Below are 115,343 nucleotides of genomic sequence, written 5' to 3'. Positions count from 1 at the left end.
TGTGCTGTCTGATGGCGCTGCTGCTGGCGGGTTGCCACTCAGGCATTGAATCACGATCGGGCTACTGGGTTGATTTGCGCCATCCCGCACAGGGCGCGCGTCCGCGCGTGAAGGTGGTGGTGATTCACTATACCGCTGAGGATTTCTCCTCCTCGCTGGCTACGCTGACTGACCGTGACGTCAGCGTGCATTATCTTATTCCCCGCCAGCCACCGCAGCGCAACGGTAAAGGCATTATCTGGCAACTGGTACCGGAGCAGGATCTGGCCTGGCATGCCGGCGCCAGCTTCTGGCGCGGCGCAACCCGTATTAACGACACCTCGGTGGGCATCGAACTGGTGAACAACGGCTATCGCCGGACGCCGGCCGGAGTGACGTGGCAACCGTTTCCCCCTGCGCAGATTCGCACCCTGGCGGCGCTGGTACGCGATATAACGCAGCGCTATGGCATCGCACCGGAAAATATTGTGGGCCACAGCGATATCGCGCCGCAGCGTAAGCAGGATCCCGGCCCGCTGTTTCCCTGGCAGCAACTGGCCGCTGAAGGCATTGGCGCGTGGCCCGATCCACAACGCGTGGCGTTTTATCTGGCCGGACGCGATCGTTACGCCGCTGTGCCAGCCGTAACCCTGCTGGAGTGCTTGCAGCGTTATGGTTATCAGGTAACGGAAGGAATGAGCGCGGACGAGCAACAGAAACTGATTGCCGCCTTTCAGATGCATTTTCGTTCTGCAAATATTCAGGGCTTCGCGGATGCCGAAACCCTGGCGATAGCGCAGGCCCTGCTGGAGAAATACGGCACAGCGCAATAATCCCTCGATCACGGCTCTGTGGCGAGGTCAGCGGCCTGCGTAAGGCGAGGCGGGCAGGTTCACCGCATCCGTTGCCGCATCAGGACGGTGCTGTGCCAGGAAGGCCCGCCAGTGACCGAGCACCGTTTCAAGCGCGGGACGCTCAGCATCCAGATGGGTCACAATCCGTGTTACCGGGCCCACACTCATCAGGACGTTGTGCGCATGCATCCACTGGCCCAGCGCCGTAACCTGATCGTCCGGGATGCGCACGAACAGCATATTCGTCTGCTGCTCAGCGACGTCAATCCCCATCTTTTGCAGTTCCTGTCCCAGCCAGGCGGCGTTGTCGTGGTCCGTTTGCAAACGCGTAACGTTGTGTTGCAGCGCATACAGGCCCGCCGCCGCCAGAATACCGGCCTGGCGCATGCCTCCGCCGGCCATTTTGCGCCAGCGGCGTGCACGTTCGATATAGGCTGCCTCGCCGCAAAGTAGCGAGCCTACCGGCGCGCCCAGGCCCTTCGACAGACAAATGGTCAAGGTATCGCAATAGCGGGCAATGTTTTCCAGCGTGGTTTGCTGTGCGACGACCGCATTGAAAATGCGAGCGCCGTCGATATGCAGCGCCAGTTTATGTGCTCGGGTAAAATGCCAGGCCTGCTCCAGGTAGGCAGCGGGTAACACTTTACCATGATGGGTATTTTCCAGGCTCAGCAGCCGGGTGCGGGCAAAATGGATGTCGTCGGGTTTAATAACGTCTGCCACGACATCCAGCGGCAAACTGCCGTCTGCTGCTGCGAGAATGGGTTGGGGCTGGATACTGCCCATCACCGCCGCGCCGCCGGCTTCATATTTATAATTGTGCGCCTGCTGGCCCACAATATACTCTTCGCCGCGTTCGCAGTGGCTGAGCAGGGCCACCAGGTTCGCCTGCGTGCCGGTAGGGAAAAACAGCGCTGCCGCTTTACCACTCAGACGTGCGGCTTCGGCTTCCAGTGCATTGACGGTGGGATCATCGCGATAGACGTCATCGCCGGTTTCAGCGGCCATCATCGCCTGTAACATCGCGCTGCCGGGACGGGTGACGGTATCACTGCGTAAATCGATCATCGGGCGCTCCTGGTCTGCGGAAAACAGGCGGGCAGAGAACCCGCCCGCAAGAGCACTCTGTTTTACCGTAGCCAGTTGGTTTTTGCCAGCTCCAGCACTTCGTCACCCCGCCCATTGATGATGGCACGGAGCATATAGAGGCTGAATCCTTTGGCCTGTTCCAGCTTGATCTCCGGCGGCATAGCCAGCTCTTCCTTCGCGGTGATCACATCCACCAGCACCGGGCCGTCATGGGCAAAGGCCTGTTCCAGTGCGCCATTGAGTTCTGACGCTTTTTCAACCCGAATACCTTTCACGCCGCAGGCCCCGGCAATGGCCGCAAAGTCAGGATTATGCAGATCCGTCCCGTCAGTCAGGTAGCCGCCCGCTTTCATTTCCATGGCGACAAACCCCAGCGAACTGTTGTTAAAAATGACCAGTTTGACAGGCAATTTCAGCTGTGCGACGGTCAGAAAATCACCCATCAGCATGCTGAATCCACCATCGCCACAGAGCGCCACGACCTGACGGTCCCGGTTAAGCGACTGTGCACCCATCGCCTGTGGCATGGCGTTCGCCATCGAACCGTGATTAAACGATCCGAGCAGGCGACGTTTGCCGTTCATCTTCAGATAACGCGCCGCCCACACGGTCGGCGTGCCCACATCGCAGGTAAAAATAGCATCTTCGTCAGCCAGTTCACTGATTTGCTGAGTCAGATACTGCGGGTGAATGGGCTGCCTGTCGTTCGCGGTGGCCAGCGCATCCAAATCCTTACGCGCTTCCGCGTAGTGTTTCAGCGCACTGTCGAGATGATGCTGATCGGTTTTCACCTGCAGCTTCGGCAGCAACGCGCGCAGCGTCGTTTTGACATCACCGACGTACGCCTGGTCGACATGACAGTGCGATCCCAGACTGCCGGGATTAATATCGATTTGAATGATGTTGGCTTTCTCAGGATAGAAGGCGCGATAGGGGAACTGAGTACCTAACAGCACCAGCGTATCCGCATTCATCATGGCATGATAACCCGAGGAGAAACCGATTAGCCCGGTCATGCCCACATCGTACGGGTTGTCATATTCGATATGCTCTTTGCCGCGCAACGCATGCACAACAGGGGCTTTCAGCGTTGCCGCCAGTTGCACCACTTCCTCATGCGCACCGGCACAGCCGCTGCCGCACATCAGCGTAATATTGCGGGCGTCATTCAGTGTTTGTGTCAGGGTCGCCAGTTCATCGGCAGACGGCAACACGACGGGTAGCTGCGGTGGATACCACTCTGCACGCGCAGCATCGGGAGCGGGTTGCAGCGCCACATCGCCCGGCAGCACCACCACGGAAACCCCACGGTTCAGAATCGCTTTGCGCATGGCAATGCCCAATACCTGGGGCAACTGCTCGGGATTGGAGACCAGTTCGCAATAGTGACTGCACTCGCGAAACAACTCTTGTGGATGCGTTTCCTGGAAGTAACCGCTGCCGATCTCACTGGAGGGGATGTGGGCGGCAATGGCCAGTACCGGAACGCGATTGCGGTGGCAGTCGAACAGCCCGTTAATCAGATGCAGGTTACCTGGCCCACAGGAACCCGCGCAGACCGCAAGCGTGCCACTGGCATGCGCTTCCGCACCCGCAGCAAAAGCTGCCACTTCTTCATGGCGGGTAGGCATCCACTCAATGGTGCCCATTTTGTTCAGACTGTCAGTGAGTCCGTTTAACGAGTCACCTGTGACGCCCCAAATACGTTTTACACCGGCGTTTTCCAGCGTTTTGGCCACCAGCGCCGCGACGGTTTGTTTCATCTTCATCTCCTTGGTCATTCGTTGCCATCCCGGGGAGGGCAGAATTAAACAGCTACCAAGAAGCGTAGACGAGAGTCATTCAACTCTACCGTAAAAAATTGCATCAAAAGTTGAATTTCGCGCTCAGGCTGAGAACAGCGCAATAAGCACGGGCGCGGCCAGGCTCATAATAAATCCATGCACGATCGCCGCCGGCACAATATCGGTACCGCCTGCACGTTGTAAAACGGGCAGGGTAAAATCCATTGACGTCGCGCCGCACAAGCCCAGCGCGCTGCTGCGGTGGCGGGCGATCAGCGCGGGAATCAGCATAATGGCGATAAGCTCTCGCAGCAGGTCATTAAAAAACGCGGCACTGCCGATCACTGGCCCAAATGCTTCTGTCATCAGAATGCCGGAAAGGGAATACCAGCCAAAGCCACTGGCGAGTGCCAGGCCGGTTTTAAGGGGGAGCCCCAGTATCAGCGCCGCTATAATGCCGCCCAGTAAGCCACTCAGCAGGACGACACAGGCAACCGTCATCCCCCGGCGATTCAGGATAATCTGGCGCAGCGTCATGCCGCTGCCGCGCAGTTGAATACCGACCAGCAAGAGCAGGAAGATCAAGGCATATTCACTGGCTGCGGATGCATGGTGCAGCCAGGGCCATTGCGTAAGGCCCAGCGCAAAGCCGAGGACTACGACGCCGCACAACGTCAGCGATTCCAGCGCCATATGTAAACGTGACGGCAGTTTTTGCTGTTTATGATGATGTTGCCAGGGCATCCGCTGTTCCAGCCAGCGCAATGCCAGCAGGTTGCACAGTAAAATACAGCCCGCAGCGACGGATGCCGTATAAAAAACGGTGATCAGATTGCTGCTGAGGTTGTCCAGAAAAGCCAGGCTGATGCCCATAAAAAACAGAATGACGTAGACCATCCAGCCCAGCAGACGATTTACCGCCTTAAGAAACCTGGCCTGCCGGACGGGTAACAGCCAGCCAGCGAAGAGCGGGAGTAGAATCAGTAACAGTCCTGAATACATAATGAAAAGATCGTCCATGTTAAAATTGACGCTACGCTAACGAAAAAGCACAGGGGAGTAAACCCTGACGGTAAAGTCACCTGACCGCCAGAGCAACGCGTTCCCTTCTTCGGTCAGCTCAAAGGATAAAGCGCTATGAATCTGGAACATATCGATATCCGGGGATTTCGCGGCATTAATCAGCTTTCTCTTCCGTTAACGCGCATTAACCTGTTGATCGGCGAAAATGCCTGGGGGAAATCCAGTCTGCTGGATGCACTGAGTCTGCTGCTGTCACCGCACACGCGCGAGTATGTTTTTACGTCTGACGATTTTCATTTTACGCCTGGCGACAGGGACGACCAGGTGCATCGCCTGTCTGTGGTTTTTCATTTTCGTGAGGATGAGGCAGAAACCAGCGGACCACTTGCGCCTTTCTGGCTAGGCGCGATACCCGGACAACGCTATCTGCGTTACAGCATCCAGGCCAGACGACACGCTGGCCAGATTCGATCCTCGCGACGCTTTATCGACAGCGAGGGCCAGGTGTTGCCAGAAGCGGGAACGGCTGAGGCGATCGATTTTCTTCTGCGTATGAATCCGGTATTACGCCTGCGCGATGCGCGTTTTAGCCGCCGCCTGCGTCCCGTTGCCAGCCGGGTGGATGAACGTCTGATGACATTAAATCAGCTGACGCAGGAGCTGGATAACCTGACGCGCGATCTGGACCGTCATCCCCAACAGTTGAGCGATGCGGTCCTGCGTCAGGGCGTGCAAACGCTACAGCAACTGATGGAGCACTATTTTCTGGTGCAGCATCCGGATCACGGGAGCCAGGCGTTCCGCGTCGATCCACAGTCACGGGATGGCGTTGAGGGCTGGCGTTCGCTGGATCAGCTTAATCATCTGATTGCTGCCACCGATGTGCGCAGCCGTCAGTTGATTTTACTGCGGATGTTTAGCTTACTGATGCAGGCAAGGGGCAATGAGCCGTTGCTCCCGGGGGCGCGACCGCTGTTGTTAATTGAAGATCCGGAAACACGACTGCATCCCATCATGCTTTCGGTGGCCTGGAACTTGCTTGCGCTGCTGCCGTTGCAGAAGATTGCCACGACCAACTCGGGCGAGTTATTGTCGCAGGTGGCGGTAGAGGATGTGTGTCGACTGGTACGCGAACCCATGCGCGTGGCGGCGTGGCGCATCGGCCCTGAAGGATTGAGTGCAGAAGACAGCCGTCGCATCGGCTTTCATATTCGTGTTAACCGCCCCTCAGCGTTGTTTGCCCGTTGCTGGTTGCTGGTGGAAGGTGAAACCGAAGTCTGGATTATCAATCAGATGGCACGACAATGCGGTTATCACTTCGCGGCAGAAGGGATAAAAGTCATTGAATATGCGCAGTCAGGTCTGAAGCCGTTGCTGAAATTTGCCCGACGCATGGGCATCGCCTGGCATGTCCTGACGGATGGCGACATGGCAGGAAAAAAATATGCCGCCACGGCGCGCAGCCAGCTTCAGCCGCATGATAATGAAAAGCATCATCTGACCCAGCTTCCGGCGGCCGATATGGAACAGTTCCTCTACAACAACGGCTTTAGCGAGGTTTACCATGCGGCAGCGCATCTGCCGTTAAACGTGCCTGTTAATTCCAGGCGTATTATTACCAAAGCGATTCATCGCGCATCAAAACCGGAACTGGCCATCACGGTCGCTATGGCGGCCGCAGAACGCGGAACCGCGTCTGTTCCGACCTGTCTGCAAGAGATGTTTGTTCGCGTCATTCAACTGGCGCAGGGGAAGGCGGGTTAAGGCATAAAGTAAAAATGCCAGCGCATCAGGCTGGCATTTTTGACGGAGCGGTCCAACGTTGGGGATGTCAGGCCACGGCCTGCTGCGCTTCTACGGGTACAATAAGACTGGCATGGTTGCCCTTCGGGCCTTGATGAACGTCAAAATGGACCTGCTGGCCCGCTTTTAACGTCCTGTAACCATCCATCTGTATTGTTGAGTAGTGTGCGAAGATATCTTCGCCGCCCCCGATTGGACAGATAAAGCCGAAACCTTTGGCGTTATTGAACCATTTAACGGTACCTGTCTCCATGCTTTTACTTCCCTCGCAAGACATTTTATAAGTAGGTGAGGTGACGTAAGCTGTGAGTCGGGTTTGATTAAAACTCAATCAGCTTGTGAAGCTAGAATGTAGAAAAATCGCCGCGATCGTCAAGCAAACCACCGGGCCAGGTGGGGAGAAAATCATTAAAATTTGAGGTAGTTAACGCTATTTGAAATTTTGTGATACAGGTCGCGTAACGAATTTTTGGCTGACCGATTCATTAGCGGCAGTGCACTTGACACACGTGTTAAACTCTACAGATGACACCGGGTTTGATGATGACGTACTGACTCACAACGGAACACTATGGCAAACACTAAAGACTGGCTAAATTTCGAACACTTAGCCGAAGGTAAAGTACGCGAAGAGTTAAAGCCACCTTCGATGTATAAAGTCATTCTGAATAATGACGATTATACACCTATGGAATTTGTTATTGACGTTCTGCAAAAGTTCTTTTCTTATGATATTGAACGTGCAACGCAACTGATGCTGAAAGTTCACTACCACGGTAAAGCCATCTGTGGTGTATTTACCGCAGAAGTCGCTGAGACGAAAGCGGCACAGGTGAACAATTACGCGCGGGACAATCATCATCCGTTGCTGTGTACGCTTGAAAAAGCCTGAGCCTCTCTCCATACAGGAAGCAGGTCAGAGCGATTAACTGGAGGAGGTGCCTAATGCTCAATCAAGAACTGGAACTCAGTTTAAACATGGCTTTCGCCAGAGCGCGTGAGCACCGTCATGAGTTTATGACCGTCGAGCATTTGTTACTGGCATTGCTCAGTAACCCGTCGGCAAGAGAGGCACTGGAAGCCTGTACGGTGGACATTGTGGCTCTGCGGCAGGAGCTTGAAGCCTTCATTGAACAAACCACGCCTGTGCTGCCCGCCAGTGAAGAGGAGCGCGATACGCAACCGACGCTCAGCTTCCAGCGCGTGTTGCAACGCGCCGTGTTCCACGTTCAGTCATCCGGACGCAGCGAAGTCAATGGCGCGAATGTTTTGGTCGCCATCTTCAGCGAACAAGAATCCCAGGCAGCGTATCTGCTGCGCAAACACGAAGTCAGCCGCCTCGATGTGGTGAACTTCATCTCTCACGGTACGCGCAAAGACGAACCGGGCCAGGCACCTGGTGCTGAAAATCCGGTTAACGAAGAGCAAGCAGGCGGGGAGGAACGTATGGAAAACTTCACCACCAATCTTAATCAGCTTGCTCGCGTTGGCGGCATTGATCCGCTGATTGGCCGCGACAAAGAGCTGGAACGTACGATTCAGGTTCTGTGTCGTCGCCGTAAAAATAACCCCCTGCTGGTGGGTGAGTCGGGCGTCGGTAAAACCGCGATTGCGGAAGGATTAGCCTGGCGAATCGTTCAGGGCGACGTGCCAGAGGTGATGAAGGACTGCACCATTTACTCGCTGGACATTGGTTCGCTGCTGGCGGGCACCAAGTACCGTGGTGACTTTGAAAAACGTTTTAAAGCGTTGCTGAAACAGCTTGAGCAAGATAACTCCAGCATCCTGTTTATTGATGAAATTCACACCATTATCGGTGCGGGCGCCGCATCGGGTGGACAGGTGGATGCCGCTAACCTGATTAAGCCGCTGCTCTCCAGTGGCAAAATCCGCGTGATGGGATCAACCACGTATCAGGAATTCAGCAATATTTTTGAGAAAGATCGTGCCCTGGCGCGTCGTTTCCAGAAAATTGACATTACCGAGCCCTCTGTTGAAGAGACGGTGCAGATTCTTAATGGTCTGAAAACCAAATACGAAGCGCACCATGATGTACGTTACACCGCGAAAGCCGTGCGCGCGGCGGTGGAGCTGGCGGTGAAATACATCAACGATCGTCATTTGCCGGATAAGGCTATCGACGTCATTGATGAAGCCGGTGCCCGTGCGCGCCTGATGCCTGCCAGCAAACGTAAGAAAACGGTGAATGTGGCGGACATTGAAACGGTGGTGGCGCGTATTGCCCGTATTCCGGAGCAAAGTGTGTCAGCAACCGATCGCGATACGCTGAAAAATCTGGGCGACCGTCTGAAAATGCTGGTCTTCGGTCAGGATAATGCCATTGAGGCATTGACTGAAGCCATCAAGATGAGCCGCGCAGGTCTGGGTCAGGATCGCAAGCCGGTAGGGTCGTTCCTGTTTGCCGGTCCTACCGGTGTGGGTAAAACCGAAGTGACCGTCCAGTTAGCTAAAGCGCTGGGCATCGAACTGCTGCGCTTCGACATGTCCGAATATATGGAACGTCACACCGTCAGCCGTCTGATTGGTGCGCCTCCCGGCTATGTCGGTTTCGATCAGGGCGGCTTGCTGACCGATGCGGTGATCAAACATCCTCACGCCGTTGTGCTGCTGGATGAAATTGAGAAAGCGCATCCGGACGTGTTCAACCTGTTGTTGCAGGTCATGGACAACGGCATGCTGACTGATAACAACGGTCGCAAAGCGGACTTCCGTAACGTGGTGCTGGTGATGACCACCAACGCCGGCGTGCGTGAAACTGAGCGTAAATCTATTGGCCTGATTCATCAGGACAACAGTACGGATGCAATGGAAGAGATTAAGAAAATCTTTACGCCTGAATTCCGTAACCGTCTGGACAACATTATCTGGTTCAGCCACCTGTCAACGGACGTCATTCACCAGGTGGTCGACAAGTTTATTGTTGAACTGCAGGCGCAGCTGGATGCGAAAGGCGTTTCGCTGGAAGTCAGTGACGAAGCGCGTGACTGGCTGGCAGAGAAGGGCTATGACAAAGCGATGGGTGCCCGTCCAATGGCACGTACCGTGCAGGAAAGCCTGAAGAAACCGCTGGCGAACGAACTGCTGTTTGGTTCTCTGGTCGACGGGGGATCGGTTTCCGTTGCGCTGGATAAAGAGAAGGGGCAACTGACCTACCACTTCCTCAGCGCGCAAAAACGCAAAACGGAAGGGACGGTGCACTAAGCACCGTTTCACAGAACGAGAAAAGGCCGGATAAAATCCGGCCTTTTTTTTGTCCGCCTGCGCGCACGCAGGCAGCAGCATCAACGCAACTCAGCGACTACGGAAGACAATGCGGCCTTTGCTCAGGTCGTACGGGGTCAGCTCGACAGTCACTTTGTCGCCCGTCAGGATGCGGATGTAGTTTTTACGCATTTTACCGGAGATATGAGCGGTAACCACGTGTCCGTTCTCAAGTTCTACGCGGAACATGGTGTTAGGTAACGTATCCAGTACGGTACCTTGCATTTCAATATTGTCTTCTTTGGCCATCGAATCCTCTGGGTGTACTACCTTTCAGTTGAATCGGCAAGATAATGCCCAATTCAACAAGTTATGTAAAGAACCGTCGGCAATAAAGCCAACGCATCGCCGTGCTTCGCGTGTCAACGCGAGCATGTCGGTTAAATTCGGGTGTTTATGTGACGTCTGCGGGGGATTAGCGGGCTAAGAATCTGAATCAACCGGTAACACGCGCACGATTGAAACAGTTCCGAGAGTGCGATGAGATTCCCAGCCTGGCAATTCCGGCTTGAAAACCAAGCGCGGACGACATACCAAACCTGGCTATTATATCACTTAACCGACTTTATGTGTGCAAAACATCTACGCAACTTTTAAAAAAGGGTTTGATTACGCCAGCAGCCGCTGTCAACGGCCAGGGATGTCAGGTTTTTTACCTGCTCAAGATAACGATCGCGTGCAATCTCAACCGCTCCCAGCGAAGCGGTATGGGGGTTAAGTATCTGACAATCCACTAACTGGCCCCCGTGCTTAATAAAATGCTGACAGAATACCAGTAAGGCTGTTTTTGACGCATTGGGTTGCAGGCTGAACATCGATTCGCCGCAAAAGATTTGTCCCAACGCCAGACCGTACATGCCACCTGCAAGGGTTTGATCGCGCCAGACTTCAATCGAGTGCGCGTGGCCCAGTTCATAGAGCTTCTGCCAGGCGCGTTTCACTTCAAACGTAATCCATGTACCTTCTTCGCGGCCCAGGGCACAGCCGTCAACGACATCGCCAAAGGCCTCATTCATCGTCACCCGATAAGGTGACTGCTGATGAAACCGCTTCATACTGCGACTGAGATGGAACTGCGTCGGGAATAACACCGCTCGCGGATCGGGTGACCACCACAAAATCGGATCGCCGGGCGAGAACCAGGGAAAAATACCCTGCTGATAGGCACTCAGCAGGCGTGCAGGGGAGAGATCGCCGCCCATCGCCAGCAGGCCGTTCGGCTCGCGCAGCGCGGTTTCCGGTGGCGGAAAGCGCAACGACTCTTGTGACAGTTGAACCAGTCTCATCGCGGTAATGTACCCCTCAGCGTTTGCTCAGCACTATAGCGCAAAGCGCTGCTGGAAACGCCAGTAACGTCCACCTTTTGCGACTAATTCAGAATGATTTCCCTGCTCGACGATCTTACCGCTGTCCATAAGGCAAATTCGGTCCATTTGCGCCAGGCCGCGCAGACGATGCGTTACCATAATGACCGTTTTACCCGTGGTGATCTGCTGCAGAAAGGCGAGAATCTGCTGCTCGGTGGTGGCATCAAGTCCTTCAGTCGGCTCGTCCAGAAGCCATAAGTCGCCGTTGTGTAACATCGCCCGGGCGATGGCCAGGCGGCGTAGCTCTCCACCCGACAGCGGACGGCCGCCTTCACCCAGCCAGGCATTAAGCCCTTCTTCATTTTCCAGCAGGCCCTGAAGCCCGGTTTGCACCAGTGCATTTTCAAGCATTGCATCACTGGCGGTGGGGCAGGCCAGCAACAAATTGTCCCGTAGCGTCTGACTAAACACATGGACGCGCTGGGTGACTACGCTGATGCGCTGACGAAGTTGGGCTTCATCCCAGTCCGCAAGCGGTACGCTGTTCAATACGATTTCGCCCTGTTGCGCCTCCCAGGCGCGGGTGAGCAGCCCAAGCAAGGTGGACTTGCCGCAGCCTGTGGGGCCGAGAAGGGCAATACGTTCACCGGCTTTCATCGTCAGTGAAAACTGATCCAACACCTTTTCTGGTCGTCCCGGATAACGGAAATCCAGCGCGTCAATCCTGAGTTGCAGCGCACCGGCGGGAACCGTGCTTGTGGATGGAAAGAGGATGGCAGGCGACTGATCGATAACGTCATTGACGCGTTGTGCTGCCGTGATTACCTGAGACAGGGGCAAAAAGGCGCTCGCGATCGGCGCCAGTGCTTCAAAAGCTGCCAGGGCACAAAACACCACCAGGGCAATGAGCGGTCCGGGCAGTTGCTGCTGCGCAATGCTTGTTGCGCTCAGCCAGAGCAGGGCAGTGACAGTGAGGCCATTGCATAACAGCAGCAGACTTTGCGCCAGCGCCTGTAAACGCTCCTGCTGACGTTGTGCGTCCTGCCACTGCTGCTCATCTTCGTCCAGCCTGGCCCGCCAGCGGGTAGCGTTACCATACAGTGTCAGTTCTGCCTGTCCCGCCAGCCAGTGCATTAACTGCTCTCGCCAGCGCGATCGCTGCCGGGCAATCGCGATGCCGGTGGGCGCGCCCAGACGGTAGAACAGCGGGGGAAAAAGGCAGAGCAGCGTAAGCAGAATGCCGCCCAGCACCAGCGCCAGGTGCAGATCAATCAGGCTGAGGCCGGCTGTTACCACGACGATAACGATAAACGCGCCCAGCAGCGGCGAGAGGACCCGCAAATAGAGATGATCCAGCGTATCCACATCACCAACAAAACGATTAAGCAGATCGGCCTGACGAAAGAGCGCGAGCTGGCCGGGAGAAAGCGCAATCAGGCGGCTAAACGTGAAGACACGCAGATGCTGTAAAACCCGAAACGTTGCGTCGTGACTTACTAACCGCTCAAAATACCGGGCGGCGGTACGGGTAATCGCTGCGCCGCGCACGCCAGCGGCGGGAAGCATATAGTTGAAACTGTACAGACCAGCCACACCGGCTACAGAAGAGGCGGCCAGAAACCAGCCCGACAACGTGAGCAAGCCGATACTGGCTAACAGCGTGACAATCGCCAGCACGATCCCTGACGTCAGGCGGAAGGGATGACGCAGCCATAGCCGCAGAAAGGGACGCAGAGCCGTCATCAGAAAATCTCCTGTTGCCGGTGTTGTAATAAATCACTGAACGGACCGGACGCAGTCAGCGTCTGCCAGTCGCCCTGCTGTACGATCTGACCGGCCTGCATTACCCAGATCGCATCCCATGTCTGAAGCAGATCAATTTGGTGGGTGATCATCAGCGTAGTCTGGCGCGTGGCCGCCTGATTTAATGCCTGCATCACATGATGTTCACTTTGACTGTCCAGGCTGGCAGCGGGCTCATCCAGTAACAATAACTGGGCGGGTTTATACAGCGCGCGGGCTACGGCAATGCGCTGTGCCTGACCGACCGATAAGTGATGACTGGCATCCCCCGGTTCGGTATCCAGTCCGGCAGGCAGTCGGGAAAGAAATTCATCGATCCCACATGATGCGGTTAAGGCACTTAGCCGTGCGGGATCGTGCGGCGCATCCATGATGATATTGTCCCGTAACGTTGCGGCGGGTAGCTGGGGATTCTGGCCGACCCAGGCAAGATGCCGATGCCAGTCACGGCGTGCGATACGGTGAAGTTCAATGCCGTTAACTTTCAGCGATCCCTGATAGGGTAAAAAGCCCAGCAGGGCATTTAACAGTGCGGTTTTGCCTGCACCGCTTTTGCCCACCAGCGCGACGCGCGTGCCTGCGCGCAGGGTGAAGGTGAGCGGGCCGCAGAGCCGATGGCCATTGGGCGCGTGCACCGTCAGATTTTCTGCCACCAGCTCTACTGGCGCCGTTGCGCTAAAGGCGTCGCTGGCGGATGCGTTTTCGGCCTCTGGCGTTTCCTGCATAAAGCGTTCAAGCGCATCGGCACCGCCAATTGCCTGCGCTTTAGCATGGTAGAACGTGCCCAGATCGCGCAGAGGCTGAAAAAATTCCGGGGCCAGAATCAGCACCAGGAAGCCGGCAAACAGCGTTACGCCGCGGCCATAATCACCAAAGTGCAGTTCGCCCAAATAGGAAAAGCCAAAATAAACGGCGACAACGGCGATGGACAGTGACGCAAAAAATTCCAGTACTGACGAAGAAAGAAAGGCCAGACGCAGAACCTCCATCGTCCGTTGACGGAAATCCGTCGTGGCGTCAGCAATCGCCTGTTTTTCGGCGTCTGCCCGATAAAACAGACGCAGGGTTTCCCGGCCACGCAAGCGATCCAGAAAGTTGCCACTCAGGCGTGCGAGCGCCACAAAGTTACGGCGATTAGCCTCGGCCGCGCCCATGCCGACCAGGGCCATAAAAAGCGGGATCAACGGCGCGGTCGCGAACAGGATCAGACCTGCCGCCCAGTTTAACGGAAACAGGGTGAGCAATATGCAACAGGGAATGACCGCCGCCAGCGTCATCTGTGGCAAATAACGCGCGTAATAGGCCTGCATATCCTCGGTTTGCTCAAGGAGTAACGTTGCCCAACTGCCGGCGGGCTTGCCCTGTATCCAGGCCGGCCCCAACGCTGCCAGACGATCCAGCACCTGTTTACGCAAAGCCTGACGGATGGCCTGCCCGGCACGAAATCCAGCCTGCTCCCGGGCATAATTCAGCGCGGCGCGCAGAACAAAGCACAGGATCAGAAGTGAAAATGAGGACAAAAGGGAGGCTGGAGAATGCCTGTCAATAATCAGCGCCTGCAGTAGCGACGCTAAAAGCCATGCCTGCATGATAATCAGAAGCGCGCCAGCGCAGCCCAGCAACGACGTAACGCGCAACCAGGGGCCAGCATGATGACACTGTTGACGAAGCCAACGAGTAAGATGCTGCTGACGCGATTTATTCATGCGAAACCCAATGTGGCAAAGACAAATGAAATGAGGCTGGTCCTCACACCCGGCGCCTGAATTTATCATGGTGATAATAAAAAAGGCGACTGAAAAACAGTCGCCTCAAACAATTAAGATCAGGTTATTAACAACTTACTTATCGTTCTTAACCAATCCGTCAAGATAACGCTCTGCATCTAACGCAGCCATACAACCGGTACCGGCAGAGGTAATGGCCTGACGGTAGATATGGTCCATGACGTCACCCGCGGCAAACACGCCAGGGATACTGGTTTGCGTGGCATTACCATGCAGGCCGGACTGTACCTTGATGTAGCCGTTTTCCAGCGCCAGCTGACCATCGAAAATCGCCGTATTCGGGCTGTGTCCGATAGCAACAAACAGGCCGGCAACGTCCAGCGTTTCGGTCTCTTCGGTATTCAGCGTTGAACGCAGCGTCAGCCCCGTCACGCCCATCTGATCGCCGACCACTTCTTCCAGCGTTCTGTGTGTATGCAACACGATATTGCCGTTGCTGACTTTTTCCATCAGACGATCAATAAGGATTTTCTCTGCGCGGAAGCTGTCGCGGCGGTGAATTAAATGCACTTCAGAGGCGATATTCGCCAGATAAAGTGCTTCTTCAACCGCGGTATTTCCGCCACCGATAACGGCGACTTTTTGGTTGCGGTAGAAGAAACCATCACAGGTCGCACAGGCTGAAACGCCTTTGCCTTTAAAAGCGTCTTCCGACGGTAAGCCCAGATAGCGTGCTGATGCACCCGTGGCAATAATCAGCGCATCGGCAGTATATTCGCCACTGTCACCGGTCAGACGGAAGGGACGGTTCTGCAGATCGACCGTATGAATATGATCGAAAATAATTTCCGTGTTAAATTTCTCGGCATGCTCATGCATACGTTCCATCAGCGAGGGACCTGTCAGATCATGCGGGTCGCCCGGCCAGTTTTCCACTTCCGTCGTGGTGGTCAGCTGACCGCCTTTTTCCAGCCCGGTAATCAGTACTGGATTCAAATTGGCGCGTGCAGCATAGACGGCCGCGGTATAACCTGCCGGACCAGAGCCCAAAATGAGCAACTTACTGTGTTTAGCCGTACTCATGCGTTCCTCAGTTTTATTCACCTGACATAACCTGCGATTGTAGGGAATATGCCGTAGCAATGACAACACTTGCACACTTTTGTTAGCGATTGCTGCAAACGGCGTAGACGATGAATGGCTTTTTCGCCTGTCTCCTGTGCCAAAAGGGGGCAAAAATTCAGTTTACAGACCACCATCGCACGAAAATACTCATTTAAAAACAGTGACCCAGCGAAGTGTCTGGCATCTTGTCCTGAATTTAGACATTTTACTTTGACAATCGCCTGCGCATTTGCGAAAACAGTGTGAGAAGCGAATAACTTAGTCTGAACAAAACGGGTGTTGCCGCCGGGTTTTGGGCAGAGTACCGAACGAATTTTATCGTCTGATATTGGTCATGACGCATGCGGTGGACAGACAGCATGCGTCATACAAATAGGTACGAATGCGCTCAGACGCCGTTATTTCACTTCAAAAATGCCCCGAACAATGACCGTTTTCAGGGGATGGCAGGTAAAGGGAAGGAATGAAGAGAGACAATAATAATGGTAGATAATAAGAAACGCCCCGGTAAGGATCTCGACAGGATCGACAGAAACATTCTCAATGAATTGCAGAAAGACGGTCGCATCTCAAACGTGGAACTTTCCAAACGTGTAGGATTATCTCCTACACCTTGTCTTGAGCGTGTACGCCGTCTTGAACGCCAGGGATTCATCCTTGGCTATACTGCGCAACTCAACCCTCACTACCTGGATGCTTCATTACTGGTATTTGTTGAGATTACTCTGAATCGTGGCGCACCTGATGTGTTTGAGCAATTTAACGCCGCTGTGCAAAAACTTGAGGAAACTCAAGAGTGTCACCTGGTTTCTGGTGATTTCGACTACCTGCTTAAAACGCGCGTGCCTGATATGTCCGCTTACCGCAAGCTGCTGGGTGAAACCTTGCTGCGCCTGCCAGGCGTAAACGACACGCGTACTTATGTGGTGATGGAAGAGGTCAAACAGAGCAATCGTCTGGTGATCAAAACGCGCTGATGCGTGGCAGGTGCAAAGCCTGGGAAATTTCGGTACACTCCTGTGAATACATACAGGACCAGCGTCGGGTGAGCCCGACGCTGTTGTTTCTTACTTTACAGGCACCTGGAGAGATCTCTTGAGCCAGGAATACACAGAAGATAAAGACGTTTCGTTACAGTCGCTGAGCAGCGGACGCCGTCTGCTGGAAGCGTTACTTATTTTGGTGGCATTGTTCGCCATCTACCTGATGATTTCCCTGGTCAGCTTTAATCCTTCCGATCCGAGCTGGTCGCAAACGGCCTGGCATGAACCTATCCATAACATGGGTGGCACAGTCGGCGCATGGCTGGCTGATACGCTGCTTTTCATCTTTGGTGTGATGGCCTATGCCATTCCGCCGGTCATACTGGGGCTGTGCTGGATAGCGTTTCGCCAGCGGGATAACCAGGATTATGTGGACTACTTTGCCATTGGTTTACGCTTAATCGGTGTCCTGGCCCTGGTCGTCACCACCTGTGGGATGGCCGCGCTCAACGCGGACGACATCTGGTATTTTGCTTCCGGAGGCGTCATTGGCAGCCTCGTCAGTAATGCCATTTCACCCTGGTTCAGTCCGGCAGGTGGCACACTGACTTTGCTCTGCATCTGGGCCGCAGGGATCACGCTGTATACGGGCTGGTCATGGTTAACCATTGCGGAAAGAATCGGTGGCGTGGTCATGGGCGTGCTGACATTCGCCAGCAACCGCTCACGTCATGATGAACCCTGGCATGAAGAGGACGAAGCAGACGATTATCACGAGAGCGCACCCGTCCTTCATGCTCAGACGGACGACGACGATGACGTATTGCTGGCCGCGCCGCGTAAGGCGCAGCCCGATCTGGATGCGCATGATCCACTGTTAGCCAGGGCCGCCACCGCCACCCGCGCCGCTGTTGCGGCCACAGCCGAAGTATCTGCGACCACGACACCGACGGCAAGCGCTCAGACTACTGCCACAGCACCTGCGCAGCCTGCCGCCGCAACAATGGCGGCAACGCCTGTCAGTGCGCCATTAGCTTCACCTGAGCCTGAACAGGTTGCAGCGACGCCTGAACCTGTTTCGCCTGTTGCGGCATCGCCTCATCCAGCCCCGGTGACGCACACTGCACCGCGCGAGCCGGTGTCACAGGAGAAGCCTCTCACTGAACCGCCGCGCTACCGCTTTGAGTTACCGGACGATGCACCGGCGGCTGCCCCGCACTTTACCGCTTATGAGGATGACGAACCCAAAATGGGTAACTGGCGTGAAGCCACGTCAGCAGCCTCGCTGAACAGCGCTGCTGTCGCCGGTGCTGCGGCAACCGCAGCATCGTCAGCATCCTCACCGCTGTTTGAGCCTGTCCCTGAAACGGTGTCGAATCCACAGGTGAAACAGGGGATTGGTCCGGCGCTGCCGCGGCCTAATCCGGTTAAACTGCCTACCCGACGTGAGCTGGCCTCGTACGGCATTAAACTGCCTTCACAGCGTATGGCGGAAGAAAAAGCCAAACGTGCTGAACTGCCGTCATCACAACCTACGAAAGAAGATGCGTCACTCACTGACTGGTCAGCAGAGGAGCAGGATGCGCTGCAACAGGCAGAGTTGCGTCAGGCGTTCCAGTCAGAGCAGCAGCAACGCTATGGCGAAAGCTGGCAGCAGGACGACGCGCACGAGGACGATGAGCTGGCATTGCAGCAGGCCTCGCTGGCGCGTCAGTTCGCACAGCAACAGCAACAGCGCTATGAAACGGTGCCTGAAGACAATGCACCCGTTTTCAATCTGGATACGTCAGCGGCCTTCGATTTCTCCCCAATGAAGGACCTGGTCGACGATGGCCCTGTCGAGCCGCTGTTCACCATTGCAGCATCGCCGGACGTCAGCGAGGTCGCGCCACAACATGAGCCCTGGCAGCACGTTCAGGCTGCACCAGAACAGCCTGCGGCTCAGCGTGTAGAATCGGCCCAGACCTTTGCGGCCGATCATTTTGCCGCGCCTGCGCAGCAGCCGGAGCCGGTCACGGAGGCGAAGCCATCCGTGCATGACAGCCTGATTCACCCCTTCCTGATGCGTCACGAGCAGCCACTGGAAAAACCTTCTACACCCTTACCGTCACTCGATCTCCTGACCGCGCCGCCGGAAGAGGAAGAACCGGTTGATATGTTCGCCCTTGAGCAGACAGCAAGACTGGTTGAAGCGCGTCTGGGTGACTACCGCGTCAAGGCCGAGGTGGTGGGCATTTCGCCAGGACCTGTGATTACCCGTTTTGAACTGGATCTCGCGCCGGGCGTGAAAGCGGCGCGTATCTCTAACCTGTCACGCGATTTGGCCCGCTCCCTGTCGACTACGGCAGTGCGTGTGGTTGAAGTGATCCCTGGCAAACCCTATGTTGGTCTGGAATTACCCAACCGACATCGCCAGACCGTTTACCTGCGTGAAGTGCTGGATTGTCCAAAATTCCGTGACAATCCCTCGCCGCTGTCTGTGGTGCTGGGTAAAGATATTGCCGGCCAGCCGGTCGTCGCCGATCTGGCTAAAATGCCACACTTACTGGTAGCGGGTACAACCGGTTCCGGTAAGTCCGTCGGCGTGAATGCGATGATCCTCAGCATGCTGTATAAAGCCACGCCGGAAGACGTGCGCTTTATTATGATTGACCCCAAGATGCTCGAGCTTTCCGTTTACGAAGGCATTCCGCATCTGCTGACCGAAGTCGTGACCGATATGAAAGATGCGGCGAACGCGCTGCGCTGGAGTGTCGGTGAGATGGAGCGTCGCTATAAGCTGATGTCGGCGCTGGGTGTACGTAATCTGGCTGGCTACAACGAAAAAGTGGCGCAGGCGGATGCAATGGGGCGGCCGATTCCCGATCCGTTCTGGAAGCCAGGCGACAGCATGGATATGACGCCGCCAGTGCTGGAAAAACTGCCTTACATCGTGGTGATGGTGGATGAGTTCGCCGATTTGATGATGGCTGTCGGTAAGAAAGTGGAAGAACTGATTGCACGTCTTGCACAGAAAGCGCGTGCGGCGGGAATCCACCTTGTTCTGGCAACCCAGCGTCCGTCAGTTGACGTCATTACCGGCCTCATCAAAGCCAACATTCCTACCCGTATCGCGTTTACTGTCTCAAGTAAAATTGACTCGCGAACCATCCTTGATCAGGGCGGTGCAGAATCGTTACTGGGGATGGGCGATATGCTTTACATGCCGCCCAACTCATCAATGCCGGTGCGTGTTCACGGTGCCTTTGTGCGCGATCAGGAAGTACATGCTGTCGTGCAGGACTGGAAAGCGCGCGGGCGTCCGCAATATATTGAAAGCATTACGGCGGGCGAAGAAAGTGAAGGCGGGGGCGGCATTGACAGCGATGAAGAACTCGATCCGTTGTTCGATCAGGCTGTTGCCTTTGTGGTGGATAAGCGACGCGCCTCGATTTCGGGCGTACAGCGTCAGTTCCGTATCGGTTATAACCGTGCTGCGCGCATCATTGAACAGATGGAAGCACAGGGCATCGTCTCGTCACCGGGCCACAACGGTAACCGTGAAGTGCTCTCTCCACCACCCCATGATATGTAAAGCCTGAACGATAAGCTTTGAAACACAAAACAATGAGCCAGTTTCCACTGGCTCATTGTTTTTTAGCGGTTAACCCCCATAGTTGATTAGTGTTTCGGTTTTTTCTCCTGTATTAAACGCAGGACAGCGACCAGGCTTAGTCACGTGATCAACGGGAAACGATTTAATAAGGATTTAAGCAGATGAAATTACGCGTAATCGCCTTAGGCCTGCTGGCCGCTTTGGGGTCAGCCAACGTTCTCGCCGATGCGTCGAGCGACCTGCAACAGCGCCTTAATAAAGTTAACAGCTTCCACGCCAGCTTTACTCAAAAGGTGACCGATGGAAGCGGTGCCAACGTGCAGGAGGGTGAAGGCGAGCTCTGGGTTAAGCGCCCCAGTCTGTTCAACTGGCATATGACCGCACCCGACGAGAGCATCATTATTTCTGACGGGAAATCGTTATGGTTCTATAACCCGTTTGTTGAACAAGCTACGGTCAGCCTGTTAAAGAATGCGACCAGCAATACACCGTTTATGTTGATTGCCCGTAACCAGGCCAGTGACTGGCAGCAATACAACGTAAAACAGCAGGGTGACAAATTTGAACTGACGCCGAAGAAAAGCGATGGCAACCTCAAGCAGTTCACGATTGATGTGACGCCAGATGGCACCATTAATCAGTTTAGCGCCGTCGAGCAGGATGGGCAGCGCAGTAACTACCAGCTAAAGAGCCAGAAAAACGGCCCGATTAGCCCGGATAAATTCACATTCACCCCGCCAAAAGGCGTCACGGTGGATGACCAACGTCAGTGAGGTGGTAGTGGGTAACCTGTCCCTGGATTTTTCCAGTGAAGATTTTAAACCGCTGGCCGCGCGTATGCGGCCAGCAACCCTGAAGCAATACATTGGACAGCAGCACCTGCTGGCTGCGGGTAAACCGTTGCCGCGCGCGATCGAAGCGGGGCACCTGCACTCCATGATTCTCTGGGGACCGCCAGGGACAGGAAAAACGACGCTGGCCGAGATTATCGCTCACTATGGTAATGCGGACGTTGAGCGTATTTCTGCGGTCACCTCTGGTGTCAAAGAGATTCGTGAAGCCATTGAACGCGCAAGGCTGAGCAAGCAGGCGGGCCGCCGCACTATCCTGTTTGTAGATGAAGTCCATCGCTTCAACAAAAGTCAGCAGGATGCGTTTCTTCCCCATATTGAAGACGGCACTATCACGTTTATCGGTGCCACGACAGAAAATCCCAGCTTTGAGCTTAACTCCGCACTGCTGTCACGTGCTCGTGTCTATTTACTTAAATCCCTGACCACAAAAGATATTGAGCAGGTGCTTGACCAGGCGATGCAGGATGCCAGTCGGGGTTATGGCAACAGCGATATCCTGTTACCTGACAATACGCGGCGTATGATTGCGGAACTGGTCAACGGCGATGCACGTCGTGCCCTGAATACGCTGGAAATGATGGCCGATATGGCCGAAACCAACGGCACAGGCAAACGCGAGCTGACGCCCCAGTTGCTGACCGAAGTGGCGGGGGAACGGTCTGCCCGGTTCGATAATAAAGGCGATCGCTTTTATGACCTGATTTCTGCCTTGCATAAATCCGTCCGGGGATCGGCGCCGGATGCCGCCCTGTACTGGTACGCCCGTATTATTACCGCCGGTGGCGATCCGCTGTATGTCGCGCGTCGGCTACTGGCCATTGCGTCTGAAGACGTCGGCAATGCCGATCCACGAGGCATGCAGGTGGCTATCGCGGCCTGGGACTGTTTCACCCGGGTTGGTCCGGCAGAAGGGGAGCGCGCGATTGCGCAGGCCATTGTCTATCTCGCCTGTGCGCCAAAAAGTAACGCCGTCTATAACGCGTTTAAGGCGGCGATGCGTGATGCACGCGACCATCCAGATTTTGATGTTCCCGATCATTTGCGCAATGCCCCCACGAAGCTAATGAAAGAGATGGGGCTGGGCGAAAGCTATCGCTATGCGCATGACGAAGCCAATGCCTATGCTGCGGGTGAAGTCTATTTCCCACCCGAAATGGCGCAAACGCGTTACTATCATCCCACTCAACGCGGTCTTGAAGGCAAAATTGGCGAAAAGCTGGCCTGGCTGGCTGAACTCGATCAAAATAGCCCGACAAAACGCTACCGCTGAAACAGACGTTGCGGTAATGTGGTCAATGTTTTCAACGCATTCCAGCGGGAGTGCGTCCCCTTCTTTTAACTCATAAATACACAGGATAAGCATGCTCGATCCCAATCTGCTGCGTAATGAGCCAGACGCAGTCGCAGAAAAACTGGCACGCCGAGGATTTAAACTGGATGTGGAAATGCTGCGTTCGCTCGAAGAGCGTCGCAAAGTCTTGCAGGTTGAAACGGAAAACCTGCAGGCCGAGCGCAACTCCCGCTCCAAATCCATCGGTCAGGCCAAAGCACGTGGGGAAGACATCGAGCCACTGCGTCAGGAAGTGAACAGCCTGGGCGAACGCCTGGATGCGGCTAAAGCAGAACTGGACGAGCTGCAAAATCAGATCCGCGATTTCAGCCTGGCGCTGCCGAATCTTCCTGCGGATGAAGTGCCGCTGGGGAAAGACGACACGGAAAACCTGGAAATCAGTCGCTGGGGTGAACCCCGCCAGTTTGATTTTGAGGTGAAAGATCACGTTGAGCTGGGCGAAGCGGCTAAAGGGCTGGACTTTGCTGCGGCAGTGAAACTCACCGGCTCACGCTTCGTGGTTATGCAAGGCCAGATTGCTCGCCTGCACCGTGCGCTCAGCCAGTTCATGATTGACCTGCACACGGAACAACATGGTTATCTGGAAACTTACGTCCCTTACCTGGTTAACCATGCGACCTTATACGGTACAGGCCAGTTACCTAAGTTTGGTGAAGATCTGTTCCATACCCGTCCGCTGGAAGAAGAATCCGAAAGCAGCCATTACGCGCTTATTCCGACCGCTGAAGTGCCGCTGACGAACCTTGTGCGGGATGAAATCGTTGAAGAAGAGAGCCTGCCGCTGAAGCTTACGGCACATACACCCTGCTTCCGCTCTGAAGCAGGCTCCTATGGCCGTGATACGCGTGGGCTCATCCGTATGCACCAGTTCGACAAAGTTGAAATGGTACAAATCGTCGCGCCTGAAACCTCTATGGATGCGCTGGAAGAACTGGTTGGCCATGCTGAAAAAGTGTTGCAACTGCTGAACCTGCCGTATCGCAAGGTCTTGCTGTGCAGCGGTGATATGGGCTTTGGTGCGACAAAAACCTACGATTTAGAAGTATGGTTACCGGCGCAAAATACCTACCGTGAAATCTCTTCTTGCTCAAACATGGGGGATTTCCAGGCTCGCCGTATGCAGGCGCGCACCCGCAATAAGCAGGATAAAAAACCGCGTCTGGTGCATACCCTGAATGGCTCGGGCCTGGCCGTAGGACGTACGCTGGTTGCCGTGCTGGAAAATTACCAGCAGCAGGACGGCCGCATCGCCGTGCCAGAGGTATTACGTCCTTATATGAACGGCCTGGAATTTATTGGCTAAGCGTTCATCCTGTCTAAAATAACCCAGCTCAGGCTGGGTTTTTTTATCTTTACCGCGAGGCATCCTCAACACGTTTAAAATTTATCACAAATAAACATTATCGATGACGACGCGGGCAGAAAGCGTAAAAATCCAGATTATCATAGAGATAGCGCAAAGTTATCTGATGCCTGACAGATGGCTAACTTACTGAAGATAAATAATTTAAATGGTCACGCAGCAAAATGTGCTGCACCCTCATTCCTCCCGTTGACTTTACAACGCGCGATGGCAAACTGCGCGCAATTTCCTTCATTTCTTTTGGTTTTTATCCCCTATGTCGACCTGGTCACGTCCTGTGATATTGCTGCTCTGCGGCCTGTTATTGATGACAGTTTCCATTGCGGTACTGAATACGTTAGTGCCCCTTTGGCTGACGCATGATGCGCTGGCAACATGGCAGGTAGGCGTGGTGAGTTCGTCGTATTACACCGGTAACCTGCTGGGCACTTTAGTGGCTGGCTGGCTGATCAAGCGATACGGTTTTAACCGAAGCTATTATCTGGCGACCGGCCTTTTTGCGCTGTCGACACTGTGCATGCTGGCGCTGGAAGGATTCTGGGCATGGACATTGCTGCGCTTCACGGCCGGTATCGGCTGCGCGTTAGTCTGGGTCGTGGTGGAAAGCGCATTGTTATGCAGTGGAACAGTACGTAACCGTGGGCAGTTGCTCGCTGCCTATATGATCGTCTATTACCTGGGTACGGTTGCCGGACAACTGCTGGTGAGCAAACTGTCTACCGAATTACTGAGTGTGATTCCCTGGGTAACCGCCACGGTCATCAGCGCCATCTTACCGTTAATCTTCACGCAGGTTTCTGCCAACAGCGATACCGTAGAAGCTACGCCAGGCGGACGAATTTTACCTATGCTGCGTCGTCGCAGTTCTCGTCTCGGTATTAACGGCTGTATTATTTCTGGCATTGTTCTGGGATCGCTGTACGGCTTGATGCCGCTCTATCTTTCTCATCAGGGTATGAGTGATGCCAACGTGGGTTACTGGATGGCCTTGCTGGTGAGTGCCGGCATTGTCGGGCAGTGGCCGATTGGTCGGCTTGCTGACCGTTTTGGCCGCATGATGGTACTGCGAGTGCAGGTATTTGTGGTGATCCTCGGCGCGATTGCGATGCTGACAAATGCCGCGATGGCCCCAGCCCTGTTTGTGTTGGGGCTGGCAGGTTTTACGCTTTATCCGGTCGCCATGTCATGGGCCTGCGAAACCGTGGCGCACCATGAACTGGTGGCAATGAACCAGGCGCTGTTACTGAGCTACACCGTGGGCAGCCTGGCCGGACCAAGCATGACGGCCATGCTGATGCAAAGTTATTCCGACCGTCTGCTGTTCGTTATGATCGCGGCGGTAGCGCTGGTTTACTTAGTCATGTTACTGCGTAAGGCCGATCATCATGCCACGCCAGTGGCACATGCCTGATCATAACGATAACCAGGCGGTGACACTTAACCTTCGCCGTCTGGCTGCGCTGACTATCAGAAGGCTATCGTCTACTGACTGCGGTGACGTGGCCTGTCAATACATCACTTCATGTCCGTAGCTGGCAAGAATATGCTTGACCCGTTCCATGGTCGCTTTACTGGGCGGTTTTACGCCGTCGAGCTTGTACTCTTCACCCATCGCAATCCATTTATGCTTACCCAGCTCGTGATAAGGCAGAAGCTCAATCTTCTCCACATTTGTCATATCCTGCGTAAATGCACCTAAGCGATGGACACTGTCATCATCATCAGAATAGCCGGGCACGACGACGAAACGAATCCACGTCCGTTTTCCTTTCTTCTGAAGATAGCGCGCAAAATCGAGTGTGCGATGATTCGACACACCGACAAGAATCTGGTGGATGTCATCGTTCATCTGCTTGAGGTCAAGCATCACCAAATCTGTTGCATCCAGTAATTCATCAATAACGGGATCGTAGCGGCGGACAAAGCCGTTGGTGTCAAGGCAGGTATGAATGCCCTCAGCTTGACATGCGCGAAACCAGTCGCGCACAAACTCCGCCTGCAAAATGGCCTCACCGCCTGAAGCCGTCACCCCGCCACCGGACGCATTCATGAAATGGCGATAAGACAGAACGTCCGCCATGAGCGCGTCGACGGTAATTTCTTTGCCGCAATGCGTGTCCCAAGTATCACGGTTGTGGCAGTACAGGCAGCGCATCAGGCAGCCCTGAAAAAAGGTGATAAAACGGATGCCGGGACCGTCTACGGTTCCGCATGATTCAAATGAGTGGATGCGACCAATGGCAGACATTGCGATGTATTCTCCTGATGAGCCTGCGAAGCAGGTGGCGCACTCTCCGGTGCGCTCTGAACGGGAAATCAATTTTGGTGGTTATCCGTCATACAGACAGCGACCAAACCTGACTCGAAAGAAGAGGCTCCATGAAGGAGCCTCAAGGGCGAACTAGAGTGACTGGGTAAAGGTACGGGTAATCACGTCCTGCTGCTGCTCTTTGGTGAGCGAGTTAAAGCGAACGGCATAGCCCGAAACGCGGATGGTTAACTGAGGATATTTCTCAGGGTTATCCATCGCGTCCATCAACATTTCCCGGTTCATCACGTTAACATTCAGATGCTGGCCGCCTTCAATACTGGCCTCATGATGGAAGTAACCATCCATTAGTCCTGCCAGGTTGGTTTTACGTACATTATCATCTTTGCCAAGCGCATTAGGCACGATGGAGAAAGTATAAGAGATACCGTCTTTAGCGTACGCAAAGGGTAATTTCGCTACCGAGGTCAGCGATGCTACCGCTCCTTTCTGGTCGCGACCGTGCATGGGGTTAGCGCCAGGGCCAAAGGGGGCGCCTGCACGGCGGCCGTCTGGCGTATTACCGGTTTTCTTGCCATAAACGACGTTAGAGGTAATGGTCAGAACGGACTGCGTTGGCACCGCGTTGCGATATGTTTCCAGTTTCTGAATTTTCTTCATAAACCGTTCAACCAGGTCGCATGCCAGGTCGTCCACGCGCGGATCGTTGTTACCGAACTGGGGATAGTCGCCTTCGATGTCGAAATCAATTGCCAGGCCATCTTCATCACGTACGGGTTTCACTTTGGCATATTTAATGGCTGAGAGTGAATCCGCAGCCACAGACAGTCCGGCGATACCGCAGGCCATGGTGCGGTAAACATCACGATCGTGCAGCGCCATGAGTGACGCTTCATAGCTGTATTTATCATGCATGAAGTGGATGATGTTCAGTGCGGTGACATACTGTTTTGCCAGCCAGTCCATGAAGTGATCCAGACGGGCCATCACGACGTCGAAATCGAGCACTTCATCCATGATTTTGGCTTCTTTCGGCCCCACCTGCATTTTCAGTTTTTCGTCCATGCCGCCGTTGATCGCGTACAACAAGGTTTTTGCCAGGTTGGCGCGGGCACCAAAGAACTGCATTTGCTTGCCGACGATCATAGGGCTGACACAGCAGGCAATGGCGTAATCATCGTTGTTAAAGTCAGGACGCATCAGGTCGTCATTTTCATACTGCAGTGACGAGGTGTCGATTGAAACTTTAGCCGCATATTTTTTGAAGTTAACGGGCAGTTTTTCAGACCACAGAATGGTCATGTTTGGTTCAGGGGAGGGGCCCATGGTGTACAGCGTGTTCAGGAAACGGAACGTGGTTTTACTGACCAGCGTGCGACCATCAACGCCCATCCCCGCCAGCGATTCGGTGGCCCAGATAGGGTCGCCAGAAAACAGCTCATCGTATTCCGGTGTACGCAGGAAGCGGACCATGCGCAGTTTCATGACCAGATGGTCAATCAGTTCCTGTGCCTGCTCTTCGTTCAGTTTACCTGCCTGGAGGTCGCGTTCGATGTAGATATCGAGGAAAGTCGACACCCGGCCAAAAGACATGGCCGCGCCGTTCTGTGATTTAACTGCAGCCAGATAGCCATAATAGGTCCACTGAACGGCTTCAGCCGCGTTGGTGGCCGGACCAGAAATATCATGACCGTATTTGGCTGCCATCGCTTTAATTTGTTCAAGCGCCCGATGCTGATCAGCAATTTCTTCCCGCAGGCGAATCGTGGCTTCCAGGTTTACGCCGTTTTCAAGATCGTTTTGCAGTGAGGTGAACTGAGCAAACTTATCCGCCATCAGATAATCAATGCCGTATAGGGCAACACGACGATAATCACCGATGATGCGTCCACGACCATAAGCATCAGGCAGGCCGGTCAATACGCCAGATTTACGGCAGCGTAAAATGTCAGGTGTATAAACATCAAAAACACCCTGGTTATGCGTTTTGCGGTATTCCGTGAAAATCTTTTTCAGAGACGCGTCGAGTTCACGACCATAGACCTTGCATGAGCCTTCAACCATTTTGATACCGCCAAAAGGAATAATGGCGCGTTTCAACGGGGCTTCGGTTTGCAGGCCAACAATTTTTTCCAGTGATTTATTGATGTAACCGGCATCGTGGGAAGTGATGGTTGAGGCAAGATCGGTATCAAAATCGACTGGTGCATGGGTGCGGTTTTCAATTTTGATGCCTTCCAGCACGCTCTCCCACAGGGTTGTGGTGGCCTCGGTGGCACCGGCCAGAAAGGACTCGTCGCCTTCATAAGGCGTATAGTTTTTCTGAATAAAGTCGCGTACGTTGACGCTGTTCTGCCATTCGCCTTCAGTAAATCCCTGCCAGGCTGAAGCGAGTTTTGCATTACGTTCGGTCATAATATACCTGCCTTATTTAAGGAGACTTTTGCTCTCGGGCGTACCAGGCTGCGATATGCCGTTGAGACAGGATTAGTGCGTTTCTTTACCACCGCGTAAGTAAATTACCCAGTAGGTCAATCCGACTAGCAGGCCGCCGCCAATGATGTTACCGAGCGTGACCGGAATCAGATTGTCGAAAATAAAGTTTTTAACGGTGAGGGCCGGGAATTGTGCTGCTGTGGCCCCTGCGGCCTGCCAAAACTCAGGCCCGGAAAAGTCGCGTATCACGATCGCGAAAGGAATCAAAAACATATTGGCGATACTGTGTTCAAAACCACAGGCGACAAACATGGCCACCGGCAAAATCATAATCAGGCTTTTATCGGTCAATGTCCGTCCTGAATAGCTCATCCAGACCGCCAGGCAGACCATCAAATTGGCCAATGTGCCGAGGCAAACGGCTTCGATAAAAGTATGATGCATTTTATGGTCGGCTGTTTGCAGGACATTTAATCCCCACGCGCCGTTTGCCACCATCTGTTCACCGGAGAACCACATGAGCGTGACGAAAAATAACGCGCCAGCCAGGTTACCGATATAAACGGTTATCCAGTTTCGTGCCAGTTGCCCCCAGGTGATGCGTCCACTGGCTTTGGCGACCACAATGAGGACGGTAGATGTGAACAGATCGGCACCGCATACCACGACCAGTATGAGTCCCAGTGAAAAACAGATGCCGCCGATCAGTTTTGCCAGGCCATAAGGCACAGCACCGCTGCCCGTGGTAGCCGTGATGTAAAACACGAAAGCAATCGAGATGAACATGCCCGCAGTAAAGGCCAGAAAGGTCGTGGTGAGGGGATGTTTAGTGGCTTTATAAACGCCAGCATCTTCAGCCACTTTCGCCATCGCGGCGGGTAATAACAGATTAAAAGGATTGTCAGCTTTCACACTAACTCACTCCAAAAGTTGTCTGAAAAAATGATAACAAAGGCAACAGTTACAGAAGTTGATTTGGATCATGATCAGCCATGCAAGGACGGTGCGTGTTTGACTGAAAGACGGGATTTTTGGGGTTAATTTATTGAAATATAATGATTAAAAATATTTTAAATTATGCAATTTTTGTTTAAGAGATGACGGTGTGCCGTCAGGACGATCTCTGCAGAGTTAACGAAATGCATCTGTTATGTTGCTTTAAATAATGATGATAAAAACGCTGAACAATACATCCCTTAAATACTTATTCTCAAAAAAAGAAAGGCACCCATTAAATAAGGTGCCTGTGAGATTATTATCGCTTTATCCTGAAACAGAGCCGCGAAAGATTAGGCGTTTTTCCAGTAAAGACGTTTCGCCTTTTGCAGCTTTTCATAGGCAGCAAGCAAAGCCTGATGAGCAGGGAAAGCCTTAAGATCGCTGTCTACCGGCTGGAGGCCATTGAAGGCCGCCTCACCGCTGATTGCGGCCGAGGCGGCGTCGACAGCGTCAGCACCATACATACGCACAAAGGCTGCGTGATACTCAAGCGGATTCCGCTCATCTTCCATCGCCAGCAGCAGAGTTTGCAGACAGCGGTAATAATTTGCACGCTCCGGGCTGAATACGGAGCCATTAAATTCCATTGTCCATTCCGTCCAGATCAGCGCCTGATCGAGATCTCCGCCAGCCAGGGCCAGCATGGCTTTGAGTTCGCCAATGCGCAGCGTGTACCAGCCGTTATCTTTGCCTGTCGCCAGTCCCAGCAACTCGCGAACACGCGTGAAGTCATCAAAACCTTCTTCGTCCAGCTGAGAAATTAAATCCAGGTACTCTTCAGGATTCCAGTTGCTGCCGGGCAGGGCCAGAAGCGTTTCACGAATACCTGCACCCATGCTGTTATTCGCCAGCAACAAGTCTTCAGCCGGATAAATATCTGACATACCGGGCACAATAATGCGGCAGGCATACACACCGAGGTGCTCATAATCAGCGATGTAAACGTCCTGACCTTCGGCTTTGAAAATCGCCATGAGCGTACTGAATTCCTGCTCGGTGGTGCCATCAAATTTCCAGTCAACGAAGGGATAATCCGCTGTTTCTTTAAACAGATCCCAGGAGATCAGGCCGCTTGAATCGATAAAGTGGGTTTCCAGGTTGGCGTGCTCTGCCACTTCTTCATCATCAAACGTGGGCGGCGTGAACACATCCAGATCTTTCAGGCTGCGGCCCTGAAGCAGTTCGGTAACGGTACGCTCCAGCGCGACACCAAAATCAGGGTGCGCGCCAAAAGAGGCGAAACAGGTGCCGTTGGCAGGATTAAACAGCACAACGCAAATAACCGGATATTTCCCACCCAGTGACGCGTCATAGGCAAAAATCGGGAACCCTTCGGCTTCCAGACGGGCGATGGCTTCAACCACATCGGGGTAACGCGCCATCACGGATTCAGGAATGGCAGGCAGGCTGATGGACTCGGCGATGATACGATTTTTAATATAGCGCTCGAAAACTTCTGACAGCCCCTGTACCCGTGCCTCGTTGGCCGTGTTGCCGGCGGACATGCCGTTCGACACATACAGGTTACCGATAATATTCATCGGAATATAAACGGTCTGCTGATCGGACTGACGGGTAAAGGGCAGGGCGCAGATGCCGCGTGCGCTGTTACCCGACTGGAGATCGATTAAATCTGAAGCGGAGAGGGCGTTTTCAGGATCGTAAAAGGCGCGCAGGCGCGCATCCAGGATGCCTTCAGGCAGGCTGTCGTCTTCAGGCAGAGCAAACCATTTTTCATTGGGATAGTGAACAAAATCCCCCTGGGCGATACTGTTGCCAAGCCAGAAATCAGCAAAAAAGTAATTCGTGGACAGGCGTTCAAAATATTCCCCCAGCGCCGAGGCCAGAGCGGCTTTTTTGCTGGCGCCCTTACCATTGGTGAAGCAGAGGGGGCAGTCGCGATCACGAATGTGGACAGACCAGACGTGTGGCACAGGATTCAGCCAGGAGGCTTCTTCAATATTAAAACCCAGATCCTGTAATTTGGTCTGGAAGCGTGAAATGGAGTCTTCCAGGGCGGCATCTTTGCCCGGGATAAAAGTTTGCGTCATGGTGCCGCTCTCTCTGTAAATGGGGAGACATAAAGCGCGCAATGATACGTTTTTTACCGTCTGTTCGCTATCAAGACGCCGCAATTTTACCGTCGTTTTTCTCATGCTTTGTCATCTGAGCCAAAGCCGGGACTGCATGAAAGGAAGCCGCCTCACAATATTTCGTGCCGGATTACATTGGTAATATAACCTTCGGTGCTTCATGCCGAAAAAATGTGACCGCAGTTCGATTTATGATTGCAGCCACCAGAAGGCAGTGATAAAACCGAATCGTTATTCATAACCGTTCGATATGACAGTGGTGAGGGAAATGACGCAAATTTATAATTTTAGCTCTGGGCCAGCGATGCTGCCGAGCGAAGTACTCCGCCGTGCAGAACAAGAACTGACAAACTGGCATGGTCTTGGAACTTCAGTAATGGAGATAAGCCACCGCAGTAAAGAATTTATTCAGGTGGCAGAAGAGGCTGAAGCGGACTTCCGCGATCTGCTGAAAATTCCTTCCAATTACAAAGTATTATTCTGTCATGGCGGCGCACGTGCGCAGTTTGCTGCTGTACCGGGCAATTTACTCGGCAGTGCGACCAGTGCGGACTATGCAGATGGAGGCTACTGGGCTCACAGTGCCATTAAAGAGGCGGAAAAATATTGCTCACCGCGGACGCTGGATGTCAAAACGACCCAAGAGGGTAAGCGCGCCATCCTGCCGATGCGCGAATGGGATGTCAGCGACACGGCCGCCTATTTGCATTTTTGCCCAAATGAAACCATTGACGGTCTGGCTATTGACGAAGAGCCTGACTTTGGTGACAAGGTTGTGGTCGCCGATCTTTCCTCCACGATTCTGTCACGCCCAATTGATATCAAGCGCTATGGTGTGATTTACGCAGGTGCGCAGAAAAATATTGGTCCGGCTGGCCTTACTCTGGTTATCGTACGGGACGATCTTCTCGGCAACGCGCATCAAAGCGTGCCTTCCATCCTTGACTACACCGTTCTGGCTGAAAATGATTCCATGTTTAACACGCCACCTACGTTTGCCTGGTATCTGAGTGGCCTGGTCTTTAAGTGGCTGAAGCAGAAGGGTGGTGTCGCTGAGATGGAAAAAATTAATCAGGCAAAAGCCGGATTACTCTATGGTCTCATCGATAACAGCGATTTTTACCGTAACGATGTGGCACTGCAAAACCGTTCCCGGATGAACATTCCTTTCCAACTGGCTGATGCCTCGCTGGACAGCCTTTTCCTGGAAGAGTCATTTAAGGCAGGTCTCCACGCATTAAAAGGTCACCGTGTTGTGGGCGGCATGCGTGCCTCAATCTACAATGCGATGCCATTGGAAGGCGTTAAAGCGCTGACCGATTTCATGATTGATTTCGAACGCCGCCACGGCTAAGTCTTTCACTGTCAGTGGAATGACTGACACCCGACTCCGCCCTCTGGCGGAGTCATCGTTTTTTAAGGATTACGTTTCACATGCAAGATTCCCTGACCCTTCAGCCCATCGCTCGCGTTAATGGTACGGTTAATTTGCCCGGTTCCAAAAGCGTGTCAAACCGTGCGCTTCTGCTTGCTGCACTGGCGAAAGGTAAAACCCGATTAACTAATCTGCTGGACAGCGACGATGTTAAGCACATGCTTAATGCGCTTGATGCACTGGGTGTTGAGTTCACGCTTTCCAGCGATCGTACGGTGTGCGAGGTGACAGGAAAGGGTGGGTCGCTGCATGCATCACAGCCCACAGAGCTGTTTCTGGGCAACGCCGGCACTGCCATGCGGCCGCTTGCGGCAGCGCTTTGCCTGGGTGTGCAGGATGTCGTCCTGACGGGCGAACCACGCATGAAAGAACGCCCTATCGGGCACCTGGTCGATGCACTACGGCAAGGTGGGGCTACTATAGACTATCTCGAAAATACAGATTATCCCCCAGTCCGCCTGCGGGGTGGGTTTACTGGCGGCGACGTTACAGTAGATGGCAGCGTATCCAGCCAGTTTTTGACCGCGCTTCTGATGATGGCTCCGTTAGCTGAAAATCCTACCCGTATCAGCATTAAAGGTGAGCTGGTTTCCAAACCTTACATCGATATTACTCTGCACCTGATGCGCTGCTTTGGTGTCGAGGTTGAGAATCAGCAGTATCAACACTTCCTGATTAAGGGTAAACAGCACTACCAGTCACCAGGTGAATATCTGGTGGAGGGGGATGCGTCTTCTGCCTCCTATTTTCTTGCCGCAGCCGCAATCAAAGGCGGTACCGTGCGTGTCACCGGCATTGGTCGCAACAGCGTACAAGGCGATATTCGCTTTGCGGATGTACTCGAAAAGATGGGTGCATCAATTGAGTGGGGCGATGACTATATTGCCTGCACGGCCGGGACATTACGCGCTATTGATATGGATATGAATCATATTCCTGATGCTGCCATGACCATTGCCACTGCGGCATTGTTTGCAGAAGGTACGACGCAACTGCGCAATATTTATAACTGGCGAGTTAAAGAAACGGATCGTCTGACGGCTATGGCAACCGAGTTGCGTAAAGTCGGTGCCAAGGTGGAAGAAGGGCACGATTTTATTCGCATCACGCCGCCTGAGACGTTGAAGCATGCCGACATCGGCACGTATAACGATCACCGTATGGCGATGTGTTTCTCGCTGGTTGCGCTGTCCGATACGCCCGTTACCATTCTTGATCCTGGCTGTACGGCAAAAACCTTCCCTGATTATTTTGAACAACTGCAAAAAATTAGCGAAAACGCCTAATCCCCTCGCCCGATGTCGTGCATCGGGCTCATCATCTTCAGGACGCTTTTCCACGCCAGAGGCCTTTTTCCTGGCTAAATTTCTCATTGCCTCTTCTCAAAAGGTAACTAAGCGTCGCCGGGCAGCGTATAATGCCCGACATTTGTGACGGCCAACCGGCCAAAATGCGCGCAGCAACAGGAGGGAATGATGACAGCAACTGCCCCGGTCATAACAATTGATGGGCCAAGTGGCGTGGGAAAGGGCACCCTGTGCAAGGCGATGGCGGAAGCATTACAGTGGCATTTACTGGATTCCGGCGCAATTTATCGTGTACTGGCCTTAGCCGCATTACATCATCAGGTCGATATTGAGTCTGAAGAGGCGTTAGTCCCTATCGCCGCCCATCTTGATGTGCGTTTCCTTTCTCATCATGGCGAAATGCAGGTCATCCTGGAAGGGGAAGACGTCACCAGCGAAATTCGTACCCAGGAAGTCAGTAATACCGCCTCACGCGTCGCGGCTTTCCCTCGCGTTCGGGAAGCGCTGTTACGTCGTCAACGCGCGTTTCGCGAGGAACCCGGTTTGATTGCAGACGGACGGGATATGGGCACCGTCGTTTTCCCCGATGCGCCTGTAAAGATTTTCCTTGATGCCAGCCCGGAAGAACGTGCTCAGCGACGTATGCTACAGTTGCAGGAGAATGGCTTTAATGTTAACTTTGATCGCCTTTTAGCCGAGATAAAAGAACGCGACGACCGCGATCGCAACCGCGCTATCGCACCGTTAGTCCCTGCCGCTGATGCTTTGGTGTTGGATTCAACCCAGATGTCCATCGAGCAGGTTATTGATAACGCGTTAAATTATGCCCGCAAAACGCTTGGTATGTAATATTCCGGCTTAAACGAATGTATTAACCCTGTGCCACGGATCCGGTGCAGGGCATGTGAAACAACCCCATCCGACATGATGTCAGATGGACGTTAAATTGAAGAATCCTAAGATTATCAATATGACTGAATCTTTTGCTCAACTATTTGAAGAATCCCTGAAAGAAATCGAAACCCGCCCGGGTTCCATCGTTCGTGGCGTTGTTGTCTCTATCGACAAAGACGTTGTTCTGGTTGATGCGGGCCTGAAATCTGAATCTGCAATCCCTGCAGAGCAGTTCAAAAACGCAGCCGGCGAACTGGAAATCCAGGTTGGTGACGAAGTTGACGTTGCTCTGGACGCAGTGGAAGATGGCTTCGGTGAAACTCTGCTGTCACGTGAGAAAGCTAAGCGTCACGAAGCTTGGATCACGCTGGAAAAAGCTTACGAAGAAGCTGAAACTGTTACCGGTATTATCAACGGCAAAGTCAAAGGTGGCTTCACAGTTGAGCTGAACGGTATCCGTGCGTTCCTGCCAGGTTCACTGGTTGATGTGCGTCCAGTACGCGACACACTGCACCTGGAAGGCAAAGAGCTTGAATTCAAAGTGATCAAGCTTGATCAGAAACGCAACAACGTCGTGGTTTCACGTCGTGCGGTTATCGAATCTGAGAACAGCGCAGAGCGCGATCAGCTGCTGGAAAACCTGCAGGAAGGCATGGAAGTTAAAGGTATCGTTAAGAACCTCACTGACTACGGCGCATTCGTTGATCTGGGCGGTGTTGACGGCCTGCTGCACATCACTGACATGGCCTGGAAGCGCGTTAAGCATCCAAGCGAGATCGTGAATGTTGGCGATGAAATCAACGTTAAAGTCCTGAAATTCGACCGCGAGCGTACCCGTGTATCTCTGGGTCTGAAGCAGCTGGGCGAAGATCCATGGGTGGCTATCGCTAAGCGCTATCCAGAAGGCACCAAGCTGACTGGTCGTGTAACCAACCTGACTGACTACGGCTGCTTCGTTGAAATCGAAGAAGGCGTTGAAGGCCTGGTACACGTTTCAGAAATGGACTGGACCAACAAAAACATCCATCCGTCTAAAGTTGTAAACGTAGGCGATGTGGTTGAAGTGATGGTTCTGGACATCGATGAAGAGCGTCGTCGTATCTCCCTGGGTCTGAAGCAGTGCAAATCTAACCCATGGCAGCAGTTCGCTGAGACCCACAACAAAGGCGATCGCGTTGAAGGTAAAATCAAGTCAATCACTGACTTCGGTATCTTCATCGGCCTGGACGGTGGCATCGACGGTCTGGTTCACCTGTCTGACATCTCCTGGAACGCGACTGGCGAAGAAGCCGTTCGTGAGTACAAAAAAGGCGACGAAATCGCTGCCGTTGTACTGCAGGTTGATGCAGAGCGCGAGCGTATCTCTCTGGGCGTGAAACAGCTGGCAGAAGATCCGTTCAACAACTACATCACTTTGAACAAGAAAGGTGCTATCGTCACCGGTAAAGTGACTGCAGTTGATGCGAAAGGTGCTACAGTTGAATTGGCAGACGGCGTTGAGGGTTACCTGCGCGCTTCTGAAGCTTCAATGGACCGTATCGAAGACGCTACACTGGTTCTGAACGTCGGTGACGACGTTGAAGCTAAATTTACTGGCGTTGACCGTAAAAACCGCGTAGTGAGCCTGTCTGTTCGTGCGAAAGACCAGGCTGACGAGAAAGAAGCTATCAACACTGTTAACACCAAACAGGAAGAAGGCAACTTCTCAAGCGCAATGGCTGAAGCGTTCAAAGCGGCTAAAGGCGAGTAATCGACCTTGCACCGGGCGGATTCATCCGCCCGGTTTCGGTAAAGGCTGTCATACATTCCTGTAGGGATTAACCGGAGGTTACATGACCAAGTCAGAATTGATTGAAAGGCTGGCGGGACAGCATACTCATATACCGGCGAAAGTCGTTGAGGATGCAGTCAAAGAGATGCTTGAGCACATGGCCACAACGCTGGCACAGGGCGAACGCATTGAAATCCGGGGATTCGGCAGCTTTTCGTTGCACTATCGCGCACCGCGCACTGGCCGTAACCCGAAAACGGGTGACAAAGTGGATCTGGAAGGTAAATACGTTCCCCACTTCAAGCCGGGCAAAGAACTGCGTGACCGTGCTAACATCTACGGCTAAGCCGATACCGAAACGCCTAAACGACATCTCCGGATGTCGTTTTTTTTTGCCCGCGTGATTATGTTCGCTCTCCCGCAAAAAAATGCGTCTGCGCTGCAACGAATTATCCTCTCTGGAAACCCTTTCTTAATTCACTCTTTACGCGCTTTACCCTGAAAGTCTGAAGGACATACTTACGCCAGTTCATCAGCGGGATACGGTATGTTGACATGGATTGGACTGGCGAGACTGGCCTCGCTGACCGCGTTACCCTTACTGATCGTGCCTCAGCTCCCTTCGCGAACGTTTATTGTCGTGATGCTGCTGTGTGGCACTTGTCTGGTGGCGATGTCCGTACGTTATGTCCGCATCGCAGGCTGTGCGCTTTTGCTGGCCGCCTGGGGGCTGGTTAATGCGCAATCCCTGGTCAACGACACGGAATGGATGAGTACCCGACCCGCCTGGTTTGTCGTGCAAATTGAAGAGGTAAAACAAGACGCGTCACGTATTCGGGTCAGAATGTTGAAAGCGGGAAACCGGATTTTCTTTCCTCCCCGTTTTGCCTGGCTGTCACTGCAGGATAACGCTACAGCCTATTGTCCGGGGCAGCGCTGGCAAATGCGGCTCAGGTTACGCGCTGTTCATGCCAGACTCAATGAGGGAGAATTCGACGCACAACGCTTTGCCATGGCGAATCATACCCCGGTGCAGGGGCGCATTATCAAGCAACATCCTGTGCAGTCTGAATGCAGCTGGCGTTGGCAGCATATTCGTGGCCACAGGCAATATTACGAACATTTACCCGCTTCGGCTACGCTGGAGGCACTGGCTTTTGGCATTCGCGACAATCTGAGTGAGGCAACCCGTCAGCTGTTACGTGATACCGGAACGGCGCATCTTATGGCCATTTCAGGTATGCACATTGGCCTGGCCGCGGGCACCGGATGGCTACTGGCGCGGGGCAGCCAGTTTTTGTTACCGGCACGCTGCATTAGCTATCTGTATCCGCTCATTGTCAGTTGGCTCTGTGCCGCACTCTATACGTGGCTTTCAGGGGCCCAGGCGCCAGCGCAGCGGGCATTACTGGCACTGACGCTATGGGCAATAACACGTATAACAGGTATACAGCTCAGCCCCTGGCAAATCTGGACGCTCTGCGTAGGGTTGTTGCTGGCACTGGATCCGCTTACCGTTCTCTCGGACAGCTTCTGGCTGTCGGTGCTGGCGGTGGGGATGTTGCTGACCTGGTATCGCTGGTTTCCTCTGGCCGAGCGCTTTCGTGACAGGCGGCGCTGGTTTTTACTGCAACTCCTTCATCTGCAACTGGGAATGATGATCCTGATGGTGCCGCTTCAGGCCGCATTATTTAATGGCATCAGCCTGACCGCGCTGTTCGCTAATCTGTTTGCGATTCCTGTCGTGTTGTTTATTACGGTGCCATTGATACTCATCACCCTATTGCTACCTTTCCCGGCATTATCAGTGTGGGGGTGGCAGGCGGCCGATCTGTCCCTGCGGTTTCTGTTCTCCGGCCTTGCCCTGCTACCGGCAGGCTGGTGGCCGCTGCAAGGCGCACCTTTCCTGATAATAGCCATATGGGGAGGGCTACTCCTGTGGCGTTCCGGCGTACTGTTCTCCATGCCGTTCAGTTGTAGCGCTGTCGCACTGGCAATCCTGTTTTCCCGCCATGCTAAGCCGGAAGCGCTATGGCGCATTGATATGCTGGACGTGGGGCATGGATTGAGCGTCGTCATCAGTCAGGGCGATGAAGCGGTGCTCTACGATACCGGTCCACGCTGGAAATACAGCGATGCAGGGAGCCGCGTTATTCTGCCCTGGCTTGAACGTAAAGGACTCAGACTGCGGGAGGTTATTCTCAGCCACCGGCATCTTGACCATACCGGCGGGCTGTCGGCTATTCTGCAACATGTCCCTACTGTACGGGTGCACAGCGGACTTACAGAAAGCGGGCATTTACCCTGTGTACGCGGTACCACATGGCGCTGGAAACGGCTACATTTCCGGGTGCTCTGGCCAGCAACGTCTCCCAACCAGGGGGAAAACAACGATTCATGCGTGGTGAGTGTGGATGATGGAAGCGTCCGTTTGTTACTCATGGGCGATCTGGAAACCGAGGCGGAGCGGCAGTTAGTGCGGCTGGAAAAGCAGCAGTTAAAGGCGGATATTCTGCAGGTACCTCATCATGGCAGCCGGACATCCTCATCGCGCATACTGCTGCGCAGCATCGCCGGCCATACCGCCATCGCCTCTGTAGCACGCTATAATGCGTGGCGAATGCCCGCGAAGTCCGTGCTGCGAAATTACCGTGAACACGCTTATGACTGGCGTGATACTGGTCAGTCCGGACAAATAAGTATCAAAATAGAGGCAAACACCGTGCAGGTTTTTTCCTTCAGAGAACAATTAGTGCCCCGTTGGTATCATCAGTGGTTTGGCGTCAAACGCGAATCCAGGTAGAATGACCGGCTATTTCCAACAACGTGAATAAATAATGCATCAAGATAAAGATCTCTCAACGTGGCAGACATTCCGTCGACTCTGGCCGATGATCGCACCCAACAAAGCTGGCTTAATTGTGGCGGCTACTGCCCTGATTATTAATGCCGCAGGCGATACGTTAATGCTCTCCCTGTTGAAGCCTTTGCTGGATGACGGCTTTGGTAAAGCGGACAGATCCGTGATGCTGTGGATGCCGTTGGCAGTCATCGGCTTGATGCTGGTTCGTGGCGTAAGCAGCTATATCTCCAGCTACTGCATCTCATGGGTGTCAGGCAATGTGGTGATGAATATGCGCCGTCGTCTGTTCAGCCATATGATGGGCATGCCGGTTGCGTTCTTCGATCAGCAGTCCACGGGTACGTTACTCTCTCGCATCACCTATGATTCGGAGCAGGTCGCCTCGTCGTCATCGGGGGCGCTGGTCACCGTGGTGCGTGAGGGCGCTTCGATAATTGGCCTGTTTATCATGATGTTTTATTACAGCTGGCAGCTGTCGTTGATTCTGATTGTTCTGGCTCCAATCGTATCCTTCGCGATTCGTACCGTATCAAAGCGCTTCCGCAACATCAGCAAATCGATGCAAAACACCATGGGACAGGTGACGACCAGTGCCGAGCAGATGCTGAAAGGGCACAAAGAAGTGCTGATTTTTGGTGGCCAGGACATTGAATCCGAGCGTTTTGCCAAGGTCAGTAACCGCATGCGTCAGCAGGGGATGAAGCTCGTTTCAGCCTCTTCAATCTCCGATCCGGTTATTCAGCTCATTGCTTCTCTGGCTCTGGCATTCGTTCTGTACGCCGCCAGTTTCCCCAGCGTGATGGATACGCTGACTGCGGGGACCATTACGGTGGTCTTCTCATCTATGATCGCTCTGATGCGCCCGCTGAAATCGCTGACAAACGTGAATGCGCAGTTTCAGCGTGGTATGGCGGCCTGTCAGACGCTGTTCTCCATTCTCGACAGTGAGCAGGAGAACGACACCGGTACGCGTGAAATCACGCGCGCAAAAGGTGATGTCGAATTCCGAGGTGTGACCTTCACCTATCCCGGCCGTGAAACACCTGCGTTGAAAAACATTAACCTGATGCTGCCTGCCGGAAAAACCGTTGCCTTAGTCGGGCGCTCCGGCTCAGGTAAATCGACTATCGCCAGTTTGCTGACGCGTTTTTATGATATTCAGCAGGGCGAGATTTTACTGGATGGCCATGACCTGCGTGAATACACCTTAGCGTCGTTGCGTAATCAGGTCGCACTTGTGTCGCAAAATGTGCATCTGTTCAACGATACCGTTGCCAATAACATTGCCTATGCGCGCAGTGAACAGTATAGCCGCGAGGAAATCGAAAAGGCGGCGACGATGGCACACGCGATGGACTTTATTAATAAAATGGACAAGGGGCTGGATACCGTCATCGGGGAAAATGGTGTGCTGCTATCAGGCGGTCAACGCCAGCGTATCGCCATCGCCCGCGCTCTGCTGCGTGACTGTCCTATCCTGATTCTCGATGAAGCCACCTCTGCGCTGGACACCGAGTCCGAGCGTGCTATCCAGTCTGCCCTGGATGAGCTGCAGAAAAACCGCACCTCACTGGTGATTGCGCATCGGCTTTCTACTATTGAAAAAGCGGATGAAATTGTGGTGGTGGAAGAGGGCAATATCATCGAACGCGGTACGCACGCCGACCTGCTGGCGGAAAAAGGTGCTTATGCTCAACTCCATAAAATGCAGTTCGGCCAATGATTGAGCGCATCTGGAGTGGTCGATCGCCATTATGGTTAGTCCTGTGGCCACTCAGTGTGCTTTATGGCGCCATTACGGCGCTGATCCGCCTCAGTTTCCGGCGTGGCTGGCGTAAAAGCTGGCGTGCGCCCTTGCCTGTTGTCGTGGTGGGGAATCTGACCGCGGGCGGGAATGGTAAAACACCCGTGGTCATCTGGCTGGTTGACGCCCTGCAGCAACGAGGATTACGGGTAGGTGTGATTTCCCGCGGCTACGGGGGGAAAGCAGACCGCTATCCGCTGCGTGTCACTGCGGAAACCGCCACCGATCAGGCGGGTGACGAGCCGGTGCTGATTGCGCAGCGCACAGCTGCACCCGTTGCAGTGGCACCGCGACGCCGTGAGGCGATTGAAGCCCTTCTGCAACATCATTCACTGGATCTCATCGTGACTGATGATGGCCTGCAACATTATGCGCTCCAGCGCGATCGGGAAATTGTGGTGGTGGATGGCGTGCGACGTTTTGGCAACGGCTGGTGGTTACCTGCCGGACCCATGCGGGAACGGGCATCCCGCATTAAGACGGTAGACGCGGTGATCGTTAACGGTGGTGAAGCGCAGCAGGGCGAAATTGCCATGCAACTGCAGGCGGGGATGGCAACCCATCTGCTCAGCGGTGAACAACGACCGCTCAACACGTTGCACGATGTCGTCGCCATGGCCGGCATTGGTCATCCGCCGCGCTTTTTTCATACCTTAAAACAGCACGGTCTGACGCCCGTTGCGGAGATCGCCTTTGCCGATCATCATGCTTACAGCGAAGAGGAACTGTCGCGTCTGGTCACGCCCGGCCAAACGCTGTTGATGACGGAGAAAGATGCCGTTAAATGCCGCGCATTCGCGCAATCCTCATGGTGGTATCTTCCCGTCGATGCCCATCTGCAGGCTGAGGCAGCGACGCTACTCTTAGACGATATACAACGCCTGTGTGGCACGTATTCACCACGAGAGCCGCACTAATTTCCACTGAGAAGGAAGAGAATGGGCACGCATTCACTTTCACGACAGCAGGCACGTAATATTCAGCTCGCGGCGCAGGGGTTATTGCGTCCGGTGAAACGTCGGGCACGTTTTCAGGATATTTCAGCCTGCATTAGCCGCATGTCGCTGTTGCAAATCGACACCATCAATGTGGTGGCCCGCAGTCCGTATCTTGTCTTATTCAGTCGCTTAGGCGACTACCCGCCCGTCTGGCTGGACGAGTCGCTGGCGCAGGGGGAGATTTTCGAATACTGGGCGCATGAAGCCTGTTTTATTCCCCGCGCAGATTACCGGTTACTGCGGCACCGCATGCTGTCGCCGGAGCGCCTGGGCTGGAAATACAGTGCAGACTGGGCAACGGAACATCAGCAGGAAATCGCTGATCTACTTATCTATATACGCGACAACGGGCCCGTCAGATCGGCTGATTTCGCCAGTGGTAAAAATCATAAGTCAGGATGGTGGGCATGGAAACCCCACAAGCGGCATCTCGAAAACCTGTTCAGTTCAGGGGAGCTAATGGTGTCGGCGCGCCATAATTTTCAGCGCGTCTATGATTTACGCTCACGTGTCATGCCTGACTGGCAGGATGCGCTGCATGCTATCAGTGAGGATGACGCTGTCCGCCTGATGTTAGTGAACAGCGCACGCAGCCTGGGCATTTTTCGCCGTGAGTGGCTGGCAGACTATTACCGGCTAAAGCGCGCGCCCGTTAAAGACTTTATCTTATGGGCACAGACGGCCGGCGAAATCATGCCGGTTGAGGTCGACGGCATGGGAGAGATGTGGCTGCATCGGGACGCTCAGGCCGCATTAGCCACGCCGTTGATCGCAACACATACCACGCTGTTATCCCCTTTCGATCCGCTGGTATGGGACAGGAAACGTGCGCTTGCGTTGTTTGACTTTGACTACCGCATTGAATGTTACACGCCTGCGGCCAAACGTAAATATGGCTATTTTGTCTTACCGGTGCTGCATCGGGGCCAACTCAAAGCCCGTCTGGATGCACGGATGGTGCGCTCAACAGCCTTGCTGGAAATTAACAACATCTGGCTGGAACCTGACGTCGCGGTAACCGTTTCCTTTCTCAATGACGTGCAACGTGCTATTGAACGCTTCGCCCGTTGGCAGGGGGCCGAAACGGTCTTGCTAAAGAATGCGCCTTCGGCGTTACTGACACACTGGCCAACGCGCTGGCAGCTTAACAATTCCTGATGCAGCGCGGGTGTGATTTACCCGCTCTCATCAGCGCTGTGATATGCTTTAGTCCTTACGCTCTCGGTCCGAGATGGAGGACATATGGATCACCGTTTACTCGAAATCGTTGCCTGCCCGGTTTGTAATGGCAAATTGTACTTTAACAAAGAACAGCAAGAGCTGATCTGCAAGCCCGACGCGCTGGCTTTCCCTGTGCGTGACGGTATTCCGGTACTGCTGGAAAACGAAGCCCGTACGTTATCGGTTGAAGAGATCCATCCATGAGTTTTATTGCCATCATTCCTGCGCGTTATGCTTCCACCCGTTTACCGGGTAAACCCCTGGTTGATATTCATGGCAAGCCAATGGTGGTGCATGTGATGGAGCGCGCCCGGGAATCGGGTGCCAGCCGTGTGATTGTCGCGACCGATCATCCTGAGGTGGCCCGCGCTGTCGAGGCTGCCGGTGGCGAGGTGTGTATGACACGCGCCGATCATCATTCCGGTACGGAACGTCTTGCAGAAGTGATTGAAAAATATCAGTTCGCGGATGACCAGATCATCGTCAATGTCCAGGGGGACGAACCCATGATCCCCGCTGATATCGTCCATCAGGTGGCGGCCAACCTGGCTCAGGCTGACGCCGGCATGGCGACGCTGGCGGTGCCGATTACGGATGCGGAAGAGGCGTTCAATCCCAACGCCGTCAAGGTGGTCATGGATGCCAGAGGCTACGCGTTGTATTTTTCACGCGCGACGATTCCCTGGGATCGTGAACGTTATGCGCAGTCCCGGGAACAGATCGGTGACACGCTGCTGCGCCATATCGGCATCTATGCTTATCGTGCCGGGTTTATTCGTCGCTATATCAGCTGGGAACCCTGTCCGCTTGAGCAGATCGAACTGCTGGAGCAGTTGCGCGTGCTGTGGTACGGCGAAAAGATCCACGTTGCGGTGGCAAAAACGATTCCGGGCGTTGGCGTGGATACGCCAGAGGATCTCACCCGGGTCCGCGCCGCGATGCTTCGCTGACCTGTTCCGCTTCTTGTGAGATGACCGTCTGCGCACGCGGCTGAGGCGCCGGGTTACGGTCGCACTCAGCCTGCGCCATGACGGATGTGCGCCTTTGCGTCTATCCATCAGAGGGTGAGGCGGATGAGAAGCGTTGCAATGCGCTCCCCAGCGTTTCGTAGATCGCGCGTTCGCTGTGACTCATCCACAGCGGGGAAGGATAAAAACGCTCCCACCAGTTAAGTGGCGAAGTAATCGCCAGCTGATTGGCGGGCGCTGCAATCGGCTTGAGGCCTGCCTGATTGAAAAACCGCATCGCGCGCGGCATATGATTAGCTGAGGTAACCAGCAGGAAAGGGTGGTGCCCGATGAGCGTGCTGACAGCCTGCGCCTCCTGTGCGGTATCTTTTGGCTGATCCAGCAGACGAATGTGCGATGAAGGTACGCCCAGGCTTTCGGCAACCTGTGCGGCGACCCAGGCATTACTTTTGGGATTTTGCCCTGCCGCAGCACCGGTAAAGACCAGGGTAGCATCCGGATGGCGCTGCCACTGACGCACACCTTCTGTCACGCGAGGCAAACTGTTGTTCAGCAGGTTCGAGCTGGGCGCCCAGGCCGGGTTATAGGTATAGCCGCCCCCTAACACCACGATGTAATCGACTTTTTCAGTCCCATTCCACGTCGGGTAATGCGATTCGACGGGCAACAGTAAGCGATCGGCGACCGGCTGTAGGCTTATCAGTAATAACATCAGCCAACTCACTGAGATAAAGATTTTACCGCTTTTCTGCCAGCGGCTGAACCAAAGCAGCAAAATGCCGACAGCCATCAAAAGAAGCAGAAAAGGCAGGGGCAGTAACAGGTTGCCAAATGCCTTTTTCAGCATAAAAAACATGTAAAATCCCTCTTGTTGTCCGAAAAAACAGCAGCCAGAGCAGAAGAAGAGCATGAAAGCTTCATTCTTACGGCACCTGTGACAAAATAGCATACGTTTTACCGCAGCATACCGGAGTCCATGCCATGCAGGATCGTAACTTTGACGATCTCGCGGATAAATTTTCGCAAAATATTTACGGCACCACCAAAGGCCGGGTGCGTCAGGCAATCGTCTGGGATGAGCTTGAAGCCTTGCTTCCCAGCCTGACGTCCTCGTCTCCCTCACTGAACGTGCTGGATGCGGGCGGTGGCATTGGGCAAATTTCCAGTGGACTGGCCGCGCGGGGCCATCAGATTCTGCTGTGCGACCTCTCAGGTGAAATGTTGCGGCGTGCCCAGGAAAATGCGGATGCGCTGGGTGTGAGCCATAACATGCAATTCAAACAAATTAGCGCGCAGCAGGTCGGTGAACATTTGGATAAGCCGGTGGATCTGGTATTGTTTCACGCTGTACTTGAATGGGTCGCTGAACCGGAAACCGTGCTGAAAGCCCTGTTTGATACATTGCGGCCGGGAGGCGTGCTGTCATTGATGTTTTATAACCTGCATGGGTTAACATTACGCACCCTGACGCTGGGCAATTTTGGTTACCTTCGTACCAACTTAACCAAGCGTAAGAAGCGCACGCTGTCACCGGACTTTCCGCGCGATCCTGACGATGTGTCACGCTGGTTACAGGCCTGCGGTTTCCAGATTGAACAGCGTGCCGGGATTCGGGTGTTCAGCGACTATATGAAGCCGCCTAAAGGCGAGCCAAAAAGCGACGACGAAATCATTGAGATGGAGCGGCGTTTTTGCCGTCAGGAACCCTTTTTAAGCTTAGGGCGTTACATCCACGTGACCGCGCGCAAACCCGGGCAGAAGGACGAATTATGAGTGAATTTTCCCAGACGGTACCGGAGCTGGTATCCTGGGCGCGCAAGAACGACTTCTCCCTTGCGCTGCCCGTTGAACGTCTGGCTTTTTTGCTGGCCATCGCCACGCTGAATGGCGAGCGCATGGACGGAGAAATGAGTGAAGGTGACCTGGTCGATGCGTTTCGTCATGTCAGCAAAGCGTTTGAACAAACCAGCGAAACCGTACTGGTGCGGGCCAACAACGCCATCAATGATATGGTGCGTCAGCGCCTGTTGAACCGTTTCACCAGTGAATTAACTGAAGGCAATGCAATTTATCGTCTGACGCCGCTGGCCATCGGCATCACGGATTACTATATCCGCCAGCGCGAGTTCTCCACGCTGCGGCTTTCCATGCAGCTTTCCATCGTTGCCGCTGAACTTAAGCGTGCCGCCGACGCGGCGCAGGAGAATGGCGATGAATTTCACTGGCATCGTAACGTATTCGCGCCGCTGAAATACTCCGTAGCCGAAATCTTCGACAGCATTGATATGACGCAACGCCTGATGGATGAGCAGCAGCAGGCGGTGAAAGCGGATATTGCGGAGCTACTGAATAAAGACTGGCGCGCCGCGATTTCAAGCTGTGAAATGTTACTGTCGGAAACTTCCGGTACGCTGCGTGAATTGCAGGATACGCTGGAAGCGGCTGGTGACAAACTCCAGGAAAATCTGCTGCGTATTCAGGATGCGACGCTGGACAGCCCGGATTTGGGCTTCGTCGATAAACTGGTGTTCGATCTGCAAAGTAAACTCGACCGCATCACCAGTTGGGGACAGCAGGCCATTGACCTGTGGATTGGTTATGACCGCCACGTGCATAAATTTATCCGCACCGCTATCGACATGGACAAAAACCGTGTTTTTGCCCAGCGCCTGCGCGTATCCGTACAGAACTATTTTGACTCACCCTGGGCGCTGACTTATGCCAATGCCGAACGTCTTTACGATATGCGTGACGATGAGCTGACGCTGCGTAATGACGAAGTGATGGGCGAATTACCTGCTGAACTGGAGTTCGAAGAATTTAATGAAATTCGCGAGCAGCTGGCGGCCATGATCGAAGAAGCCTTAACGATTTATAAAACGCAGCAAAAACCGCTTAACCTCGCCGCCGTCATGCGCGACTATCTGGCCCAGTACCCGCGCGCGCGTCACTTCGACCTTGCGCGCATTGTCGTGGACCAGGCGGTGCGATTAGGTGTAGCGGAAGCCGATTTAGCCGGTTTGCCTGTGGAATGGCAAGCCATTAATGATTACGGAGCCAAGGTGCAGGCACATGTCATCGACAAATATTGAACAAGTGATGCCGGTTAAGCTGGCACAGGCACTGGCAAATCCGATTTTTCCGGCGCTGGACAGCCAGTTACGTGCCGGTCGCCATATTGGCATTGAAGAGCTGGATAACCACGCTTTTCTGATGGATTACCAGCAGTATCTGGAAGAGTTTTACACGCGCTACAACGTTGAGCTGATTCGTGCTCCAGAGGGCTTTTTCTATCTGCGTCCACGCTCAACCACGCTGATTCCCCGTTCCGTGCTTTCCGAACTGGACATGATGGTCGGGAAAATCCTCTGCTATCTGTATCTCAGCCCGGAACGCCTGGCGAATGAAGGCATTTTCACGCAACAGGAACTCTATGATGAACTGCTGTCCCTGGCGGACGAAAGCAAGCTGCTGAAGCTGGTTAACCAGCGTTCAACCGGGTCGGATCTCGATCGGGCTAAGTTACAGGAAAAAATGCGTGCGTCCTTAAGCCGCCTGCGCCGTCTGGGCATGGTGTGGTTTTTTGGCAACGACAGCAGCAAGTTTCGTATTACCGAGTCTGTCTTCCGCTTTGGTGCCGATGTCCGTAGCGGTGATGATGCGCGTGAAGCGCAACTGCGCCTGATCCGCGATGGCGAAGCGATGTTGCTGGACAACACGACGGCAGCCACAGAGGCTGATGACAGTGAAGAGAATGACAGCGATGCGGGTGATATCGCGGAGGAAGAGCAGGCATGATTGAACGCGGCAAATTTCGTTCGCTAACCCTGATCAACTGGAACGGGTTTTTTGCCCGAACCTTTGATCTGGATGAACTGGTCACCACGCTGTCGGGCGGGAACGGGGCAGGTAAGTCCACCACAATGGCAGCCTTTGTCACGGCGCTGATTCCTGACTTAACCCTGCTGCATTTCCGTAACACCACCGAAGCGGGCGCAACCTCAGGCTCACGCGATAAAGGCCTGCACGGTAAACTGCGGGCAGGCGTCTGCTACGCGATGCTGGACGTAGTGAACTCACGCCATCAACGTGTGGTGGTCGGGGTCCGGTTACAGCAGGTGGCAGGACGTGACAAAAAGGTTGATATCAAGCCCTTTAGTATCCATGGCCTGCCCACGGATACGCTGCCCACAGACATGCTCACGGAAATTCTGAACAGCCGTCAGGCGCGCGTGTTACCGCTTAATGAGGTCAAAGAACGCGTCGAGGCGCTGGAAGGTGTCCAGTATCGGCAGTACAGCTCGGTAACGGACTATCACGCGATGATGTTTGATCTGGGGATTGTGCCGCGTCGTCTGCGTACCGCCAGCGACCGCAGTAAGTTTTATCGCCTGATTGAAGCCTCTCTGTACGGCGGTATCTCCAGCGCCATCACCCGTTCTCTGCGCGATTATCTGTTGCCTGAAAACAGTGGCGTGCGTAAAGCGTTCCAGGACATGGAAGCTGCGCTGCGCGAGAACCGTATGACGCTGGAAGCGATCCGCGTAACCCAGTCTGATCGCGATCTGTTTAAGCACCTGATTTCTGAAGCCACCAGCTATGTATCGGCCGACTATATGCGTCATGCCAATGAACGACGCATCCACCTGGATAGCGCACTACAGCTGCGCAATGAACTGTTCACCAGCCGCAAGCAGCTGGCGTCGGAGCAGTATCGCCACGTGGAAATGGCACGAGAGCTGGCTGAACACAGCGGGGCAGAGAACGATCTTGAAATCGATTATCAGGCGGCCAGCGATCACCTGAATCTGGTGCAGACGGCAATGCGCCAGCAGGAAAAAATTACCCGTTATGACAGTGATATCGAGGATCTGACACTTCGCCTGGAAGAACAGAGTGAAGTCGTGGCCGAAGCGCGTGAAATCCAGGAAGAAAATGAAGCCCGTGCTGAAGCGGCCGAACTGGAAGTGGATGAGCTGAAAAGTCAGCTGGCCGATTTTCAGCAGGCGCTGGACGTGCAGCAAACCCGTGCCATTCAGTATCAGCAGGCGTTACAGGCTCTGGAACGTGCGCGTTCGCTGTGTGAATTGCCTGAGCTGAACATTGACAACGCGGCGGAATGGCAGGCCAGCTTCCAGGCCAAAGAAGAAGAAGCAACCGGGCAGTTGTTGCGCCTGGAGCAGAAACTGAGTGTGGCCGAAGCGGCGCACAGTCAGTTTGAACAGGCCTTATCGCTGGTGACCAGCATTGCCGGTGAGGTCAGCCGTAAAGAGGCCTGGCAAGTCGGGCGCGATCTCCTGCGTGATGCCAGCAATCAGCGTCACCACGCCGATCAGCTTGCTTCACTGCGCCTGCGTCTGAGCGAACTTGAACAGCGCCTGCGCGAGCAGCAGGAGGCAGAACGTCTGCTGGCGGAATTCTGCAAGCGTCAGGGGCAGCAATATGAGCCTGATGCGCTGGAAGGATTGCAGCGTGAACTGGAAGCCCAAATCGAGCAGCTGAACAGCAGCGTTGCCGATGCGGGCGAACAGCGTATGTTGATGCGTCAGGAGCTGGAACAGCTCCGTCAGCGCATCGCGACGTTGACCGCGCGTGCGCCGCACTGGCTGGCTGCGCAAGAAATCCTGACGCAGCTCAGCGAGCAAACCGGTCAGGCGTTGACCAGCAGCCAGGACGTTACGGAATACATGCAGCAGTTGCTGGAGCGGGAACGTGAAACCACTGTTGAACGTGATGAAGTGGCCGCAAGGAAACGTGAAATTGAGCAGCAGATTGAGCGCTTGAGCCAGCCGGGCGGTGCGGAAGATCCGCGACTGAACCAGCTGGCCGAACGCTTTGGCGGTGTGCTGCTGTCTGAAATTTATGACGATGTCACGCTCGACGATGCGCCTTACTTCTCCGCCCTGTACGGCCCGTCACGTCACGCCATTGTGGTGCCCGATCTTTCGCTGGTGCGTGAGCAACTGGATGGCCTGGAAGAGTGCCCGGAAGATCTCTATTTGATCGAGGGCGATCCGCAATCTTTTGATGACAGCGTGTTCAGCGTCGACGAGTTACAAAATGCCGTCGTGGTCAAGGTGGCCGAGCGCCAGTGGCGCTATTCCCGCTTCCCTAAAATCCCGCTTTTCGGCCGGGCGGCACGCGAAAACCAGCTGGAGTTGCTCAATAACGAACGCGATCGTCTGGCGGAACGGTATGCCACCCTGTCGTTTGACGTTCAAAAGACGCAGCGGCTTCATCAGTCATTCAGCCGTTTTATCGGTAGCCATCTGGCGGTCGCCTTTGATGACGATCCCGAAGCGCAGATTCGTCAGCTTGGCGCCCGTCGGGGTGAGCTGGAACGTGCGCTCAACCAGCATGAAAGCAACAATCAGCAGCAACGTCAGCAGTTTGACCTGGCCAAAGAGGGCGTTGCGCAGCTTAACCGCCTGTTGCCGCGCGTGAATCTGTTACTGGACGACACGCTGGCAGACCGTTGTGAAGAGATCCGTGAGCAGGTGGAAGACGCGCAGGAAGCCGCACGCTTCCTCCATCAGCATGGGGCAAAGCTGGCCAAACTTGAACCGATGCTGGCGGTGCTGCAGAGCGATCCGGAACAGCACGATCAGTTGCAGGCAGATTACCAGCATGCACAGCAGCAGCAGCAGCGCGCGCGTCAGCAGGCTTTTGCGCTGACCGAGGTGGTACAGCGTCGCGCCCACTTCAGCTATGACGACTCGGCCAGTATGCTCGGTGGCAACACCGATCTGAGTGATAAGCTGCGCCAGCGTCTGGAGCAGGCGGAAGCGGAGCGCAGCCGCTGCCGTGAGCGCCTGCGCGCCCATCAGTCGCAGCTGACCCAGTATTCTCAGGTGCTGGCATCGCTGAAAAGCGCTTATGACGCCAAACGCGACATGCTGAAAGAGTTGCAGCAGGAGATGCAGGATATCGGTGTGCAGGCCGATGCCAGCGCGGAAGAACGCGCCCGTATCCGCCGTGACGAGCTTTATACCGCGCTTAGTCACAATCGTGCCCGTCGTAACCAGCTGGAGAAACAGCTCACCTTCTGCGAAGCCGAAATGGACAATCTGCAGAAGAAGCTGCGCCAGCTTGAGCGCAACTATCATCAGATCCGCGAACAGGTGGTCAGTGCCAAAGCAGGCTGGTGCATGGTGCTGCGTCTGGTGAAGGACAATGGCGTGGAGCGGCGTCTGCATCGTCGGGAGCTGGCTTACCTGAGTGCGGATGAGCTGCGTTCAATGTCGGATAAGGCACTCGGTGCGCTGCGCCTGGCGGTGGCGGATAACGAACACCTGCGCGATGTGCTGCGCCTGTCGGAAGATCCCAAACGGCCAGAGCGTAAAATTCAGTTCTTTATCGCCGTGTATCAGCATCTGCGCGAACGTATCCGTCAGGACATTATCCGTACCGACGATCCGGTTGAAGCCATCGAACAGATGGAAATCGAGCTGAACCGTCTGACGGAAGAGCTGACTGCCCGCGAGCAAACGCTGGCCATCAGTTCACGCAGCGTGGCGAACATTATTCGCAAAACGATTCAGCGTGAACAGAACCGTATTCGCCAGCTGAACCAGGGGTTACAGACCGTCAGCTTTGGACAGGTACGCAGCGTGCGGCTCAACGTGAACGTGCGGGAAACACACGCGATGCTGCTCGATACCTTGTCCGAAGAGCATGAACAGCATCAGGATCTGTTTAACAGCAACCGACTGACCTTCTCGGAAGCGCTGGCAAAACTGTATCAACGCCTCAATCCACAGATCGATATGGGACAGCGCACGCCACAGACAATTGGTGAAGAACTGCTGGATTACCGTAACTACCTGGAGATGGAAGTCGAGGTGAATCGTGGCTCCGATGGCTGGCTGCGTGCAGAAAGTGGTGCGCTCTCTACCGGTGAAGCGATTGGTACCGGTATGTCGATCCTGGTCATGGTCGTGCAGAGCTGGGAAGAGGAATCACGCCGTCTGCGTGGGAAAGATATCTCACCCTGCCGCTTGCTGTTCCTGGATGAAGCCGCCCGTCTGGATGCGCGTTCAATCGCCACGCTGTTTGAACTCTGTGAGCGCCTGGAGATGCAACTGGTCATCGCTGCACCTGAGAACATCAGTCCTGAGAAGGGCACGACCTACAAACTGATGCGTAAGGTGTTTAACAACACCGAACACGTTCATGTCGTGGGATTACGGGGTTTCGCCGCCGATCCGCTGCCTGCCAAACGCGGCAGTGAAGCCGATTCGGCCAGTGAAACGACGACATAATATTCGTGCGGCAAGGATAGTCAAAAACAGCGCCATTGGTTAATCTGGTAACGGCATTTGTCGCAGGAGGCAAATGCCGTTTTTGTTTGTATACTCAGTCATATGAGTAACAGCCCGATTGCAGCTTTTTCCTCTCAGGCTGCGCGGTAGATTAATGAAGGGGGCAGGGATGTTACTGAATAAAGGCTTAACAATTCATCAGGTTAGTTCATGGCTGGTGCTGGCACTTGCCCTGAGTCCGTGCGTGCCGTCCCAGGCGGCTATCATCGCGGCCATGCCCGGTGTCCATTCGACTCAGGCCACCACCTCTGTTTCTGCCAGTCAGCAAAAAATTCGCCAGGCGTTTGCCAGTGACAGTCAGCCTTTTTACGGTGCTTCACTGGCCGCCCTGTATGCCGCGCGAAATATGCAACCGATCTGGCAGGATCATGACGCCGTGCAGAAGTTTCAGCAGCAGCTGGCTGAGGTAGCGTTATCCGGCGTCCAGCCACAATTTACCCGGTGGGTGGAGCGTCTGACCGATCCATCCATTACCGGATTCGCCCGCGATGTGACACTGTCCGATGCCATGCTGGGTTATCTGCAATTTGTCTCGTCGGTTCCTGCACAGGGAGAAACGTGGCTCTACAGTACGGTGCCCTATAAGTTGGCGGTGCCGTCGGTGTCCGTCATTAATGCCTGGCAGAACGCCGTGAATGCGGGGCGGGCAGCGGCCTTTGTGAATTCGCTGGAACCGCAACATCCGCAGTATCCCTTAATGCACAAAGCGTTAATAAACCTGCTTAACGATAAACAGCCGTGGCCGCAAATCAAAAATCGCGACACGGTAAGGCCCGGTCAGGTCAGTGATGATGTACCGGCACTGCGGGAAATCCTGCGGCGCAGCGGTATGTTAAGTGCACAGACGACGGCACCTGCACCGAATGACGATGCGGTTCCTACTGCGCCAGTTACGGTCAGCCACAGTGAACCTGTCGCGGTCAGCCCGTCTGCCGTTGCCGTGAACGCTATTCCGCCGCCACCGCCAGGCGCGCCGGACAACGTACAAGTGGCACCTACGGCGACAAGTGGCGTCAATGTCTATGACGATAATCTGGTCGCAGCGGTAAAACGCTTTCAACAGTGGCAGGGGCTGGACACGGATGGAGCCATTGGTCCGCGTACACGTGAATGGCTGAATGTGTCACCTCAGCAACGTGCCGCCCTGCTGGCGCTGAACATTCAACGCCTGCGTTTGCTGCCGGATGATATGCACAACGGCATTATGGTCAACATTCCCAATTACTCGTTGAATTATTACAACAACGGCACCCGGGTGCTGACATCGCGGGTGATTGTGGGCCGGCCAGACCGTAAAACGCCACTGATGCGCAGCGCGCTCAACAACGTGGTGCTGAATCCGCCCTGGAATGTGCCTACCACGCTGGTGCGCCAGGACATCATTCCAAAAGTGAAACAGGACCCGACGTACCTGTATAAGCACGGATATACCCTGCTGTCGGGCTGGAGTGCGGATGCGGAGGTGATCGATCCCACCATGATCGACTGGAGCATGGTGTCTGCCTCGTCGTTCCCGTACCGAATTCGTCAGGCGCCGGGGCAGACCAATTCACTGGGCCGTTTCAAATTTAATATGCCCAGTTCAGATGCTATCTATTTGCACGACACGCCCAATCATAATCTGTTCCAGCGTGATATTCGCGCACTCAGCTCGGGCTGCGTGCGGGTCAACAAAGCGTCAGAACTGGCGGGCATTCTGCTGCAGGATGTAGGCTGGAATGATGCCCGTATCTCAGGGACGTTAAAACAGGGTGATACGCGCTATGTGCCTATTCGCCATCGGATACCGGTTAACCTGTATTATTTAACCGCCTGGGTCGCGGATGATGGTAAAACGCAGTTTCGTACAGATATTTACAATTATGATAATACTGCCCGTTCCGGGAGTCTGGTGCTGAGTCGCGCGCAGCAGTTGCTCCTCTAACGGTTGATTTTTAACCGTAAGTGCGCATTGCGCACGGGAAGATGACCTGAGAAAGGCGGTGTCTCCGATGAGGCGCCGTCTTCCAAACTTGCCAGACATGGGTTGACGTGCTACCGCGAGAAAGTTATGGTTCCGCCAGTGCGTTTTTTGCACGTGTCATTGGCTCTGTTCTCAGGTAAAACGCTTCATGTCTACAATTGATTCTGTCCGTCGCAAACTGTTGTTTTGCGGAAGTGCCGCTGCGGGACTGGCTTTGTTGCCGACGTCAGCGATGGCTTCACTCTCTACGTCACGACCGCGCGTCTTAACGCTGAATAACCTTCACACGGGTGAAACCCTCAAAACAGAATTCTTCAACGGTAAAAGTTACGACAAGAGCGAGTTATCGCGTCTTAACCATTTTTTCCGTGACTACCGCGCCAATAAAATCAAAAGTATCGATCCCCACCTTTTCGATCAGCTCTACCGCCTCCAGGCGCTGCTGGAAACGCGTAAGCCCGTTCAGCTGATCTCGGGCTACCGCACTCTGGCCACCAATAATATGCTGCGCGAATCTGGTCCTGGTGTCGCCAAACACAGCTACCACACCAAAGGTCAGGCGATGGATTTCCATATTGAGGGGATTAGTCTGGCGAATGTCCGGAAAGCCGCGTTAAAAATGCGGGCGGGTGGTGTAGGATATTACCCCAGCAGCAACTTTGTACATATTGATACCGGTCCGGTCAGGCACTGGTCGTAACGTCGGCAACGCTGCGGGTGCCGACCATGGAGCGTTATGAATTATCACATTATCCCCGTTACCGCCTTCGCGCAGAACTGTTCGGTTATCTGGTGCGACACCACACGTGAATCTGCGATTGTGGATCCGGGTGGTGACGCCGATACAATCAGGCAAACGCTGGAACAGCTTGATTTAACGCCTGGCCAGATCCTGCTGACGCATGGTCATCTTGATCATGTCGGGGCCGCGGCGGAACTGGCGGCCTGCTGGAACATACCACTGGTAGGCCCGCACAAACAGGATGCGTTCTGGCTTGAGGCATTGCCCACGCAGAGCCAGATGTTTGGACTTGAGTACTGCGCGCCGCTTACGCCCGATCGCTGGCTGGAAGAGGGGGACACTGTTCAGGTTGGTCAGGTTAATCTTGAGGTTCTGCACTGTCCCGGTCATACGCCAGGCCATATCGTGTTTTTTGACCGACAGGGGCGTTTACTGGTTTCCGGTGATGTGATCTTTAACGGTGGTGTAGGACGCACCGACTTTCCGCAGGGTAACCATCAGCATCTGATTGATGCCATCAAAAACAAAGTGTTGCCGCTGGGAGATGATGTGACGTTTTTGCCCGGTCACGGTCCGCTATCCACTTTAGGTCGTGAACGTCTGACGAATCCTTTTCTGCAATAAAAAATGGGCCAGTCAGGCCCATTTTTTTTCATAAGGACAGGATTACAGCACGGCGACAATCGCTTCACACAGGGCAGACATATTATCGGGCGTCATCCCGGCCACGTTCACCCGGCCTGAGTTCACCGCATATACGCCAAACTCTTCACGCAGACGAATGACCTGATCTTTGGTCAGCCCGCTGAACGAGAACATACCGTTCTGCTTAATGATAAAGCTGAAATCCTGCTGCGCCCCTTTTTCCGCCAGCGTATTCACAAACAGCTGACGCATGCGCTGGATACGCTGACGCATATCGGACAACTCCTGCTGCCAGATGGTACGGAGCGCGTCATTTCCCAGGATGGTTGCCACCACTGCCGCACCGTGTGACGGTGGGTTAGAGTAGTTCGCGCGAATCGTGTACTTCACCTGACTGAAGGCAGTATCGGCCGTGGCTGCATCGCTCGCCACCAGCGTAATCGCACCCACGCGTTCATTATACAGACCAAAGTTTTTGGAATAGGAACTGGCCACAATCAGCTCCTGATGGCTGGCCGCAAACAGGCGCAGACCTGCTGCATCTTCTTCCAGCCCACGGGCAAAGCCCTGATAGGCGAAGTCAAACAGCGGCAACCAGCCATTGGCTTTGGAAAGCGCAGCCAGCTGTTGCCACTGCTCTGCTGTCGGATCGATACCGGTTGGGTTATGGCAGCAGCCGTGGAACAGCACCACATCACCGGCTTTAACCTCTTTCAGCGAGGCCAGCATGCTGTCAAAGTCCAGCGTATGGTTGACCGCATCATAATACGAGTATTCACACACCTCGAGACCCGCGGCGTTAAACACGTTTTTATGGTTCGGCCAGCTCGGGTTGCTGACCCATACGCGCTTCACCGACGTCTGCGTGGCCAGAAAATCCGCAGCGACACGCAGTGCACCTGTCCCGCCTGGCGTCTGCGCGGAACGTACGCGGCCCGCCGAAATCAGGGCGTTGCCTTCACCAAATAACAATTCCTGAGTGCAGTGTGCGAAATCCGGCAGACCGTCAATGCTCAGGTAATTTTTGCTGGTCTCGTTTTCCAGCAGATATTGCTCTGCTTTTTTAACGCTGGTGAGCACCGGGGTTTTCCCGGTTTCATCTTTATAAACGCCAATACCGAGATTAATTTTATTCGGGCGGTCATCGGCACGAAACAGATCGGCCAGGCCAAGGATAGGATCGGCAGGTGCAGCAGAGATCGATTCAAACATGAGTCGGGTCCAGTAGCGTGAACTTTAGCAAATGAAGCATCAGGTTAACGTCAGCACGGCGAAATGCCAACCGTTTGCGATAAAATTCATTGTCCGGTCGGCAGAATTACCGGTACTTATAGGGAGAAGGGGGCCACGTATCGGCTGCGCTGAATAAAGGCAATAAAAAACGGAGCCGAAGCTCCGTTTTTTGTACTGCATCAACAAACTTAGAACTGGTAAACCACACCCAGGCCGACTACGTCGTCGTTAGGAATGCCCAGTGGGTTGTTTTTGTCCAGCTGGTTGATTTTATAATCAACGTAGGTGGCCATGTTTTTGTTGAAGTAGTAGGTTGCGCCCACATCGAAGTATTTGTAGATATCCGCATCGCCGATACCTTCAATGTCTTTGCCTTTAGACTGAACGTAAGCCAGTGAAGGACGCAGACCGAAGTCAAACTGGTACTGTGCAACCAGCTCGATTTCTTGAGTTTTGTTAGCGAATGCATCACCGCTAAATGTCTGGCCGTTTACGTTGAACACACCGCTGATTGGTGTAGAGTTGCGGGTTTCACCGTACATCGCTGCCAGGTATACATTGTTAGCGTCATATTTCAGCGCAGTTGCCCAGTTTTCTGCATGCTTACCAGCACCAACGCCAGCGCCACGAGCGGTTACTGCGTTGTTGTTACTTACGGAACCGTCAGACTGGGTATTGGTACGATCGCTGCTGCTATAGGCACCTACGATACCCACGCCGATCGGAGAGGTGTACGAGGTTGAAATACCGTAGCCGTCGCCATTAGCACGACGAGGATCGGTACGATCGTTTTTGCCTTGATACTGAAGCGCAAAATTCCAGCCATCTACCAGACCAAAGAAATTGGTGTTGCGGTAGGTCAGCAGACCGCCGTTACGACCGTTCATGAAATTATCTGTGTAGCCTGAGTCGCCACCAAATACTGGCAGCATATCGGTCCAGCCGATTGCATCATAAACCACACCGTAATTACGGCCGTAGTCGATTGAGCCGGCATCGCCGAATTTCAGACCCGCAAAGCCCAGACGGGTTTTGTTACCGCTCTGCGCGTCAGAACCTTCAGAGTTATTACCCTGGATGTTGTATTCCCACTGACCGTAACCAGTCATCTGGTCATTGATCTTGGTTTCGCCTTTGAAGCCGAAGCGAATATAAGTCTGATCGCCGTCATCACCTGAGTTATCAGAGAACTGGTGACGTGCATCCACTTTACCGTACAGGTCCAGCTTATTGCCGTCTTTGTTATAAACTTCTGCTGCATTGGCTGCGCCAGCGGCGAGCAGAGCAGGGATAACCACTGCCAGAATGTTGCGCTTCATCATTATTTATTACCCTCATTGGAGTTATTTGGACACCTGCCACTGCCGTCAAGAAATCTTTACATGAACCTTGAAAGAAGTTTGGTGTCTCCTGTGTCTGCACGCATCTTTCCATCCCCCATCGGGTAATTCTACTGCGAAAATGCTACAAAAGTCGTAATCTTGTTTCAAAGATAAAAAATGTATTTCTAAATGTAAAAATAACGGAACTTTGTGAGTCATATCAAAATTTACAAAAATAAAAAAAGGCCGGCGAAGCCGACCTCTTTATATATATGAATTTCTTATATTAAATGCTGAAAATCAGAAGCTCGCATTACGTGGCGTACGTGGGAATGGAATAACATCTCTTACATTTTGTACGCCTGTGACATAGGCGATTAAACGTTCGAAACCTAATCCGAATCCGGAATGGGGAACGGTGCCATAGCGACGCAGATCACGATACCACCAGTAATCCTCTTTTTTCAGCCCCATCTCTTCCAGACGCGCATCCAGTACATCCAGACGCTCTTCACGCTGTGAACCGCCGATAATTTCACCAATGCCAGGCGCTAACACATCCATCGCGGCCACGGTTTTACCGTCTTCGTTAAGGCGCATGTAGAACGCTTTGATGTCTTTCGGGTAGTTTTTCACAACGACAGGCGCTTTGAAGTGTTTCTCCGCCAGGTAACGCTCATGCTCAGAAGACAAATCAATGCCCCAGGAGACAGGGTTCTCAAACGTCTGGCCGCAGTTCATCAGAATCTCGACGGCATCGGTATAGTCGACCTGCGCAAAGTCTGTGGTGACGAAGCGCTCCAGACGAGCAATGGCGTCGTTATCAACCCGCTCGGCAAAGAACGCCATGTCGTCTGCACGTTCTTCCAGGACGGCTTTAAACACATACTTCAGCATGGCTTCCGCCAGATCGGCCGCATCATCCAGGGAGGCGAAGGCTATTTCCGGCTCCAGCATCCAGAATTCCGCGAGATGACGGCTGGTGTTGGAGTTTTCGGCCCGGAAGGTGGGGCCGAAGGTATAAATTTTTGACAGCGCACTGGCGTAGGTTTCGCCGTTGAGCTGGCCGGATACCGTCAGGAAAGCTTCCTTACCAAAGAAGTCTTCTGAAAAGTCGACTTTGCCCTGATCGTCACGCGGCAGGTTTTCCAGATCCAGCGTTGATACGCGGAACATTTCACCCGCACCTTCGGTATCGGAAGCGGTAATCAGCGGCGTAGAAACCCAGAAATAGCCGTTCTCATGGAAGAAACGGTGCAGCGCCTGCGCCAGCGTGTGACGAACACGGGCTACGGCACCAATCAGGTTCGTGCGTGGACGCAGGTGGGCCACTTCACGCAAATACTCAATGCTGTGACGTTTGGCCGCCATAGGATAGCTGTCGGGATCTTCCACCCAGCCTACCACCTCCAGCTTTGTCGCCTGGATTTCAAACGCCTGCCCCTGGCCCGGAGATGCCACAACGGTACCCGTGACAATGACGGAGCAGCCGGTAGTCAGGCGCAGCACTTCGTCCTGGTAATTATTCAGAGAATTATTGACGACGGCCTGAACGGGATTAAAGCAGGAGCCGTCATACACGGCGATAAAGGACAGACCGGCTTTTGAATCTCTTCGGGTACGTACCCAACCACGTACGGTGACTTCACTGTCAACCGCGACGCGACCGTGCAGTACATCCGCTACAGGCACTACGCTCATAAATATCTCTCTATATAGAAGAAGTGTGTGAATGAATTCCCCAGACTGGGGTGTTGCTATGTTACTTGCGAGTCAACAGGAAACAAGCAAAATTCAGGGGGAAGGGCAGATTTATTGCCAGGAAAGCGGGGCGCAGCGCGCCCCAGTCACATAGCGCTTAGCTGGCTTTTTTTACCAGTGGCAGGTCAAAGGCTTTTCTCAAGGCTCTGACGAAGGCTTTATCCTGACAAATGGTTTTGCCCGGACTGTCTGACAGCTTGGCAACTGGCTTCCCGTTACACTGCACCAGCTTAATGACAATATTGAGTGGCGTCACGCCGGGAATATCGCAGGTCAGTCGGGTGCCAATGCCAAACACCACGTGAGTACGCTGACCAAAGTGGCGATAGAGCGCCAGCGCTTTATCCAGATTCAGGTTGTCGGAGAACACCAGGGTTTTACTCTGTGGATCTATGCCCAGTTGCTGATAATGCGCCAGGGCTTTTTCACCCCATTCAACCGGGTCGCCCGAATCATGGCGTAAACCCTGGTAACGGCGGGCGAAGACCGGGCCGAAGTCGCGCAGGAAGGCGTCCATAGCGATGCAGTCCGTTAACGCAATACCCAGTTTGTCATCATATTCATCCAGCCAGGCCTGTAACGCGGCCCGCTGGCTGTTCGCCAGCACCGGACTGATTTGCTGAAAAGCCTGAAACCATTCGTGCGCCTGCGTGCCGACAGGCGTCAGTTCAAGACGGCGGGCCAGATCATAGTTGCTGGTGCCCATCAGCCAGGGGAAGTCCTGCTTCAGCGTACTGACAATGGCTTCCTGCACCGACCGGGAATAGCGGCGACGGGTACCAAAATCCATCAACCGAAAACGTGACATATCGGTATCCGCAATTTGCGTTTTAAACGTCGCCAGTTTCTGGTGCAGAAAGTCCACGGCCTGCTGACTGCCGGTGTGTGGTGTACGATGGCGATGCACCACTTCGCTGATCAAGGCCAACAGGGGAACTTCCCACATGATGACCTCACGCCAGGGCCCCTGAATTCGGATAGCCAGCTTGCCGTTGTGATTTTGCACGTCGACCTGCTGGGGGTCATAGCGAAAATTGCGCAGCCAGTTAAGGTAGTCGTCAGCAAAGAAGGGGAGGTCAGATAACCAGGCATATTCGGCGTCGGTCAGCGCCAGCGTCTGCATGGCATTGATCGCTGCACGGATTTCGTCAGCATAAAAACCCAGTAACTCATCGCTGCGGCAGCGAAACTCCGCCGCTACCGTAACATCATAGTAGCGATGGAAGACGGCTTGCTGCATATGAAGCTTATACGCGTCAGTATCCAGCAGCGAAGTCAGTATCGGGGAAGCATGTCCTGTCATGGCGCGTTTCGGCATCCTGTTCGGTGGCGCAGAGCCCGGTGTATTAAACGTCACAAAGACGCAAAAGTATAAATCACTAACAGACGGCGATCACAGCATATTTCAGGATAGCGAGTCGAGGCCGAATTGTGTCATTGTTAAGAAAGTGTAGCCATTTTGCCCACGACATGCATTACGCATGGCAAGCTTAACGCATCAGGCTTAGACTTTGACGGGTAAACTATTCATTGCGAGACGAAATATGACGCAGCAGCCAAAAATAAAATATCGCCACGATTACCGGGCTCCCGATTATACCATCACCGATATTGATTTAACCTTTGAACTGGATGAGTCGACTACGCGCGTCACGGCCATCAGTCAGGTTAAACGCCAGGGTGATAACGGGGCTGAATTGCGTCTGGACGGTGAAGATCTGACCCTGATCTCGCTGGAAGTTAATGGCCAGGCCTGGACGGCTTATAAAGAGGAAGAAGGCGCACTGGTACTCAGCCAGTTGCCAGACAGTTTCACGCTGAAAATCGTGAATGACATTCATCCTGACCGCAACAGCGCGCTTGAAGGATTGTACAAGTCCGGTGAGGCACTTTGTACGCAATGTGAAGCCGAAGGCTTCCGTCATATTACCTGGTATCTGGATCGGCCGGATGTGCTGGCGCGTTTCACGACCACCATCATTGCCGATGGCAACCGCTATCCTTTCCTGTTGTCGAACGGCAACCGTATCGACAGTGGTCATGACGAGCAGGGACGTCACTGGGTGAAATGGCAGGATCCGTTCCCGAAGCCCTGCTATCTGTTTGCGCTGGTGGCAGGTGATTTTGACGTGCTGCGCGACAGCTTTACCACGCGTTCGGGGCGTGATGTCGCACTGGAGATCTTTGTTGACAGAGGCAATCTGGACCGCGCCGACTGGGCAATGACCTCGCTGAAAAACAGCATGAAGTGGGATGAAGAGCGCTTTGGCCTGGAGTATGACCTCGACATCTTTATGATTGTCGCGGTGGACTTCTTTAATATGGGCGCGATGGAGAATAAAGGGCTTAACATCTTTAACTCCAAATATGTGCTGGCAAAAGCCGAAACCGCAACCGATAAGGATTACCTGGGGATTGAGGCCGTGATAGGCCATGAATATTTCCACAACTGGACCGGCAACCGCGTCACCTGTCGTGACTGGTTCCAGTTGAGCCTCAAAGAGGGCCTGACCGTCTTCCGCGATCAGGAGTTCAGTTCAGACCTGGGATCGCGCGCCGTTAATCGTATCGATAATGTCCGTATCATGCGCGGCGCGCAGTTTGCTGAGGATGCCAGTCCGATGGCGCACCCGATCCGGCCGGATCAGGTGATCGAAATGAATAATTTCTACACCTTAACCGTGTATGAAAAAGGATCGGAAGTGATCCGCATGATGCATACCTTGCTGGGAGAGGAGAACTTTCAGAAAGGGATGCAACTGTACTTCAAACGGCATGACGGCAGCGCCGCCACCTGCGATGATTTTGTTCAGGCGATGGAAGACGCGTCTGGCGTTGATCTGTCTCAGTTCCGCCGCTGGTACAGCCAGTCAGGTACACCAACCGTCACGGTACGCGACGACTACAATCCGGAACTGGAGCAGTACACGTTGCACGTTACGCAACATACGCCACCGACAGCCGATCAGAAAGAAAAGCTGCCGCTACACATCCCGCTGGATATCGAACTGTATGACGGCCAGGGCAAGGTGATTCCGTTGCAGCGCGATGGCCATCCTGTGCATCACGTCCTGAACGTGACGGAAGAGTTCCAGACGTTTACGTTTGATAACGTCTATTTCCAGCCGGTGCCGTCACTGCTGCGTGAATTCTCCGCGCCTGTGAAACTTGATTACAAGTGGAGCGATGCCCAGCTCACCTTCCTGATGCGCCATGCCAGTAACGATTTTTCCCGCTGGGATGCGGCGCAAAGTCTGCTGGCAACCTATTTACGTCTCAATGTTGCGCGTCATCAGCAGGGGCAGCATTTGTCACTGCCGCTGCACGTTGCCGATGCTTTCCGCACCGTGTTGCTTGACGCAGACAGCGACCCGGCATTGACGGCGCTGATTTTGACGTTGCCGAGTGAGAACGAAATTGCCGAGCTGTTTGAGATTATCGATCCGCAGGCCATTGCGCTGGTGCGCGAAGCGTTGGTCCGTACGCTGGCGCGTGAACTGGCGGATGAATTCTTTGCCGTGTATAACGCCAATCAGCAGGCGGACTATCACGTTGATCATGCGGAAACAGGCAAACGGTCACTGAAAAACATCTGCCTGTATTATCTGGCGTTTGGTGACATGGATCTGGCCGATAAACTGGTTCAGGCACAGTATCAGCGCGCGAATAATATGACCGATTCCCTGGCGGCACTCTCGGCCGCCGTGGCGGCGCAGTTGCCGTGCCGTGACGCTTTACTGGCTGACTATGACGATCGCTGGCATCGCGATGGCCTGGTGATGGACAAATGGTTTATGTTGCAGGCCACCAGCCCGGCGCAGAATGCGTTACTTAACGTGCGCCGGTTGCTGTCGCACCGTTCGTTCAGCATGGGGAACCCCAACCGTATTCGTTCATTGATCGGTGCCTTCGCATCGGGGAACCCCTCGGCCTTCCATGCCGAAGATGGCAGCGGCTATCGCTTCCTGGTCGAGATGTTGACGGATTTAAATACCCGAAATCCGCAGGTTGCGTCGCGCATGATTGAGCCATTGATTCGTCTGAAACGTTACGATACTCGCCGTCAGGCGCTGATGCGCCAGGCGCTGGAGCAGCTACAGGGTCTGGAGAAACTGTCGGGCGATCTGTACGAGAAAATCACCAAGGCGCTTAACGCCTGATAAAAAACGGCGGGCCATGGCCCGCCGTTTCATCAGCGCTGTTGCGCATAGCGCGGCGGTTTATCTGCCGCACTGCGACGCATCACCCGATCCAGCACCTCCGCTTCCAGCTCGGCCAGACGGGCGGAACCCCGCCGCCGGGGACGCGGCAAATCAACCTGCAAATCCAGCCCAATCCGACCTTCCTCAATCAGCAGAACCCGATCCGCCATTGCAACCGCTTCACTGACATCATGGGTGACCAACAGCACCGTAAAATTGTGTTGCTGCCACAGTGATTCAATCAGCTCCTGCATCTCAATTCGGGTTAACGCATCGAGCGCGCCGAGTGGCTCATCCAGAAGGAGCAGACCGGGGCGATGAATCAGGGCGCGAGCCAGTGCCACGCGCTGTTTCTGACCGCCAGACAGGGCGGCAGGCCAGTCACTGGCGCGATCGGCCAGCCCAACGGCCGCCAGCGCCTCGTGTGCGGCTTCCCGCCAGGCATTGCCCCGCAGACCAAGTGCCACGTTATCAATCACTTTTTTCCAGGGCAGCAGTCGCGCATCCTGGAACATCAGACGGGTTTCGTCGCGCGCCGTGTGCAATGGCGCAGTGCCGGCCAGTAGCTGACCCTCAGTGCTGTTTTCCAGCCCGGCCAGCAAACGCAGCAGGGTACTTTTGCCGCAGCCGCTGCGGCCCACGACGGCCACAAATTGTCCAGACGGTATGTGCAGGTCGAGGTTATTAAGAATCGTACGCTCGCCATATTTTTTGCTGACGCCCTTTACACCAACCGGCGTACCGGCCGCCAGACGTGCCGGGATAGCGGAGTTAATCATGCTGCTTCCTCCTTATGTTGATAAGCCGGATGCCAGCGTAACCAGACACGTTCCAGCAGTAGCGCACTGACATCGGCCAGTTTCCCCAGCAGGGCATAAAGAATAATGGCGACCATCACCACATCGGTTTGCAGAAATTCACGGGCATTCATGGCCAGGTAGCCAATCCCGGCGTTAGCGGAAATGGTTTCAGCCACTATCAGCGTGAGCCACATTAATCCCAGACCAAAACGCACGCCGACCATGATGCTCGGTAACGCACCCGGCAATATCACCTGGACAAACAGGCTCCAGCCCGATAAGCCATAGCTGCGTGCCATTTCAACCAGTCCCCGATCCACGTTGCGAATGCCGTGATACGTATTCAGATAAATCGGGAACAGTGTGCCCAGCGCCACCAGAAAAATTTTGGCGGTTTCATCGATACCAAACCACAGGATGACCAGCGGGATAAGCGCCAGATGAGGCACGTTACGTAACATTTGTACCGAGGTATCCAGCAGGCGCTCGCCCAGACGTGAGGTGCCGGTAATCAATCCCAGCACTAACCCGATCGAACCGCCGATGCTAAAGCCCAGCAGCGCGCGCCAGCTGCTGATAGCCAGATTCCGCCACAGCTCGCCGCTGGCGGCCAGTTGCCAGAAGGTGGTGACGATCTTCTCCGGTGCCGGCAGGATACGGCTGGAGAGCCAGCCGGTCTGCGACGCAATCTGCCAGACCACGACCAGTAACACCGGTAACAGCCAGGGCACAAGCGCCGCTGAGAAGGATTGACGTAATCGGATCATGGCGATCTCCTCAGGCCCGTGCGGCTTTTTTCTCGGGGGTAAAATCGTTCGCAACTGCTTCACCGTGCGCCTGAACGACCCGAGGTTGAGGCACTTCAGGTATCTTCAGATCCAGATGGGGAAACAGCAGCTCGCCCACGCGATAGGCTTCTTCCAGGTGCGGATAGCCGGAAAGAATAAAGGTTTCAATGCCCAGCGCTTCGTACTCTTTCATTCGCGCCGCTACGGTTGGGGCATCGCCCACCAGCGCGGTACCGGCACCGCTGCGAACCAGCCCAACGCCAGCCCAGAGATTGGGGCTAATCTCCAGTTTGTCACGGCGACCTCCGTGCAGGGCGGCCATGCGTTGCTGCCCAACGGAATCGGTACGCTGGAAGGCGCTTTGCGCTCTGGCAATAGTGGCGTCATCAACGTTAGCAATCAGTTTGTCGGCGGCCTGCCAGGCTTCTTCATTGGTTTCACGGACGATGACATGCAGGCGGATACCAAAACGAACCTGGCGGCCCTGAGCAGCGGCTTTAGCGCGCACCTGTTCAATTTTTTCTTTTACCAGTTCAGGTGGCTCGCCCCAGGTGAGGTACACATCAACCTGTTCAGCGGCCAGATCCTGAGCGGGCTCTGATGACCCGCCAAACCACAGCGGTGGACGAGGCTGCTGCACCGGCTTAAACATCAGGCGCGCCCCGCGCACATGCACATGCTTGCCCTCGTAGTCTACTGTTTCACCTTCCAGCACCCGGCGCCAGACGCGGGTGAACTCGGCCGATTCGGCATAGCGTTCACGATGGTCGAGGAAAACGCCATCACCTGCCAGCTCTTCGGGATCGCCGCCCGTTACCAGATTAAACAGTGCACGTCCGTTAGACAGGCGATCGAGCGTCGCGGCCTGGCGGGCGGCCTGAGTCGGTGAAATCACGCCAGGGCGCAGGGCAACCAGAAAGCGCAGGCGCTGAGTGACCGGAATTAATGAGGCGGCCACCAGCCAGGCATCTTCACACGAGCGGCCGGTCGGGATCAGCACGCCACCAAAACCCAGGCGATCGGCTGCCTGCGCGACCTGCTGCAGATACGCATGATCGACCGGGCGCGCACCTTCGGCCGTGCCAAGGTAGTGACCGTCACCATGGGTGGGCAGGAACCAGAATACGGAAACACTCATTTTTCTCTCCTTATTGCGTCACGCTACGGGGATGCCAGATGCGATCGGCAATTGATACTTTCACGGGAATCAGGTGATTGGCATAAAACAGATCGGCGGTTTTCTGTTGTAACGCAACAGTGTGCGCGCTGACCGGACTGACCGGGCTAGGGGGACGATGATCCAGATTACTGGCAATGACCGCCTCAGGCAGGCCAATGGAGGTGGCAAGCAGATGAATGCTCTGGTCACGTTCGCTGCGCGTCAGCGCTTCCGCATCGCTAAAGGTTTTGAGCGTTGCTAAGACAAAGTCATTATGGTTCTGGGCGAATGCGCGCGTCGCAAGGTAGAACGGACCGGTCTGATTGAGTGTGGTACCGTCTTTTAAAACGCGAACGTGCCCCTGAAGCAGCACTGCGGAATAATAGGGATCCCATATCGCCCAGGCATCAACGTTACCCTGCTGAAAGGCCGCGCGGGCATCGGCAGGCGTAAGATAAACCGGCTGTATATCTTTGATTGACAGGCCGGCCTCCTCCAGTGCGCGCAGTAACAGGTTGTGCGAGCTGGAGCCTTTCTGAAAGGCCACTTTTTTGCCCTTCAGGTCGGCCACCGATTTCAGCGGGCTGTCCTGGCTGACCAGAATCACCTCGGCTTTGGGCTTAGGCGGCTCCGAGCCGATATAGAGTAAATCTGCCCCCGCCGCCTGGGCAAAAATGGGTGGAATATCGCCGGTACTGGCAATATCAATACTGTTAACGTTCAGGGCTTCCAGCATTTGCGGCCCGGCTGGAAATTCAACCCACTGTATTTTGGTCTGAGGGAAACGCGTTTCCAGTAACCGGTGAGCTTTTGCCAGCACCATACTGACCGATCCTTTCTGGTAGCCGATACGCACCTGTTCGGGGGCTGGCTCAGCAGCATAAACCTGAGTTCCCGTTATCAACATCCCTGCCAGTAACCACGCGCTTACTATCCGTTTCATGCTTAATCCTTATACTGCCCAGGCAACCGGTTGATGACGGCGTGACAATGCCAGTGAGAAAGAATCCACCGCCTCATCCAGGCGGGTGGCCAGAAGGGGATCCAGTTCTGGCTGACGATCGTAATGCGTGATCTGTTTATCTTCGGCATAAACCCCATGAAGCACTTCTTCCGCTTTCAGCGCGTTTAAAACGGGCTTGAGCGCGTAATCCAGCGCCAGCATGTGGCCTGCGCTGCCACCACTGGCAAGCGGCAGCACGACTTTGTGGGCCAGTGCGCGTTCGGGCAACAGGTCCAGCACCGTTTTCAGCGCACCCGAGAAAGACGCCTTGTAAACGGGCGTAGCAATCACCAGACCATCGGCGGCAGACAAGTCCTCACTCAGCGCCAGAATCGCCGGAGAATCAAAGCGGGCGTTAATAAGGTCTTCCGGCTGAAAGTTATGAATATTCCACGGAATAACTTCCACACCGCGCGCTTCCAGTTTGTGCTGGCACAGCGCCAGTAACGAGGTGGACCGTGAAGGAAACCGTGGACTGCCTGCCAGGGTAAGCACTCGCATTCACTACTCCTTATAACTGAAAGTTATTGATTATCTGTTGTTGAGAACTCAGGCTTTCATCCTGGCAGAGGCCACGGCAGGGCTTAAATGATTTTTCTGACAATCTAAAGGTGAAAACCGCAAAAGGAAGATAAGGCGTGGCATCTGGAATCCAGGAGAAAACCGCTACGACAAATCTTAAAAACGGCCTGGTACGCAACGGGATACATTAATCCGGATGAATGAATTCTCTGTTGCAGATGGATTTCGTACATTTGGTTACTTGAATATCGCAATATTGAAATAAATCCATGAAAGAAAAGAATGGTCTTCTCTGACTGTGGGTTATCAAAATGGAAAAAACGAAAAAGATTCGATGTTTCAACGGGGTTTTGTGATGCAGTAAGCCTGAGTTTAAGACGGGTTCCACAAAAGCATCAGATAAACAGGGCCAGCATTTATAAAAATTTTAATGGAATTTCACAACTGGTTACAGGCGGCAGGGCGAAAGTGAAAAGGGGACTGATGTATTTATTAAATGATTTCTCAACGAAGTGATGAAAGTTAAGTGATTAAACTTTAGTTTTTCTTACGATGGTTTTTGCCTGTGCTGCCTCCGCACGATATTGAGGCAGGCATTTTGCGGCATCAGGCATTAAAATAACGCTGCTCAATGTAAGCGCCTGTTATTTTAAATATAACTATTCGCCCTTAGTCAGTGCCTGTCTCAGGCTGGTGGATTTTATTTTTCATTTTCTAACAGCAGAGAAATCATGTATGTCTGACATCCTGTTATCGGTGATTATTCCAACGTACAACGTTGAGAAATATATTGTTGAATGCGTTGACTCCCTGGTAAGTCAAATTCGCGCGCCGAATGAAATTATCATTGTTAACGACAGTTCGACTGACGGGACAGTGGCGTTAATTGAACAGCATTATGCGCACCTGCCTCAGGTCAAGGTGATCACGATTCCGAATGGAGGAGCAGGCAATGCGCGTGACAAAGGCGTAGAAGCCGCTAAAGGACAGTTTGTTTTTTTCTGCGATCCTGATGATGTGGTGGTGGACGGCCTTGTCAGCGAACTGGCTCAGGTCATTGAGCATTATCCGGATACGGATTTGTTTTGTTTTAATTCCAGTGCTTACCGTGAAGACAAACCGGAAATCACGTGGCCGAAAGTCAGGCACGGCCTGTTTGGCATTCAGCGCCCGCAGGATGTCCTGTTGGGATTGTTACAAAACGGTTCGTATACTTCCGCCGCCTGGAATTATGTCGTGAAAAAAAGCGTCATCCAGCAGCATCAGTTACGTTTTATCGATCGTGTTCATGAAGACCATAATTTTACGTTATCAGTGTTTATGAAATGCAATCAGGTCTGGGTAAGCCGTCAAACCTATTACAAACAGCGCATCCGTGGCGGCTCACTGACCAACAGTAGCAAAAACCCGACCTTTTTTATTCAACGCTACAATGCATTTATTACAACCTTCAACACATTGTGCCGTTCACTGCATAAAAGTGAATTGAAAAAGGATTTAGAAAAAGCCTACCTGTTTCATTCCTTCCGGTTGATGATTTATTTGTCGCTCTACAACCAGACGCCCGTTCCTGACTATGTGCTTAATGCGATTCGTTATTTCGGGCGCAGAGTTAAAGCCAGTAGTCTGAAAGAGTGGCTGCTGTTCAACAGTCCGGAAACCTTCATTTTATTGCAAAGCCATAAAGTGAAAAAAGAACTCAAACGCGTTCCGTAATTCCGAAAAATGGCAAGTGATATTGTTTGCACCTGAGCGAAATGAGAAGGTGAGGCATGCAATGTGTATAAGGTTGTTGCGACATGGCAAAAGTGCTCGATAAAAGTTTAGTAGTCAATATCTTATCTTTGCTGGCGTACCGGGGAGCTTCTTTCCTGTTTCCGCTGGCGACTTTACCCTACCTGGCGCGCGTGCTGGGTGTCGATCATATGGGGATTCTGGCGTTGGCCATCGCCTGCGTACTTTACTGCAGTACGATTTCTGACTGGGGGTTCAATGTTTTTACGACTAAAGACATTGCCCACCACCGTGATGACAAGGCGCGCGTGACGCAACTCTTCTGGTCAACATTCAATGCCAAACTGATGCTGCTGCTGCTGACCAGCGGCACATTGCTCACGGCGACCTGGTTTAATCCGTCCTGGCATTCATTGTTTTTTATTATTCTGGCTAACTGCACCACATTAGTCGGTTCACTGTTTTCCTTTGGCTGGCTGATGCAGGGTTTTGAGAAGCTGGGTAAAACGGCGATGATCGCCACCTTTGGCAACTTTTGTGCCATCCCGCTGACGTTTTTACTGGTGAAAACACCGGACGATACCTGGCTGGCGGCGCTGATACCGGGCGCGGTATCCATTATTAACGCCATTATTACGCTGAAGTTTGTGCTGGAAATGAAGGTGATTGGCGCGTATCGCTTCGAACCGAAAGAGATCAAACAGCGCATTACCGACAGTGCAGATGTGTTTATCGCCATTGCCGGTGCTAACCTGTTTAACAGCGTAAACGTCGTGATTCTCGCCAGCTTTACCTCCCACTACATGGTGGGGATCTACAACGGTGCGGACAGGCTGCGCAAAGCCGCGAATTCTGTACCGGAGCAGATTGGCAGCGCGTTTTTCCCGCGCGTCAGCCATCTGTTTGGTCGCGATAAAGCGGCTGCGGTTGCTGCCACACGTAAAAGCCTGATGCTGTCTTTTGGCCTCAGTCTGTCTATTGTGATCTTTACCTGGCTGTTTGCCGATCAGGTGGTGTCATTGCTGTTAGGCAAAGACTTCCTGCCGTCAGCCGATGTTCTCCGCGTCTTTGTGCTGTGCTTCCTGTTCGGCAATATCGCCTATCCCGCCGGACTGCAGATTCTGATTCCGCACGGGCTGGCGCGTCAGCGCATGATGGTGATGATGGTCGCGGGCGTCGTCAACGTACCTGTTTGCTGTTTGCTGGCGTGGAAATTTGGCGCGATCGGCGCAGCATGGTCAATGGTGCTGGCGGAAGTGCTGGTCTGTATCGGTATTTTTGGCATTATGGTTCGCCACAATATCTGGCGTGACTATGCGTTTCCGGACAGGATGAATTCGCGCACGGCAAACGATTCCGTTGTGTAAGATCAAATCTGCGTCAAACAGTTTCCTCGCTTAACGCCCCACGATTTACTTTTGCGCCAGAGCACCTTACCATTCTGGCGCACAATTTCCTGTGCACTGATTTCCACCGTCGCTTCCGTCTTCCAGGAGAGTGCATGTTTTACTCAATCGTCCGACCGGCGTTATTCAGGCTCGATCCTGAGCGCGCGCACCATCTCACCTTTCAGCAGTTACGCTTTATGAGCTGCACGCCGCTGGAAGCCCTTATCCGCCAGCGTTTACCCTCGCGCCCCGTGACCTGTATGGGGCTGACGTTTGATAATGCGCTGGGCCTTGCGGCCGGGCTGGATAAAAATGCCGAGTGCATCGATGCGTTTGGCGCAATGGGATTTGGTTTTGTTGAAGTGGGAACGGTCACACCACGGGCTCAGCCAGGTAACGATAAGCCGCGCATGTTTCGCTTAGTTGAAGCCGAAGGGATTATTAACCGCATGGGATTCAATAATCTCGGCGTGGATAATCTGGTGGAAAATGTCAAAAAATCCCGATTCAAGGGCGTGCTGGGCATCAATATTGGCAAAAATAAAGATACGCCAGTGGAGCAGGGCAAAGACGATTATCTGCTGTGCATGGAGAAAATTTATGCCCATGCCGGTTATATTGCCATCAATATTTCGTCACCGAATACGCCAGGTTTACGTTCTCTGCAATATGGTGAGGCGCTTGACGATCTGCTCAGTTCCATCAAAGCAAAACAAAAAGAACTGGAAAAGCGGCATCTCAAATATGTGCCTGTCGCTGTAAAGATCGCGCCGGATCTTTCTGAGGACGAGTTGATCCAGGTGGCTGACAGTTTAGTTCGCCACCAAATTGATGGCGTCATTGCCACAAATACCACACTGGATCGTACCCTGGTGAATGGACTGAAATATAGCGAGGAAGCCGGGGGATTAAGTGGACGTCCGGTTCAGTCGCGCAGCACCGCCGTCATTCAGCGTCTGTCACAAGAGCTGCAGGGGCGTTTGCCCATTATTGGCGTGGGCGGAATTGATTCACTGACCGCGGCACGAGAAAAAATCGCTGCCGGCGCCACGCTCGTTCAAATTTATTCTGGTTTTATTTATAAAGGTCCGGGCTTAATTAAAGATATCGTGACCCACATCTAAGAGAATCGCTCTATTAATGCGCCGGGGGGTTTATTTCTCTCTCCGGCTCGTTTATATTTTGTCCTGTTGCACGATTTTTCAGCATTCATTATTCTTCGACAGATATTTTGCCTTTAGCACAGCGGTAAATACAGGGCACACGATGAAAATTAAACCCGATGACAACTGGCGTTGGTATTATGACGCCGAGCACGACCGGATGATGCTCGATCTGGCTGACGGTATGCTTTTTCGTTCCCGCTATGCACGCAAAATGCTGACACCGGATGCTTTCACGGAATCCGGATTTTGTGTTGATGACGCCGCGCTCTATTTCACCTTTGAAGAGAAGTGCCGCCAGAGCCCGTTAAGCAGTAATCAGCGCGCCGAACTGGTGTTAAATGCGCTGGTGGCCGCCCGCTTTCTAAAACCCCTGATGCCCAAAAGCTGGCATTTCTCCGCACATCGCCAGCCAATGCAACCTGCGGTCGGCGAGATGGTTGAGGTCACGCTGGCCGAGAATGGCGAGCAGGCACGTTTGCTGGTGGTTGAAAATGGCGATAACGCCGCGCTCTGCCTGCTGGCGCAGCCCGCGTTAACGCTGGCGGGCAAAGGAATGGTGTTAGGGGATGCGATTAAAGTGATGAACGACCGTCTTCAACCGCATCAGCAGGAAAAAACCACGCGTTATGCACGCGCGGTGTAACTTACTTCACATCAATATCGCCGGCAGGAATACAACTGCAACTCAGTATTGTGCCATCCTCACGGATGGCACTCTGTTTTAAGGGCTTCACTTTTCCCGCCACCAGGGTGATTTTGCAACTGCCACACAAACCTGCCCGACACGAGTAGGGAATGCGGAACCCCTGGGCTTCGAGCTGCTCAAGCAAAATTTGCTGGTTATCGCCGCTGAATGTCTGGCCCTGATACGAAATCGTCACCGCATTGGGGGATTGCTGCTGCGGCTTGAGGGTTTCCACAACCTCTCCCGCACCATAGGCGCGTGGCGGCTGGCGTTTGACGACCTTGACGTCATCACCGACACGAATAATCCCACTGTTTAGCGCAATAAGGTTCAGGCCAAAATCAATGTCACCACTGCCGTCCTGTGCGGTGCGAAAGCCCTGAAGTGTGGCGAGAGGTTGTCCGTCAGGATGTTTCTGGCCATTTTCAACGCTAACCGTAGTAAACACGCAACGACTGCAGGGCTTAGGGACGGCAAAATGTACCTGACCTACCGTAATCTCCGCCCAGTTGTCTTCATCCCAGGCAGGCGCACCGCTGACCACCAGGTTAGGACGAAATTGCTCAACGCGCACGCTGGCCGGACAGCGCTGCTGCAGATCCCGCAGAGAGGCATTATTCACTAACAGATAAGGATAGCCATCGGCAAACCCCAGCGGCACCTCGGTGAAGCGCTTCACGCGGCGTGACGGCTGTGGTCCAGTCCAGCGCAGTTGGACCGGTCTTGGGAAAAAGGCACTCAGCCACTGGTTGATCGCCTCGGGCGCGATACGGGCGGTAAAGGTGTTTCCCCATACCTCTGTTGGCGCTTCCGTTTGCGTAAAATCGGCGAAGCGAATCAGCGACTGACTGCCGTCGGGCGCCTGTAAAAATAATCCCTCAGGGGTGACGGCGGGCGTAAACTGCACCATTTCCGGGAACTGGCGCGCAGTAATAAAAGTGCCATCGGGTTCGGTCACCATAAAAATGCGATCGAAGGTCAATCCGCTGTTGGCAGCCCAGGCATGGGAAACCTGCAGCCCCCGCATTGATTTAACAGGATGAATAAACAAGCGGGAAAGCGTAATCATGACAGTCTCCTGAAGCAGGCGCGCAAGACAAAAGAAGCTAACTTTATGACATAGGTCTGCGATTCGCTATAATGCGCAACAATTTTCTCAAGAGTAAAAAGTGACGATATGAATTCTCTGTTTGCCAGCACGGCGCGTGGGCTCGAAGAGCTGTTAAAAAATGAGCTGGACGCGCTGGGCGCGCAGGACCTGCAAGTGGTACAGGGAGGCGTTCACTTCAAAGCTGACGATCGCGTCATGTATCAAAGCCTGATGTGGAGCCGTCTGGCGTCGCGCATTCTGCTTCCGCTGACGGAGGTGGGCGTGTACAGCGATCTCGATCTTTATCTTGGTGTGCAGGGCATTGACTGGCCTGCTACCTTTGGCAGCGATAAAACTTTTGTGGTGCATTTTAACGGGACTAACGAGGCGATCCGTAACAGTCAGTTTGGCGCGTTGCGTGTCAAAGACGCGATTGTTGACAGCTTTACCCGCCGCAATCTGCCACGACCAGATGTGGATCGTGAACAGGCGGATATCCGCATTAACGTCTGGCTCGACGACGATCGCGCCAGCATTGCACTGGACCTCAGCGGCAGCGCATTACACCAGCGTGGTTATCGCCAGCAAACCGGTCAGGCGCCGTTGAAAGAGAACCTGGCCGCAGCCATTGTGATGCGTTCAGGCTGGCAAACGACTACGCCGCTCATCGACCCGATGTGTGGTTCCGGTACGCTGCTGATTGAAGCGGCACTGATGGCCTGCGATCGTGCGCCAGGTTTACTCCGGAGCCAGTGGGGCTTTACGGCCTGGGCCGGCTTTAACGAAAGCCTGTGGCTGGACGTTAAACGCGATGCGCAGGCGCGGGCCCGTGCGGGCACGGCGGTCTGTCAGGCACGTTTTTATGGTTTCGATAATAATGGCCGGGTGCTGGAATGGGCGAAAGCCAACGCCCGCCGCGCAGGCGTTTTCGAGTTGTTCACCTTTGGGCAACAGGACCTGCTGAAGCTGAACAATCCGCTTGAGAACGGCGTAACGGGCACGGTACTGAGTAACCCACCGTACGGTGAGCGTCTGGAAAGCGAGCCTGCGCTTATTGCCCTGCACAGTCAGTTGGGGCGGCTGATGAAGCAGCATTTTGCGGGCTGGAACTTATCGCTGTTCAGCGCCTCACCCGAGCTGCTCAGTTGCCTGCAACTGCGCGCCGATCGGCAGTTCAAGGCGAAAAACGGACCACTGGACTGCGTACAGAAGAATTATCAGTTATCTGCCGCCAGTGGTGAGCGCGCCAACCAGATTGCCGAAGATTACGCTAACCGCTTGCGTAAGAACCTGAAGAAGCTCGATAAATGGGCGCGCCAGGAAGGGATTGAGTGCTATCGCATTTATGATGCCGATCTGCCTGACTACAACGTGGCAGTGGATCGCTATGCGGACTGGGTAGTGGTACAGGAATATGCGCCACCGAAAACCATCGACGCAAATAAAGCCCGTCAGCGCCTGTTCGATGTTATCAGCGCGACGCTCAGCGTGCTGGAGCTGCCGTCCAGCCGCCTCATCCTGAAAACCCGCGAACGCCAAAAGGGCAAAGCGCAGTATCAGAAACTGAGCGAGAAGGGCGATTATTTCGAGGTGCAGGAATTCAATGCCCGCTTCCTGGTGAATCTGACCGATTACCTGGACACCGGGTTGTTTCTCGATCACCGTATCGCGCGCAAAATGCTGGGCCAGATGAGCCAGGGCAAAGATTTCCTGAATCTGTTTGCCTACACCGGCACCGCCAGCGTCCATGCGGGGCTGGGCGGCGCGCGTTCTACGACCACAGTGGATATGTCGCGCACCTATCTGGAATGGGCGGAACGGAACCTGCGGCTGAATGGCCTGACAGGCCGTCAGCATCGCTTATTGCATGCGGACTGCCTGAGCTGGCTGAATGAAACTGATGAAAATTTCGATCTGATCTTTATCGATCCGCCTACGTTCTCAAACTCTAAACGTATGGAAGAGAGTTTCGATGTGCAGCGCGACCATATGATGCTGATGCGCAATCTGAAGCGTCTGCTGCGCAAAGGCGGCACCATCATGTTCTCGAATAACAAACGTGGTTTCAAAATGGATCTGGACGGCCTTAAGGCATTAGGCCTTCAGGCGCAGGACATCACACAGAAAACCCTGTCACAGGATTTTGCGCGTAATCGCCAAATTCACAACTGCTGGCTGATTACACATGCCGGTAAGGAATAAGCTACATGTCATTAATTAGTATCCACGGCGCTTATCTCTCCTTCAGCGATGCGCCGCTGTTAGATAACACCGAGCTGCACATCGAAGAGAATGAGCGCGTGTGTCTGGTTGGTCGTAACGGTGCGGGTAAATCCACATTGATGAAAATCATCAACGGCGAGCAACCGCTGGATGATGGCCGCATCATTTATGAGACCGATCTGGTCGTCGCACGTCTGCAACAGGATCCGCCGCGAAATATTACCGGCTCGGTTTACGACTTTGTGGCAGAAGGCGTGCAGGAACAGGCGGAGCATCTGAAAGCCTACCACGCGATTTCCCATCAGGTCATGGAGGATCCGAGCGACAGGAACCTCAATGAGATGGCACGCTTGCAGGGCATTCTCGATCACCACAATCTGTGGCAACTGGAAAGTCGCATCAATGACGTGTTGCAGCAGATTGGCCTGTCGCCGGATACGGAGCTGTCGTCGTTATCGGGCGGCTGGTTACGTAAAGCCGCGCTCGGACGCGCGCTGGTCAGTAATCCACGCGTACTGATGCTGGATGAGCCAACGAACCACCTGGATATTGAAACGATTGACTGGCTGGAAACCTTCCTGAAAAGTTTCAGCGGCAGCATCGTGTTTATCTCTCATGACCGTTCGTTTATTCGCAATATGGCCACCCGTATCGTGGATCTGGATCGTGGCAAACTGGTTTCGTGGCCGGGTAACTACGACGCCTATCTGGAAGGCAAAGAAGAAGCCTTGCGCGTTGAAGAAATGCAAAACGCCGAGTTTGATCGCAAGCTGGCACAGGAAGAAGTGTGGATACGTCAGGGGATTAAGGCGCGCCGTACCCGTAATGAAGGCCGCGTCCGCGCGTTAAAAGCCCTGCGTCGCGAGCGCTCAGAGCGCCGTGAGGTGATGGGTAAAGCCAATATGCAGGTCGGCGAAGCGTCCCGTTCCGGCAAAATTGTCTTTGAGCTGGAGAATGTCGATTACGCGGTAGACGGCAAGCAACTGGTCAACGATTTCTCGGCGCAGGTTCAGCGCGGCGACAAGATTGCCCTGATTGGCCCAAATGGCTGTGGCAAAACCACCTTACTGCGCCTGATGCTGCAACAGCTTAAGGCCGACCATGGCCGCGTGCATTCAGGCACCAAGCTTGAAGTGGCCTATTTCGATCAGCATCGTGCAGAACTCGATCCCGACAAAACGGTGATGGATAACCTCGCCGAAGGGAAGCAGGAAGTGCTGGTGAACGGTAAGCCCCGCCATGTGCTGGGTTATCTGCAGGACTTCCTGTTCCATCCCAAGCGGGCGATGACACCTGTCAGAGCGCTGTCCGGTGGAGAACGTAACCGCCTGCTGCTGGCGCGTTTGTTTCTGCGCCCAAGTAACCTGATGATCCTCGATGAACCGACCAACGACCTTGATGTGGAAACACTGGAACTGTTGGAAGAGCTTATCGACGGCTATCAGGGCACCGTGCTGCTGGTCAGCCACGATCGTCAGTTTGTGGATAACACCGTGACGGAGTGCTGGATCTTTGAAGGCAATGGTGAGATTGGCACCTTCGTCGGGGGTTATCACGATGCCCAACAGCAGCGTGCGGCCTATAAGCAGCAAAAAACGCAGGTGACCGCGAAAGCGAAAGAGGCAAATCGTGCCGCTCAGTCTGCTGAACCGAAAAATGAATCTGCCAAACGCAGCGCGAACAAACTAAGCTATAACCTGACGCGTGAGCTGGAGCAGTTACCGCAAAAACTGGAACAGTTAGAGGCGCGTATCGGCGAACTGCAGGCAAGCATGAGCCACCCGGATTTCTTCAGCCAGCCGCACGATAAAACGCAGCCGGTGCTGGATGAACTGGCTCAGGTGGAAGCGCAGCTGGAAACCGCGTTTGCGCGTTGGGAAGAACTGGAATCAATGAAAAACGGCGGCTAGCGATAAGGGTCAGGGAATGTGTTCTGCAGACAAAACCAGTGCGTGGATGCTTTGTCCACAATGCGACCTGATGGTCAAACTGCCGGATATCCCTGTTGGCAGCCGCGCGTCATGCCCGCGCTGCCACAAGTCCCTGACAGTCAACTGGTCAGAGCCACGCAAACGTCCCACCGGCTATGCGCTGGCGGCACTGTTTATGTTAGTCCTGGCCAATCTGTTCCCGTTTATCACCATGAAAGTGGCTGGGCTCTCCAGCCAGATTAGCCTGATGCAAATTCCTGGTGTCATGGTGGCCGATGACTATGCCAGCCTGGCCACCCTGTTTCTGCTGTTTGTTCAGGCGATTCCGGCGTTTTGCATGGTCACGCTGGTCCTGCTGGTCAACCAGGTCAAGATGCCCCTTAGCCTGAAACTGGGGCTGGCGCGTATTCTGTTTCATATGCGGAGCTGGGGCATGGCCGAAATTTTTATGGCCGGTGTGCTGGTAAGTTTTGTGAAGCTCATGGCCTATGGCGAAATCAGCCTTGAAACCAGTTTCTGGCCCTGGTGTCTGTTTTGTCTTTTACAACTGCGGGCGTTTCAGTGCCTGGACCGTCGCTGGCTCTGGCTGCAAATTGAGCCACCGCCGCCTTTGCCGCATGCGCCACAGCCCGGCATTAGCGGACTCAGGCAGGGGCTGCGCTCCTGTCCTTGCTGTACGGCGATCTTGCCCGTGGCGCAGCAGGAATGCCCCCGTTGTGGCGTAGTCGCCCATGCCCGACGTAAGCACAGCCTGCAGTGGACCATGGCACTGCTGATCACCTCCGTTATGCTCTACGTGCCGGCCAATCTGCTGCCCATCATGATTACGGAAACCCTGGGCTCCGCGATGCCGTCCAACATCATGGCTGGCGTCATTTTGCTGTGGGGCGATGGCTCTTATCCGGTCGCGCTGGTGATTTTCATCGCCAGTATTATGGTGCCGTCTCTGAAAATGCTGGCGATTGGCTGGCTGTGCTGGGATGCCAGTGGGCGAGGGCAGCGCGACAGCCACAAAATGCACCGGATTTATGAAGTCGTTGAGTTTGTGGGGCGCTGGTCAATGATTGACGTCTTTGTGATTGCCGTGCTCTCTGCGCTGGTGCGCATGGGGCAATTAATGAAAATTTATCCGGCATGGGGAGCGGTGTTGTTTGCGTTGGTGGTGATTCTGACCATGATTGCGGCAATGACGTTTGACCCGCGCTTAACCTGGGATCGTGCTGGTGAGAAAAACATGAAGGAGCCGCATCTTGACGGAAAATAATCACGGTTATGCCAAAGTGGACCAGATCAAGCGCTGGTCACCGGTATGGATCGTCCCTATTGTCACGTTATTAATAGGCGGCTGGATTCTGTTTTATCACTTCAGCCATCAGGGGCCCGAAGTGACCCTGATCACCGAGAGTGCAGAAGGGATCGAAGCGGGCAAAACCACGATTAAAAGTCGCAGCGTGAACGTTGGCGTGGTGGAAAGTGCGGTGCTGACAGACGATCTTCATCATGTGGAAATTAAAGCCCGACTGAATGCCGGTATGGAAAAACTGTTGCACAGCGACAGCGTCTTCTGGGTAGTTAAACCGCAGGTGGGCCGTGAAGGGATCACCGGTCTGGGCACGTTACTTTCCGGGGCCTATATTGAGCTGCAGCCCGGCACCAAAAAAGCGCCTCTGGAGCAGTACACCCTGATGGATTCACCGCCGCTTGCCCCGCCGGATGCCAAAGGTATCCGGATTACGCTCGACAGTAATAAAGCAGGCCAACTGAATCCGGGCGATCCGGTTCTGTTCCGCGGTTTCCGTGTCGGCACCGTTGAAACCAGCACGTTCGACACGGATAAACGCCTGATGACCTATCAGCTGTTTATCGCCGCGCCTTACGATCGCCTGGTGACGACCAATGTGCGCTTCTGGAAAGACAGCGGCATCGCGGTCGATATGTCGGCTTCAGGGATGCGCGTCGAAATGGGATCCCTGACCACGCTGTTTAGCGGCGGAGTGAGTTTTGACGTCCCGGACGGGTGGGATTTAGGCAAAGCGGCGCAGAATCAGGCTGAATATCATTTGTTCGACGATCAACGCAGTATTCAGGATTCGCTGTACACCAATCATATCGACTATCTGATGTTCTTCTCGGATTCGATTCGTGGCTTGCAGGTGGGCGCGCCGGTTGAATTCCGCGGCATTCGTCTGGGTACCGTTGCGGAAGTGCCGTTCATGAATGCGGGCACCGCTCAGGCGTTAAATAATGATTATCGCGTGCCGGTGTTAATTCGTATTGAACCCGATCGCTTTATTAACCGTTTAGGGCAAAACTTCGATCTTGAGCAGCATTTGCAGGATGGCAAGAAACGTGGCCTGCGCGCAACGTTGAAAACGGGCAATTTGCTGTCCGGTGCGCTGTATGTGGATATCGACTTCTATAATAACGCACCGCCGTATACCGGTCCGGATAAAGTCGCGGGATACGAAGTGATTCCAACAGTAAGCGGCGGCCTCAGTCAGATCCAGCAAAAACTGATGGCGGCGCTGGATAAGATTAACAGTTTACCGCTGAACAACATGGTGACGGAAGCCACGGGCACACTGAAAGAGAGTCAGAAGACGCTCAGGGATCTGCAGCGTACTATTGATAACATCAATGTGGTGACCAGCAGTCCGGCGATGAAGACCTTGCCAGAAGAAACGCAGCAGACGCTTCGTGAGCTGAACCGTAGCATGAAAGGGTTACAGCCAGGCTCCCCGGCTTACAGCAAGCTGGTGGGCGATATGCAACGGCTTGATCAGGTGCTGCGTGAACTTCAGCCCGTGTTAAAAACGTTAAATGCGAAAAGTAATGCGTTAGTGTTTGAGGCCAAACCGGGACAGGATCCCCAGCCAAAGAGGGCGAAACAATGAAAAAAGGATTAATGCTTTTTGCCGCTCTCGCACTGAGTGCCTGTAGCAGTACGGTCAATACCACCTATTATCAGCTGCCCTCGGGGGCAGCCTCAATGCAGGTGATAAGCAGCGAGGCGAATGCGCAGCCGACATTATGGGTGCAGCAAATTACGGTCCCCGACTATCTGGCGGGCAATGGGCTGGTCTATCAGACCAGCGACGTAAAATATGTCATTGCCGCTAATAATCTGTGGGCCAGCCCGCTCGATCAGCAATTGCAACAAACGTTGATCACTAATCTGACGAAAGCGTTACCCGGCCGTCTGGTTACCCAGACGCTTATCGGTCAGGAGCACGATACGCTGAGCGTAACGGTGAATGATTTCCAGGGCCGTTATGATGGCAAGGCGGTTATCAGCGGTCAGTGGACACTGGAACATCAGGGGCGCTTCACAAAGCAGGCTTTTAATCTGGTGCTACCGCAGCGGGAAGATGGCTATGATTCGCTGGTTAAAACGCTGGCACAGGGCTGGCAGCAAATCGCACAGCAGATTGCACGCGGTGCAACCACGGCAGAGTCAACCGCAACAGGGCTTTAGTTAACGTGTTGTTTCAGCACATATAATTTTTCTGACGTTTTCCAGGCTTTCTTTATAAATCATACGGATATCGTCACAGTTTCATAGGGTGAAACAGAAAGTATATGTCTGGAGCAGGTCATATTTGTGACACTGGCGTGAATATTGCGCATTGATCTTTTCATACAGAGCGAGTAAAACAAAAGGGTGGCTGAACATTAATTCGCCACCTTTTTCTTTCCACCAGATTCCACAGACCTTACATGAGGGACACGGAGTATGAAGAGACAGAAACGAGACCGCCTTGAGCGCGCCCATTCACGTGGTTATCAAGCTGGCATTACAGGACGCTCTAAAGAGATGTGTCCGTATCAAATGATAGACGCTAAGTCTCACTGGTTGGGAGGTTGGCGACAAGCCATGGAGGACAGGTCGGCTGCGGCTTAGCCGGATGTCACTGAAAAGGGATATAACCTCCGCACTGTGCGGAGGTTTTCGTTTCTGTGGAATGAAACGTCAGAATGCAGCAGTATCTTTGAACAGGCCAACTTTCAGATCGCTGGCTGTATAGATCAAATTCCCGTCAACAAACACTTCACCATCTGCCACGCCCATAACCAGTTTACGGTTAATCACGCGTTTAAAGTGAATGCGGTAGGTGACTTTTTTCGCGTCTGGCAGAACCTGACCGGTGAATTTAACTTCACCCACGCCCAGCGCGCGGCCTTTTCCTTCGCCACCCAGCCAGCCGAGATAGAAGCCAACCAGTTGCCACATCGCATCCAGGCCCAGACAGCCAGGCATCACCGGATCACCAATGAAATGGCAGCCAAAGAACCACAGATCTGGATTGATATCCAGTTCAGCTTCCACGAAGCCTTTATCATATTTCCCGCCGTCCTCGGTCATTTTGACTACGCGGTCCATCATCAGCATATTGCCGGAAGGGAGTGGCGGACCATTTTCGCCGAACAGTTCACCGCGACCAGACAGGATCAGGTCTTCTTTGGTATAGGATTCGCGTTTATCTACCATGTTCTTATTAAGCCTTCTTTTAGTGAATCACGAATATTAGCGAACAGTTGTACACTGAGCAAATGAGATTAACGGTGGTTGAACCAGTTAAGCCATCTCAACGGCCATGCCCGAGGGGTGGGCTCAGGCTGATTCATCTGACTGATGCGCTCCTGAATCGTACGCAGCAGGCATTCGCCTTCGCCGTCTTCCGTGTTCCAGACTTTTCCGGTCAGTAAGGGCAACGCTTCATCAGCCGTATCGATTGCCCAGATATGGAAACGACCGGCTTCGACTGCACTCACAACCTGCTGATTCAGACTCAGGTGGCGCACATTGCAGGCAGGAATAATCACACCTTGCTGACCCGTGAGCTCACGCTGATGGCAGATGTCGAAGAAGCCTTCAATTTTCTCATTCAGGCCACCGACCGGCTGGACGTTACCAAACTGATCGACCGAGCCCGTGACCGCAATTTGCTGATTTAGCGGTGTATCGGCAAGGGCACTGATCAGAGCACACAGTTCTGCCAGCGACGCGCTGTCGCCGTCAACTTCCGAATAGGATTGTTCAAACACCAGCGAAGCAGAAAAAGGCAGTTGCTGATCTAACTCCAGCTCCGCAATAAGATAGGCCTGCATAATCATCATGCCTTTAGCATGAATATTGCCGCCCAGCTCCGCTTTGCGTTCGACGTCGGTAAATTCACCGTCGCCAGGATGAACCACGCAGGTGATACGGCAGGGATCGCCCCAGGCCCGCGGGTGACCGGGATATTCCACGACGGAAAGACCGTTGATCTGGCCCACCACTTCGCCTTCCGTTTCGACCAAAATCTGGCGCAGCAAAATCTCATCACGCATGCGTTCATTCAGATAATTTTCGCGCCACAGACGTGCTTCCAGCGCGTCACGCAAGGCTTCAGCGTTTAGTGTTTCACCCATCAACGCGGTCTCACGCAGCTGACGCAGCAGCCAACGTGGACAAAGGGGATAGGTTTCCTGATCGCCACTATAGCGAACGCCTTCTTTGATGAGCTCAGGCCAAAAGTCCTCATCTGGCGCAGCGATATCAGCCTGTGCGGCCAAATCTACTGTCCAGCGGCACCATGCCAGCACATCATCTTCATCCACAATTTGAAGGTTTTCTTCAAATTCAGTGTAAATCGCCATCTCATGCGCTTCGGCATCCAGCTCCTGAAAATCAGCGAGCGTATCGCGTTCGCCACAGAGCACCAGATTTAACTTCAGCGGAAGCGGCGGGACAGAGACAGGCAAAGGGCGGCGCTCATCCTGCGACAGCCATTCGAGGTAGCCTTGCTCAATGCTTCTTTTCAGCCGCAGCCAGAGCAGGGGCTGAGCGAGGAGCGCACGGAGTGAAAGCACCAGCGTTCCGCCATTGGCACGATGGATCAGACCAGGTTCCAGCTGAATACGATCTTTATGTACCCGGACACAGCCAAACAGCTGCTCCTGCTCAATCCAGTCGGCAAAATGCACACCACCCTGGCTGGTAAAAGGACGCTGACTGTCAGTGGGCGGCTGCAACGTGACGTTGTCGGCCAGGATATGATAATCCCCGCCCGCCAGGGACGAAGCGGTGCCCATTACGCGCCGTGCCGCACTGGCGATCAGCGAGAGATAATCGCGGTTTTCCTGGCTGCGAACCAGCAGCAAAGGAAAACCCTGACTCTGATGGTGCAAGTGGGCCAGCGCATTCAGCAATCGGGGCTGCACCGTTGCTAAAGCATCGGTTTCTTCATCAGCAATTCGGGAGAAAACGGATTGATATTGCGCGCTATCCGGCTGTAAGGTTTGCCACGTGAGTTGAGTGCTGGTCAAAATAATCGCATTTGTCTGTTTTGAGAAAAGCGAGATTATACAGGATTCACTGTGCTTAAGCACTGCGGAGTTCAATCAGAAGTTGTGACACTGACGACATGTTTTTCGTTGCTGCATCCAGTAAAAAAGCTGTTATTCTTAGTTCGTTACGTGATCACGATGAGATTCCGATGAAATACCAGCAGCTCGAAAATCTTGAATGTGGATGGAAGTGGAAATACCTGGTGAAAAAACATCGGGAAGGTGAACTGATCACGCGTCACCTTGAACTCAGCGCGGCACAGGCGGCAGTCGATAAGCTGTTAATGATGGAGAATAATCCCGTCGACGTTAACGACTGGATTAGCCAACACATTCATCCCGAACTGGACAACCGGCTTAAACAAACGATCCGTGCGCGGCGAAAACGGCATTTCAATGCCGAGCATCAGCACACACGAAAAAAATCCATCGATCTGGAATATCTGGTCTGGCAGCGGCTGGCCGGCCTGGCGCAACGGCGCAACTGCACCCTGTCTGAAACGATTGTGCAGCTAATTGAAGATGCCGAACGCAAAGAAAAGTACGCCAGCCAGATGTCGACGCTGAAGCAGGATTTGCAGGCTATACTGGGCAAGTCGGATACTGACAACGGGTAGTTTACGGAGCAATATTCAGGCCTGCTCCGGATTAAAGGACAAAAAAAACCCCGCATGCGCGGGGTTTTTTATCACGTATAACTTAAGCCTGAGGCTGAGTTACCACGTCTTTGATACCTTTAACGTCGATTTCTACACGACGGTCTGGCGCCAGGCAATCGATCAGGGCTTTACGGCCTTTCACGCTGTCACAGGTGTTGCCAGTCACTGGGTTAGATTCACCCATGCCGCGAGCAGAGATCTTGTTAGCAGGGATACCTTTAGATACCAGGTAATCTACTACAGACTGAGCACGTTTCTCAGACAGTTTCTGGTTGTACTGCTCTGAACCGATGCGATCGGTGAAGCCCAGAACAACGACTGAACCGTCTTTAGGATCCATTGAGCTCAGCTGGCTGTACAGCTGATCCAGAGCCTGCTGACCTTCTGGCTTCAGAGTTGACTTGTTGAAGGTGAACAGAACGTCTGATTTCAGAGTAAAGCGCTTAGTCTGAACAACTGGCGCTGGTGCTGGAGCTGGAGCCGGAGCTGGCGCAGCAACATCATCCTGACCGAAACGGTAAGAAACACCCAGGCTCAGCATGCCGTTGTCTGGACGAGCACCAACGGTCTGTGCGTCACCGATGTTGTTCACCCACTGGTAATCCAGACGGGTTGCCCAGTTTTTGGTCAGAGCATACTCAACACCAACCGCTGCCAGTGGAGAAACACCGGTGTCGTGGTCGCTGATGCGGTTGCCGCCAACTACTTGCTGGGTAGAATCTGCACGCCATACCATACCACCCAGGCGGGTATAAACGTCGAGATCGTCAGCGATTGGGTAGCTCAGTTTAGCAGCCAGTTGGATGCCCTGTGCTTTGAAAGCGCCGTTAACCTGGTTGCCTTTGTTAGGCATACGGCCTAACCAGTCATAACCCAGCTCGAAACCCAGGTATGGGTTAGCCTGGTAACCGGCGAATGCGCCAGCACCCAGTTGGCTTTCGTGAGTTGGGCCGTCGTTATTTTGGTAACCGTGACCGTAGTAGCCAGTGTCGTGATACTGAGACCAGCCCAGTTTAGCACCGGTGTACCAGGTGTTATCTTTAGGGGCGGCCTGCGCTACGGTAGCGAAGCCAGCCAGTGCCACTGCAATTGCGATAGCTGTCTTTTTCATTTTGCGCCTCGTTATCATCCAAATAGGCAATGAGCATAAAGGTTGCTCTTGGTTTAATCCTTCGCCGGGTCAAAACGCTCGCTTATGACTCTACCGCAAAAAACGGAGGTTATTGAGCACCCTGGCGAGATAAAGTCTACAACGAGATTGGAAACTTACAAGTGTGATGTGAGGCACTTATGTAAAAAAACAGTGTTTTATACATAAATTCTAACAATTTAGGGTGAACTTCTGTGATGGGGGTAACCCGCAAAATGGGGGCTAAGCCATTGTCATTACTGGCAGGAGCAGAATCAGTGTCTTAGCCCAACGCGAGAGAAAAAATTTCTTGAGATAAATCTCATTTTTTACTTAATGAAACAAATCAGACTGAATTTTTAGCCGACTTTCTGGTCTGACTGGCGTTTTAGAGGACTCACCCGAGCGCAGGATGAGTCCTAACGCTTCACCTTCAGCCGCAGCGAGCTCTAGTTCCCGACGCTCATCTTCATCCAGATCGTAGGGAATCCAGGCTAAAACGACACTGTAATTTCCCGTACGCAGGGCCTTAATCATGGCCTCGACGGCGTTGTAACGTTCAGCGTCGGCGATATGCATACTTTTCTCCAGGGGCAAGCCTGCTTCCTGCATCCAGACCCGACTCAACTTATGCGCCGGTGTTAACCAAAGCTGCCAGCGGGATTGCTGGCTCAGTTGCTGAAGCAACGGTAACAGCAGCATCTGCATCATTCCCGGTTTTTCGCTATAGCGCAATTCAGTAATCCAGCCGCTCTGAGAAGCGGGGTCAGAAGGCGAAGCGTAACGGTGAGTCGGGCATACATTACGGGGATGTTGGGTGCGCATAAATTAATCACTCAGCAGTTGACTGTATGGATATACAGTAATGACATCCTGGATAAAGATCAACCTGAATTTCTGAAAATGCCTCGCAAAATTCGCATAATGTTGACGCCAAAGTGATTTATTCATTGAACCTGCAACTGAATTTTCTTATCTTCTAACCGACTGAATAGTAACGTTTTTAACAGGTTTTTGTTACAAGGAGGTGATGATATGAAGAAAGAACAGCGGGTCGTTTTGCGATCAAAACAACAACTGGCATCTTTAGGTAATGTCGAATCCCGTACTCAGTTTGGCGGTTACGCCTTAGCTGTTGAGCGCGTCGTGTTTGCCTTGATAAAAGACGATCAGCTTTATCTGCGCGCCAGCGAAGCCCTGCGGGAATATGTGGCTAAACGCCCCTTGGAGCCGCTTATTTTTCGCAAACGCGGTATGCCGGTCAGCCTGAATTATTTCAGGGTCGATGAAAATTTATGGTGTGACCCGGAGCATCTGGTTGCGCTCTCAGCGGCCTCACTACAGACCGCCCGTCGGGAACAGGATGACCGACAAGGCCGGGTGCGTTTAAAAGATCTGCCTAATGTCAGCTTACGGCTGGAAATGATGTTGCATGAGATAGGCATTTGCAGCGTTAAACACCTGCACGAGGTCGGAGCCAGGGCGTGCTGGTTAAAACTAAAACGTTATAACCAGCACCTCGGTTTCAAAACCTTGCTGGCGCTTCAGGGTGCTATTTAGGGTCATCATGAAGCCGCTCTCCCGCCAACGGTTAAAGCGGAGCTGGGTGAATGGTACCAGGCTGCGCTCAAAACAGTGGAAGAGGCGAAGAAAGGGCCTTAGTGAGAACCTAAAGCACGCCGCAGGCGAGCGATTTCCGGCAGCAAGGCAACCAGTAACCCAAGTTGCTGCAGTACCAGTGGCGTAGGCGAATCAGACCCGGCGGTAAACCGGGTAAGGCGTTGTTCCAGTTCCCGACGCATTTCCTCAGCCCGGCTGTCACTGACGATGTCGGTTTGCAGCACATCTTCGACATAGCACACCGTGTCGTCGAGAAGCGCCAGCAGCGCTGGATCAGTGACTTTATCGCGGTGCGCCCCCAGCGCGGAGATATAGCTGAGCAACGAGTGGTTCAGGCAAAGTAGCTGAAAGGCCGATTCCCGCAGCTTAGGGTTGGTACGGGTTTCACTGCTCATGTTCGACACGACGGAGGCCAGTTCCGCGTCAGCATTGTGTGCATCGCGGCGGGCAATACGGTAAGCGAGGCGATTATCTTTGCCCTGATGGTATTGTTCCATAATGGCATCCAGATAACGGCAATTGGCATTGAGTGTGCGCGTCGCCACCGCCGGAAGCTGGCGAAAACGCCAGTCTGGCCAGATAAAGGTGACGGCCAGCCAGGCCAGCGCACAGCCCAGTAACGTGTCCACTACCCGGGGCAGGGCCACCTCAAAGCCTTCGCCTAACAAATTAAAACAGAACAACACCAGCAGAGTAATGAACAAGGTTGCATGAGCATACTGCACCTGACGAAACGCAAAGAACATGACGCCCGTGACCACAATCAAGACCAGTTGGCCTTCAATGGAAGGGACCAGCCAGAGCAGGGGCAGTCCAAGCGCAATGCCCGCGAGCGTGCCGCCAATGCGTAGCGCCAGTCGGCGTTGGGTTGCGCTATAGTTAGGCTGGCAAACAAACAGACTGGTCAGCAGGATCCAGTAGCCGCGCTCCAGCCCGGTAATCTGAATAAATCCGTATCCCACACACATCACAACCGACATGCGTACGGCGTGGCGAAACAGGGCAGAGGCCGGACTAAGGTGAAGGCTGAGGCGCAGTTTAATATCACTCCAGCCACTCAGTTCTTCGCGTGACAGCAGGTTGTCGCTGTGCTGCGGATCAACTGCCTGCGCCTGCTCGGTTTCGATTGAGGCCAGTTGTGCATCGATGGCCTGCAGGTTGCGAAGCAGCCAAAGCAGTGCACCGGTATGGGCGGCATCCGGCTCGCTCTGCGCCAGCCGGTGAATCGCATTTTCCAGACGTTCAAAAACACGCTCAAAGCGGCCATCATGTTCCCAGCGTTCGCGCAGCAGAATCGCCCGGGCAAGCTGGCGACAGGCCTGTGCCTGCATATTCAGTAAACGCTGAAAGCGAAACAGGATCTCGTTGTAACGCCAGTCGCCACGCAGAAGATGGTACTGCAGATGCGAAGAGCTGGCGCGTTCATGGATATCCTGAGCCACGAAGTAATAGTGCAGGCTGCGTCGGGTACCGCGTGAGCCTCTGTCACCTCGTAAACGGCTTTGCAAGGTGGTCTTGGTCAGATTGAGCTGTGCAACAAGCTGGCTGTTTACCATCGCGGCTTTAACAAATGCAGCATCATCCTGTTCACCCGCGTCAGGATCAAACAGATTGGCTTTGGCATCCAGATAGTGGGCCAGCTGTGAAAAACTGGCTGCCAGTTGTTCCTGCACCGGACGAACCGGAAACATTAAATGGCCCAGCAGCGTCAGCAGGTTATACCACAGTGCCCCAACCAACAGCAGCATGGGCTGCATATACCATTGTGAGAACAACCCAATGCCCAGCATGGTGTAAACGGCAATCAGTAAGGCGCCAAATGCAATGGTGGCATAGCGCTGTCCCAGCGCGCCTAACAGAATGAATCCCCATGTTGAACCTGCCAGGCCGATAATAAATACCAACGGATGCGGGAACAGCAGCTCTACTGAAACCGAAGCGATGCAAAAACAAAGTAAGGTAATCAGCAGGTTTTTAAGCCGCCCGGCCAGCCTGTCATCCAGATCGGCCAGCGCGGCGGCAACCACGCCGAGGGTTAACGGAATCGTCCACTCAATTTGCTGCAGTATCCAGGGCACAGCCGCACATCCTGATAAGGCAAACAGAATGCGCAGCAGATAACGCCAGGTGCTGTTAAAAAGATACTTTCGCCACCCGGACAGCATACTAATAGCGGCGGCGGGCATTGGCATCACGCGCGGCACGCGCCTCTTCCACAGAGACGACCCGACGTCCTACCGGCCAGAGTGCAATGGCGGCAATCTTGAAATTGGCGAGGCCCACCGGAATACCAATAATGCTGATGCATTGCACGATGCCGACAGAAATGTGCGACAGGCATAACCACCAACCGAAAAAGATAAACCAGAAAATGTTCAGAAACGTGCCGCCGGTGTTCATGATAGAGCTTTTATTCTCCGGGCGCAGAACGTCAACATGGACCGCTTCATTGCCAAACGGCAGAAATGACAGCTTAGTGATCTCCCAGCAGGAGCGCGTTAAGGGCAGGGTAAAGATCAGGACGATACTGATGAGCGTGGCGAATAACCAACTCAGCGTGGTGAAAAATCCACCCAGGACAAAATTAAGAATATTTAAAACAGTACGCATAACAGGCTTTTCCTTTTGCACTCCGCAATCTGTGCCGCCAAGTTTAGCGTGTTTTAAGGCTGGAGCGTCAAGAGTCTGACAGGTAAACTCCGATTACTCTCTATCTCGGTCGTTGGTGTCGGCGTGGAACTTAAAGCAACATCCATGGGCAAACGGCTTGCCCAGCATCCTTATCATCGTGTTCGCCTGTTATCCGCGGGCGTTGAGGTCAGCGGCGACAAACACGAATATTTGATCCCCTTCAATCAGTTGTCCGACATCACCTGTAAACGGGGAATGGTGTGGGGTGAACTGGAATTCTTACTGGCGGACAACAAGGTTGTGCGTTTGCACGGTACGGAATGGCAGGAGACGCAGCGTTTTTTCCACTACCTCATGCAGTCGTGGCAAAGCTGGAGTCAGGAAATGAGTGAAGTATGCGCGGCGGTTTTACAGGCGCTGCGCGACGACATTCAGGGATTCAGCGAACAGGAGCGTTGGCTGAAGCGCAGCGAACTTCAGGCGATCAAAGATAAGATCCGCAAACAGTTTGACGCGTTACCTTTGCCGCTTTCCCGCATTGAGCAGTTTGATTCCTGCCGTGAAAACTGGGCATTTTGCCAATACTGGCTGCAGCAAGGCGAGACGGCGATGACGCAGCGCAATCGTGACTGGACGGCGGCCATGTTGACCCGCTACCGGGATTTTTTCGCCACGGTGGAATCCACCCCGCTGAACGAGTCACAGGCAGAAGCGGTGGTTAACGGCGAAGACGCTGTGCTGGTGCTGGCGGGCGCTGGCAGCGGCAAAACGTCAGTATTAGTGGCCCGCGCGGGGTGGCTGTTACAGCGCAGACTGGCCGCTGCCGATCAGATTTTGTTGCTGGCATTTGGTCGTCATGCGGCGGAAGAGATGAATGACCGTATTCAACGCCGCTTAGGGGCCGGGGATATCCAGGCGCGTACGTTTCATGCGCTGGCCCTGCATATCATTCGGGAAGGAAGTCATAAACAGCCGGTCATCAGTAAACTCGAAAGCGATGCCGACGCGCGTCGGACATGGCTGATCGACCACTGGCGCCAGCAGTGTAATGAAAAGAAAGCCCAGGCGAATGGCTGGCGGCAATGGTTGCGTGATGAACTGGAGTGGGAGGTCAGCGAAGGCCCTTTCTGGCAGGATGATCGTTTAGCACAGCGCCTGGCGTCTCGTCTTGAACGCTGGCTTGGCCTGATGCGGATGCATGGCGGCGCGCAGGCCGCCATGATTGAGGATGTACCTGACGCGCTGCGCGACGTATTCAGTAAGCGGATTAAATTGATGGCACCCCTTCTGAAGGCCTGGAAAAGTGCGCTTAAGGACGAGGGCGCAGTCGACTTCTCCGGGCTGATTCATCAGGCCATCGCGATCCTTGAAAAGGGCCGCTTTGTCAGCCCCTGGAAGCATATTCTGGTTGACGAATTTCAGGATATCTCGCCACAACGCGCGGCTTTACTCAGCGCGCTGCGTCAGCAAAACACACGCACGACATTGTTTGCGGTGGGCGATGACTGGCAGGCAATTTACCGGTTCAGCGGCGCAGAGATGAGTCTGACAACGGCATTCCATCACTATTTTGGTGAGGGCGATCGTTGTGTGCTGGATACGACCTATCGTTTCAATGATCGTATTGGTGAAGTGGCGAATCGGTTTATCCAGCAAAATCCGCATCAGCTGCGTAAGCCCTTAAACAGTCTGACGAAAGGGAATAAAAAGTCGATTGCTTTGCTCCCGCACGATCAGCTTGAGGCACTTCTTAACAAGCTAAGCGGTTATGTTAAAGCGGATGAGCGCGTACTGCTGTTGGCCCGCTATCACTATTTGCGTCCTGAACTGCTGGATAAGGCAAAAACCCGCTGGCCAAAAATGCGTATCGATTTTATGACCATTCATGCCAGTAAAGGTCAGCAGGCCGATTACGTCATTGTGCTGGGTCTGCAGCAAGGCAAAGAAGGGTTTCCCGCGCCGCAGCGTGAGTCCATTATGGAGCAGGGGCTGCTGCCGCAGCCCGAAGACTTCCCCGATGCAGAGGAGCGCCGGCTGGCGTATGTTGCCCTGACGCGCGCGCGGCAACAGGTCTGGTTGCTGTTCGATAAACAGCAACCCTCAGTCTTTGTCGATGCGTTCCGGGCACTGGATGTACCCGTATTACGTAAAGCCTGAATCAGTTCAGGCGTTCGGCAAGGTAGCGCGCGTAATCCGGGATTCGTACGTCCACTGTCTGCGAAAAAAGCGGTGACTGAATAATAAAATCGGCCGTTGCCCGATTGGTGGCGACCGGAATATTCCACACTGTCGCCAGACGAAGCAGGGCCTTAACGTCAGGATCGTGGGGCACGGCATTAAGCGGATCCCAGAAAAACATCAGCGCATCTATTTTGCCTTCGGCAATGAGCGCACCGACCTGTTGATCGCCGCCCATTGGGCCACTGAGCATCGCGTCCACGTTCAGACCGGTGTGACGGTTGATGAGATTACCGGTCGTCCCGGTTGCGTAAAGAATATGGGGTTCAAGTGCGGATTGGTTACGTGTAACCCAGTCCAGCAGAGAAGCTTTGCAATGGTCATGGGCGACCAGCGCGATATGTTTTTGTTGACCAAGCGTTCGTACGGTGTAGTCCATAACAGCATCCTGATGCCAGTGAGCCCAACAGCCCGTTGCCGCAGTTTACCTTGTACGCTTTCTGTCTATCAACTTGCCCGCAGCATTTTGACCAGATTGATAAATTGCTGGCGGGTTGCTTCATCAAAACGTTCAAACCAGCGCTGAATTGAAGGCGTTGTGCTCTGAACGGACCAGGCGAGGTCCGCCGTCAGTTGGGCGGAAGGAGAGGGCGCGGTAAGATTCGCGAATTGCGGGACAGAGGCCGCCAGGCCCATGCGATTATACTTAACCATGGCTTTTTCGATGTCCACGCCCGGGCTGGTGGGCAGACGATCGCGCACGCTGAATATTTCTTTGCCCTTCTCGTCCACCAGCCTGAAGGCCAGCGTTCGGTCGAAGTTATGTCGCTCGCGCGCACTGCTCAGCGGTGGCAGGCGAATCGTGATGGTTTTTGCCGCCGCAGTGAATGCCACGATCATGGGCACGGACTGGTAGCCCGGTAGCGCCGTCTTACGCGGATCTGCCGGTTGTTCTACCCGAAATAAAAATTGATGTTGACCCCGTTCAAGCTCCAGGCTGTCGGCCCCTTTCAAGAGAGAGCCTGAAATCTTACGCCCGTCCAGTACCATTAGCGTAATCTGCGGATCAAGTTTTAACGTAATTGCAGAACAGGACGCCGAAACGAGGAGGGCAATAAACCCCGTTACAGCCATTGACAGCTTCATTTCGACTCCGGTCAAAAGTGGGTGGATGTAGCAATTTTTTACATTATGGCATTAAGTTTACAATTATACATATATATTCGAGCGAAGCGGCACAATATGTCTTTACGCCAGGTGCGAACTCTGTAACGCCTCATCTACACTAAAGATTAAAGTGAAAGGAGATGGACATGAATGATCAGACTATTCGTGACGTACTGACCCGGACAAAACGCATCGCGTTGGTGGGGGCGAGTGATCGTCCGGAACGCCCCAGTTATGGCGTAATGAAGTATCTGCTTGATCAAGGCTATGAGGTTATTCCGGTGAGTCCGAAGCTGGCAGGCAAAACCCTGTTAGGGCAGACAGCCTATGGATCGCTGGCAGAGGTGCCGGGAAAAATCGATATGGTGGATGTGTTCCGCAATTCAGAGGCGGCATGGGAAGTGGCTCAGGAAGCCATCGCTGCCGGAGCCGATTCGCTCTGGTTACAAATTGGGGTAATCAATGAGCAGGCCGCCGTGCTGGCCCAGGATGCGGGAATGACGGTGATTATGGATCGTTGCCCCAAAATCGAGATCCCGAGACTGGGGCTGGGACACTAATATCAGGCGCGGCAACACCGTTGCCGCCCGCTGTTAATGGCGCAGATGAGGAGCCTGAAGCTGTTTACGTACCGAGGCGGCCAGTTCATCCATTGAGGGCTGCTCAGGATGTTCCGGGCTGGTTTCACCGGCCAGCTGAATTTCAGCCACATAGGTATGAACCTGACTGCCTTGTTCATCTTCCATCACCACATGATACCAGGGCGCACTGCGCATGGTATCGGCGGCACCAATTTCATCCAGGTGCGGCTCATCTAACGCGTATTCAGGATCGACATCGACAATGACACCCAGCACGCCGGAGAGGCGATGACGAACCTGCTGACCAATACCAAATTTACTGGCAATCATGATGACCTCCGAAAAAACTGTCCTGCCTGTTATATGGGGGCAGGGACAGTCATTTCAAGTCACATGACGCGGCAGGCGAAGCCTTTCAGGTAAAGTCCTTCAGGATAGGTTGCAATCACGGGATGATCGGCCGCCTGGCGAAACTGTTCAACAAACTGCACGTCACGGCCGGCATCCAGTGCGGCATCTGCGATGATTTTCTGGAAAAGGTCGGTAGCCATTAAGCCCGAACAGGAGAAGGTCATCAATATTCCGCCGGGATTCAGTAACTGAATGGCCAGCATGTTAATGTCTTTATAGCCACGGCAGGCTCCCATGAGCTGGCTTTTATTCTCCACGAACTTAGGCGGATCCATAATGATGAGATCAAATTTTTCACCCTCATCACGGTAGCGGCGCAGCAGTTTAAAGACATCATCGCGCTGAAATTTAGCACGCGCGAGATCCAGCTTATTCAGCTCAACGTTTTGTCGTGCAACATCCAGCGCGTCCTGAGACGTATCTACGCTGATAACTTCCTGACAACCGCCGATTAGCGCTGATACGGCAAAGCCACCGGTGTAGGAGAAACAGTTAAGCACGCGAGCATCTTTGGCATAGCGCCGTGTGGCATAACGGCTGTCGCGCTGGTCAAGGTAATAGCCTGTTTTATGCCCACCCTGAATATCCACCAGCAGTTTCATATCGTGTTCGGTGATCGGCAAGAGTGCGGGAGGATACTCACCGGTAACGGTGCCCTGCGCCAGTTCCAGCCCTTCTTTTTTACGGACAGCGACATCAGATCGATCGTAGATAGCACAATCTGGAAAGCACTGCTGCAGCGCTGAAATGATAGCCGGGCGTTGGTATTCTGCGCCGGCGGATAATAACTGCAGCACCAGAAAGCGTCCGAAACGGTCAATAGTCACGCCAGGCAGACCATCCGACTCGCCAGCAATCAGGCGATAGCTGTCCAGCCCATCGCGCTCAGCCAGCCATTCACGCCAGACCAGCGCGTGCTGAAAACGCCGCACGAAAAAGGCGATATCGATGGATTCGTCCTGCTGCCAGCTCCAGACGCGGGCGCGAATCTGTGACTGCGGTGAATAGGCGGCGCGAGCCAGCCATTTGCCATTACTGTCACAGACATCAATGGTTTCACCTTGTTGCGCTTTGCCTTCCAGACGAGCAACGGCCCCAGAGAAAACCCAGGGATGGCGACGGAGCAGGGACTTTTCACGTCCCTTCGCGAGAATCAATCGAACGGTCATATTTGCTATGCTTACCTGAAAAAATGAGGCGCTATTGTCCAGTGGATAACGGCAAATTGCAACGAAAGGCAGGAGAAGGCCATGGCGAAGGTCTGTTACAAAGCCTGGGTACAGGGCACGGTGCAGGGCGTGGGTTTCCGTTACAGCACCCAGGCGAAAGCAAACACACTTAACGTGCAGGGTTACGCACGGAACCTTGAAGATGGTCGTGTGGAAGTCCTGGCCTGCGGCGATGCCGAACAGGTCAATGCATTACTTGACTGGTTAAAAGCGGGCGGGCCGCGCACAGCCCGTGTAGAAAAGGTCCTGGTGGAGCCGCATCATGTCGCTGACATGCCGCACGGCTTCACCACGGGTTGATTACAGGCATTTTGCCGGTTTTGGCAGACCGGCAATTTTGGTTGCCTGCTTAGCAGGGCCCTCGGGGAAAAGGCGAAACAGGTAACGGCTGTTTCCTTTTTCTTCGCCATACTTTTTTGCCATCGCCTTCACCAGCATTCTTACGGCGGGGGAAGTATTAAATTCCAGATAAAAGTCGCGTACGAAGCGCACGACTTCCCAATGGGCATCTGTCATGGTGATGGCTTCTTCTGCCGCAATCTGCAGCGCCAGGCCTTCGCTCCAGTCCTGATGGTTTTTCAGATAACCTTCGGCATCGACAGCAATTTCGTCACCGTTGTAATTCATAGTGCATCCTCAGATTCGTTCGGGCTGCAGTTTACCAAACTGGCCCCACAGAAAAAGCAAAAACCCCGCCTGAGCGGGGTTTTTCAGTTTACCTGCAGTGCGTTAGTTACTGCGTGAGAAACCTAAAATGCTTAACAGGCTCACGAAGATGTTATAGAGGGAAACATACAGGCTGACCGTTGCACGAATATAGTTGGTTTCGCCGCCATGAATGATGTTGCTGGTTTCCCACAAAATAGCCCCCGCCGAGAACAGAATGAACAGGGCGCTAATCGCCAGTTGCAGCGCTGGCAAGTGCAGGAACAGGTTCGCCACAACGGCGACCAGTAACACGACAAAGCCCGCCATCATCATGCCGCCAAGGAAGGACATATCCCGTCCTGTCGTCAGCACATAGGCAGAGCAGCAGAAAAACACCAGTGCCGTTCCGCCGAGCGCCAGGGCGATCACGTCACCCATCCCTGCGGCCAGATAGGTGCTCAGGATAGGACCCAGACAGTAGCCCAGGAAGCCCGTAAATGCGAAAGCAGCTAAAATTCCCGTCGGGCTGTCAGCCAGACGGTAGGTCAGGAACATCAGACCATAGAAGCCCACCAGCATCAGGATCAAACCCGGGGCGGGCAGGGCCAGCAGTGTACTCGCTGTTGCGGTCAGCGCGGAAAAGGCGAGGGTCAGGCCCAGCAGAAAATAGGTGTTACGCAGGACCTTGTGCGTACTCAGTAATGACTGTCGCGATGATGATGAAACTATTCTGTCCATGTTGCGCTCCTGTAAGGCAGAACACCAAATATGCGTTGAGAATACGCAGCGCGATAAAGCGGGAAAAGAGGTTTTACCCTTCTTTACGCGAAAAAAACGCTAATTCTTTGAGCACACTGGCGATTTTGACAACGAATAACGCTTTTTTGACTGTTTTTCAGGCGAACGGATTATCACAGGCTTTACATCTCCATAGGGGATGTTTATAGTGCGCGTCATTGCGGAGGGGTGGCCGAGCGGCTTAAGGCAGCGGTCTTGAAAACCGCCGATGGGAAACCATCCGAGAGTTCGAATCTCTCCTCCTCCGCCACTTCACCTCTTTAAGAGTGAAGTGGCAAGACAGCGTTATCGCATCTTGCCTTTGCAGTAGTATGACAACCCGGAGGGATGGCCGAGCGGCTTAAGGCAGCGGTCTTGAAAACCGCCGATGGGAAACCATCCGAGAGTTCGAATCTCTCTTCCTCCGCCACATTCACAGGCCAGCACAGCGTGCTGGCCTGTTTCGTTTTACGTGCCTGACACATTTCTTCATTATTATCCCTGCCTTTTCAGTAAACTGGACTGTTTTTACCCGCGTCCGGTATCTCTGCTATAGTCCAGTAATTGTTTTTACTGTCACCTGGCGCTTTTCAGGGGCAAGCTGAGTTACACTATCCGTCACGTCGCTCTATGGCGAGCTAATCGGTTGATAGCCAGAGTGTTTTTTTACTGAATGAATGGAATAGGCACAATGATCAAGAAACTGAGTCTTTGCGCATTGTCGGTACTCGCTGCATTACCGATCGGGACGCTGGCCCACGCCGCGGATAACGAGATGCAGCTCCAGCAGGTACTGATGTTTAGCCGCCATAATCTGCGTGCGCCGCTTGCGGATAACGGTAGCGTACTGGCACAGTCCACCAAAAAAAGCTGGCCAGAGTGGGAGGTGCCCGGCGGGCAACTGACCACCAAAGGTGGCGTGCTGGAAGTCTATATGGGTAACTACACGCGCCAGTGGCTTGCGCAGCAGGGCCTGGTGAAGAACGGCGCCTGTCCGGACAGCAACAGTGTGTTTGTCTACGCAAACAGCCTGCAACGTACCGTAGCGACGGCCCAGTTTTTTGTAAATGGTGCCTTCCCGGGCTGTGATATTGCGGTGACCCATCAGGATGAAATGGGCAGCATGGATCCGGTATTTAATCCCGTGATCACCGACGGCAATGAAGAATTCATCAAAAAAGCGCTGGCGGACATGACTGCCGCTAATGAGAAGCTGGCCCTGAAGCCAGCGTATCAGCGTCTGGACAAAATTGTCGACTACAAGTCTTCTCCGGCCTGTAATAACAAAAAGCAGTGCGATCTGAGCAGTGGGCAAAATACCTTTATTGTTGAAAACGGCAAAGAACCTGGCGTGAACGGACCGCTGAAAGTGGGGAATTCCCTCATGGATGCCTTTACGCTGCAATATTACGAAGGCTTTCCGCTGGATCAGGTTGCCTGGGGGCAAATTAAAACCCCTGAGCAGTGGCAGTCACTGTCAGCGATTAAAAACGGTTATCAGGACACGCTGTTTACCACACCAGATGTGGCACGCAACGTCGCGGCTCCGCTGGTGGATTATATCCGCAGCCAGCTCATCGATCAGGATAAAGCTGACTCACCCAAAGTGACCCTGATGGTAGGGCATGACTCCAACATAGCGTCATTGTTGAGCGCCTTACAGGTCAAACCTTATGATCTGCCAGAGACCTATGAGAAAACGCCCATCGGTGGACAGGTGGTGTTTGAACGCTGGCATGATGCCAAAAACAACAAAGACCTGCTGAAGATGGAATACGTGTATCAGACCGCCGATCAGTTGCGCGATGCCCAGGTGTTAAGTCTGAAAACGCCACCGAAGCGCGTCACCCTGCAACTGGCGGGTTGTCCGACTGACGCGAACGGTTACTGCAGCTGGGAGCAGTTTACCCAGGTGCTGAACAGCGCGCTGCAGGGAACCGCGTTGCAACCGGCGGCGGCAGAGCAGCCAGCGGCCAGTGCCAACGCGGGCGGGGCGAATCCTGCGGAGTCAAAAGCTGACGATAAAGCCAGCGCCGATAAGGCGACGGCTGATAGCGCTGCTGCCCAGAAAGCGGCTGACGATAAGGTAAAGGCGGACAAAGCGGCTGACGAGAAAGCGAAAGCTGATAAAGCCGCCGCGGATAAAGCCGCTGCGCAAAAGGCGGCGGATGAGAAGGCCAGCGCTGATAAGGCTGCTGCCCAGAAAGCGGCGGATGACAAAGCCAAAGCGGAAAACGCCGCCAACGCGCAAAATAAAACAGATAACAGTCCTGCGAAGCAGCCCGCTGCAGCCAACTAATAGCTTTCGGTCACTGAAAACAAAAAACCCCGTTAAGACGGGGTTTTTTTTACGCTTCAGGCTGCTTATCCGGCCACAACCACCAGTTTCTGGTTCGCAAACTCTTTGATACCCAGATCGGAAAGTTCGCGTCCGTAGCCAGAACGCTTCACACCGCCGAAAGGCAGCTCCGCAGAGGTGTCGCTCTGCGAGTTGATGAACACCATGCCCGTTTCAATGGCGGAGGCCAGTTTACGGCCACGCGCAATATCGCGTGTCCATACGGAACCGCCCAGCCCATAGTGTGAATCATTGGCCAGGGCCACCGCCTCGTCATCATTGGCGACCACATAAACCTGCGCCACCGGGCCAAAAAACTCCTGAAAATAGGCAGGGTTATCGCGGGTGATATGGGTAAGCAGCGTGGGCTGGTAATAGCACCCTACGCCCGCCACCGCTTTACCACCTGTGACCAGCTTAGCGCCGTTTGCGACGGCTTCATCAACCTGTTTAACCAGACGATCGCGCGCATCAGCCGACGAAAGCGGTCCCAGAGTGGTTTTCTCATCCAGCGGATCGCCCAACACCGCTGCGTTAAGCGCCGCACTGAATTTATCGATAAAGGTATCCGCAATCTTCTCGTTCAGAATAAAACGCTTGGCTGCTGTACAGACCTGACCGCAGTTGCTCAGTCGCGCCTGCACGCCCTGACGAACGGCTTCATCCAGATCGGCATCCTCCGTGACCACAAAGACGTCATTCCCGCCCAACTCCAGCGTGGATTTTTTCAAATGCTTACCGGCCTGTTCAGCAACGGCGCTTCCCGCCCGTTCGGATCCTGTCAGAGCCACGCCCTGTACCCGGTCATCGGCAATCAGTTCCGCAACCTGATCGGTAGAGATAAACAGGTTGGTCCAGGCACCCTCAGGCGCGCCCGCTTCCTTCACCAGCTTTTCGAAGACATCGGCACAATGCGGCACGATGTTGGCGTGTTTAGCCAGTACCGGATTACCCAGTGCCAGATTTGGTGCCAGCACGCGCATCAGTTGGTAGTAGGGGAAGTTCCACGGTTCGACCGCAACCAGCACACCAATGGGATGATACTCAACCCAGGCGTCGCCCAACTCACTTTCATAAGGTTGTGGCTTCAGGATGCGTTCTGCATGCTCAGCGTAATAGCGGGCGATTTGCGCGCAGATTTTGACTTCGCCACGGCTTTGGCCAATCAGCTTGCCCATCTCTTTACTGGCAATAGTCGCCAGTTCTTCCGCACGGTCATCAATCAGATCAGCCAGTTTTTTCAATACCTGAAGTCGTGGCTGAATAGCGCCTTTACTCCAGTCAGAGTGGAACAGCCGATCCGCCGTTTCCAGCGCTTGCGTCACGGCCGCGCTGTCATGGGAAGGCCAGCTTTTCATTAACTGATTGTTTGCCGGGTTGATGCTTTGATAGGAAGACATAGAATTCTCCGTGGTCAACGATAAAAAAAAGGGCGGGGCCAGGCCCGCCATGCCGTCAGACGTTCTTTCGCTCAACCGTTTTGTCGTCCCACGTGAGGACGTCCTGATCGGTTTTTTCAAACGCGCGGATTAATACGTCATCGCTTCCCTGTTGACGCCAGATCTCTTCCGCCAGGCGCTCGTCATAGTTTGCGACTTCAAAAATGGCCTCGGCAATTTCGGGCGAGGTGTGACGCAAACTGGCCCATTCACCTACGTGATGTGCTTTTGACTGATTCGTCGACATACTGATCTCCTTCTGGAAGGTTAGTCCTTAAGTTTTGCTGCCAGCCCGGCAACGTGTTCGCCCTGGAAACGGGCAATAATCAATTCTTCCTGGGTTGGCTGACGTGAACCGTCACCACCGGCCAGCGTAGTGGCACCATAAGGCGTACCGCCGCGGACCTCAGAAATGTCAAACATCTCTTTGGTGCCATAGCCGATAGGCACGATGACCATGCCGTGGTGGGCGAGGGTGGTCCAGACAGACGTAATGGTTTGTTCCTGTCCTCCTCCGGTACCGGTGGAGGTAAAGACGCTGGCAATTTTGCCGTAGAGCGCGCCAGAGGCCCACAGGCCGCCTGTCCGGTCCCAGAATGTTCGCATCTGCCCTGACATGTTGCCGAAACGGGTAGGGGTGCCCACGATGATGGCATCATAGTCAGGCAGTATCTCTGGCGTCGCTTCAGGCGCGGATTGCTGAGTTTTACCGCCAACTTCCGCAAAGCGTTGTGCATCCATGGTTTCAGGGACGCGCATCACATCTACCTGGGCGCCAGGCACCTTACGTGCGCCTTCCGCGACAGCGTTCGCCATGGTTTCAACGTGTCCATACATTGAATAGTAAAGCACCAGAATCTTAGCCATTGATCTCTCCGGGAGTTAGTCAACACATCGAAAAGTATAGAAGAGCTTTACCTGACTGTGAGAAATCACCGGTCAGACAGTCAGCGTAACGACACTGAAAATGCTGAGAATGGGTTTTTTTAAGGATTAATCGTCGTCTTTTAAGTCAATTCTTAGCGTAGAGTCTGTTTCTAAATGTAATTTTCAGCGATCCGGAGACTTAAAAGGTGGAATGTCACACCGGCTTTCACGCACATGACCTTCGATGAACATCAAGCCGCCTCACGTGAAGCGATGTGGCTCTGGACGTTCATGCATCAGAAGATCGCAAACCGGTGCAGGTATGTTCACCTGTTATCGCTCCAGCCCAGACCGTGTCAGGTGACGGGGTGCCGCCTGATGCGAGGCGACAGTCACGCGGCAGGAAACGGAATTGCATTCGCCCGAATCACTGATCACAATAGCGCCTGAAAACAGATACAGGTGAATTATGTCGGATACGACTCGCAAACTGACCGTCGGTATTACGCGTCAGGAACTGGTCCTTATTTTTATTACGGTAATCTGGGGGGGAACGTTTCTGATCGTGCATCAGGCGATGCATTATTCAGGTCCGTTCTTCTTTGTCGGTTTACGCTTTGCTACCGCTGCGCTGTTACTGGCGTTTTTTTTCCGCCGCTATCTTGCTGCTGTCTGTTGGCGCGAAGTCAAAGCGGGCACGATGATCGGCCTCACGATTGCGGGGGGCTACGGCTTACAAACCTGGGGCATGCAGACGATATCCAGCAGTCAGTCAGCGTTTCTCACCGCGCTTTATGTTCCTGTGGTGCCGCTGTTGCAGTGGCTGTTTCTGCGCCGTCCGCCAAAACTGATGGCGTGGTTGGGTATTTCACTGGCGTTCTGCGGATTGATTCTGGTCGCGGGGCCGCAGGATGGCCGAATTGCGCTGAATCAAGGGGAAGCCGCGACGTTACTCAGCACGCTGGCTATTGCCGGAGAAATCATTCTTATCAGTCGTTTTGCCGGTCAGGTTGATGTGCGTCGGGTGACCTTCATTCAACTGACTGTCGCTTCACTGTGTGCCTTCTGCTTTATGATCCCGAATGGTGAATCCGTGCCTGCGTTATCGACCCCGCTGTTAGTCAGCGCGGTCGGGCTCGGCGCAGCCAGTGCGCTGATACAGGTAACAATGAACTGGGCTCAACGCAGCGTATCACCGACACGCGCCACGGTCATTTATGCCGGTGAACCGGTCTGGGCGGGTGTGGTGGGGCGTTTAGCAGGCGAGCGTCTGCCGGCCGCTGCCATTCTTGGCGGTATCCTGATTGTCTGCGGGGTCATTGTCAGCGAGTTGCGCTGGAAACGTAGCATGCCATCGGCCTCTTCCGATGAATAGTGGCGCGAGAATAAGTGCTTATGGCCCTGTCAGTGTGGCCCTTTCCCTGCGCCGTATATCACAGCTGTCGGCACGTTACCGCCTGAAAACAGTCTGTTGCCGTGATGCGTAACGGTAACGTGAAGGAGAAACGTATGAAAAAGGCTACGCCCGGGCCAACGCGTCGTGCGGTCGCCGTTGCAGCGAAACGTGCGGCAATTCTGCAGGCTGCCCTGACCTGTTTTTCCCAGTTTGGTATTCACGGGACGCGGCTGGAGAAAGTCGCGGAGCAGGCTGGCGTCTCCAAAACCAATTTGCTGTACTACTATCCCTCTAAAGAAGCGCTTTATATTGCCGTATTAAAAGAGATCCTGGATGTCTGGCTGGCACCGCTACGTGCCCTGACTTACGAGCAGGAGCCGTTGCGCGCCGTGCGTCAGTATATTCGCCTTAAACTGGAGGTTTCTCGCGATTATCCACAGGCATCAAAGTTGTTTTGCCTGGAAATGCTGCAGGGTGCGCCCTTGCTGAAAGGTGAACTGGCCGGCGATCTGAAGACGTTGATGGACGACAAAACAGCGATAATTGAGCGCTGGATAGCTGAAGGACGGCTGGCGGCGATTGCGCCTCAGCATCTGATCTTTATGCTGTGGGCGACGACACAGCATTATGCTGACTTTGCCAGCCAGGTCGAAGCGATCACGGGGAATCAGCTCAGCAATCCTGTTTTCTTCGAGGAAACGGTGGAGAACGTTCAGCGCATTATTATTGAAGGCATTCGCGTTCGTTAATAAAACGCGATCAAACTCAGCCCTGTAACAGACAAGGGAGTGGCGTGATGGATTCTGTTTCACAATGTGTTCTGGGCGCATCCGTGGCGCTGGCTGTGATGGGGCGGCGCGTACCTGCCTGGCAAGCCGCGGCGGTAGGCGCAATCAGTGGCACATTGCCCGATCTGGATGTGTTTATCGACCACGGTGATGCTATCCGCAACATGACGCTGCACCGGACTGAAAGCCATGCCTTACTCTATCTGACGTTGTGTTCACCGTTGCTCGCCGCGCTGGTCGCGCGGCTGTTCAAATCCGGCGTGACATGGATCGCCTGGTGGCCTGCTATTTGGCTGGCGCTGATCACGCATCCCCTTCTTGATTTGATGACAGTCTATGGCACTCAGCTTGGGCTGCCTCTCACCGATCATCCTTATGCGATTGGCAGCATGTACATCGTCGATCCGCTTTATACGTTGCCGCTTATCATCGGGCTCTGTGTCGCTTTGTGGCGGCGTAACAGACGGGGATTACGCTGGAATCACGCGGGGCTGGCACTCAGTACCGGCTACCTTGCCTGGAGTATGGTCATTCAGCAGGTGGCTGATGAACACATTAAACACTCACTCGAACAGCAGGGGGTGGCGACTGACAAGGTGTTGGTCACCCCAACGGCATTCAATACGCTGGTCTGGCGCAGCGTCATCATCACGCCTGACCGCTATGGCGAGGCTTACTGGTCTTTGCTGTCGCCTGCTCGTCCTGTCACGGTAACGTGGCGGCCGCGTCATCCTGAGCTATTCGTCCCGTTTAAAGGAAACTGGCTGGCAGAACGTGTCGCCTGGTTCAGCCATGGCTTTTATGCCATGGATGAGCGCGACGGGCAGGTCACCATTGCAGATTTACGCATGGGAGAAGAGAGCCATTACACGTTTACGTTTGGTTTGGGCACGGCGGAAAGCCCTGATTTGCAGCCACAGCGCCTGCCGTCTGGTGAACGGGCCCTGCGCCGCGGCGTCAGTCGTATACTTGAGCGGTTATAAAAAAGCCCGACGTGCGTCGGGCTTTTTTCAGTCTCTATATCAACGACGTGTGCGTCGACGCAGTTGCCAGCCTGCGGCGAGCAGGATAAACCACAACGGCGTGACCATGAGTGCCTGTCGCGTGTCTTCCTGCAGTGTAAGCAGCACCAGTATAAAGACAAAAAACGCCATACATGCCCAGCACATGAATTTGCCTAAAGGCATTTTAAATGTCGAGGCGGCATGACGTTCCGGAAATTTTTTGCGATATGCAAGGTAACTGCACAGGATAATTGTCCACACAAACATAAACAGAATGGCAGACACGGTGGTCACCAGCGTAAAGACCGTCATCACATTCGGGATCAGGTAAATCAGAGCCACACCACACAGCAGGCAGAAGCAGGAAAAGAACAAGCCGGTCGTGGGCACCGCGCGTGACGATAAACGACCAAAAGCACGGCTGGCAACGCCCTGCTGCGACAGACCATACAGCATGCGGCTGGTGGAGAAAATACCGCTGTTGGCTGAGGATGCCGCCGACGTCAGGACCACGAAGTTAACAATGCTGGCCGCAGCTGGCAGGCCAATGAGCACGAACATTTCCACAAACGGACTGCGATCGGCCATCACTTCGGTCCACGGGGTAACGGACATAATCACCAGCAGCGCCAGAACATAGAACATAATGACGCGCAGCGGAATGGCATTAATGGCCCGCGGTAAAACCCTGTGCGGGTCATGCGTTTCGGCCGCCGCTGTACCCACCAGCTCGATACCGACAAACGCAAAGACGGCGATCTGGAATCCGGCAAAGAATCCGCTCAGTCCTTTCGGGAAAAGCCCCCCGTGATCCCAGATATTACTCAGTGCAGCGGTGCCACCACCCGGCGACGGGTAATGAATGGACACCAATACAATGCCGGTAATGATCAGCGCGACAATCGCCACGATCTTGATGATGGCAAACCAGAACTCCATCTCGCCAAATAATTTCACCGTGGCAATGTTTAAGGCCAGGAAAACAAAAACACATAGTAGTGCGCTCATCCAGATCGAAAAGCCGGGAAACCAGAGCTGGAAGTAGGCGCTTATAGCCACCACGTCGGCAATCCCGGTAACAACCCAACAGAACCAGTATGTCCAGCCGGTGAAGTAGCCGGCCCAGGGACCCAGTAAGTCAGCCGCAAAGTCGCTAAAGGATTTATACTCAAGATTCGACAGCAGTAATTCACCCATTGCCCGCATGACAAAAAACAGCATGAAGCCGATGATCATGTAAACGAAAATGATCGAAGGTCCTGCCAGACTAATTGTTTTACCCGAGCCCATGAACAAACCGGTGCCAATCGCACCGCCAATAGCGATGAGCTGGATGTGTCGGTTATGAAGATTACGTCGCAGCGTGTCATCGCCCTGTGAGCTCGCCTGCGTTTGAGTAGATTGATCAACCATGAAAGTGTCTTTCCTGTCTTGATGTTGTGTCAGCTCTGGTGGCTGTTGAGAATACCGGATTGCCGGGAGCAATTTGGCATAAGATAGTGGAAGTGTTAATGAAAACGGTAATTGTTTTTTAACAATATCGGACAACGCTGGCATTAAAACGGCGCTTTCACTTAACGTTGGCGATTTTTACGTCAGATTAAGTAATATTTCATCACCCTGTGTCATCTTTTAAGCGTATCCTGCCGTGTGCTTCTACACTACCTCCGTACAGCTTCTTTCAGCTACAGAGGTTCTATGCGCACACTTGTTCTGCTTATCATCATGACCGGAGTGGGGTGGATGAGTTTGCCATGGTTAAAACAGCACCTTCCTGCGCAATTTAATCCCTTTACGCCACTCTCTGTAACGGATCCGCCGGGCTGGATGACGCGATTAAAACTCAAAAGACTGCAAACTGATCCCGCCGCCTGTCTCGACGTGATGCAGCGTGCACAGCAGGCCGGCGTTGTACGTTTCAGTCAACGGCCGGCGGTGACAGGGGCCTGTCCGTTGTCCGGCCCCCTCAGGCTGCAAAATTTTGGGCCCGTTTCGCTCAGCAGCAGTTTCCTCGCCAGTTGCTCAATGGCCGTTGCGGCTACAATGTACGTGGCTTATAGCCGCGAGCAAATGTTACATCTGTCTGGCAGTGATCTGACCCGAATTGAACATGTCGGAAGTTATGCCTGCCGCAACATCTACCATCAGGCCACCGGACGGCTGAGTGAACATGCCAGCGCGGATGCCTGGGATATTACCGCCTACCAGCTTGCTAACGGCGAGCGGTTGGTGCCAGGAAAAAACTGGCAACAACCTGGCCAGAAATCACTATTACTTCATGCATTATGGCGATCGGGTTGTAACTTTTTTGGTAATGCGCTTGGGCCTGATTATAATCGCGCGCATGCTACACATTTTCATCTGGGCATGCGGGGGGCGGGTTATTGCAGGTGAGATTAACCTTTACTTTCACCGTAAAACTGTGTCGTGGGTTTAATATTATTTTCTTCTGTTCTGCTTTTTTACTGTTTTAAAAAGGGTGTCACATCTGCTTATTTTTTCTCATGGCGTCAGTGTTATTTAAATCATTCACCCGGTGTTATCACCGTTCATTGCCTGCTAAATGACCAAATTGAGAGAGTATACTGCATTATTATTACCTGACTGGGTGAATGATGCCGTTTTAACAGGGCGATAAATTTGAGTTATCTGTACATAAATAAAGGAGGATGACAGTGTCGTTAAATAATTATTTTTCTCTTTTCAGATGCGTTATTTATTAAATAAGTTATCTGTACAAGCCCGCACCAGGCCAAAATGACAGCGGTCACAGGTCTGCGCCATCCGCCAGGCGTCTTGCCTGTAAAGACGGACAGTGCCGTTATGCTGGCCGTTCAACAGGCCTTGTACGGCCGTCTGCCCTACGACGCAGAGCCATAAGCCATCTTTTGTAGGACCAAAAGATCCGGGTAAAACGCGTACCAGAAAAGGGGTGCTTTCCCTGCCTGACTGCAGAAAACATGCGGCGGTGATTGCCTGAAAAAGACATCGTGTTTTACAAGATATGATCTGCGTTTTTTTTCAGCATAATAGGTTGCCGGGCGCAACTTATCGAGTGAGATTTGTTGATCATGGCTATGTTAAATGATTGAAAAAATATAAGAAAAATCTTATTATTTCCTCTGTTGCACTCGCCTGAGTTATCCCGAAGCGTTTGCTTACCCTGTATTTTTATCCTTTTCTCTGCAGGTCGTTGTCGCCACAATGAAAATAATGCTTTTTATGGCGTCGCAACAAAGAGTAAATTAATTACATAACGTGTTAATCAGGAATACCCGGCAAGTTGTTGAATTTGAGGCAATATGATAGGTGAAGATTATTTTTCCTGGCGTGAAAATGTCGAACAGCACTTTCAGGTATTAACGGCAGCCCCGCAATTAAAGGGGCTTTTACAGGATTATATCCAGTCACTGGGCTTCGATTTTTTCGCTTTTTTTATCCAGCATCGCGTTCCTTTTACGCGTCCGCGAGTTTATTTGCATGATACTTACCCCGAAGCGTGGATTAAACGTTATAAGGAACGGAATTATTATGCCATTGACCCCGTGTTGCAGCGCTGCCTGCGTGCTGGAAAGGGGGTGGAATGGACACCTGAACTCTTTTGCTCGGCGAAGGAAATGTGGCAAGAAGCGGGTAATTTTGGGCTGCTGAGCGGATTTTCTTGTTCTGCAATGGCGTCAAATCGAGCCGTTGGTATATTATCTATAGGTTCGCATCGTCCCTTTATTACTGACTGTCGGCAAGTGGAGCTGGAGGTAAAGTTGCACTTCCTCGCCGAGCAAAGCCTGTGCTTACTTGAACGCCTCAATGATGAAGCGCTGATGGTTCAGGGAAATGATTTCAGCCAGCGTGAGCTGGAAATTTTGAAATGGACCGCAGAGGGAAAAACCTCTCAGGAAATTTCACTTATTTTGTCGATTTCTGAACACACCGTAAATTTTTACCAAAAAAACATGAAAAAACGTTTTAATGTTTCCAATAAAACGCAGATTGCCTGCTATGCCGCAGCAATTGGTGTGATTTAAAAGAAAAGCAACTGCCAACTTTAGTAGTTCCTTACCTGAAGGGACTTCTCTACCCTGCGCGGGTGCGCTTTTGGCAGGCGCAAAGAAATCATTGCAAACATGGGGATGTCAGAGGCGCATGATGAAAATAGTTCAAACGCAGTTAAAGGATATGCCATCCTCTTTGCTTGCCGAACTTGGCAGCTACCGTTACAGCGTGTTTGCGCGGGGTGAAGGCTGGTCGATTCCACCGCGTCTGAGTACACCAGGGCAAGAATATGACCGGTATGACCGCTCTGATGTGACCTGGTTAATCGCCTGGAGCGTGCGAAGCGGCATTAGCGGCTGCGCCCGCCTGATGCCCTGGACGGAACCCGAGCAAACGGAAGGCATTGTTTTGCCGTTCGATCATGAAAAGGTCTGGGAAATGTCCCGCTTCTCTGCACGACTGGAAGTGGATCCTGAGCTACCGCTCAATATTCTGTGGCATGCGGTACAGCTGGCGGAGCTGAACGGCATTGAATGCATTATCAGTTCGGCTACGCCGATGCTGGAAAAAATGTTTGAAGAACATCAGGTCGTCTATGAACCTCTGACGCCGGGTTTAATTCTGTCAGAGGATAATCTCTTTGCCATCCGTATCCCCGTCAGTCAACCTGCGCTGGCAGAGAAATACCGTGGTACGCGGCGTTTCAGCCCGGAAGAGGTGCTGCCTTCACTCGGCGTGTCCGTTAACTGGCATTCGAACGGTTAGCGCGCTGCCCCCGGGCGGGGGCAGCACAAGCCATTACTGGCGATAAGCCGCTTTGATTTGTTTAATGGTGTTACTGAACACGTCTGCCTGCGGCTTTTCGCCCAGTGTTTTCACATAACGTTCCATATTAATGATTACTTTTCCGGCATCAGCCTGGCCCATCCCTTTCAGGATCAAAGTAATCATCATCTTAAGGCAAGCCACTTCATCAGATAATTTTTGCGTTTCCTGCGAGGTAGCGAAATCTTCATCGCTCATGAATTTCTCCTTGGTGATTAACATCGTCTCTACAATCTTTACGCGCAGCAATCGGTGAGTATATCACACGAAAGACCACTTGCTGTTAGCGTGGGCAACGCAGGCTGTTTAACTATGTCAGTTCAGTCATATTAATTAATCACGGATGTGAATAGTAGCTGACGAGAGCGTCGCAGTTTGGTAAAAATCTCATAAATACAATATCGTCTGATTGTTGTAACTGTTTGATAAAACATTTTTTTTACATTATGCAGGCTGTCATGTCTGTTCCTGCAGGCGTAAACAAGAACAGAGCCAGGTGGCATGAAGATAAAACACTGACGCGATCTGACCTGCCACTTTGTATCTGTGCTTTTAATGCAAAAACAGGTATGATTGCCGCTTGCAATCGTTAAATGCTACCTCTTTATTAGCTGCGGAGTGCTTCGCGTTGATCACTGTCCTTCTTGTCGATGACCATGAGCTGGTACGTGCCGGCATCCGCCGTATTCTTGAAGATATCAAAGGTCTGGTGATCGCTGGCGAAGCGTGTTGTGGCGAAGATGCAGTTAAGTGGTGTCGGGCTAATCAGGTTGACGTCATCTTAATGGACATGAATATGCCGGGTATCGGTGGGCTGGAAGCCACGCGCAAAATTGTGCGCTACAACCCGGATATCAAAATTATTATGCTGACGATTCACACTGAAAACCCGCTGCCTGCCAAAGTGATGCAGGCCGGTGCGGCAGGTTATCTGAGTAAAGGTGCCGCGCCGCAGGAAGTGGTGAACGCGATTCGTTCGGTTAAGGCCGGCCAACGCTACATTGCCTCGGACATTGCTCAGCAAATGGCGTTAAGCCAGATTGAGCCGCAAAAAGCCGAATCTCCCTTCAGCTGTTTGTCGGAAAGGGAATTGCAGATTATGCTGATGATCACCAAAGGACAAAAGGTGACGGAAATTTCCGAGCAGCTGAATCTCAGTCCTAAAACCGTTAACAGCTACCGCTACAGAATGTTCAGTAAGCTGAATATCAGTGGCGACGTAGAGTTAACGCATCTGGCCATCAGACATGGCCTGTTCAATGCGGAGCCGTTAATCAGTAGTGAGTGACCTCTTTAATCCCAAAAATTTTCTCAGTACGGTCACCAGCGAGCCAGGTGTTTACCGGATGTACGATGTGTCCGGAACGGTTATCTATGTCGGCAAAGCGAAAGATCTGAAAAAGCGACTGACAAGCTACTTTCGCACCCAGGTGGGTAGCCGAAAAACCGAAGCGCTGGTAAGTAACATCCATCACATTGATGTCACCGTAACCCACACTGAAACCGAAGCGTTGTTGCTTGAGCATAATTACATCAAGCTTTATCAACCGCGCTATAACGTTCTGTTGCGTGACGATAAATCCTACCCCTACATTTTTCTGAGTGGCGACACACACCCGCGTCTGGCAATGCACCGGGGCGCTAAGCACGCCAAAGGGGAGTATTTCGGTCCGTTTCCTAATGGTTATGCGGTAAGAGAAACGCTGGCGTTGCTGCAAAAGGTCTTTCCGATACGGCAATGTGAAAACAGCGTTTACCGCAACCGCACGCGCCCCTGTTTGCAGTACCAGATTGGCCGCTGTCTTGGCCCTTGCGTGGCAGGGTTGGTCAGTGAGGAGGAATACGCCCAGCAGACAGATTACGTCAGACTGTTTTTAGCGGGCAAAGACGATCAGGTGCTGAATCTGCTGGTGACGCGCATGGAAGAAGCCAGTCAGTCACTGCGCTTCGAAGACGCGGCCCGGCTGCGCGATCAGATTCAGGCCGTCAGACGCATTACCGAGAAGCAGTTTGTCTCTAATCAGGGCGACGATCTGGATGTGATTGGCGTTGCCTATGACGCCGGAATGGCATGTTTGCACGTTCTGTTTATCCGCCAGGGGAAAGTACTGGGAAGCCGAAGCTATTTTCCCAAAGTGCCTGCGGATACGGACCTGGCTGAAGTCGTCCAGACCTTCGTCGGACAGTTCTATTTGCAGGGCAGCGAAATGCGCACCTTGCCCAGCGAGATTTTACTCGATTTCACTTTGCCTGAACGTGAGTTGCTAGCAGACTCATTGACAGAATTAGCCGGTCGACGGGTAAACATTCAAAGTAAACCCCGCGGCGATCGCGCGCGTTACCTCAAGCTGGCTCGGACCAATGCCGGTTCGGCATTAAAAACGCGTCTGTCGCAGCATTCCACGATTCATCAGCGCCTCACCGCGTTGGCCGAATTTCTCAAACTGGAGAAGATTGGCCGCATGGAGTGTTTTGACATCAGTCATACCATGGGTGAACAAACCATCGCTTCCTGCGTCGTGTTTGATCAAAACGGCCCGCTTCGCGCTGACTACCGCCGTTATAACATTACCGGCATCACACCCGGCGATGACTATGCGGCCATGAATCAGGTGCTACGCCGCCGTTATGGCAAAGCGATTGAGGAAGAAAAAATTCCCGATGTGATCCTGATAGATGGGGGCAAAGGTCAGCTGGCACAGGCAAAACAGGTGTTTGCAGAGCTGGACGTGCCCTGGGATAAATCCCGCCCCATTTTGCTGGGCGTTGCAAAGGGCACCGATCGTAAAGCCGGTCTGGAAACCTTATTTTTCGAGCCAGAAGGCGAGGGCGTTTCTCTGTCACCCGATGCGCCAGCGCTTCATGTCATTCAGCATATTCGTGATGACGCTCACAATCATGCAATTTCAGGGCACCGTAAAAAACGGGCCAAAGTCAAAAACACCAGCGCACTGGAAAGTATCGAGGGCGTGGGACCAAAACGGCGACAGCAGTTGCTCAAGTACATGGGCGGCCTGCAACCGTTGATGAATGCGTCGGTCGAGGAGATCGCCAATGTGCCCGGTATATCGCATGCGCTGGCGGAAAAAATCTACTACTCGTTGAAACACTAGCATTGAAACAGGGGGGGCAATGTAGGAACATACGTTAAACACCACCCAATCCAGACAGTTACCAGCATATGCAATTTAACATTCCGACCTGTCTTACCCTGTTTCGCGTCGTTCTTATTCCGTTCTTTGTGCTGGCTTTCTATCTGCCTTTTCACTGGGCGCCCTTTGTTACCGCGTTGATTTTCGTTGTTGCCGCCGTGACCGACTGGTTCGATGGCTTCCTGGCTCGCCGCTGGAAGCAGACAACCCGCTTTGGTGCGTTTCTCGATCCGGTGGCGGATAAGGTGATGGTGGCCATTGCTTTGGTACTGGTTGCGGAATATTTCCATGCCTGGTGGATCACGCTGCCCGCTGCCACGATGATCGCCCGTGAAATTATTATTTCAGCCCTGCGCGAGTGGATGGCAGAGATAGGTAAACGGAGCAGCGTTGCGGTTTCCTGGATCGGTAAAGTGAAAACCACCGCGCAGATGTTTTCGCTTTTTGCTCTGCTGTGGCGTCCGGACAGTATGGTGGTCGGTGTTGGCGTGGTCGCGCTGTACATTGCCGCGGTGCTGACGTT

Annotated in this window: 92 protein-coding genes, 2 tRNA genes and 4 pseudogenes (1 of these 98 running past the window's edge); 57 read left to right on the top strand and 41 right to left on the bottom strand. The window is 53.6% G+C overall.

All coding sequences use genetic code 11. From position 1 onward, the window contains the following. The first annotated feature begins 11 nt into the window (after positions 1-11). Positions 12-812, top strand: a complete 801-nt coding sequence (locus C7433_RS05050; protein ID WP_172912617.1) for an N-acetylmuramoyl-L-alanine amidase — start codon at positions 12-14, stop codon at positions 810-812. Between the two features lie 90 nt (positions 813-902). On the opposite strand, the pseudogene ltaE reads toward C7433_RS05050, so the two are convergent. From ltaE to C7433_RS05035, 3 genes and pseudogenes are all read right to left on the bottom strand, one after another. Then, a pseudogene (ltaE, locus tag C7433_RS05045) lies at positions 903-1,901 on the bottom strand (low-specificity L-threonine aldolase); the annotation flags it as partial. Between the two features lie 62 nt (positions 1,902-1,963). Next, entirely contained in the window at positions 1,964-3,685 is a 1,722-nt protein-coding gene (gene poxB / locus C7433_RS05040; protein ID WP_110267730.1) for a ubiquinone-dependent pyruvate dehydrogenase, read from the bottom strand. A 123-nt stretch (positions 3,686-3,808) separates the two neighbouring features. Then, entirely contained in the window at positions 3,809-4,708 is a 900-nt protein-coding gene (locus C7433_RS05035; protein ID WP_039341349.1) for a lysine exporter LysO family protein, read from the bottom strand. 135 nt (positions 4,709-4,843) lie between these two features. Here C7433_RS05035 and C7433_RS05030 point away from each other — a divergent pair, with 135 nt between their 5' ends. Then, entirely contained in the window at positions 4,844-6,493 is a 1,650-nt protein-coding gene (locus tag C7433_RS05030; protein ID WP_110267729.1) for an ATP-dependent endonuclease, read from the top strand. Between the two features lie 67 nt (positions 6,494-6,560). On the opposite strand, the gene cspD is transcribed toward C7433_RS05030, so the two are convergent. Beyond that, complete coding sequence (cspD, locus tag C7433_RS05025) at positions 6,561-6,785, bottom strand: cold shock-like protein CspD (RefSeq protein WP_006118603.1); 225 nt, start codon at positions 6,783-6,785, stop codon at positions 6,561-6,563. A 318-nt stretch (positions 6,786-7,103) separates the two neighbouring features. Here cspD and clpS point away from each other — a divergent pair, with 318 nt between their 5' ends. Both clpS and clpA read left to right on the top strand, forming a co-directional pair. Next, positions 7,104-7,424 carry an ATP-dependent Clp protease adapter ClpS gene (clpS, locus tag C7433_RS05020; protein WP_006118604.1) on the top strand — a complete coding sequence of 107 codons (321 nt, stop codon included), beginning with the start codon at positions 7,104-7,106 and terminating at the stop codon, positions 7,422-7,424. 53 nt (positions 7,425-7,477) lie between these two features. Then, complete coding sequence (gene clpA / locus C7433_RS05015; RefSeq protein ID WP_006118605.1) at positions 7,478-9,754, top strand: ATP-dependent Clp protease ATP-binding subunit ClpA; 2,277 nt, start codon at positions 7,478-7,480, stop codon at positions 9,752-9,754. Between the two features lie 90 nt (positions 9,755-9,844). Here the strand turns inward: clpA and infA are convergent, their stop codons facing one another. From infA to trxB, 5 genes are all read right to left on the bottom strand, one after another. Next, positions 9,845-10,063 carry a translation initiation factor IF-1 gene (infA, locus tag C7433_RS05010; protein ID WP_002211347.1) on the bottom strand — a complete coding sequence of 73 codons (219 nt, stop codon included), beginning with the start codon at positions 10,061-10,063 and terminating at the stop codon, positions 9,845-9,847. 344 nt (positions 10,064-10,407) lie between these two features. Then, the gene (gene aat / locus C7433_RS05005) at positions 10,408-11,100 is read right to left on the bottom strand and encodes a leucyl/phenylalanyl-tRNA--protein transferase (RefSeq protein WP_110267728.1); all 693 of its coding nucleotides are present in this window, start codon (positions 11,098-11,100) and stop codon (positions 10,408-10,410) included. Positions 11,101-11,133: 33 nt separating this feature from the next. After that, positions 11,134-12,864, bottom strand: a complete 1,731-nt coding sequence (gene cydC / locus C7433_RS05000) for a cysteine/glutathione ABC transporter ATP-binding protein/permease CydC (protein WP_110267727.1) — start codon at positions 12,862-12,864, stop codon at positions 11,134-11,136. After that, positions 12,864-14,630: a cysteine/glutathione ABC transporter permease/ATP-binding protein CydD gene (gene cydD, locus C7433_RS04995; protein ID WP_110267726.1), complete on the bottom strand. Its 1,767-nt coding sequence runs from the start codon at positions 14,628-14,630 to the stop codon at positions 12,864-12,866. The genes cydC and cydD overlap by 1 nt, the downstream gene beginning before the upstream one ends. 135 nt (positions 14,631-14,765) lie before the next feature. Continuing rightward, positions 14,766-15,734, bottom strand: coding sequence for a thioredoxin-disulfide reductase (gene trxB / locus C7433_RS04990; RefSeq protein ID WP_033737645.1), 969 nt, complete (start codon positions 15,732-15,734; stop codon positions 14,766-14,768). 524 nt (positions 15,735-16,258) lie between these two features. On the opposite strand from trxB, the gene lrp reads away from it, so the two are divergent. The 7 genes and pseudogenes from lrp (at position 16,259) to C7433_RS04960 (ending at position 25,333) form a co-directional block, all read left to right on the top strand. Then, the gene (gene lrp / locus C7433_RS04985; protein ID WP_006118610.1) at positions 16,259-16,753 is read left to right on the top strand and encodes a leucine-responsive transcriptional regulator Lrp; all 495 of its coding nucleotides are present in this window, start codon (positions 16,259-16,261) and stop codon (positions 16,751-16,753) included. 229 nt (positions 16,754-16,982) lie between these two features. Further along, positions 16,983-17,384, top strand: a pseudogene (locus C7433_RS24095) (DNA translocase FtsK 4TM domain-containing protein); the annotation flags it as partial. 723 nt (positions 17,385-18,107) lie between these two features. Then, positions 18,108-20,333, top strand: a pseudogene (locus tag C7433_RS24090) (DNA translocase FtsK); the annotation flags it as partial. 182 nt (positions 20,334-20,515) lie between these two features. Next, positions 20,516-21,127: an outer membrane lipoprotein chaperone LolA gene (gene lolA / locus C7433_RS04975; RefSeq protein ID WP_006118612.1), complete on the top strand. Its 612-nt coding sequence runs from the start codon at positions 20,516-20,518 to the stop codon at positions 21,125-21,127. A 7-nt stretch (positions 21,128-21,134) separates the two neighbouring features. After that, entirely contained in the window at positions 21,135-22,478 is a 1,344-nt protein-coding gene (locus tag C7433_RS04970) for a replication-associated recombination protein A (RefSeq protein ID WP_110267823.1), read from the top strand. 91 nt (positions 22,479-22,569) lie between these two features. Beyond that, positions 22,570-23,862, top strand: coding sequence for a serine--tRNA ligase (serS, locus tag C7433_RS04965; RefSeq protein WP_039341327.1), 1,293 nt, complete (start codon positions 22,570-22,572; stop codon positions 23,860-23,862). A gap of 316 nt (positions 23,863-24,178) precedes the next feature. After that, positions 24,179-25,333 (top strand): MFS transporter, encoded by a 1,155-nt coding sequence (locus C7433_RS04960; RefSeq protein WP_006118615.1) that lies wholly within the window; start codon positions 24,179-24,181, stop codon positions 25,331-25,333. Between the two features lie 96 nt (positions 25,334-25,429). On the opposite strand, the gene pflA is transcribed toward C7433_RS04960, so the two are convergent. The 4 genes from pflA to ycaO form a co-directional block, all read right to left on the bottom strand. Continuing rightward, complete coding sequence (gene pflA, locus C7433_RS04955; protein ID WP_033737643.1) at positions 25,430-26,170, bottom strand: pyruvate formate lyase 1-activating protein; 741 nt, start codon at positions 26,168-26,170, stop codon at positions 25,430-25,432. Between the two features lie 153 nt (positions 26,171-26,323). Further along, positions 26,324-28,606, bottom strand: a complete 2,283-nt coding sequence (pflB, locus tag C7433_RS04950; RefSeq protein WP_006118617.1) for a formate C-acetyltransferase — start codon at positions 28,604-28,606, stop codon at positions 26,324-26,326. Between the two features lie 72 nt (positions 28,607-28,678). After that, positions 28,679-29,539, bottom strand: a complete 861-nt coding sequence (gene focA / locus C7433_RS04945) for a formate transporter FocA (protein ID WP_033737642.1) — start codon at positions 29,537-29,539, stop codon at positions 28,679-28,681. 377 nt (positions 29,540-29,916) lie between these two features. Then, on the bottom strand, positions 29,917-31,677 hold the full coding sequence (gene ycaO, locus C7433_RS04940; protein ID WP_110267724.1) for a 30S ribosomal protein S12 methylthiotransferase accessory factor YcaO: 1,761 nt from the start codon (positions 31,675-31,677) through the stop codon (positions 29,917-29,919). 310 nt (positions 31,678-31,987) lie between these two features. Here ycaO and serC point away from each other — a divergent pair, with 310 nt between their 5' ends. The 11 genes from serC (at position 31,988) to kdsB (ending at position 44,962) form a co-directional block, all read left to right on the top strand. Further along, positions 31,988-33,073: a 3-phosphoserine/phosphohydroxythreonine transaminase gene (gene serC / locus C7433_RS04935; protein ID WP_006118621.1), complete on the top strand. Its 1,086-nt coding sequence runs from the start codon at positions 31,988-31,990 to the stop codon at positions 33,071-33,073. A gap of 80 nt (positions 33,074-33,153) precedes the next feature. Beyond that, positions 33,154-34,440, top strand: coding sequence for a 3-phosphoshikimate 1-carboxyvinyltransferase (gene aroA, locus C7433_RS04930; RefSeq protein WP_110267723.1), 1,287 nt, complete (start codon positions 33,154-33,156; stop codon positions 34,438-34,440). A 189-nt stretch (positions 34,441-34,629) separates the two neighbouring features. Further along, positions 34,630-35,310: a (d)CMP kinase gene (gene cmk / locus C7433_RS04925; protein WP_110267722.1), complete on the top strand. Its 681-nt coding sequence runs from the start codon at positions 34,630-34,632 to the stop codon at positions 35,308-35,310. A 121-nt stretch (positions 35,311-35,431) separates the two neighbouring features. Beyond that, positions 35,432-37,105, top strand: coding sequence for a 30S ribosomal protein S1 (rpsA, locus tag C7433_RS04920; RefSeq protein WP_033737767.1), 1,674 nt, complete (start codon positions 35,432-35,434; stop codon positions 37,103-37,105). A gap of 82 nt (positions 37,106-37,187) precedes the next feature. Further along, positions 37,188-37,472, top strand: coding sequence for an integration host factor subunit beta (ihfB, locus tag C7433_RS04915; RefSeq protein ID WP_003849360.1), 285 nt, complete (start codon positions 37,188-37,190; stop codon positions 37,470-37,472). 201 nt (positions 37,473-37,673) lie between these two features. Then, positions 37,674-39,929, top strand: a complete 2,256-nt coding sequence (locus C7433_RS04910) for a DNA internalization-related competence protein ComEC/Rec2 (RefSeq protein WP_110267721.1) — start codon at positions 37,674-37,676, stop codon at positions 39,927-39,929. A 34-nt stretch (positions 39,930-39,963) separates the two neighbouring features. Next, the gene (gene msbA, locus C7433_RS04905) at positions 39,964-41,712 is read left to right on the top strand and encodes a lipid A ABC transporter ATP-binding protein/permease MsbA (RefSeq protein ID WP_033737638.1); all 1,749 of its coding nucleotides are present in this window, start codon (positions 39,964-39,966) and stop codon (positions 41,710-41,712) included. Next, complete coding sequence (lpxK, locus tag C7433_RS04900) at positions 41,709-42,710, top strand: tetraacyldisaccharide 4'-kinase (RefSeq protein ID WP_110267720.1); 1,002 nt, start codon at positions 41,709-41,711, stop codon at positions 42,708-42,710. The genes msbA and lpxK overlap by 4 nt, the downstream gene beginning before the upstream one ends. Positions 42,711-42,731: 21 nt before the next feature. Further along, positions 42,732-43,949, top strand: coding sequence for a winged helix-turn-helix domain-containing protein (locus C7433_RS04895; protein ID WP_110267719.1), 1,218 nt, complete (start codon positions 42,732-42,734; stop codon positions 43,947-43,949). Between the two features lie 84 nt (positions 43,950-44,033). Continuing rightward, on the top strand, positions 44,034-44,216 hold the full coding sequence (locus C7433_RS04890) for a Trm112 family protein (protein WP_006118631.1): 183 nt from the start codon (positions 44,034-44,036) through the stop codon (positions 44,214-44,216). Next, entirely contained in the window at positions 44,213-44,962 is a 750-nt protein-coding gene (gene kdsB / locus C7433_RS04885; RefSeq protein WP_110267718.1) for a 3-deoxy-manno-octulosonate cytidylyltransferase, read from the top strand. Before C7433_RS04890 ends, kdsB begins: the two co-directional genes overlap by 4 nt. 100 nt (positions 44,963-45,062) lie before the next feature. Here kdsB and elyC read toward each other — a convergent pair whose 3' ends face one another. After that, positions 45,063-45,836, bottom strand: coding sequence for an envelope biogenesis factor ElyC (gene elyC, locus C7433_RS04880; RefSeq protein WP_054634226.1), 774 nt, complete (start codon positions 45,834-45,836; stop codon positions 45,063-45,065). Between the two features lie 125 nt (positions 45,837-45,961). Between elyC and cmoM the strand changes: the two genes are divergently transcribed. From cmoM to C7433_RS04845, 7 genes are all read left to right on the top strand, one after another. Beyond that, the gene (gene cmoM / locus C7433_RS04875; RefSeq protein ID WP_110267717.1) at positions 45,962-46,753 is read left to right on the top strand and encodes a tRNA uridine 5-oxyacetic acid(34) methyltransferase CmoM; all 792 of its coding nucleotides are present in this window, start codon (positions 45,962-45,964) and stop codon (positions 46,751-46,753) included. Continuing rightward, positions 46,750-48,072: a chromosome partition protein MukF gene (gene mukF, locus C7433_RS04870; protein ID WP_033737632.1), complete on the top strand. Its 1,323-nt coding sequence runs from the start codon at positions 46,750-46,752 to the stop codon at positions 48,070-48,072. Before cmoM ends, mukF begins: the two co-directional genes overlap by 4 nt. Continuing rightward, complete coding sequence (gene mukE / locus C7433_RS04865) at positions 48,053-48,778, top strand: chromosome partition protein MukE (protein WP_006118636.1); 726 nt, start codon at positions 48,053-48,055, stop codon at positions 48,776-48,778. Before mukF ends, mukE begins: the two co-directional genes overlap by 20 nt. Next, on the top strand, positions 48,775-53,241 hold the full coding sequence (gene mukB / locus C7433_RS04860; RefSeq protein ID WP_006118637.1) for a chromosome partition protein MukB: 4,467 nt from the start codon (positions 48,775-48,777) through the stop codon (positions 53,239-53,241). The genes mukE and mukB overlap by 4 nt, the downstream gene beginning before the upstream one ends. 169 nt (positions 53,242-53,410) lie before the next feature. Further along, positions 53,411-55,225, top strand: coding sequence for a L,D-transpeptidase (gene ldtD, locus C7433_RS04855; protein ID WP_110267716.1), 1,815 nt, complete (start codon positions 53,411-53,413; stop codon positions 55,223-55,225). Positions 55,226-55,412: 187 nt separating this feature from the next. Then, positions 55,413-55,964 carry a YcbK family protein gene (locus C7433_RS04850; RefSeq protein ID WP_033737630.1) on the top strand — a complete coding sequence of 184 codons (552 nt, stop codon included), beginning with the start codon at positions 55,413-55,415 and terminating at the stop codon, positions 55,962-55,964. A gap of 36 nt (positions 55,965-56,000) precedes the next feature. Then, on the top strand, positions 56,001-56,630 hold the full coding sequence (locus C7433_RS04845; RefSeq protein WP_033737629.1) for an MBL fold metallo-hydrolase: 630 nt from the start codon (positions 56,001-56,003) through the stop codon (positions 56,628-56,630). 42 nt (positions 56,631-56,672) lie between these two features. Here C7433_RS04845 and C7433_RS04840 read toward each other — a convergent pair whose 3' ends face one another. The 4 genes from C7433_RS04840 to pncB form a co-directional block, all read right to left on the bottom strand. Then, the gene (locus C7433_RS04840) at positions 56,673-57,863 is read right to left on the bottom strand and encodes an amino acid aminotransferase (protein ID WP_110267715.1); all 1,191 of its coding nucleotides are present in this window, start codon (positions 57,861-57,863) and stop codon (positions 56,673-56,675) included. Between the two features lie 209 nt (positions 57,864-58,072). Next, the gene (gene ompF / locus C7433_RS04835) at positions 58,073-59,206 is read right to left on the bottom strand and encodes a porin OmpF (protein ID WP_058701020.1); all 1,134 of its coding nucleotides are present in this window, start codon (positions 59,204-59,206) and stop codon (positions 58,073-58,075) included. Between the two features lie 300 nt (positions 59,207-59,506). After that, the gene (asnS, locus tag C7433_RS04830) at positions 59,507-60,907 is read right to left on the bottom strand and encodes an asparagine--tRNA ligase (RefSeq protein ID WP_039341285.1); all 1,401 of its coding nucleotides are present in this window, start codon (positions 60,905-60,907) and stop codon (positions 59,507-59,509) included. A 157-nt stretch (positions 60,908-61,064) separates the two neighbouring features. Further along, positions 61,065-62,270, bottom strand: coding sequence for a nicotinate phosphoribosyltransferase (gene pncB, locus C7433_RS04825; protein ID WP_006118645.1), 1,206 nt, complete (start codon positions 62,268-62,270; stop codon positions 61,065-61,067). A 241-nt stretch (positions 62,271-62,511) separates the two neighbouring features. Between pncB and pepN the strand changes: the two genes are divergently transcribed. Further along, a complete protein-coding gene (pepN, locus tag C7433_RS04820) occupies positions 62,512-65,127 on the top strand; it encodes an aminopeptidase N (protein WP_039341279.1) in 2,616 nt (871 codons plus the stop codon). 32 nt (positions 65,128-65,159) lie between these two features. Here the strand turns inward: pepN and ssuB are convergent, their stop codons facing one another. Genes ssuB through ssuE form a run of 5 tightly spaced genes read right to left on the bottom strand, consistent with a single transcriptional unit; the run spans position 65,160 to position 69,420 of the window. Continuing rightward, positions 65,160-65,948, bottom strand: a complete 789-nt coding sequence (gene ssuB / locus C7433_RS04815; protein ID WP_110267714.1) for an aliphatic sulfonates ABC transporter ATP-binding protein — start codon at positions 65,946-65,948, stop codon at positions 65,160-65,162. Next, positions 65,945-66,736 carry an aliphatic sulfonate ABC transporter permease SsuC gene (gene ssuC / locus C7433_RS04810; RefSeq protein ID WP_033737624.1) on the bottom strand — a complete coding sequence of 264 codons (792 nt, stop codon included), beginning with the start codon at positions 66,734-66,736 and terminating at the stop codon, positions 65,945-65,947. Before ssuC ends, ssuB begins: the two co-directional genes overlap by 4 nt. Before the next feature lie 10 nt (positions 66,737-66,746). After that, a complete protein-coding gene (gene ssuD, locus C7433_RS04805; protein WP_033737623.1) occupies positions 66,747-67,895 on the bottom strand; it encodes an FMNH2-dependent alkanesulfonate monooxygenase in 1,149 nt (382 codons plus the stop codon). 10 nt (positions 67,896-67,905) lie between these two features. Continuing rightward, positions 67,906-68,859, bottom strand: a complete 954-nt coding sequence (locus tag C7433_RS04800; RefSeq protein ID WP_006118649.1) for a sulfonate ABC transporter substrate-binding protein — start codon at positions 68,857-68,859, stop codon at positions 67,906-67,908. 9 nt (positions 68,860-68,868) lie between these two features. After that, positions 68,869-69,420 carry an NADPH-dependent FMN reductase gene (ssuE, locus tag C7433_RS04795; protein WP_039341268.1) on the bottom strand — a complete coding sequence of 184 codons (552 nt, stop codon included), beginning with the start codon at positions 69,418-69,420 and terminating at the stop codon, positions 68,869-68,871. A 756-nt stretch (positions 69,421-70,176) separates the two neighbouring features. Here ssuE and C7433_RS04790 point away from each other — a divergent pair. From C7433_RS04790 to C7433_RS04775, 4 genes are all read left to right on the top strand, one after another. Next, positions 70,177-71,157 (top strand): glycosyltransferase family 2 protein, encoded by a 981-nt coding sequence (locus C7433_RS04790; RefSeq protein WP_110267713.1) that lies wholly within the window; start codon positions 70,177-70,179, stop codon positions 71,155-71,157. Positions 71,158-71,240: 83 nt separating this feature from the next. Further along, complete coding sequence (locus C7433_RS04785) at positions 71,241-72,542, top strand: flippase (RefSeq protein ID WP_039341264.1); 1,302 nt, start codon at positions 71,241-71,243, stop codon at positions 72,540-72,542. A gap of 134 nt (positions 72,543-72,676) precedes the next feature. Next, positions 72,677-73,687: a quinone-dependent dihydroorotate dehydrogenase gene (gene pyrD, locus C7433_RS04780; protein WP_110267712.1), complete on the top strand. Its 1,011-nt coding sequence runs from the start codon at positions 72,677-72,679 to the stop codon at positions 73,685-73,687. 142 nt (positions 73,688-73,829) lie between these two features. Next, the gene (locus C7433_RS04775; protein ID WP_006118654.1) at positions 73,830-74,372 is read left to right on the top strand and encodes a cell division protein ZapC; all 543 of its coding nucleotides are present in this window, start codon (positions 73,830-73,832) and stop codon (positions 74,370-74,372) included. 1 nt (position 74,373) lies between these two features. Here C7433_RS04775 and C7433_RS04770 read toward each other — a convergent pair whose 3' ends face one another. Beyond that, positions 74,374-75,483, bottom strand: coding sequence for a YcbX family protein (locus C7433_RS04770; RefSeq protein WP_033737617.1), 1,110 nt, complete (start codon positions 75,481-75,483; stop codon positions 74,374-74,376). Between the two features lie 108 nt (positions 75,484-75,591). Between C7433_RS04770 and rlmKL the strand changes: the two genes are divergently transcribed. From rlmKL to rmf, 6 genes are all read left to right on the top strand, one after another. After that, complete coding sequence (rlmKL, locus tag C7433_RS04765) at positions 75,592-77,706, top strand: bifunctional 23S rRNA (guanine(2069)-N(7))-methyltransferase RlmK/23S rRNA (guanine(2445)-N(2))-methyltransferase RlmL (RefSeq protein ID WP_110267711.1); 2,115 nt, start codon at positions 75,592-75,594, stop codon at positions 77,704-77,706. Between the two features lie 5 nt (positions 77,707-77,711). Beyond that, positions 77,712-79,637: an ABC transporter ATP-binding protein gene (locus tag C7433_RS04760; protein WP_033737615.1), complete on the top strand. Its 1,926-nt coding sequence runs from the start codon at positions 77,712-77,714 to the stop codon at positions 79,635-79,637. Between the two features lie 16 nt (positions 79,638-79,653). Next, positions 79,654-80,922: a membrane integrity-associated transporter subunit PqiA gene (gene pqiA / locus C7433_RS04755; RefSeq protein WP_110267710.1), complete on the top strand. Its 1,269-nt coding sequence runs from the start codon at positions 79,654-79,656 to the stop codon at positions 80,920-80,922. Then, positions 80,909-82,552 (top strand): intermembrane transport protein PqiB, encoded by a 1,644-nt coding sequence (gene pqiB / locus C7433_RS04750; protein ID WP_033737613.1) that lies wholly within the window; start codon positions 80,909-80,911, stop codon positions 82,550-82,552. The genes pqiA and pqiB overlap by 14 nt, the downstream gene beginning before the upstream one ends. Beyond that, a complete protein-coding gene (gene pqiC, locus C7433_RS04745; RefSeq protein WP_033737612.1) occupies positions 82,549-83,133 on the top strand; it encodes a membrane integrity-associated transporter subunit PqiC in 585 nt (194 codons plus the stop codon). The genes pqiB and pqiC overlap by 4 nt, the downstream gene beginning before the upstream one ends. A 258-nt stretch (positions 83,134-83,391) precedes the next feature. Further along, entirely contained in the window at positions 83,392-83,559 is a 168-nt protein-coding gene (rmf, locus tag C7433_RS04740; RefSeq protein WP_006118662.1) for a ribosome modulation factor, read from the top strand. Positions 83,560-83,628: 69 nt separating this feature from the next. Here rmf and fabA read toward each other — a convergent pair whose 3' ends face one another. Beyond that, positions 83,629-84,147 (bottom strand): bifunctional 3-hydroxydecanoyl-ACP dehydratase/trans-2-decenoyl-ACP isomerase, encoded by a 519-nt coding sequence (gene fabA, locus C7433_RS04735; RefSeq protein ID WP_006118663.1) that lies wholly within the window; start codon positions 84,145-84,147, stop codon positions 83,629-83,631. A 68-nt stretch (positions 84,148-84,215) separates the two neighbouring features. Then, positions 84,216-86,042, bottom strand: a complete 1,827-nt coding sequence (locus C7433_RS04730; protein WP_110267709.1) for a Lon protease family protein — start codon at positions 86,040-86,042, stop codon at positions 84,216-84,218. A 95-nt stretch (positions 86,043-86,137) separates the two neighbouring features. Here C7433_RS04730 and matP point away from each other — a divergent pair, with 95 nt between their 5' ends. Next, entirely contained in the window at positions 86,138-86,605 is a 468-nt protein-coding gene (gene matP / locus C7433_RS04725) for a macrodomain Ter protein MatP (RefSeq protein ID WP_146212551.1), read from the top strand. An 82-nt stretch (positions 86,606-86,687) separates the two neighbouring features. On the opposite strand, the gene ompA is transcribed toward matP, so the two are convergent. Both ompA and sulA read right to left on the bottom strand, forming a co-directional pair. Next, entirely contained in the window at positions 86,688-87,758 is a 1,071-nt protein-coding gene (ompA, locus tag C7433_RS04720; RefSeq protein ID WP_033737609.1) for a porin OmpA, read from the bottom strand. Positions 87,759-88,109: 351 nt separating this feature from the next. Continuing rightward, the gene (gene sulA / locus C7433_RS04715) at positions 88,110-88,601 is read right to left on the bottom strand and encodes an SOS-induced cell division inhibitor SulA (RefSeq protein ID WP_039341244.1); all 492 of its coding nucleotides are present in this window, start codon (positions 88,599-88,601) and stop codon (positions 88,110-88,112) included. Between the two features lie 210 nt (positions 88,602-88,811). Here sulA and C7433_RS04710 point away from each other — a divergent pair. Then, positions 88,812-89,438: pseudogene (locus tag C7433_RS04710) on the top strand (TfoX/Sxy family DNA transformation protein). Here the strand turns inward: C7433_RS04710 and yccS are convergent. Continuing rightward, positions 89,435-91,582, bottom strand: a complete 2,148-nt coding sequence (gene yccS / locus C7433_RS04705) for a YccS family putative transporter (RefSeq protein ID WP_110267708.1) — start codon at positions 91,580-91,582, stop codon at positions 89,435-89,437. The pseudogene C7433_RS04710 and the gene yccS sit on opposite strands and share 4 nt — an antisense overlap. After that, positions 91,563-92,006: a YccF domain-containing protein gene (locus tag C7433_RS04700; protein ID WP_033737606.1), complete on the bottom strand. Its 444-nt coding sequence runs from the start codon at positions 92,004-92,006 to the stop codon at positions 91,563-91,565. The genes yccS and C7433_RS04700 overlap by 20 nt, the downstream gene beginning before the upstream one ends. Before the next feature lie 123 nt (positions 92,007-92,129). On the opposite strand from C7433_RS04700, the gene helD reads away from it, so the two are divergent. Further along, positions 92,130-94,184, top strand: a complete 2,055-nt coding sequence (gene helD, locus C7433_RS04695) for a DNA helicase IV (protein ID WP_110267707.1) — start codon at positions 92,130-92,132, stop codon at positions 94,182-94,184. Position 94,185: 1 nt separating this feature from the next. Here helD and mgsA read toward each other — a convergent pair whose 3' ends face one another. Together mgsA and C7433_RS04685 are read right to left on the bottom strand one after the other, a co-directional pair. After that, on the bottom strand, positions 94,186-94,644 hold the full coding sequence (gene mgsA / locus C7433_RS04690) for a methylglyoxal synthase (protein ID WP_110267706.1): 459 nt from the start codon (positions 94,642-94,644) through the stop codon (positions 94,186-94,188). A gap of 68 nt (positions 94,645-94,712) precedes the next feature. Beyond that, on the bottom strand, positions 94,713-95,351 hold the full coding sequence (locus C7433_RS04685) for a DUF2057 family protein (RefSeq protein ID WP_110267705.1): 639 nt from the start codon (positions 95,349-95,351) through the stop codon (positions 94,713-94,715). 167 nt (positions 95,352-95,518) lie between these two features. Here C7433_RS04685 and C7433_RS04680 point away from each other — a divergent pair, with 167 nt between their 5' ends. Further along, positions 95,519-95,932, top strand: coding sequence for a CoA-binding protein (locus C7433_RS04680; RefSeq protein ID WP_033737602.1), 414 nt, complete (start codon positions 95,519-95,521; stop codon positions 95,930-95,932). A 33-nt stretch (positions 95,933-95,965) separates the two neighbouring features. On the opposite strand, the gene hspQ is transcribed toward C7433_RS04680, so the two are convergent. Both hspQ and rlmI read right to left on the bottom strand, forming a co-directional pair. Further along, complete coding sequence (hspQ, locus tag C7433_RS04675; RefSeq protein WP_006118675.1) at positions 95,966-96,283, bottom strand: heat shock protein HspQ; 318 nt, start codon at positions 96,281-96,283, stop codon at positions 95,966-95,968. A 59-nt stretch (positions 96,284-96,342) separates the two neighbouring features. Continuing rightward, entirely contained in the window at positions 96,343-97,533 is a 1,191-nt protein-coding gene (gene rlmI, locus C7433_RS04670; protein WP_033737601.1) for a 23S rRNA (cytosine(1962)-C(5))-methyltransferase RlmI, read from the bottom strand. An 81-nt stretch (positions 97,534-97,614) separates the two neighbouring features. Between rlmI and yccX the strand changes: the two genes are divergently transcribed. Beyond that, positions 97,615-97,893 (top strand): acylphosphatase, encoded by a 279-nt coding sequence (gene yccX / locus C7433_RS04665; RefSeq protein WP_110267704.1) that lies wholly within the window; start codon positions 97,615-97,617, stop codon positions 97,891-97,893. Here the strand turns inward: yccX and tusE are convergent, their stop codons facing one another. After that, complete coding sequence (tusE, locus tag C7433_RS04660; protein ID WP_006118678.1) at positions 97,894-98,220, bottom strand: sulfurtransferase TusE; 327 nt, start codon at positions 98,218-98,220, stop codon at positions 97,894-97,896. Between the two features lie 102 nt (positions 98,221-98,322). Beyond that, positions 98,323-98,979, bottom strand: coding sequence for an FtsH protease modulator YccA (yccA, locus tag C7433_RS04655; RefSeq protein WP_006118679.1), 657 nt, complete (start codon positions 98,977-98,979; stop codon positions 98,323-98,325). A gap of 222 nt (positions 98,980-99,201) precedes the next feature. Here yccA and C7433_RS04650 point away from each other — a divergent pair. The 3 genes from C7433_RS04650 to agp all read left to right on the top strand — a co-directional run bounded on the left by C7433_RS04650 (position 99,202) and on the right by agp (position 101,317). After that, positions 99,202-99,289 (top strand) — tRNA-Ser (locus C7433_RS04650). Between the two features lie 71 nt (positions 99,290-99,360). Further along, positions 99,361-99,448 (top strand) — tRNA-Ser (locus tag C7433_RS04645). Between the two features lie 261 nt (positions 99,449-99,709). Then, positions 99,710-101,317 carry a bifunctional glucose-1-phosphatase/inositol phosphatase gene (gene agp, locus C7433_RS04640; protein WP_199227835.1) on the top strand — a complete coding sequence of 536 codons (1,608 nt, stop codon included), beginning with the start codon at positions 99,710-99,712 and terminating at the stop codon, positions 101,315-101,317. A gap of 65 nt (positions 101,318-101,382) precedes the next feature. On the opposite strand, the gene C7433_RS04635 is transcribed toward agp, so the two are convergent. From C7433_RS04635 to wrbA, 3 genes are read right to left on the bottom strand one after another with little or no spacing between them, the layout of a single operon-like run. Further along, positions 101,383-102,756: an NAD-dependent succinate-semialdehyde dehydrogenase gene (locus C7433_RS04635; protein ID WP_110267822.1), complete on the bottom strand. Its 1,374-nt coding sequence runs from the start codon at positions 102,754-102,756 to the stop codon at positions 101,383-101,385. A gap of 55 nt (positions 102,757-102,811) precedes the next feature. Further along, positions 102,812-103,042 (bottom strand): YccJ family protein, encoded by a 231-nt coding sequence (locus C7433_RS04630; protein WP_006118682.1) that lies wholly within the window; start codon positions 103,040-103,042, stop codon positions 102,812-102,814. A 20-nt stretch (positions 103,043-103,062) separates the two neighbouring features. Beyond that, the gene (wrbA, locus tag C7433_RS04625; protein ID WP_006118683.1) at positions 103,063-103,662 is read right to left on the bottom strand and encodes an NAD(P)H:quinone oxidoreductase; all 600 of its coding nucleotides are present in this window, start codon (positions 103,660-103,662) and stop codon (positions 103,063-103,065) included. 469 nt (positions 103,663-104,131) lie between these two features. Between wrbA and C7433_RS04620 the strand changes: the two genes are divergently transcribed. The 3 genes from C7433_RS04620 (at position 104,132) to C7433_RS04610 (ending at position 106,829) form a co-directional block, all read left to right on the top strand. Further along, positions 104,132-105,037 carry a DMT family transporter gene (locus C7433_RS04620; protein ID WP_058702702.1) on the top strand — a complete coding sequence of 302 codons (906 nt, stop codon included), beginning with the start codon at positions 104,132-104,134 and terminating at the stop codon, positions 105,035-105,037. 134 nt (positions 105,038-105,171) lie between these two features. Beyond that, positions 105,172-105,807 (top strand): HTH-type transcriptional regulator RutR, encoded by a 636-nt coding sequence (gene rutR / locus C7433_RS04615; RefSeq protein WP_033737596.1) that lies wholly within the window; start codon positions 105,172-105,174, stop codon positions 105,805-105,807. 47 nt (positions 105,808-105,854) lie between these two features. After that, positions 105,855-106,829, top strand: coding sequence for a metal-dependent hydrolase (locus C7433_RS04610; protein ID WP_110267703.1), 975 nt, complete (start codon positions 105,855-105,857; stop codon positions 106,827-106,829). Between the two features lie 39 nt (positions 106,830-106,868). Here the strand turns inward: C7433_RS04610 and cycA are convergent, their stop codons facing one another. Then, positions 106,869-108,263 carry a D-serine/D-alanine/glycine transporter gene (cycA, locus tag C7433_RS04605; protein ID WP_039341206.1) on the bottom strand — a complete coding sequence of 465 codons (1,395 nt, stop codon included), beginning with the start codon at positions 108,261-108,263 and terminating at the stop codon, positions 106,869-106,871. A gap of 285 nt (positions 108,264-108,548) precedes the next feature. Between cycA and C7433_RS04600 the strand changes: the two genes are divergently transcribed. From C7433_RS04600 to C7433_RS04590, 3 genes are all read left to right on the top strand, one after another. After that, positions 108,549-109,244, top strand: coding sequence for an extensin family protein (locus C7433_RS04600; protein ID WP_110267702.1), 696 nt, complete (start codon positions 108,549-108,551; stop codon positions 109,242-109,244). A 908-nt stretch (positions 109,245-110,152) separates the two neighbouring features. Continuing rightward, positions 110,153-110,875, top strand: a complete 723-nt coding sequence (sdiA, locus tag C7433_RS04595) for a transcriptional regulator SdiA (protein ID WP_033737592.1) — start codon at positions 110,153-110,155, stop codon at positions 110,873-110,875. Between the two features lie 121 nt (positions 110,876-110,996). Continuing rightward, positions 110,997-111,608, top strand: a complete 612-nt coding sequence (locus C7433_RS04590; protein WP_006118772.1) for an acyl-homoserine-lactone synthase — start codon at positions 110,997-110,999, stop codon at positions 111,606-111,608. Between the two features lie 33 nt (positions 111,609-111,641). Here the strand turns inward: C7433_RS04590 and C7433_RS04585 are convergent, their stop codons facing one another. Then, a complete protein-coding gene (locus C7433_RS04585) occupies positions 111,642-111,866 on the bottom strand; it encodes a DUF2594 family protein (RefSeq protein WP_006118773.1) in 225 nt (74 codons plus the stop codon). A 430-nt stretch (positions 111,867-112,296) separates the two neighbouring features. Between C7433_RS04585 and uvrY the strand changes: the two genes are divergently transcribed. From uvrY to pgsA, 3 genes are all read left to right on the top strand, one after another. Beyond that, positions 112,297-112,956, top strand: a complete 660-nt coding sequence (uvrY, locus tag C7433_RS04580) for a UvrY/SirA/GacA family response regulator transcription factor (RefSeq protein ID WP_006118774.1) — start codon at positions 112,297-112,299, stop codon at positions 112,954-112,956. Continuing rightward, on the top strand, positions 112,949-114,781 hold the full coding sequence (uvrC, locus tag C7433_RS04575; RefSeq protein WP_058707584.1) for an excinuclease ABC subunit UvrC: 1,833 nt from the start codon (positions 112,949-112,951) through the stop codon (positions 114,779-114,781). Before uvrY ends, uvrC begins: the two co-directional genes overlap by 8 nt. Before the next feature lie 68 nt (positions 114,782-114,849). Further along, on the top strand, positions 114,850-115,343 hold the 5' portion of the coding sequence (pgsA, locus tag C7433_RS04570; RefSeq protein WP_006118776.1) for a CDP-diacylglycerol--glycerol-3-phosphate 3-phosphatidyltransferase. Its footprint extends 55 nt past the window's final position; the window shows 494 of its 549 coding nt (coding positions 1-494); it begins with the start codon at positions 114,850-114,852; the stop codon falls past the right edge of the window.

Origin of the sequence: Pantoea sp. PNA 03-3 (genome assembly GCF_003201175.1) — a bacterium.
Lineage (GTDB): Bacteria > Pseudomonadota > Gammaproteobacteria > Enterobacterales > Enterobacteriaceae > Pantoea > Pantoea stewartii.
This window is presented reverse-complemented; position numbering and strand designations above follow the sequence as displayed.

Coding starts and splice junctions, on each gene's coding strand:
- C7433_RS05050 (WP_172912617.1), top strand. CDS start 12: ATGGCGCTGCTGCTGGCGGGTTGCCACTCAGGCATTGAATCACGATCG.
- poxB (WP_110267730.1), bottom strand. CDS start 3,685: ATGAAACAAACCGTCGCGGCGCTGGTGGCCAAAACGCTGGAAAACGCC.
- C7433_RS05035 (WP_039341349.1), bottom strand. CDS start 4,708: ATGTATTCAGGACTGTTACTGATTCTACTCCCGCTCTTCGCTGGCTGG.
- C7433_RS05030 (WP_110267729.1), top strand. CDS start 4,844: ATGAATCTGGAACATATCGATATCCGGGGATTTCGCGGCATTAATCAG.
- cspD (WP_006118603.1), bottom strand. CDS start 6,785: ATGGAGACAGGTACCGTTAAATGGTTCAATAACGCCAAAGGTTTCGGC.
- clpS (WP_006118604.1), top strand. CDS start 7,104: ATGGCAAACACTAAAGACTGGCTAAATTTCGAACACTTAGCCGAAGGT.
- clpA (WP_006118605.1), top strand. CDS start 7,478: ATGCTCAATCAAGAACTGGAACTCAGTTTAAACATGGCTTTCGCCAGA.
- infA (WP_002211347.1), bottom strand. CDS start 10,063: ATGGCCAAAGAAGACAATATTGAAATGCAAGGTACCGTACTGGATACG.
- aat (WP_110267728.1), bottom strand. CDS start 11,100: ATGAGACTGGTTCAACTGTCACAAGAGTCGTTGCGCTTTCCGCCACCG.
- cydC (WP_110267727.1), bottom strand. CDS start 12,864: ATGACGGCTCTGCGTCCCTTTCTGCGGCTATGGCTGCGTCATCCCTTC.
- cydD (WP_110267726.1), bottom strand. CDS start 14,630: ATGAATAAATCGCGTCAGCAGCATCTTACTCGTTGGCTTCGTCAACAG.
- trxB (WP_033737645.1), bottom strand. CDS start 15,734: ATGAGTACGGCTAAACACAGTAAGTTGCTCATTTTGGGCTCTGGTCCG.
- lrp (WP_006118610.1), top strand. CDS start 16,259: ATGGTAGATAATAAGAAACGCCCCGGTAAGGATCTCGACAGGATCGAC.
- lolA (WP_006118612.1), top strand. CDS start 20,516: ATGAAATTACGCGTAATCGCCTTAGGCCTGCTGGCCGCTTTGGGGTCA.
- serS (WP_039341327.1), top strand. CDS start 22,570: ATGCTCGATCCCAATCTGCTGCGTAATGAGCCAGACGCAGTCGCAGAA.
- C7433_RS04960 (WP_006118615.1), top strand. CDS start 24,179: ATGTCGACCTGGTCACGTCCTGTGATATTGCTGCTCTGCGGCCTGTTA.
- pflA (WP_033737643.1), bottom strand. CDS start 26,170: ATGTCTGCCATTGGTCGCATCCACTCATTTGAATCATGCGGAACCGTA.
- pflB (WP_006118617.1), bottom strand. CDS start 28,606: ATGACCGAACGTAATGCAAAACTCGCTTCAGCCTGGCAGGGATTTACT.
- ycaO (WP_110267724.1), bottom strand. CDS start 31,677: ATGACGCAAACTTTTATCCCGGGCAAAGATGCCGCCCTGGAAGACTCC.
- serC (WP_006118621.1), top strand. CDS start 31,988: ATGACGCAAATTTATAATTTTAGCTCTGGGCCAGCGATGCTGCCGAGC.
- aroA (WP_110267723.1), top strand. CDS start 33,154: ATGCAAGATTCCCTGACCCTTCAGCCCATCGCTCGCGTTAATGGTACG.
- cmk (WP_110267722.1), top strand. CDS start 34,630: ATGACAGCAACTGCCCCGGTCATAACAATTGATGGGCCAAGTGGCGTG.
- rpsA (WP_033737767.1), top strand. CDS start 35,432: ATGACTGAATCTTTTGCTCAACTATTTGAAGAATCCCTGAAAGAAATC.
- ihfB (WP_003849360.1), top strand. CDS start 37,188: ATGACCAAGTCAGAATTGATTGAAAGGCTGGCGGGACAGCATACTCAT.
- C7433_RS04910 (WP_110267721.1), top strand. CDS start 37,674: ATGTTGACATGGATTGGACTGGCGAGACTGGCCTCGCTGACCGCGTTA.
- msbA (WP_033737638.1), top strand. CDS start 39,964: ATGCATCAAGATAAAGATCTCTCAACGTGGCAGACATTCCGTCGACTC.
- lpxK (WP_110267720.1), top strand. CDS start 41,709: ATGATTGAGCGCATCTGGAGTGGTCGATCGCCATTATGGTTAGTCCTG.
- C7433_RS04895 (WP_110267719.1), top strand. CDS start 42,732: ATGGGCACGCATTCACTTTCACGACAGCAGGCACGTAATATTCAGCTC.
- C7433_RS04890 (WP_006118631.1), top strand. CDS start 44,034: ATGGATCACCGTTTACTCGAAATCGTTGCCTGCCCGGTTTGTAATGGC.
- kdsB (WP_110267718.1), top strand. CDS start 44,213: ATGAGTTTTATTGCCATCATTCCTGCGCGTTATGCTTCCACCCGTTTA.
- elyC (WP_054634226.1), bottom strand. CDS start 45,836: ATGTTTTTTATGCTGAAAAAGGCATTTGGCAACCTGTTACTGCCCCTG.
- cmoM (WP_110267717.1), top strand. CDS start 45,962: ATGCAGGATCGTAACTTTGACGATCTCGCGGATAAATTTTCGCAAAAT.
- mukF (WP_033737632.1), top strand. CDS start 46,750: ATGAGTGAATTTTCCCAGACGGTACCGGAGCTGGTATCCTGGGCGCGC.
- mukE (WP_006118636.1), top strand. CDS start 48,053: ATGTCATCGACAAATATTGAACAAGTGATGCCGGTTAAGCTGGCACAG.
- mukB (WP_006118637.1), top strand. CDS start 48,775: ATGATTGAACGCGGCAAATTTCGTTCGCTAACCCTGATCAACTGGAAC.
- ldtD (WP_110267716.1), top strand. CDS start 53,411: ATGTTACTGAATAAAGGCTTAACAATTCATCAGGTTAGTTCATGGCTG.
- C7433_RS04850 (WP_033737630.1), top strand. CDS start 55,413: ATGTCTACAATTGATTCTGTCCGTCGCAAACTGTTGTTTTGCGGAAGT.
- C7433_RS04845 (WP_033737629.1), top strand. CDS start 56,001: ATGAATTATCACATTATCCCCGTTACCGCCTTCGCGCAGAACTGTTCG.
- C7433_RS04840 (WP_110267715.1), bottom strand. CDS start 57,863: ATGTTTGAATCGATCTCTGCTGCACCTGCCGATCCTATCCTTGGCCTG.
- ompF (WP_058701020.1), bottom strand. CDS start 59,206: ATGATGAAGCGCAACATTCTGGCAGTGGTTATCCCTGCTCTGCTCGCC.
- asnS (WP_039341285.1), bottom strand. CDS start 60,907: ATGAGCGTAGTGCCTGTAGCGGATGTACTGCACGGTCGCGTCGCGGTT.
- pncB (WP_006118645.1), bottom strand. CDS start 62,270: ATGACAGGACATGCTTCCCCGATACTGACTTCGCTGCTGGATACTGAC.
- pepN (WP_039341279.1), top strand. CDS start 62,512: ATGACGCAGCAGCCAAAAATAAAATATCGCCACGATTACCGGGCTCCC.
- ssuB (WP_110267714.1), bottom strand. CDS start 65,948: ATGATTAACTCCGCTATCCCGGCACGTCTGGCGGCCGGTACGCCGGTT.
- ssuC (WP_033737624.1), bottom strand. CDS start 66,736: ATGATCCGATTACGTCAATCCTTCTCAGCGGCGCTTGTGCCCTGGCTG.
- ssuD (WP_033737623.1), bottom strand. CDS start 67,895: ATGAGTGTTTCCGTATTCTGGTTCCTGCCCACCCATGGTGACGGTCAC.
- C7433_RS04800 (WP_006118649.1), bottom strand. CDS start 68,859: ATGAAACGGATAGTAAGCGCGTGGTTACTGGCAGGGATGTTGATAACG.
- ssuE (WP_039341268.1), bottom strand. CDS start 69,420: ATGCGAGTGCTTACCCTGGCAGGCAGTCCACGGTTTCCTTCACGGTCC.
- C7433_RS04790 (WP_110267713.1), top strand. CDS start 70,177: ATGTCTGACATCCTGTTATCGGTGATTATTCCAACGTACAACGTTGAG.
- C7433_RS04785 (WP_039341264.1), top strand. CDS start 71,241: ATGGCAAAAGTGCTCGATAAAAGTTTAGTAGTCAATATCTTATCTTTG.
- pyrD (WP_110267712.1), top strand. CDS start 72,677: ATGTTTTACTCAATCGTCCGACCGGCGTTATTCAGGCTCGATCCTGAG.
- C7433_RS04775 (WP_006118654.1), top strand. CDS start 73,830: ATGAAAATTAAACCCGATGACAACTGGCGTTGGTATTATGACGCCGAG.
- C7433_RS04770 (WP_033737617.1), bottom strand. CDS start 75,483: ATGATTACGCTTTCCCGCTTGTTTATTCATCCTGTTAAATCAATGCGG.
- rlmKL (WP_110267711.1), top strand. CDS start 75,592: ATGAATTCTCTGTTTGCCAGCACGGCGCGTGGGCTCGAAGAGCTGTTA.
- C7433_RS04760 (WP_033737615.1), top strand. CDS start 77,712: ATGTCATTAATTAGTATCCACGGCGCTTATCTCTCCTTCAGCGATGCG.
- pqiA (WP_110267710.1), top strand. CDS start 79,654: ATGTGTTCTGCAGACAAAACCAGTGCGTGGATGCTTTGTCCACAATGC.
- pqiC (WP_033737612.1), top strand. CDS start 82,549: ATGAAAAAAGGATTAATGCTTTTTGCCGCTCTCGCACTGAGTGCCTGT.
- rmf (WP_006118662.1), top strand. CDS start 83,392: ATGAAGAGACAGAAACGAGACCGCCTTGAGCGCGCCCATTCACGTGGT.
- fabA (WP_006118663.1), bottom strand. CDS start 84,147: ATGGTAGATAAACGCGAATCCTATACCAAAGAAGACCTGATCCTGTCT.
- matP (WP_146212551.1), top strand. CDS start 86,138: ATGAAATACCAGCAGCTCGAAAATCTTGAATGTGGATGGAAGTGGAAA.
- ompA (WP_033737609.1), bottom strand. CDS start 87,758: ATGAAAAAGACAGCTATCGCAATTGCAGTGGCACTGGCTGGCTTCGCT.
- sulA (WP_039341244.1), bottom strand. CDS start 88,601: ATGCGCACCCAACATCCCCGTAATGTATGCCCGACTCACCGTTACGCT.
- yccS (WP_110267708.1), bottom strand. CDS start 91,582: ATGCCCGCCGCCGCTATTAGTATGCTGTCCGGGTGGCGAAAGTATCTT.
- C7433_RS04700 (WP_033737606.1), bottom strand. CDS start 92,006: ATGCGTACTGTTTTAAATATTCTTAATTTTGTCCTGGGTGGATTTTTC.
- mgsA (WP_110267706.1), bottom strand. CDS start 94,644: ATGGACTACACCGTACGAACGCTTGGTCAACAAAAACATATCGCGCTG.
- C7433_RS04685 (WP_110267705.1), bottom strand. CDS start 95,351: ATGAAGCTGTCAATGGCTGTAACGGGGTTTATTGCCCTCCTCGTTTCG.
- C7433_RS04680 (WP_033737602.1), top strand. CDS start 95,519: ATGAATGATCAGACTATTCGTGACGTACTGACCCGGACAAAACGCATC.
- hspQ (WP_006118675.1), bottom strand. CDS start 96,283: ATGATTGCCAGTAAATTTGGTATTGGTCAGCAGGTTCGTCATCGCCTC.
- rlmI (WP_033737601.1), bottom strand. CDS start 97,533: ATGACCGTTCGATTGATTCTCGCGAAGGGACGTGAAAAGTCCCTGCTC.
- yccX (WP_110267704.1), top strand. CDS start 97,615: ATGGCGAAGGTCTGTTACAAAGCCTGGGTACAGGGCACGGTGCAGGGC.
- tusE (WP_006118678.1), bottom strand. CDS start 98,220: ATGAATTACAACGGTGACGAAATTGCTGTCGATGCCGAAGGTTATCTG.
- yccA (WP_006118679.1), bottom strand. CDS start 98,979: ATGGACAGAATAGTTTCATCATCATCGCGACAGTCATTACTGAGTACG.
- agp (WP_199227835.1), top strand. CDS start 99,710: ATGATCAAGAAACTGAGTCTTTGCGCATTGTCGGTACTCGCTGCATTA.
- C7433_RS04635 (WP_110267822.1), bottom strand. CDS start 102,756: ATGTCTTCCTATCAAAGCATCAACCCGGCAAACAATCAGTTAATGAAA.
- C7433_RS04630 (WP_006118682.1), bottom strand. CDS start 103,042: ATGTCGACGAATCAGTCAAAAGCACATCACGTAGGTGAATGGGCCAGT.
- wrbA (WP_006118683.1), bottom strand. CDS start 103,662: ATGGCTAAGATTCTGGTGCTTTACTATTCAATGTATGGACACGTTGAA.
- C7433_RS04620 (WP_058702702.1), top strand. CDS start 104,132: ATGTCGGATACGACTCGCAAACTGACCGTCGGTATTACGCGTCAGGAA.
- rutR (WP_033737596.1), top strand. CDS start 105,172: ATGAAAAAGGCTACGCCCGGGCCAACGCGTCGTGCGGTCGCCGTTGCA.
- C7433_RS04610 (WP_110267703.1), top strand. CDS start 105,855: ATGGATTCTGTTTCACAATGTGTTCTGGGCGCATCCGTGGCGCTGGCT.
- cycA (WP_039341206.1), bottom strand. CDS start 108,263: ATGGTTGATCAATCTACTCAAACGCAGGCGAGCTCACAGGGCGATGAC.
- C7433_RS04600 (WP_110267702.1), top strand. CDS start 108,549: ATGCGCACACTTGTTCTGCTTATCATCATGACCGGAGTGGGGTGGATG.
- sdiA (WP_033737592.1), top strand. CDS start 110,153: ATGATAGGTGAAGATTATTTTTCCTGGCGTGAAAATGTCGAACAGCAC.
- C7433_RS04590 (WP_006118772.1), top strand. CDS start 110,997: ATGAAAATAGTTCAAACGCAGTTAAAGGATATGCCATCCTCTTTGCTT.
- C7433_RS04585 (WP_006118773.1), bottom strand. CDS start 111,866: ATGAGCGATGAAGATTTCGCTACCTCGCAGGAAACGCAAAAATTATCT.